Origin of the sequence: Sphingopyxis sp. QXT-31 (genome assembly GCF_001984035.1) — a bacterium.
GTDB lineage: Bacteria > Pseudomonadota > Alphaproteobacteria > Sphingomonadales > Sphingomonadaceae > Sphingopyxis.
Window position 1 is genome coordinate 4,064,991 of sequence record NZ_CP019449.1, and the last position, 114,828, is coordinate 4,179,818.

General features: G+C 67.2%; 96 protein-coding genes (2 of these 96 running past the window's edge). 40 read left to right on the plus strand and 56 right to left on the minus strand.

Translation table 11 applies throughout. The features are described from left to right. The 4 genes in view from BWQ93_RS19500 to BWQ93_RS19515 are tightly spaced (at most 43 nt apart) and all read left to right on the plus strand, a layout consistent with a single transcriptional unit that may run on beyond the window. On the plus strand, positions 1-1,200 hold the 3' end of the coding sequence (locus BWQ93_RS19500) for a cyclic nucleotide-binding domain-containing protein (RefSeq protein WP_077031930.1). 1,233 nt of this gene lie to the left of the window's left edge; 1,200 of the gene's 2,433 nt are visible here — the last part of the coding sequence; the start codon falls outside the window, past its left edge; the stop codon is at positions 1,198-1,200. Next, the gene (locus tag BWQ93_RS19505; protein ID WP_077031931.1) at positions 1,200-2,096 is read left to right on the plus strand and encodes a hypothetical protein; all 897 of its coding nucleotides are present in this window, start codon (positions 1,200-1,202) and stop codon (positions 2,094-2,096) included. Before BWQ93_RS19500 ends, BWQ93_RS19505 begins: the two co-directional genes overlap by 1 nt. Positions 2,097-2,115: 19 nt before the next feature. Then, a complete protein-coding gene (locus BWQ93_RS19510) occupies positions 2,116-4,050 on the plus strand; it encodes a cytochrome c3 family protein (protein WP_077031932.1) in 1,935 nt (644 codons plus the stop codon). A 43-nt stretch (positions 4,051-4,093) separates the two neighbouring features. Then, complete coding sequence (locus BWQ93_RS19515) at positions 4,094-4,942, plus strand: phosphodiesterase (RefSeq protein WP_077031933.1); 849 nt, start codon at positions 4,094-4,096, stop codon at positions 4,940-4,942. On the opposite strand, the gene BWQ93_RS19520 is transcribed toward BWQ93_RS19515, so the two are convergent. The 9 genes from BWQ93_RS19520 to BWQ93_RS19560 all read right to left on the minus strand — a co-directional run bounded on the left by BWQ93_RS19520 (position 4,939) and on the right by BWQ93_RS19560 (position 29,407). Beyond that, positions 4,939-5,976 carry a winged helix-turn-helix domain-containing protein gene (locus tag BWQ93_RS19520; protein WP_077031934.1) on the minus strand — a complete coding sequence of 346 codons (1,038 nt, stop codon included), beginning with the start codon at positions 5,974-5,976 and terminating at the stop codon, positions 4,939-4,941. The two genes, BWQ93_RS19515 and BWQ93_RS19520, sit on opposite strands and share 4 nt — an antisense overlap. 10 nt (positions 5,977-5,986) lie before the next feature. Next, positions 5,987-6,931: a D-2-hydroxyacid dehydrogenase gene (locus BWQ93_RS19525; protein WP_077031935.1), complete on the minus strand. Its 945-nt coding sequence runs from the start codon at positions 6,929-6,931 to the stop codon at positions 5,987-5,989. A 21-nt stretch (positions 6,932-6,952) separates the two neighbouring features. Beyond that, positions 6,953-7,312 (minus strand): hypothetical protein, encoded by a 360-nt coding sequence (locus BWQ93_RS19530; protein WP_077031936.1) that lies wholly within the window; start codon positions 7,310-7,312, stop codon positions 6,953-6,955. A 357-nt stretch (positions 7,313-7,669) separates the two neighbouring features. Further along, a complete protein-coding gene (gene cysS, locus BWQ93_RS19535) occupies positions 7,670-9,124 on the minus strand; it encodes a cysteine--tRNA ligase (protein WP_077032567.1) in 1,455 nt (484 codons plus the stop codon). A 153-nt stretch (positions 9,125-9,277) separates the two neighbouring features. Beyond that, positions 9,278-21,424, minus strand: a complete 12,147-nt coding sequence (locus BWQ93_RS19540; protein WP_077031937.1) for a hypothetical protein — start codon at positions 21,422-21,424, stop codon at positions 9,278-9,280. Between the two features lie 28 nt (positions 21,425-21,452). Beyond that, positions 21,453-23,156, minus strand: a complete 1,704-nt coding sequence (locus BWQ93_RS19545) for a ShlB/FhaC/HecB family hemolysin secretion/activation protein (protein WP_232314683.1) — start codon at positions 23,154-23,156, stop codon at positions 21,453-21,455. A gap of 303 nt (positions 23,157-23,459) precedes the next feature. Then, on the minus strand, positions 23,460-24,224 hold the full coding sequence (locus BWQ93_RS19550) for a hypothetical protein (protein WP_077031938.1): 765 nt from the start codon (positions 24,222-24,224) through the stop codon (positions 23,460-23,462). Continuing rightward, positions 24,211-26,301, minus strand: coding sequence for an adenylate/guanylate cyclase domain-containing protein (locus BWQ93_RS19555; RefSeq protein WP_156878307.1), 2,091 nt, complete (start codon positions 26,299-26,301; stop codon positions 24,211-24,213). The genes BWQ93_RS19550 and BWQ93_RS19555 overlap by 14 nt, the downstream gene beginning before the upstream one ends. A 4-nt stretch (positions 26,302-26,305) precedes the next feature. After that, positions 26,306-29,407: a CHAT domain-containing protein gene (locus BWQ93_RS19560; RefSeq protein ID WP_077031939.1), complete on the minus strand. Its 3,102-nt coding sequence runs from the start codon at positions 29,405-29,407 to the stop codon at positions 26,306-26,308. A 212-nt stretch (positions 29,408-29,619) separates the two neighbouring features. Here BWQ93_RS19560 and BWQ93_RS19565 point away from each other — a divergent pair, with 212 nt between their 5' ends. From BWQ93_RS19565 to BWQ93_RS19625, 13 genes are all read left to right on the plus strand, one after another. Beyond that, entirely contained in the window at positions 29,620-29,943 is a 324-nt protein-coding gene (locus tag BWQ93_RS19565; protein WP_077031940.1) for a DUF1476 domain-containing protein, read from the plus strand. A 10-nt stretch (positions 29,944-29,953) separates the two neighbouring features. Next, complete coding sequence (locus BWQ93_RS19570) at positions 29,954-30,187, plus strand: BolA/IbaG family iron-sulfur metabolism protein (RefSeq protein WP_077031941.1); 234 nt, start codon at positions 29,954-29,956, stop codon at positions 30,185-30,187. Positions 30,188-30,237: 50 nt separating this feature from the next. After that, the gene (gene grxD / locus BWQ93_RS19575; protein ID WP_077031942.1) at positions 30,238-30,579 is read left to right on the plus strand and encodes a Grx4 family monothiol glutaredoxin; all 342 of its coding nucleotides are present in this window, start codon (positions 30,238-30,240) and stop codon (positions 30,577-30,579) included. 840 nt (positions 30,580-31,419) lie between these two features. Next, entirely contained in the window at positions 31,420-31,788 is a 369-nt protein-coding gene (locus tag BWQ93_RS19580) for a BlaI/MecI/CopY family transcriptional regulator (RefSeq protein WP_077031943.1), read from the plus strand. Further along, entirely contained in the window at positions 31,785-33,524 is a 1,740-nt protein-coding gene (locus BWQ93_RS19585; RefSeq protein ID WP_077031944.1) for a M56 family metallopeptidase, read from the plus strand. The genes BWQ93_RS19580 and BWQ93_RS19585 overlap by 4 nt, the downstream gene beginning before the upstream one ends. Before the next feature lie 292 nt (positions 33,525-33,816). Further along, positions 33,817-34,737, plus strand: coding sequence for an MBL fold metallo-hydrolase (locus tag BWQ93_RS19590; RefSeq protein WP_077031945.1), 921 nt, complete (start codon positions 33,817-33,819; stop codon positions 34,735-34,737). After that, on the plus strand, positions 34,734-35,348 hold the full coding sequence (locus tag BWQ93_RS19595) for a DUF4230 domain-containing protein (RefSeq protein WP_077031946.1): 615 nt from the start codon (positions 34,734-34,736) through the stop codon (positions 35,346-35,348). Before BWQ93_RS19590 ends, BWQ93_RS19595 begins: the two co-directional genes overlap by 4 nt. Positions 35,349-35,425: 77 nt before the next feature. Further along, positions 35,426-36,415, plus strand: a complete 990-nt coding sequence (gene nadA / locus BWQ93_RS19600) for a quinolinate synthase NadA (protein WP_077031947.1) — start codon at positions 35,426-35,428, stop codon at positions 36,413-36,415. A 1,130-nt stretch (positions 36,416-37,545) separates the two neighbouring features. Then, on the plus strand, positions 37,546-37,809 hold the full coding sequence (locus tag BWQ93_RS19605) for a GlsB/YeaQ/YmgE family stress response membrane protein (protein WP_077031948.1): 264 nt from the start codon (positions 37,546-37,548) through the stop codon (positions 37,807-37,809). Between the two features lie 118 nt (positions 37,810-37,927). Next, a complete protein-coding gene (locus tag BWQ93_RS19610; RefSeq protein WP_077031949.1) occupies positions 37,928-38,197 on the plus strand; it encodes a GlsB/YeaQ/YmgE family stress response membrane protein in 270 nt (89 codons plus the stop codon). Positions 38,198-38,505: 308 nt separating this feature from the next. Then, entirely contained in the window at positions 38,506-39,684 is a 1,179-nt protein-coding gene (locus BWQ93_RS19615) for an efflux RND transporter periplasmic adaptor subunit (RefSeq protein ID WP_156878381.1), read from the plus strand. Positions 39,685-39,724: 40 nt separating this feature from the next. Then, positions 39,725-43,141 carry an efflux RND transporter permease subunit gene (locus BWQ93_RS19620; protein ID WP_077031950.1) on the plus strand — a complete coding sequence of 1,139 codons (3,417 nt, stop codon included), beginning with the start codon at positions 39,725-39,727 and terminating at the stop codon, positions 43,139-43,141. A gap of 64 nt (positions 43,142-43,205) precedes the next feature. Then, a complete protein-coding gene (locus BWQ93_RS19625) occupies positions 43,206-44,471 on the plus strand; it encodes a DUF445 domain-containing protein (protein WP_077031951.1) in 1,266 nt (421 codons plus the stop codon). Here the strand turns inward: BWQ93_RS19625 and BWQ93_RS19630 are convergent. Beyond that, positions 44,468-45,259: an NAD(P)-dependent oxidoreductase gene (locus BWQ93_RS19630; RefSeq protein ID WP_077031952.1), complete on the minus strand. Its 792-nt coding sequence runs from the start codon at positions 45,257-45,259 to the stop codon at positions 44,468-44,470. The genes BWQ93_RS19625 and BWQ93_RS19630 overlap by 4 nt on opposite strands. A 47-nt stretch (positions 45,260-45,306) precedes the next feature. Here BWQ93_RS19630 and pepN point away from each other — a divergent pair, with 47 nt between their 5' ends. Next, a complete protein-coding gene (pepN, locus tag BWQ93_RS19635) occupies positions 45,307-47,901 on the plus strand; it encodes an aminopeptidase N (RefSeq protein WP_077031953.1) in 2,595 nt (864 codons plus the stop codon). A 9-nt stretch (positions 47,902-47,910) separates the two neighbouring features. Here the strand turns inward: pepN and BWQ93_RS19640 are convergent, their stop codons facing one another. Genes BWQ93_RS19640 through BWQ93_RS19670 form a run of 7 tightly spaced genes read right to left on the minus strand, consistent with a single transcriptional unit; the run spans position 47,911 to position 54,481 of the window. Beyond that, positions 47,911-48,999, minus strand: a complete 1,089-nt coding sequence (locus BWQ93_RS19640) for a sensor histidine kinase (protein WP_077031954.1) — start codon at positions 48,997-48,999, stop codon at positions 47,911-47,913. Then, positions 48,996-49,442, minus strand: coding sequence for a response regulator (locus tag BWQ93_RS19645; RefSeq protein ID WP_077031955.1), 447 nt, complete (start codon positions 49,440-49,442; stop codon positions 48,996-48,998). Before BWQ93_RS19645 ends, BWQ93_RS19640 begins: the two co-directional genes overlap by 4 nt. After that, complete coding sequence (locus tag BWQ93_RS19650; protein WP_077031956.1) at positions 49,435-50,937, minus strand: sensor histidine kinase; 1,503 nt, start codon at positions 50,935-50,937, stop codon at positions 49,435-49,437. The genes BWQ93_RS19645 and BWQ93_RS19650 overlap by 8 nt, the downstream gene beginning before the upstream one ends. A gap of 15 nt (positions 50,938-50,952) precedes the next feature. Continuing rightward, entirely contained in the window at positions 50,953-51,552 is a 600-nt protein-coding gene (locus BWQ93_RS19655) for an ABC-type transport auxiliary lipoprotein family protein (protein ID WP_077032572.1), read from the minus strand. 11 nt (positions 51,553-51,563) lie between these two features. Continuing rightward, the gene (locus BWQ93_RS19660; RefSeq protein WP_077031957.1) at positions 51,564-52,505 is read right to left on the minus strand and encodes an MlaD family protein; all 942 of its coding nucleotides are present in this window, start codon (positions 52,503-52,505) and stop codon (positions 51,564-51,566) included. A 9-nt stretch (positions 52,506-52,514) separates the two neighbouring features. Continuing rightward, positions 52,515-53,375 (minus strand): ABC transporter ATP-binding protein, encoded by an 861-nt coding sequence (locus BWQ93_RS19665; protein WP_232314684.1) that lies wholly within the window; start codon positions 53,373-53,375, stop codon positions 52,515-52,517. Then, complete coding sequence (locus BWQ93_RS19670; RefSeq protein WP_077031958.1) at positions 53,375-54,481, minus strand: ABC transporter permease; 1,107 nt, start codon at positions 54,479-54,481, stop codon at positions 53,375-53,377. The genes BWQ93_RS19665 and BWQ93_RS19670 overlap by 1 nt, the downstream gene beginning before the upstream one ends. A gap of 97 nt (positions 54,482-54,578) precedes the next feature. On the opposite strand from BWQ93_RS19670, the gene BWQ93_RS19675 reads away from it, so the two are divergent. Further along, positions 54,579-55,304 carry an HAD family hydrolase gene (locus BWQ93_RS19675; RefSeq protein WP_077031959.1) on the plus strand — a complete coding sequence of 242 codons (726 nt, stop codon included), beginning with the start codon at positions 54,579-54,581 and terminating at the stop codon, positions 55,302-55,304. Positions 55,305-55,430: 126 nt separating this feature from the next. Here BWQ93_RS19675 and BWQ93_RS19680 read toward each other — a convergent pair whose 3' ends face one another. The 6 genes from BWQ93_RS19680 to lgt are packed head-to-tail and all read right to left on the minus strand — an operon-like array spanning position 55,431 to position 61,452. After that, a complete protein-coding gene (locus BWQ93_RS19680) occupies positions 55,431-56,756 on the minus strand; it encodes a cystathionine gamma-synthase family protein (protein WP_077031960.1) in 1,326 nt (441 codons plus the stop codon). Between the two features lie 59 nt (positions 56,757-56,815). Next, complete coding sequence (locus BWQ93_RS19685) at positions 56,816-58,222, minus strand: SLC13 family permease (protein WP_077031961.1); 1,407 nt, start codon at positions 58,220-58,222, stop codon at positions 56,816-56,818. Positions 58,223-58,249: 27 nt separating this feature from the next. Next, positions 58,250-59,011, minus strand: a complete 762-nt coding sequence (pgeF, locus tag BWQ93_RS19690) for a peptidoglycan editing factor PgeF (protein WP_077031962.1) — start codon at positions 59,009-59,011, stop codon at positions 58,250-58,252. Further along, a complete protein-coding gene (locus tag BWQ93_RS19695) occupies positions 59,008-59,526 on the minus strand; it encodes a GNAT family N-acetyltransferase (protein ID WP_077031963.1) in 519 nt (172 codons plus the stop codon). Before BWQ93_RS19695 ends, pgeF begins: the two co-directional genes overlap by 4 nt. Further along, entirely contained in the window at positions 59,523-60,584 is a 1,062-nt protein-coding gene (locus BWQ93_RS19700; RefSeq protein ID WP_077031964.1) for a class I SAM-dependent methyltransferase, read from the minus strand. The genes BWQ93_RS19695 and BWQ93_RS19700 overlap by 4 nt, the downstream gene beginning before the upstream one ends. Continuing rightward, positions 60,571-61,452 carry a prolipoprotein diacylglyceryl transferase gene (gene lgt / locus BWQ93_RS19705; RefSeq protein WP_077031965.1) on the minus strand — a complete coding sequence of 294 codons (882 nt, stop codon included), beginning with the start codon at positions 61,450-61,452 and terminating at the stop codon, positions 60,571-60,573. Before lgt ends, BWQ93_RS19700 begins: the two co-directional genes overlap by 14 nt. Positions 61,453-61,529: 77 nt before the next feature. On the opposite strand from lgt, the gene BWQ93_RS19710 reads away from it, so the two are divergent. Genes BWQ93_RS19710 through BWQ93_RS19720 form a run of 3 tightly spaced genes read left to right on the plus strand, consistent with a single transcriptional unit; the run spans position 61,530 to position 64,894 of the window. Then, positions 61,530-63,239, plus strand: coding sequence for a class I adenylate-forming enzyme family protein (locus tag BWQ93_RS19710; protein ID WP_077031966.1), 1,710 nt, complete (start codon positions 61,530-61,532; stop codon positions 63,237-63,239). Between the two features lie 30 nt (positions 63,240-63,269). Beyond that, on the plus strand, positions 63,270-64,124 hold the full coding sequence (locus BWQ93_RS19715; RefSeq protein ID WP_077031967.1) for a cytochrome b/b6 domain-containing protein: 855 nt from the start codon (positions 63,270-63,272) through the stop codon (positions 64,122-64,124). Next, positions 64,121-64,894, plus strand: coding sequence for a molybdopterin-binding protein (locus BWQ93_RS19720; RefSeq protein WP_077031968.1), 774 nt, complete (start codon positions 64,121-64,123; stop codon positions 64,892-64,894). Before BWQ93_RS19715 ends, BWQ93_RS19720 begins: the two co-directional genes overlap by 4 nt. On the opposite strand, the gene BWQ93_RS19725 is transcribed toward BWQ93_RS19720, so the two are convergent. The 3 genes from BWQ93_RS19725 to BWQ93_RS19735 are packed head-to-tail and all read right to left on the minus strand — an operon-like array spanning position 64,891 to position 67,704. Beyond that, a complete protein-coding gene (locus BWQ93_RS19725; RefSeq protein ID WP_077031969.1) occupies positions 64,891-65,331 on the minus strand; it encodes a DUF1801 domain-containing protein in 441 nt (146 codons plus the stop codon). The two genes, BWQ93_RS19720 and BWQ93_RS19725, sit on opposite strands and share 4 nt — an antisense overlap. A gap of 11 nt (positions 65,332-65,342) precedes the next feature. Beyond that, a complete protein-coding gene (locus tag BWQ93_RS19730) occupies positions 65,343-66,677 on the minus strand; it encodes an acyltransferase family protein (RefSeq protein ID WP_077031970.1) in 1,335 nt (444 codons plus the stop codon). 52 nt (positions 66,678-66,729) lie between these two features. Continuing rightward, positions 66,730-67,704 carry a helix-turn-helix transcriptional regulator gene (locus tag BWQ93_RS19735; protein ID WP_077031971.1) on the minus strand — a complete coding sequence of 325 codons (975 nt, stop codon included), beginning with the start codon at positions 67,702-67,704 and terminating at the stop codon, positions 66,730-66,732. 131 nt (positions 67,705-67,835) lie between these two features. Here BWQ93_RS19735 and BWQ93_RS19740 point away from each other — a divergent pair, with 131 nt between their 5' ends. Next, positions 67,836-68,336, plus strand: coding sequence for a hypothetical protein (locus BWQ93_RS19740; RefSeq protein WP_077031972.1), 501 nt, complete (start codon positions 67,836-67,838; stop codon positions 68,334-68,336). 141 nt (positions 68,337-68,477) lie between these two features. On the opposite strand, the gene BWQ93_RS19745 is transcribed toward BWQ93_RS19740, so the two are convergent. Further along, positions 68,478-69,551 carry a tetratricopeptide repeat protein gene (locus BWQ93_RS19745; protein WP_077031973.1) on the minus strand — a complete coding sequence of 358 codons (1,074 nt, stop codon included), beginning with the start codon at positions 69,549-69,551 and terminating at the stop codon, positions 68,478-68,480. A gap of 144 nt (positions 69,552-69,695) precedes the next feature. Between BWQ93_RS19745 and BWQ93_RS19750 the strand changes: the two genes are divergently transcribed. From BWQ93_RS19750 to BWQ93_RS19770, 5 genes are all read left to right on the plus strand, one after another. Further along, positions 69,696-70,913 (plus strand): argininosuccinate synthase, encoded by a 1,218-nt coding sequence (locus BWQ93_RS19750; RefSeq protein ID WP_077031974.1) that lies wholly within the window; start codon positions 69,696-69,698, stop codon positions 70,911-70,913. A gap of 144 nt (positions 70,914-71,057) precedes the next feature. Then, entirely contained in the window at positions 71,058-71,243 is a 186-nt protein-coding gene (locus BWQ93_RS19755) for a hypothetical protein (RefSeq protein ID WP_077031975.1), read from the plus strand. A gap of 42 nt (positions 71,244-71,285) precedes the next feature. Further along, positions 71,286-72,296: a threonine aldolase family protein gene (locus BWQ93_RS19760; protein ID WP_077031976.1), complete on the plus strand. Its 1,011-nt coding sequence runs from the start codon at positions 71,286-71,288 to the stop codon at positions 72,294-72,296. After that, the gene (locus tag BWQ93_RS19765; protein ID WP_077031977.1) at positions 72,293-73,252 is read left to right on the plus strand and encodes a DMT family transporter; all 960 of its coding nucleotides are present in this window, start codon (positions 72,293-72,295) and stop codon (positions 73,250-73,252) included. The genes BWQ93_RS19760 and BWQ93_RS19765 overlap by 4 nt, the downstream gene beginning before the upstream one ends. Before the next feature lie 45 nt (positions 73,253-73,297). Beyond that, entirely contained in the window at positions 73,298-74,569 is a 1,272-nt protein-coding gene (locus tag BWQ93_RS19770) for an alpha/beta hydrolase family protein (RefSeq protein WP_077031978.1), read from the plus strand. Here BWQ93_RS19770 and murA read toward each other — a convergent pair. Next, positions 74,566-75,849, minus strand: a complete 1,284-nt coding sequence (gene murA / locus BWQ93_RS19775; RefSeq protein WP_077031979.1) for a UDP-N-acetylglucosamine 1-carboxyvinyltransferase — start codon at positions 75,847-75,849, stop codon at positions 74,566-74,568. The two genes, BWQ93_RS19770 and murA, sit on opposite strands and share 4 nt — an antisense overlap. 173 nt (positions 75,850-76,022) lie before the next feature. Here murA and BWQ93_RS19780 point away from each other — a divergent pair, with 173 nt between their 5' ends. Beyond that, positions 76,023-77,018, plus strand: coding sequence for a DUF3011 domain-containing protein (locus BWQ93_RS19780; protein WP_083721075.1), 996 nt, complete (start codon positions 76,023-76,025; stop codon positions 77,016-77,018). A 47-nt stretch (positions 77,019-77,065) separates the two neighbouring features. Here the strand turns inward: BWQ93_RS19780 and BWQ93_RS19785 are convergent, their stop codons facing one another. Continuing rightward, a complete protein-coding gene (locus BWQ93_RS19785; protein WP_083721077.1) occupies positions 77,066-77,668 on the minus strand; it encodes a 2-hydroxychromene-2-carboxylate isomerase in 603 nt (200 codons plus the stop codon). Next, positions 77,662-78,396 carry an SDR family oxidoreductase gene (locus BWQ93_RS19790; protein WP_077031982.1) on the minus strand — a complete coding sequence of 245 codons (735 nt, stop codon included), beginning with the start codon at positions 78,394-78,396 and terminating at the stop codon, positions 77,662-77,664. The genes BWQ93_RS19785 and BWQ93_RS19790 overlap by 7 nt, the downstream gene beginning before the upstream one ends. Positions 78,397-78,488: 92 nt before the next feature. Here BWQ93_RS19790 and BWQ93_RS19795 point away from each other — a divergent pair, with 92 nt between their 5' ends. Both BWQ93_RS19795 and BWQ93_RS19800 read left to right on the plus strand, forming a co-directional pair. Continuing rightward, positions 78,489-78,980, plus strand: a complete 492-nt coding sequence (locus BWQ93_RS19795) for a winged helix-turn-helix transcriptional regulator (protein ID WP_077031983.1) — start codon at positions 78,489-78,491, stop codon at positions 78,978-78,980. A 50-nt stretch (positions 78,981-79,030) separates the two neighbouring features. After that, complete coding sequence (locus tag BWQ93_RS19800; RefSeq protein ID WP_156878309.1) at positions 79,031-79,558, plus strand: hypothetical protein; 528 nt, start codon at positions 79,031-79,033, stop codon at positions 79,556-79,558. 3 nt (positions 79,559-79,561) lie between these two features. On the opposite strand, the gene clpS is transcribed toward BWQ93_RS19800, so the two are convergent. From clpS to BWQ93_RS19815, 3 genes are all read right to left on the minus strand, one after another. Then, positions 79,562-79,915 carry an ATP-dependent Clp protease adapter ClpS gene (gene clpS, locus BWQ93_RS19805; RefSeq protein WP_077031985.1) on the minus strand — a complete coding sequence of 118 codons (354 nt, stop codon included), beginning with the start codon at positions 79,913-79,915 and terminating at the stop codon, positions 79,562-79,564. A gap of 219 nt (positions 79,916-80,134) precedes the next feature. Continuing rightward, positions 80,135-80,893 (minus strand): phasin family protein, encoded by a 759-nt coding sequence (locus BWQ93_RS19810; protein WP_077031986.1) that lies wholly within the window; start codon positions 80,891-80,893, stop codon positions 80,135-80,137. 120 nt (positions 80,894-81,013) lie between these two features. Beyond that, positions 81,014-82,798, minus strand: coding sequence for a PHA/PHB synthase family protein (locus BWQ93_RS19815; protein ID WP_077031987.1), 1,785 nt, complete (start codon positions 82,796-82,798; stop codon positions 81,014-81,016). A gap of 115 nt (positions 82,799-82,913) precedes the next feature. Between BWQ93_RS19815 and BWQ93_RS19820 the strand changes: the two genes are divergently transcribed. Together BWQ93_RS19820 and BWQ93_RS19825 are read left to right on the plus strand one after the other, a co-directional pair. Next, positions 82,914-84,125 carry an LL-diaminopimelate aminotransferase gene (locus tag BWQ93_RS19820; RefSeq protein WP_077031988.1) on the plus strand — a complete coding sequence of 404 codons (1,212 nt, stop codon included), beginning with the start codon at positions 82,914-82,916 and terminating at the stop codon, positions 84,123-84,125. Positions 84,126-84,380: 255 nt separating this feature from the next. Then, positions 84,381-84,878, plus strand: a complete 498-nt coding sequence (locus BWQ93_RS19825; RefSeq protein ID WP_077031989.1) for a DUF2721 domain-containing protein — start codon at positions 84,381-84,383, stop codon at positions 84,876-84,878. Positions 84,879-85,234: 356 nt separating this feature from the next. On the opposite strand, the gene BWQ93_RS19830 is transcribed toward BWQ93_RS19825, so the two are convergent. After that, positions 85,235-86,815, minus strand: a complete 1,581-nt coding sequence (locus BWQ93_RS19830) for an amidase (protein WP_077031990.1) — start codon at positions 86,813-86,815, stop codon at positions 85,235-85,237. Positions 86,816-86,925: 110 nt separating this feature from the next. On the opposite strand from BWQ93_RS19830, the gene BWQ93_RS19835 reads away from it, so the two are divergent. Next, positions 86,926-88,239: a spinster family MFS transporter gene (locus BWQ93_RS19835; protein ID WP_077031991.1), complete on the plus strand. Its 1,314-nt coding sequence runs from the start codon at positions 86,926-86,928 to the stop codon at positions 88,237-88,239. On the opposite strand, the gene BWQ93_RS19840 is transcribed toward BWQ93_RS19835, so the two are convergent. The 3 genes from BWQ93_RS19840 to BWQ93_RS19850 form a co-directional block, all read right to left on the minus strand. Then, entirely contained in the window at positions 88,236-88,826 is a 591-nt protein-coding gene (locus BWQ93_RS19840; protein WP_077031992.1) for an NADPH-dependent FMN reductase, read from the minus strand. The genes BWQ93_RS19835 and BWQ93_RS19840 overlap by 4 nt on opposite strands. A 74-nt stretch (positions 88,827-88,900) precedes the next feature. Beyond that, complete coding sequence (locus tag BWQ93_RS19845) at positions 88,901-89,644, minus strand: class I SAM-dependent methyltransferase (RefSeq protein ID WP_077031993.1); 744 nt, start codon at positions 89,642-89,644, stop codon at positions 88,901-88,903. A gap of 265 nt (positions 89,645-89,909) precedes the next feature. Continuing rightward, positions 89,910-91,199 carry an adenylosuccinate synthase gene (locus tag BWQ93_RS19850; protein WP_077031994.1) on the minus strand — a complete coding sequence of 430 codons (1,290 nt, stop codon included), beginning with the start codon at positions 91,197-91,199 and terminating at the stop codon, positions 89,910-89,912. A gap of 252 nt (positions 91,200-91,451) precedes the next feature. Between BWQ93_RS19850 and BWQ93_RS19855 the strand changes: the two genes are divergently transcribed. Further along, positions 91,452-92,273, plus strand: coding sequence for an alpha/beta hydrolase (locus BWQ93_RS19855; protein WP_232314832.1), 822 nt, complete (start codon positions 91,452-91,454; stop codon positions 92,271-92,273). Between the two features lie 16 nt (positions 92,274-92,289). Here BWQ93_RS19855 and BWQ93_RS21410 read toward each other — a convergent pair whose 3' ends face one another. After that, positions 92,290-92,424 (minus strand): entericidin A/B family lipoprotein, encoded by a 135-nt coding sequence (locus BWQ93_RS21410; RefSeq protein ID WP_156878310.1) that lies wholly within the window; start codon positions 92,422-92,424, stop codon positions 92,290-92,292. Positions 92,425-92,649: 225 nt separating this feature from the next. On the opposite strand from BWQ93_RS21410, the gene BWQ93_RS19860 reads away from it, so the two are divergent. Then, positions 92,650-93,027, plus strand: coding sequence for a DOPA 4,5-dioxygenase family protein (locus BWQ93_RS19860; RefSeq protein WP_077031996.1), 378 nt, complete (start codon positions 92,650-92,652; stop codon positions 93,025-93,027). 109 nt (positions 93,028-93,136) lie between these two features. On the opposite strand, the gene BWQ93_RS19865 is transcribed toward BWQ93_RS19860, so the two are convergent. The 3 genes from BWQ93_RS19865 to BWQ93_RS19875 all read right to left on the minus strand — a co-directional run bounded on the left by BWQ93_RS19865 (position 93,137) and on the right by BWQ93_RS19875 (position 97,192). Further along, positions 93,137-94,249 (minus strand): ATP phosphoribosyltransferase regulatory subunit, encoded by a 1,113-nt coding sequence (locus BWQ93_RS19865; RefSeq protein WP_077031997.1) that lies wholly within the window; start codon positions 94,247-94,249, stop codon positions 93,137-93,139. A gap of 141 nt (positions 94,250-94,390) precedes the next feature. Then, positions 94,391-95,977, minus strand: a complete 1,587-nt coding sequence (serA, locus tag BWQ93_RS19870) for a phosphoglycerate dehydrogenase (protein WP_077031998.1) — start codon at positions 95,975-95,977, stop codon at positions 94,391-94,393. A gap of 84 nt (positions 95,978-96,061) precedes the next feature. Then, positions 96,062-97,192: a phosphoserine transaminase gene (locus tag BWQ93_RS19875; protein WP_443029353.1), complete on the minus strand. Its 1,131-nt coding sequence runs from the start codon at positions 97,190-97,192 to the stop codon at positions 96,062-96,064. A gap of 189 nt (positions 97,193-97,381) precedes the next feature. Between BWQ93_RS19875 and BWQ93_RS19880 the strand changes: the two genes are divergently transcribed. Continuing rightward, positions 97,382-98,062, plus strand: coding sequence for an extensin family protein (locus BWQ93_RS19880; RefSeq protein WP_443029354.1), 681 nt, complete (start codon positions 97,382-97,384; stop codon positions 98,060-98,062). A 230-nt stretch (positions 98,063-98,292) separates the two neighbouring features. Next, positions 98,293-99,162, plus strand: coding sequence for an LOG family protein (locus BWQ93_RS19885; RefSeq protein ID WP_077032001.1), 870 nt, complete (start codon positions 98,293-98,295; stop codon positions 99,160-99,162). Between the two features lie 36 nt (positions 99,163-99,198). Here the strand turns inward: BWQ93_RS19885 and BWQ93_RS19890 are convergent, their stop codons facing one another. Further along, positions 99,199-99,621 (minus strand): c-type cytochrome, encoded by a 423-nt coding sequence (locus BWQ93_RS19890; RefSeq protein ID WP_077032002.1) that lies wholly within the window; start codon positions 99,619-99,621, stop codon positions 99,199-99,201. Further along, positions 99,621-100,301, minus strand: a complete 681-nt coding sequence (locus BWQ93_RS19895; RefSeq protein WP_077032003.1) for a c-type cytochrome — start codon at positions 100,299-100,301, stop codon at positions 99,621-99,623. The genes BWQ93_RS19890 and BWQ93_RS19895 overlap by 1 nt, the downstream gene beginning before the upstream one ends. 167 nt (positions 100,302-100,468) lie before the next feature. Between BWQ93_RS19895 and BWQ93_RS19900 the strand changes: the two genes are divergently transcribed. Beyond that, on the plus strand, positions 100,469-101,359 hold the full coding sequence (locus tag BWQ93_RS19900) for a prephenate dehydratase (RefSeq protein WP_077032004.1): 891 nt from the start codon (positions 100,469-100,471) through the stop codon (positions 101,357-101,359). Positions 101,360-101,407: 48 nt separating this feature from the next. Here BWQ93_RS19900 and BWQ93_RS19905 read toward each other — a convergent pair whose 3' ends face one another. The 13 genes from BWQ93_RS19905 to BWQ93_RS19965 form a co-directional block, all read right to left on the minus strand. Further along, positions 101,408-102,079: a CDP-alcohol phosphatidyltransferase family protein gene (locus BWQ93_RS19905; protein ID WP_077032005.1), complete on the minus strand. Its 672-nt coding sequence runs from the start codon at positions 102,077-102,079 to the stop codon at positions 101,408-101,410. Between the two features lie 140 nt (positions 102,080-102,219). Further along, positions 102,220-102,735, minus strand: a complete 516-nt coding sequence (locus tag BWQ93_RS19910; RefSeq protein ID WP_232314685.1) for a hypothetical protein — start codon at positions 102,733-102,735, stop codon at positions 102,220-102,222. Further along, positions 102,732-105,548 carry a DNA polymerase I gene (polA, locus tag BWQ93_RS19915; protein ID WP_077032006.1) on the minus strand — a complete coding sequence of 939 codons (2,817 nt, stop codon included), beginning with the start codon at positions 105,546-105,548 and terminating at the stop codon, positions 102,732-102,734. The genes BWQ93_RS19910 and polA overlap by 4 nt, the downstream gene beginning before the upstream one ends. A 55-nt stretch (positions 105,549-105,603) precedes the next feature. Further along, positions 105,604-106,674, minus strand: a complete 1,071-nt coding sequence (locus BWQ93_RS19920) for a hypothetical protein (protein ID WP_077032007.1) — start codon at positions 106,672-106,674, stop codon at positions 105,604-105,606. Then, positions 106,671-107,156, minus strand: a complete 486-nt coding sequence (locus BWQ93_RS19925; RefSeq protein ID WP_077032008.1) for an AAC(3)-I family aminoglycoside N-acetyltransferase — start codon at positions 107,154-107,156, stop codon at positions 106,671-106,673. The genes BWQ93_RS19920 and BWQ93_RS19925 overlap by 4 nt, the downstream gene beginning before the upstream one ends. Next, positions 107,153-108,331, minus strand: a complete 1,179-nt coding sequence (purT, locus tag BWQ93_RS19930; RefSeq protein ID WP_077032009.1) for a formate-dependent phosphoribosylglycinamide formyltransferase — start codon at positions 108,329-108,331, stop codon at positions 107,153-107,155. The genes BWQ93_RS19925 and purT overlap by 4 nt, the downstream gene beginning before the upstream one ends. A gap of 71 nt (positions 108,332-108,402) precedes the next feature. Continuing rightward, entirely contained in the window at positions 108,403-109,635 is a 1,233-nt protein-coding gene (locus BWQ93_RS19935) for an MFS transporter (RefSeq protein WP_077032010.1), read from the minus strand. Positions 109,636-109,699: 64 nt separating this feature from the next. Continuing rightward, positions 109,700-110,185: a GFA family protein gene (locus BWQ93_RS19940; RefSeq protein ID WP_077032011.1), complete on the minus strand. Its 486-nt coding sequence runs from the start codon at positions 110,183-110,185 to the stop codon at positions 109,700-109,702. 13 nt (positions 110,186-110,198) lie between these two features. Then, entirely contained in the window at positions 110,199-110,825 is a 627-nt protein-coding gene (locus tag BWQ93_RS19945; protein WP_156878311.1) for a hypothetical protein, read from the minus strand. A gap of 52 nt (positions 110,826-110,877) precedes the next feature. Then, complete coding sequence (locus tag BWQ93_RS19950) at positions 110,878-111,165, minus strand: GIY-YIG nuclease family protein (RefSeq protein WP_077032013.1); 288 nt, start codon at positions 111,163-111,165, stop codon at positions 110,878-110,880. Between the two features lie 61 nt (positions 111,166-111,226). Beyond that, complete coding sequence (locus BWQ93_RS21335; RefSeq protein ID WP_077032014.1) at positions 111,227-111,826, minus strand: YdeI/OmpD-associated family protein; 600 nt, start codon at positions 111,824-111,826, stop codon at positions 111,227-111,229. A gap of 4 nt (positions 111,827-111,830) precedes the next feature. Then, the gene (gene guaA, locus BWQ93_RS19960) at positions 111,831-113,390 is read right to left on the minus strand and encodes a glutamine-hydrolyzing GMP synthase (protein WP_077032015.1); all 1,560 of its coding nucleotides are present in this window, start codon (positions 113,388-113,390) and stop codon (positions 111,831-111,833) included. A gap of 37 nt (positions 113,391-113,427) precedes the next feature. Beyond that, positions 113,428-114,423 (minus strand): alpha/beta hydrolase fold domain-containing protein, encoded by a 996-nt coding sequence (locus BWQ93_RS19965; protein ID WP_077032016.1) that lies wholly within the window; start codon positions 114,421-114,423, stop codon positions 113,428-113,430. 59 nt (positions 114,424-114,482) lie between these two features. Between BWQ93_RS19965 and BWQ93_RS19970 the strand changes: the two genes are divergently transcribed. After that, positions 114,483-114,828, plus strand: the 5' portion of a protein-coding gene (locus BWQ93_RS19970; protein ID WP_077032017.1) for a helix-turn-helix transcriptional regulator. It continues 50 nt past the right edge of the window; 346 of the gene's 396 nt are visible here — the first part of the coding sequence; it begins with the start codon at positions 114,483-114,485; its stop codon lies beyond the right edge, outside the window.

Consider the following 114,828-nt stretch of genomic DNA (forward strand, 5'->3'; position numbering starts at 1 on the left):
GGCTCGATCTTCGGCGAGGTCGGCCTGATCTCGGGCCGCAAGCGCGGCGCGACGATCCGTGCGGGCGAGGACAGCATCTTCGTCGAAGTGTCGCGCACCGCGGCGCTCAAGCTGATGGCGGCGGTGCCGGGCGCCAAGCGCGTGATCAACCGCATCTCGCTCGAACGTCAATTGCTCCAGATTTTCCGCGGCGGCCTGACGGTCGAGGATCTGGAACCGATCGTCGAGGATCCCGCGATCGAACGTTTCCCCGCGGGCAAGGTCGTCGTCGCCGAGGGCGACGAGGGCGACGACGTCTATGTCGTGCGCTCGGGATCGATGGTCGTCGAGAAGGATATCGGCGGCAAACCGATCTTCCTGCGCTACCTGCCCGCGGGCAGCTATTTCGGCGAAATGGCCGTGCTGTCGGGCGCGCCGCGCAACGCCACGGTGAAAGCCGCGGTCGCGAGCGAGGTCATCCGCCTCAAGGGCCAGCAGTTCAAGGAAATGCTCGCGCGGCGGCCGCAGGTGCGCGCGGCGACCGAGGCTGCGGTCGCCGAACGCGCGGCGATGAACAGCTTCATCGAATCGCGCAAAGCGAGCTATTCGAGCGCGGTCGACATGTATTCGGACACCGCCAGCTTCATCATGAAGGAGGGGCTGGGCGAGGCGACCGACGCGCTGCTGATCGACGAAAATCTCTGCGTCGGCTGCGACAATTGCGAAAAGGCCTGCGCCGACAGCCACGAAGGCCTGTCGCGGCTCGACCGCGAGGCGGGCAAGACCTTCGCGCATCTCCACGTGCCCACCAGCTGCCGCCACTGCGAGCATCCGCACTGCATGGCCGACTGCCCGCCGAACGTCATCCACCGCGGCCCCGACGGCGAAGTGTTCATGGAGCCCGGCTGCATCGGCTGCGGCAATTGCATGCGCAATTGCCCCTATGGCGTAATCCGCATGGAGGCGGCGCCGCCGCAGAAGCCCAGCCTGCTGCGCTGGCTGCTCACCGGCTTCGGCCCCGGTCCGGGCGAACCCTCGCCCAAATGGACCAAGAAGAAACTGGGCGAGGAGAAGCCCAAGAAGATCGCGGTCAAATGCGACATGTGCAAGGGCATCGCAGGCGGCCCCGCCTGCGTGCGCGCGTGCCCGACCGGCGCGGCGATCCGTGTCTCGCCCGAGGAGTTCCTGTCGATCGCCCGGCTCGAAGAGGACGCCGGCTGATGGCGAGCCTCTTTTCGAACCTGTTCGGCGCGCGCCGCCGCAGCAAGGCGACGCAGACCGAGCGCGTGCGCGAACGGCGCCACGAGGGTTTCCTGCGCTACGCCAATTTCCGCTGGGCCAAGATTTCGGGCGGGCTCTGCCTGCTGATCATCGTGAGCTACGCCCTGGTCGACGTGACGCCGCGCCACAATGGCGGCAGCTGGTACGGCTATACGCTCGGCACGCTCGGCGCTGGGCTGATCCTGTGGCTCACCGCCTTGGGCTATCGCAAGCGCAAGATGACGAGCGACTATTGGTCCTTGAAGGCCTGGACCTCGGCGCATGTCTATCTCGGGCTCAGCCTGATGGTTATCGGGACCTGGCACACGGGCTTCCAGCTCGGCTGGAACGTGCACACGCTCGCCTGGGCGCTGATGATGCTCGTGATCCTGTCGGGGCTCTATGGCATCATCGTCTATGCGACGCTGCCGCAGGCGCTGTCGAACAACCGCGACGAGATGACGCAGATGCAGATGCTCGAGGCGATCCGCGCCTTCGACCGCCAGTTGCACAGCGCCGCGCAGCCGCTGACCCCGCAGGACACCGCGCCGGTGCTGAAGGCGCTCGACGAGGATCCCTTCGCGGGCGGCATCGGCGCGCGCCTGTCGGGGCGCTATCGCAATTGCGCGACCGCCGCCGCGCTGCACGCGCTCGCCGGGCCGGGGACGAGCGATGCCGAGGCGCGCGAAAAGGTCGTCGGGCTGCTCAAGCAGAAACAGGCGGCGCTCGGGCGATTGCGCCAGCATCTTAGGATCCGGGCTTTGCTCGAAATCTGGCTTTACGTGCATGTGCCGCTGACCTTTGCGCTGATCGCGGCGCTGTCGGCGCACATCATCAGCGTTTTCTTCTACTGGTAAGGCGAGGGGAGGGGGACCCATGAGCTTCATCCTGCGCCGTATCTCGACGACGAAGACGGGCAAGCAGATTATCCGCGACGCGCCGCTGCCGGGCGACGCGATCACCCTCGGGCGCGAGGGCAGCAACATCATCCACATCGCCGACCTGGCGGTGAACCCGCATCATGCGACGATCACGAGCGCCGACGGCCGCCATGTCCGCGTGCAGGCGAGCGAGGGGCTGGGTTTCGACATCAACGGCCGCACCGTCGACGCCGCCGATATCGACAGCGCTGCGGGCGCCGAGCTGCGCTTCGGCGGGCACCGGCTGACGATCGCGCGCGAGGACGAGAATATCATCCTGCTCGTCGAGCGCATCGACGAGCTGTCGCAATCGTCGAAGGACGTCGACGAGGCCAAGGCCTTCTCGCTGCAGGGCGTGATGCTCGGCAAGCGCGTCGGCGCGTGGAGCTTCGCGATCCTGATGCTGCTCGCCTTCCTGGTCGGGCCGATCTGGGCGTGGGCGAGCTACAAGAATGTCGACGAGCGGCCCGATGGCTATCACGCCGACACCGCCTGGCTGTCGGGGCCGCTGTCGAGCGCGCACGCGAGCCTCAAGAACGACTGCCAGTCGTGCCATGTCGAGCCCTTCGTCGCGGTGACCGACAAGGCGTGCGTCGGCTGTCATACCGGCGAGCACAAGTCGATGAGCACCGCGCACGCCAATGCCTCGACCGCGATGCTGATCGCGGCGCGCCAGCCGCCGGGCATGGGCGACAAGATCCTCGCGGGCTTTGCGAGCGCGTTCAACAAGCCGCAGGGCCGCTGCGTCGAATGCCATACCGAGCATGAGGGCGCCGGGCCGATGCCGGCGACGCCGCAGAAATTCTGCGCCGACTGCCACGACGGCATGCAGGGGCGGCTGAAGGCGGCGGGGCATCCGACCCAGCTCGCCGACGCCGCCGACTTCGGCACCGGCCACCCCGAATTCCGCCCGCTCGTCCGCGCGGCGCCGGGCGCGAAGCCGACGCGCACGCTGATGACCAAGGGGCTGGTCGATTATAACGGCCTCAAATTCCCGCACGACATGCACTTGCAGGCGACCGGCGGCGTCGCGCGCATGGCGGCGAGTTTCCGCGGGCGCTACGACTTCGGCAAGCAGCTCGAATGCGAGAATTGCCACCGCCCCGACGCCGACGGGGTGCGGATCAAGCCGGTCGAGATGGAGCGCGACTGCGCGATGTGCCACAGCCTCGCCTTCGAGACCGTCGGCGGCGTGACGCGCACTTTGCGCCACGGCGAGCCCGGACAGGTCGTCGCCGACCTGATGGCCTATTATCGCTCGACCCCGCCGACGCGGCCGCTGCAACTCGGCGGCATCGCACGGCGGCGTCCCGGCGCCTATGCAGAGGGGCAGGTCTACAACATCTATTTCAACGAGGTTGCGCTGCGCCCGAGCCGCGCCGAGGATGCGGTGCGCGCGGTCTTCTCGAAGGGCGGCGCCTGTTACGACTGCCACACCATCTTCGCCCCCGCCGCGGGCAACAACTGGCGCGTCGCGGCGGTGAACCAGACGCCGCGCTTCCTGGAAAAGGGCTGGTTCGACCACGACGCGCACCGCGAGACCGACTGCGCCGACTGCCACACCATGGCGGAAGGGTCGAAGGTCTCGACCGACTTCCTCGTCCCCGGCCTGACGCAATGCCGCGACTGCCATGTCGGCGAGAGCGGGGCGCGGCTGGTGAAGGTCGAGACCGCGACCGAATCGCCCTGCGCGATGTGCCACGAATATCACAACGACGGCGGCAAGCCGTGGATGCCGCCGACGCAGCGCAAGAAAAAGACCGCGTTCATCACAAAACAACCGTCGCGCGATACTTATGCTGTGAGCCAGATCACAGGGCATGCGACGCGGAATCTTTATAATGTGACTTGGCGCACTCCCGCGCTACAAGCCACTCACAGGGGCGGATGACAACAGGGCGGTCGCGACCGGGCGGCCCGAGCAGGGGACCGATATGCTGATCGCCCAGATCACCGATATCCATATCGGGTTCGATCCGGACAATCCGGCGGAATATAACCGCAAGCGGCTCGACGAGGTCATCGATGTGCTCATCGACGGCCCGAACCGGCCCGACCTGCTGCTCGCGACCGGCGACATCACCGACCGCGGCGACCCCGACAGCTATCGCCGGCTGGCCAACGCCTTTTCGCGCTGCCCCTTTCCGGTGTGGCCCAGCGTCGGCAACCATGATCTGCGTGACAATTTCAGCGCGCAATTCCCGGGCTTCGACGACGGCAACGGCTTTATCCAATATACGATCGAGCTGCCCGAGCTGCGGCTGGTGACGGTCGATACGCTCGAAGAAGGGCGCCACGGCGGCGCTTTTTGCGAGACGCGCGCGGCGTGGCTCGACGCCGAGCTCGCGAATGACCCCGCCAAGCCCACCTATATCGTGATGCACCACCCGCCGGTCGAAAGCGGGATCGAGTGGATGAACACCCACCCCGACGAGCCTTGGGTCGGGGTCTTCACCGAGGTGGTGCGGCGCCACCCGCAGGTGCGCGGACTGATCTGCGGCCACCTCCACCGCAGCGTGACCGTCGCGTGGGAGGGGCGCACCGTCGCCATCTGCTCGTCAACCGCGCCGCAAGTGTCGCTCGACCTCCGCCCGATCGACGAGGACAAGCCCGACGACCGCCCGATGATCGTCGCCGAGGATCCGGCCTATGCGCTCCACCGCTGGAACGGGCGCGAACTGGTGAGCTTCTACGACCATGCCGGGGCGCACACGATGCTCGCCAAATATGACGAGCGGCTGCAGCCGCTGGTGCGCGAGCTGAAGGCCGAGCGGCCGGCTTAATCGAGCGCGAGGCGGCGCCGCGCGAAGACGAGCGCGGCGACGAGGCAGCCTGCGAACAGCGCGCCTTCCAGCGCCGCGGTTGCGATCTGGCTGACCGGGCCGATGCCGCTCTCGCCGAACAAACCGCCGATCGGATCGAGATGCGGGCGCGCGGTGGGGAAGGCCTGTGCCAGCAGCGCGAGGCTGCCGCCGAGCAGGCGTCCGCCGCTGAGCGCGATGGCGAGGCCGCCGAGCGCGCCAGCGAGTGCGGGCAGGCCGATGCTGCGGCGGAGCGACAGTGCGGGCGCGCGGTCGGCGAGCCAGGCGCCGACGCCGACCGCGGCGCCGAGCAGCGCGCCCTCGGGCGCGCCGGTGATGTCGCCGGGCGAGCGGCCGAAGAGCATCGCGAAGGCGTCGAGCCCGACGAGCTTGACGAGCGCGCCGACGATCAGGCCGCCGAAGGCGCCCCCCGCCACGGTCCAGGCGCCGCGATGCGTCGGTGCAAAGCCCGCGGCGGCGATGCCGAAGGCGACCCCGGCGCCGCCGAGCAGCGCGAGCGCGACGGTCATCGCGATGAGCACAAGCAAGATCGACAGCCCGCCACCCGCCGCCTGCGAAGCGCCCGCGAAGCCGTAGAGCATGCCGCCGAACAGCCCCGCGACGCCCCCGCCGAGCGTTCCCGCGCCGCCGAGCAGCAGCCATTGGCGGACGCCGAAACCGGCCGCGGGTTCGGCGGCAGGACGCGCGCCATCGCGCTCGACCGCCGCGACGAAACGATAGCCGTGCTTGGGCACCGTCTCGATGAAGCGCGGATGCGCGGCGTCGTCGCCGAGCTGCTTGCGCAGCGTGCGGATGCACTGGGTCAGCGCCTCGTCGGTGACGGGCACCCCACGCCACACCTCTTCGAGGAAGCGCTCCTTCGACACCAGCTTGCCTGCCTCGCGCACCAGCAGCGCGAGCGCGTCGAAATAGCGCGCGTTGAGTTCGACCGCGGCCCCATCGCAGAGCAACCGCCGGTCGGCGGGGTCGAGGCTGAAGCGATCGAAGCGCAGCATCGCCGGACGATCAATAGCCGAGCGTCAGGTCCACCTGCGGCGCAACCGGCTGGCCCTTCTGCCAGCGGTCGAGATTCTCGAGGAAGCGTTCCGCGGCGCGGACGAACATCTTGTCCTGCGCGCGGCCCGACAGGTGCATCGTGATATGCGCGTTGTCGAGCGTCCACAGCACGTCGTCGGCGGGCAGCGGCTCAGGGCTGGTCACGTCGAGGAAGGCCGCGGCGATCTGCTTGCTATCGAGCGCGGCGACGAGCGCGGCTTGGTCGACGACGCTGCCGCGCGCGATATTGACTAGGGTTGCCGTCGGCTTCATCGCCGCGAGCTCGGCCGCGCCGATCATGCCGTCGGTCTCGGGGGTCGCGGGGACCGCGAGGATCACCCAATCATAGTCGCCGAGCCGCGCGCGCCACTGGTCGGGGCCGAGCGTGTTCGGTCCGGGCGAGCGGCGCACGACCGTGACATCGACGTTAAACGCCTGCAGCCGCTCCTCGACCAGCTGGCCGATCGCGCCATAGCCGAGCAGCAGCGCCTTCGATCCGTAGAGTTCGACCTTGCCGGGCGAATCGAGCAGCCATTCGCGCCGCTCCTGCGCGCGCACGACCTCGCGATACCCCTTGGCGACGGTGAGCATGCCCATCACGACATATTCGGCGATGGTAATCGCGTTGATCCCGACGCCGTTGGTCAGCACCGCGCCGCGGTCGCGGAGCAGACCCAGCGGTATGCCGTCGACCCCGGCGTAGATCGAGTTCAGCCATTTGATGTTGGTCGCGGCGGTGATCGCGGCGGCCATGTCGCGCTTGTCGTACATGTCGAACCAGCCGATCTCGGCCGCGGGTGCGAGTTCCATCGCCTCCTCCTTCGATTGGAAGAAGCGCGGCTCGACCCATTCGGGCAGGCAGTTTTCGACGAGCGGGCGGATCAGGCCCGAGAGGACGGTGACGGTCTTTGACATGGACAGGCTGTACCCCGTGTTTCAGGCGGGAGAAAAGGCCCGCCACGCCACTATCGTCAAAAAGGGCAGCCCGGCAAGGTCGGCGAGCGCGATGGGGCGCAGCGCGGGCGGCGATCCCGCCTGCCAATAGAGCGCGAGGAAGCTCAGCATCGAGATTGCGGCGGCGAGGCTGGCGAGGCGGCGCACCCCGGGATCGAACGCCGCCCAGACGCAGATGGCGAGGACGACGAGGAACAGCGCGGCGCGGTGGTGGAGCAGCAGGAAGACCGGGCTCTGCGCATCGACGGCATAGAGCCGCGTCAGCATCGCAGGCCGGAAAAAGGCAAGCGCCGGCATCAGGTGGATGAGCGCGAGGAGGAGCCAGGCGATGCGGTCGAGCATGGCGGCGAGGGTAGCACTTACAGGGGTGTAAGCAAGGGGGTGGGCTGCCTTTGCCCTATTCCAAAGTTCAGGAAAGTTCAGCCCTGTGGGCTTCCCCGACCGGGGCCCCGGCCGCCGCTCTTATCGAGTCGGTGAAAAGAGCCAGAAGCGATGCTTGCATGGCCGGATAATGTAGGAAAGGCCTTTTTTGAAAACGACGGCGGTTTTGGGGTGGAGGAGCGGACAGTCCGCTTATTGATCGTCACCCCGGCGAAGGCCGGGGTCTCGCCCTCTCGCTATGACGCACCGGCGAGATCCCGGCCTTCGCCGGGATGACGGAAAGCGACCGAAGTCCGCCCTTCGCCGTGGCTGCGACGGCTACGCCTCCAGCCGCCAGTCCCAGCCGAGCGGGTCGCCGTCCATCACCTCGACCCCTGCCGCGATAAGCTCGTCGCGCAGCGTGTCCGATGTCGCGAAATCCTTCGCCGCCCGCGCTTCCTTGCGGCGCAGCAGGGTGGCCTCGATCTCGTCCTCGCCGATCGCTGCCGTCTTCGGACGGACGCGCAGGCCGGCGCGGTCGATCGTCAGCAGGTCGAGCCCGAGCACCGCGTCCATCGCGGCGAGCGCGCCGCGTTTCTGGCCGGCGTCGATCTTCTTCATCGCCGCGGCTTCTTCGAGAACGGTCAGCGCGACCGCGGTGTTGAGGTCATCGGACATCGCGGCGTCGAACTTCGCGAGCAAATCGGTCAGGCGGCGGTCAGCGACCTCGACGGCTTCCACGTCGCCAACCGTCGCGGCGGCCATCACCATCCGCTTCAACCGCGTCAGCGCCGCCCCCAGCCCTTCCCAGCTGAACTCCAGCTCGCTGCGATAATGCGCCTGCAGGCACATCAGCCGGTACGCCAGCGGATGGTAACCCTTGTCGATCAAGAGCTGTACGCGCAAAAACTCGCCGCTCGACTTCGACATCTTGCCCGAGCGTTCGACGAGGAAATTATTGTGCATCCAGAAGCGCGCGCCGCTCGCGTCGCTGCAGCTGTGCGCCTGGTTCTGCGCGATCTCGTTCGGATGGTGGATCTCGCGGTGGTCGATGCCGCCGGTGTGGATGTCGAAGGGGAAGCCGAGCAGCGCCTCCGACATCACCGAGCATTCGAGGTGCCAGCCCGGCGCGCCACGGCCCCAAGGCGAATCCCATTCCATCTGGCGCGTCTCGCCCGCGGGGGTCTTGCGCCAGATCGCGAAGTCGGCGGGATGGCGCTTGCCATCGACGGGGTCGATGCGGCTCTCGCCCTCATCGGTGCCATGACGCGCGAGGCGACCGTAATCGGCGACGGTGGTCGTGTCGAAATAGAGGCCGCTATCGAGTTCGTAGCAATGCTTCTCGGCGATCGCCTTGGCGAAGTCGATCATCTGCGGCACATAGTCGGTGGCGATCGACCAATGCGCCGGCTGGCGGATGTTGAGCGCCTTCACGTCGGCCCAATAGGCCTCGGTATAGTGGCGCGCGATGTCCCAGATCGACTGCGCCTTCTCCGCCGCGGCCTTCTCCAATTTGTCCTCGCCCGCATCGGCGTCGTCGGTCAGATGGCCGACATCGGTGATGTTGATGACATGGGTCAGCTTATAGCCCTTATACGACAGCGTGCGGCCCAAAGTGTCGGCGAAGACATAGGCGCGCATATTGCCGATGTGGGGGTAGTTGTAGACCGTCGGGCCGCAGCTGTAGACGCGCGCCTCGCCCGGGTGGACGGGGACGAATTCCTCATGGGAGCGCGTCAGGCTGTTGAACAGCTTCAGCGGCGGGCCGGAAGCGGGGGATGCGGCGTCGGTCATGTCCGCGCCCATGCCCCGCGCCGGGGTTTGCCGTCAACTGCGTTGAGGCGAAGCGGCACCGGCCCGCTCCCCCACCCGGCCTCCCATAGGCTACTATCGTTGGGGAGGCCGGGTGGGGGGGCGGGCCGGTGCCGCCCTCCGCAAGAGGACGCCTTACTCGGCCGGCGGCGTCCACAGATCGTCGTTGCCCGCGCCGGTCACCGGATCGTCGAGCAACGGCTCGCCGGTGAGCGGGTCGAGGTCGCGCATCGTGATCAGCGGGGTCGGCAGGCTCATGCCTTCCGCGTCTTCGCCTTCCTCATCCTCTTCTTCCTGATCGCGGATGACGTCCTGGACCGGGAAGGAGGATTCGAACTCGAGGAAGGCGCAGGTCGTCGAACTGACGATCAGGCAGCCGTTCATCGTCGACCCCGAGTCGAAGGCGAGGCCGCTGCCGCTCAAGGGTCCGCTGCCGATCACGAAGCCGTCGATCGACAGCAGCCCGATCGCGTCGAGCCCGGTGACCTGGCCCGACGGGCCGAGGTGCACGCCGTTGATGACGATGCGGCTGTCGGCGCCCGCGACGTTCACATTGAGCCCCAGCGGCCCGAAGGTCAGCCCGCGGCGCTGCGCGAAGCGCGTGCCTTCGCCGCTGTTCTGAACATAGAAGCCCCCCTCGACGGTGACGTCGATGCCGCCCGCGAAGAGCGCGCCGTCGTCGAGGACGATGCCGTCGTTCTGGCCGAGCCGTTCGTCGATCGCGTCGATGTCGGGCGCCGCCGCGACGTCGGCGATCGCATCGGCGGTCGCGACGATGACGTCCTCCGACTGCAGGATCAGCCGGCCGGCGGGGGTCGATGCTCCGCTCGTGCTGCCCCCGGTCAGGCGGATCGTGCCTTCGCCCAGGATCACCTCGAGCGCTTCGTCAGCGGTGATGCGGAAACTGTTGGCGTCGGTCATTCCCGTCAGCGCTGCGTCGCCGATCACGCGGGCCTTGCCCTGCGTCGCGATCGTCAGCGAACCGCTGGCGCCAAGGTTCGAGGTCGACGAGCCTGCGGTAAGCGTGAAGTCGTCGATCACGACCGCGGGCGGCGTGCTGCTGCCGACGCTGGCGATCGCAGGCCCGCCCGGCGCCGCGGCGACGAAGCCGCCGTTGTTGCCGCCGAGGTCGGGCGCCAGGATCGTGATGTCGCCCGCGAACAGGCGCGTCATCTCGGTCTGGTCGATATGATAGCCGTCCCGCGTGCCGGTGCCGCCGATATAGGTCACGCTGTCCTGGTCGATGTTGCGGACCTCGAGCGCCTGCGTCGTGCCCTGCGTGCCGAGGCGGCCGCCGGAGCCGATCGTGATGTCGCCCGAGGCGACGATCATCGAGCGCCCGACCACCGCGCCGTTGACGGTCAGCATGTCGCGCGCCTGTGCCCCCAATGCGTTGGCGGCGGTGACATTGCCGAGGGTCATGGTCGTTTCGGCGCCGAGTTCGACCTCGTTGCCGCTGAGCTGGGTGACGCTGAGGCTTCCGTCGCTGCCGATGAAGGCGCGGCCGGCGACCGAACCGCTGGTCACCGACACATTGCTGCCGCCGAAGATGATCGCATCGCCGACGTCGGTCTCGATATTGCTGAACACCGCCGTGCCGGCCAGGGCGTTGACGAAGATCGAATTGCCGGTGAGCGCAATCGGTCCGGCCGAATTGAGCGCGCCGAGGCGGATTTCGCCGTCATCGGAATTGACCGTCGTCTGGCCGCCGCTGAGCAGGCTGTCCGCGGTAACGCCGCCCGCGCCGGCGAGCGCCATGGCGCCCCCGGCACCGGTCGCTGCGCGGCGGATGAAGAGCTGATCGCCCGCCGACAGCGTCATGGCATTGCCCGCGCTGAGCGAACCGCCGACGATCGTGCCTGTGGCGGTGATCGTCATGTTGCGCCCTGCAGTCAGCGTATCGACCGGCGTGCTGTTCGACCCGACAACATCGATGAGATCGACCGAGGCGGCATTCATGCGGATGTCGCGGCCAGCGGTGGCCATGGCGTCGAACCGCGCGAGGCCGCCGCTGCTGACGATCAGGTCGTCGAACGCGTCAATGTCCGCAAACGAGGCATTGCCGCCCGAATTGGCGCTGATGTTCGACCCGCCGGCCGTGTTGCCGATTCCCCGCGTTTCGGCGCCGCTCAGCCCGAGCGTGGTGGCGGCGAAGAGGACGATGTCGTCACCGGCGCTCAGGCCCGCCGCGTTGATCGACCCGTCGCTCGACGTGATGAAGATGTCGGAGCCGTTGACCGCGCTCGTGCCTTCGCCCTGGCTGATGGTAAAGCCATTGGCGGTGTAGTCGAGCGCCACATTGTCGGGACCGCTGCCCGTTGCGGTCGCCCCGTTCACGGTCACATCGCCGACCGAGCGGATGTCGAGGTCGTCGCCCGCGGTCACATTGGTCAGCGCGACGCCGCTGGCGCCCGCGACGGGCAAGAGAACATTGCCGAAACCACCGGTCCGCACGAGCAGGTCCTCGCCCGCCGCGACATTGGTCAGCTCGACCGCGCCGCCGGCATTGACGCCGACCATGCGTGCGGCGCCGCTGTTCGTCAGCACCACGTCGCCGCCCGCATCAATGAACAGATTGCCGTCATAATCGCGGCCGATGGGATCGACGCCGCCACCCGTGGCCGTCGCCGAGACCCTGATGTCGCCGCCGGCAAGCATCTGGACGTCGCCGTCGGTCGACAGGAAATTGCCGGTGATGTCGCCCGCCGCATCGACGCCGATCAGGCCGTAGATATCGACGGTGTTGAAGGACGCGTCGCCGCCGGTCGCGATGGCCTCGAAGGTTTGGTCGCCCTGGATCGCGCCGGTGATCGCGATGCTGTTGCCGACCAGTCCGACGCTGCCGCCCGCGGTGATCGAACCGCCGCGGATGCCTTCGGCCCCGGGTGCGTCTCCGCTGGCGAACAGGCTGACCAGCCCGTCGGCGTCGAGCGCGTTGAAGCCGACCGACTGCCCTATGACGACGATATTGCCGCCCGCGGTCGAATTGCCGAGGTTCGCCGCGCCGCTGGTCGTGACCTCGATATTGCCGTCAGCGATGATCGAGTTGAGACCGGTGGTGAAGCTGGCCGTGTTGACGATGAAATTGCCCGCCGCCTCGCCATGGCCGACGACGACATTGCCGACGACGTCGATGCCGCTGTTGCTGCCGACCTCGCCCGCATCGGGGTTGGTCCCGGTCGCGTCCATGAAGGCGATGTCGACATCGCCGCGGCCGAAGACGCGGATATCGTCGCCCGCGACGAGGCGGTTGAAACTGCCGCCGGCGGCGGTGACGATCTCCAGATCGCTTGCTGCCTGGACGGTGCCCGCCGAATTGACCGCACCGGTGATCGCGATCAGCCCGACGTCGCCGCCGCCCGTGACATTGCCGACGGTGATGGCGCCGCCGGTGATGTCGATCAGGCTGTCGGCATTGATGTCACCCGTCAGGTCGACCAGCGTCTGCCCCTGAACGACAAATGGACCACCGACGTCGATCGCTCCGGTACCGTGGATGCCGCCGGTGGTCGAGGTCAGCGCAAGTGCGCCGGCATCGACGGTGACGTCGTTGAGTTCGATGCTGGCGCCCTGGACCTGCAACTGGTTCGTCGCGGCGAGGTCGCCGGTCAGGTCGATCGCGCCGTCCGCGAAGACGGTCATATTGTTGCCCGAGGTCAGGGCGTTGGCCGCGATCGCCCCGCCGGCGTCGATCAGCAGGTTGCCGCCCGCGCTGGCGTTGCCGATGTCGATCGCGCCGCCTGCGGTCAGCGACAGCGCGTTGCTGGCGCCGAGCAGGCGGTTGTTGTCATGCGTGATGTCGCCGCCGGCACTGAAGGTGACATTGACGCCGCTGACGTCGCCATTGGTGACGATATTGCCCGTCGTTGCGGTCAGGCCGACGTCGGTTCCGGCCGCGACCGACTGGAGGTCGAGCCCGGTGCCGCGGATCGTCGTGGCGAACCCCGATTCGATCGGGCCGGTGGCCGTCACCGTCCGCGCCGAGGTCAGAACGACATTCGCGCCGGCGTCGGCGCTGGCCAGCGTGAGCGGGCCGCCCGTGGTGGTGGCGGTCAGCGTTCCGCCGGCCTCGACATCCTGCAGCGCGATGCTGAGCGCGTTGATGGTGACATCGTCGGCGGCAAAGCTGTCGCCGGTGACCGTCAGCGTGCCGGTGATGTCGATCACAGCGTTGCTGCCGATCTCTTCGCCCTGCGGGTTTGTGCCGTTGGCGCTGAGCGAGGCGATAGTGACCGCGCCGCCGCCGGTAATGCCGATATCGTCGCCCGCGACCAGAGTGTTGAGCATTGCACCCTGCGTGGTCGAAATGATGAGATCCTGGCCCGCGCTGAGCAGGCCGGTCGAGGTCACCGCGCCGTTCGTCGCGGCGATCGAGACGAATCCATTGGCCGAGACGTTGCCGAGGTTGACACTGGCGCCGCGCAGGTCGGCCGACGAGGCCGCAACGATGTTGCCGGTCAGGTCGACCGCACCGGTGGCCAGCGCGGTGACGCCGCCATTGGCGGTGATCGGCCCGGTCCCGCTGATTTCGCCGGCGGTCGAGAAGAAGGCGATATTGCCGCCGCCGACGGCGTTGTTGCCCAGTTCGACCTCGCTGCCGAGGATCGAGACGAGCAGCGCGCCGAAGGCGTCGCCGGTCAGGGTGACGGCACCATTGGCGTCGAGCGCCAATATCCGTCCGGCGGTGAGCGCGTTGGCGTCGATCGTGCCGCCGGCGGTGAAGCGCATATTGTCGCCCGACGTGGCGTTGCCCACATCGATATTGCCGCCCGCGGTGAGCGTCAGGATGTTCGTCGCGCCGAGCAGGCTGTCATTGTCGTGGACGATGTCGCCGGCGGCGTCGAAGGTGACGTTGACGCCGCTGACGTCGCCGCCGGTGACGATGTTGCCCACCGTCGCGGTCAGGTCGACATCGCCACCCGCCGCGATCGCCTGAAGGTCGAGGTTGCGGCCGGTTGCCGTGGTGTCGCCGCCCGATTGCAGCAGCCCGGTCGCGACGACGTCGCGCGCCGAGGTCAGCGTAATGTTGTTCGCGACGTCGGCGCCGGTCAGCGTGATCGGGCCGCCGGTCGAGGTCGCGGTGAAGGACCCGCCCGCCTCGACGTCCTGCAGCGCGATGCTGGTCGCATTGAAGGTCACGTCGCTGGCTGCAAAGGTGCTGCCGGTGACGGTCAGCGTGCCGGTGACCGAGCCCACGACATTGCTGCCGATTTCCTCGCCCTGCGGGTTGCTGCCTTCTGCGGTGATCGAGGCGACGGTCACGTCGCCGCCGGCGGTGATCGACACATCGTCGCCTGCGACCAGCGCATTCAATGTGCCGCCCGCGGCGGCATCGAGGATGACGTCGGAGCCTGCTGTGAGCGTGCCGGTCGCGTTGATCTGGCCGCTGGTCGCGGTCAGGAAGACGAAGGAACTGGAGTTCACGTCGGCGACGTCGATCGACGCCCCCCGCATCTGGACATAATTGCCGCCCGTGGCGGTACCGGTGATCACGATCGCGCCCGCGGCATCGACCTCGAGCGACGAAAGCGTGGTGACGTCGCCGTCGGCGGTGATGTCGCCGTCGGTCGCGCGCAGCACGATCTGGCCGACATTGCCGATCGCGCTTTGCATGTCGATGCTGGCACCCTCGATGAAGATACCGCCGCTGGTGACGTCGCCGGTGATGTTGACCGCACTGACCGCGTCGATGACGGTGAAGTCGGCGGTGATCGCGCCGGTGTCGACGGTGCCGCCCGCGGTCAGGCGCGTCTGTCCGACCGTGTTCGTCGTGCCGTTGATCGCGATATTGCCCGCGGTGTCGATATAGGCGCCCGACCCGTTGATGTCGTTGTCGAACCCGCCCGCGGTGGTCAGCACGCTGGCCGCGCTCACGTCGCCGCTGGCGGTGATGCGGATGTCGTCGCCCGCCGCGAGGTCGGCGAACTGGCCGGTGGTCGCCGAGGTGGCCGTCAGGTCATGGCCCGCCGACAGCGCGCCGATCGCGCTGATCCCGCCCGCGGTCGAGGTCAGGATGATGTCGGTGCCCGCGGTGACCGATTCGAGGTCGAGGCTGCTGCCGGTGATCGTCGTGACCAGCCCCGAGCGGATCGTGTTGGTGGTGGTGACGACACCGCTGGCGGTCGCGGTCAGATTGTCGAAGGCGACGGCGTTCGACGCGTCTATCGTACCCGCCGAGGCGGTGAGCACGATGTTCGACAGGTCGGTGGGACCCGTCTGAATCTGCCATATGTTCGGGCCGCCGGCCGAGCCGGGCGCGAAGATCATGCTGCGCCCGTCGGGTCCGGTGCCGGTGGTCGATACATTGTCGACGATGACGCAGCAGGTGCCCGTGAAGATCAGATCGTCCCCCGCCAGCGAATTGGTGACGGTCGCGGTGTTGCCGGCGGTGACGTAGAGATCTTCGCCCGCGGTCGCGCCATCGACATTGGCGTTGGTGCCTGCGCCGACCCCGACCATCGTCGCGGCGCTGCTGCCCGCGAGCAGATTGGCATCGCCCGCGGCGTGCAGGAACAGATAACCCTCGGACGGGCCGTTCGGGCCGACATAGGTGCCGGCGGCGTCCGCCTGCGCCGTGATGTTGGTGTCCGCGGTCAGGCTGACGTTGCCGCCGGCGGTATAGGTGCCGGCGATGTCGCCGGCGCTGCGGATGACGATGTCGCCGTCGGTGGTGCCCGACAGCCGCGCATTGCCCCCCGTGGCAAGGGCGAACAGCGAGTCGGTGGTGAAGACGCCGTCGTTGATCCGGATGCCGTTGCCGGTCAGCGTCACATTGTCACCCGCGTCGATGCGGTTGCCAAGGATCGCGTCGCCGCCCGGAACCACGCCGGTCGCGGTCAGGCCGACCGTGGTGCCCGCGTCGATTTCATTGAAGACGATCGACTGGCCGGTCACGGCAATGAAGCCGCCCGCCTGCGAATTGCCGAGGTCGACCGCGCCGACCGACGTGATGTCGATGTCGCCGCCGGTGATGATCGTGTCGAGCCCGGTCGAGAAGCTGCCGACGTCGGCGGTGAAATCATTGTCGGCCTCGGCATGGTCGACGGTCGCCGCGCCGGAGGTGCCGACGAAGATGTTGCTGCCGTCGAGTTCGGAATCGAGCCCGGTGCCGTTGGTGATCAGATTGCCCGCCACGATCGTATTGCCGATCAGGCTGATGTCGTCACCCGCCGTGGCGTCGTTGATCGCCACTTCGTCGCGCGCGTTCGCGGCCAGGTCGTCGCCGCTGGTGGTGGTGCCATAGACGTTGATGCGTCCGTTCGCCGCGAGCAGCAGCGTCAGGTTCGCGGCGTCGAGCGAATCGACATCGATCGCGCTGTTGAAGCCGGTCGCATTCATGAACAGGCTGGTGCCCGCGCTGACCAGGCTGCCCGGCGCGCTGCGGATCGAATTGACCGCGGTGAAGGAGGCCTGACCGCCGGTCTGGATCGTCGGCGCCGCGCCCGTGCGGAAATCGTGGCGGATATCGACCTGGTCGCCCGCGTTGACGGTAAGCGCTCCGCCGACGTTGAACTGGCCGGTGCCCTGGGCATAGACGCCGACCGAGGCGCCCTGATTGCCGTTGGTCCCCGTGGTATCGAGCGTCACCGCGCCGTCGGTCTGGATGAGGCCGCCGTCCGTGATGCCGAGGAAGATGCCCGTCGTGGCGAGGTCGGTGTCGTTGTTGGTCGGGCTGGCCGACCCCTGCGCGGTCGCGGTCAGGCTGGTCATAGCGATCGTGCCCGCCGACCGGATATCGATCCGCCCGGCCAAGAAGCCGCTGGCGTCGATATCGACGGCGCCGAAATTGATCGAGCCGGGGTTGTTGAGCGAACCGAACGCCTCCAGAATGACGGTGCCGCCTTGGTCTGAGAAGGCGCCGCCGTCGCCGAGACTGCCGCCTTCGCCGACGCCGCCCAAGCCGCTGTCGCCGGAGATTCCGCCTGCGGTGATTGAGACAGGATTGCCGTTTGAGGTCAGCGTGCCGCCGTTGACGCCGAGGCGAACGGTGCCCCCCAGCCCACCGCCGCCTATGCCGCCCTGGCCGCCGACGAAGCCGACGACGATGTCGTCCATCGTGCCGAGCATGCCGTCGGGGCCGGGCAGGGTCTGCGTACCTGGATTGTCGGCGCCGTTGCCGCCCGCGCCGCCGATGCCATTGCTGCCGAGCGCCGCGACGCCGAGGCGCCCGACGCCGAGTTCGATCGTGCCGTCGTTGGCGATCAGTTCGACCGAACCGCCGCGCCCGTCGCCGCCGTTGCCGCCGTTGGGGCCGAAGCGCGGGCTATTGCCCGCATAGAGCGCGCCATCGCCGCCGCTGCCGCCCGTACCCGTGGTGACGAAATTGGCGTCGGTCACGACCGCGCGCGCGTTGGCGCCTTCGGCCTGGATGCGCGCGATGCCGCCTTCGGCATAGCCGCCTTGGCCGCCGGTGCCGTCCAGCCCGTCGCCGCCGTCGCCGCCCGTCGCGCTCGCGTCGAGCACCGCGGCGACATTGCCCGCGTTGAAATCGGTGACGATCAACTGGGCGACGCCGCCGCGCCCTTCGCCGCCGGCGCCGCCTGTATTGTGGGTGCCGCCATCGCCGCCCGCGCCGATCGCGAAGCTGCTGACCGTCCCTGTCGCGGCAACCGCGGTCGCGAGATTGATCGTCGCCGTGCCGCCCTGGCCGTTACCGCCGGAGCCGCCGAACACCGCGCCGCCGACCGGACCCGAATTGAGATCGACCAGCCCGCCCCCGGCGCCGCCGAAGCCGCCCGCGTCGGTGGTGATGTCGCTGGTAGTCAACGTGCCAGCGGTCAGGTTGATCGCGGCCGTACCGCCCTGCGCATTTCCGCCATTGCCGGCGTTGCCGACGACGCCGTTGACCGACACGAAATTGCCGCCGTCGCCGCCGATGCCCGAGGCAAAGGCGTTCAGCGTCGTAGTGGTCACGACGGCGGTGCCGTCGAGGTTGATCGTCGCGGTGCCGCCTTGGCCATAGCCGCCGTCTTCGCCGTCGACCGGGTTCGCCGGGTCATTGTCGTCGCCGGTGAGACCGATGCCGCCGGTGCCCGCGGCCACCGCGCTGATGTTGGTCGCGTCGAGCGTGCCGCCCAGGAGGTCGATCGTGGCGGTGCCGCCGAAGCCCGAGCCGCCGGTCAGAATCCGCCCGCCGCTGCCGCCGAAGCCGGCGGCAGAAACGACGAGATCGCCGACCGTGACCGCGCCCCCGCTCTGGGTGTAGCCCGCCTGGCCGCCGCGGCCTTCGCCGGTGTTGCCCGTGACGATGCCGCTGAATCCGCTTGCCGACAGCGACAGCGCGCCGCCGGTGAGCTGGCCGCCCTGGACGTTGAAGCCGATGTTACCGCCATTGCCCGCCGCGGTGCCGCGCAGGAAGGCTGCGCCCTCGAACGGCGCCGCCGCGCGCCCGTCGGCGGTGGCCGAGATCGTCTGGAAGTTGAGCGTGCTGGGGTTGAGGTTGTTGTCGAGGATGTCGAACTGAATCGTGCCGCCCAGCCCAAGCACGATATTGCCCGCCGCGCTGGAATCGCCGCCGGCGATGCCGGTCGACGAGAAGAAGCTGTTGTGGCCGAAATCGAGCGTGCCGCCGTCGATGGTGACGCCGATCCGGCCGCCGGTCGCCGCGGTGCCGCCCTGCGCCACGCCCGCGGCTGCATCGACCGAAAAGAAGCTGACCCCCGCGCTGTCGACCGCGTTGATCAGGCCGGTGTTGGCGGCGCGAATATCGATGGTGCCGCCGAGCGAACGGCCGGACGTTCCGGTGACATTGTCGCTGATCGACCGCGCGGTGACGCTGAAGCTGCCCACCGTGATGGTGCCGCCGTCGGCGGTCAGGTCGATGTCGCCGCCGGTCGAGATGCCCGCGCTGGTCGGAATCGTGGTGCTGAACTGGCCCGCGTCGGCGTTGATCAGGAAATCGGTGCCGACGGTGATCGTGGCGAGTCCCGTCGCCAGGACGTTGACGTTGCCGCCGTCGGAGCTGCCGACATTGTTCGCGGCGCCCGCGACCGCACCGGCATTGGCGGTCAAACTGTTTGTCGTGCCCAGCATTCCGCCATTGTCGGCGGTGATGGCAATCGTGCCGCCGGTCGCATTGCCGGAGGTCGCGTTGGCGCCGGCGACGTCTTCGGCGCTGCCGCCCGTCGCGCTCGCGTCGAGGACCAGCGTATCGACGGTCAGGTTGCTGAGGGTCGAGGTGATGATGGCGCTGCCGCCGGTCGCATTGCCGCCGGTGGCATTGGCGCCATTGGCGCCGCCGCCAAGACCCGCCGCGGTCAGCGTCAGTGCTCCGAGCGACGAAGGCGACGAGAAATCGGTCGATTGCTCGACCTCGGCAGTGCCGCCGGTGCCGTCGCCGGCGTTCGCCGACAGGAAGGTTCCGAAGATCGGCAGCGAGACGGTGCCGCCCCCGACGCCGCTGGCGTTGATATTGGTGATCGGCGAAGTGACACTCGTGCCGCCGGTCAGGACGCGCAGCGTCGCCGTGCCGCCGGTGCCGTTGCCCGACTGCGTCGTGCCGGTGGCGCCGGTACCGGTGGCATTGACGTTGATCGCGGTGTTGGCGGTGATATTGCCGCCATTCTGCGCGATCAGCGTCGCAGTGCCGCCCTGGCCGTTGCCGCTGATATCGGCGACCTGGGTGCCGAGCGTGATGCTGGAGGTAAAGCCGCCGCCGCGGCCGTTCGCCTGCACGGTGATGTTGTTGGCGGTCAGCGAGCCGCCGGTCTCGACCGTCAGGCTGGCGGTGCCGCCGGTGCCGTCGCCGCCGTTGCCCGCGGCGTCGAAACCGCCGGTGCCGGCCGCCGAAACGATGAGATTGCCCGCCACGACCGTGCCGCCGGTGATGTCGAACAAAGCCGTGCCGCCCGTCGCGTCGCCGGTCACCGCATCGGCGATGCCGTTCGCGGTGACGTTCAGCGTGCCGAGCACCGCCAGTCCGCCGCCCGTCACATTGACGTCGGCGCGGCCCGCGGTGCCGCCCACACCGTTCGACTGCACGACCATATTGCCCGTCGCGCCGACGAGCTGGTTCGCGCCGACGTTCAGCGTCGCGCTGGCATCGCCGGTGAAATTCGCATTGCCCTGGACGATCAGCCGCCCGATGTGCGGCGGCGGTGCCGCGACGACCGGTCCGGGCGTCGGGATGGTCGCAAGCGGCCCGGCGACGAGGTCGCCGCTGGCGCGCGCGGTCACGCTGCTCTGGAAGATGGTGTCGGCGATGGTGATGTTCGCGGGACCGACCGCGGGGCCGGTGATCGCACCATTGTCGACATTATAGCCCGCCGACAGCACGACCGCGCCGTCGGGGTCGGTCTGCGCAACCGCGGCGTCCTGATAGCCGAGCTGGCCCGAGATCAGCATCGTGACTGCGTCGTTCTTCGGGATCGCGACCAGGTAGACACGGCTCTGGTCGGTGTCGCCCTGCTGGTGCGCGGGGCCGCCGGTCACGCCGGTGTGGGTGATGGCGTTGCCGCCCTCGGCCCCGACGGTGACATTGATGTCGAACAGGCCGTTGTTGATCGTGATGTCGGCCTGTTCGGCTGCGACGAGCGCCGCCGACCCGTCGACGTCGATCAGCCCGCCCTGGTTGATGCGCGGCGCGACGAGCGCGATATAGCTGCTGCCCGGATTGCCGGGATTTGCGGCGCTGATGAAGCTCTGCGGGCTGATGTCGATCGACGAGGTGCTGCCCGACGCCCCGCGGAAGCGGATCTCGCCGCCCGGGCCGAACAAGCCGCCCGTCGTGTCGATGTCGTTCGCGGTCAGCACCAGGCTGCCGACGTTGATCACCGCGCGCGCGCCGATCAGGATGCCGCCGGCGTTGTAGAACCAGATATTGCCGCCTTGGACGGCGCCGGCACCCGCGGCGGGCGAGCCGACATAGGAGTTTACGTTGCCGTTGAGCGCGATCTGGCGGCTGATCGGGATTGGCAGGCCGCTTAGCGGATCGATGGCGATGAAGCGGTTGAGCACGGTGTAATTGCCGGTGCCGTAATATTCGAGCGTGTTGGTAGCCGGCAGGAAGTCGATGGGCGCGCCCGCGGGGGCGGTATCGGTGGGGGTCCAGTTGATGATCGTCTGCGTGGTGGTGGTGGTGACCCGTGTGGTGGCAGGCGGGATGCCCGGCTGGCCGGTCGACTGGATCGTGCCCCCTCCGCTGACGATGCTGCCCGATCCCTGCACCTGCGCCAGCGTGGGGCCGCCGAGCGCGAGCGCCGCCATCCCCGCCGCGATCGCGCAACTGGTCAGCAGGCGCTGTTTGCCCTTGCGGGCGGGAGCGGTCGAAGCACTGGAACGCATGGCGGACATCCTCGAGGAAAAGCTCATGTCAGCGCGCCTTCACGCCGAACTGGGTGGTGAAGGAGAGCAGGAAGCGGGGATCGGGTTTCTGCGCCAGGAATCCGGCACGGTTCAGCGGCACCGCGACGGTCATGTCGAGCCGTCCGACGTCGCCATAAGCGAGGCGGATGCCGCCGCCCGCCGAATAGAGTTTCTGCGGATTGAGCCCAGCAAAGGCCAGGTCCTTGTTCCACACCCACGCGGCGTCGAAGAAGACGAAAGGCTGGAGCGCGCCGCTTTGCGTGTTGGCCGGCGTCAGCGAGCCGTAGCGCGCCTCGACCGACACCGCGATGCCGCTGTCGCCGATCACCGTCCCCGGGTCGAAACCGCGCCCGACGGTAAAATTGCCGCCCGAGAACTCTTCATAAGCAAGCAGGGGATCGCTCGCCCATTGCGCGCGCGGCGCGACCGACAGGGTGAATTGCTTGACCGGCCGCCATTCGGCGAGCGCGTTGGCGCGCAGCAGGAAGGCGTCGGGCTTGCCTTCGACGCGCGTCAGCGGGATCGCGCCGGGCAGAAAACAGGCGGCGCCGGTCGGCCCGCAATCGTCGCTGGCGCCGAGGAACTTCACGCCTTGCCGCGCCTCGAGCGAGCCGCCGAGATACCAGCGCGGCTCGGCGGGGCTGTAGCCGCTGCGCCCCGCGATCGACGCGGGGTCGATGAAGCTGGCGTCGGCGCGCAGGTTGAAGACGCGCAGGCGGTCGCGGTTGATCGGGACCCCGCCAACGGCGATGTCCTGGTCGATCAGGTCGAGCCCGCCGCCGATCGTCAATCGCCGCGCCTGCGTCAGCATCAGCGGATAGGCGGCATAGACGCTGGCGATCTGCGTCTCGGACTTGATCGCGAGCCCCGCGACGCTCGGCCGCGTCCAGGCATAGGTGTAGCTCGCGCCGAATTTCAGCCCCTCGTCGCCGACGCGGAACTCGTGCGCGACCTGCGCGACATTCTGTTCGTCGAAATCGGGGGTCGAATAGAAGCTGACCGTGGTCATGTCGCCCATGCCGGTGATGCCGAACAGGCGCGCCCGCGCGATGCCGCCCCAGCGGCCGACGTCCTTCGATCCGAAATTTTGCGCGTTGAAGTCGATGATCGCTGCGGTGCGGTCGACCGTCACCTCGCCGACGACCTCGCCCGGCGCGCCGCCGGGCCGCAGGGTCAGCCGGGCCGACAGGCCCGGGATGTCGCGCGCGAGCAGCAGGTAGCGTTCGGCATCGACGATGTTGAACACCGGCTGGTCGTCGAGGTGAGACAGATAGCGTTGCAGCAGTTTCTCGTTGGCGCCGGCGTCGCCGCGCACTTCGATGCGGCTCATCCGCGCGGCGAGGATGTCGAGCCGGACCACGCCGTCGTCGCCGATCGTCTGCGGCGGCACCCGCACCGCGGCGAGATAGCCCTGCGCGCGCAGCATCGTCGCGGCGCGGTCGCGGATGTCGCAGACCACCGCGATCGGCAGTTCCTGCCCGACGCGGTCGGACCACGCGCCGCGCAGCATCGTGGGGTCGATCCCCTCGACGGTCGAGAATTGCACGTCGCGCAGCGTGATGCGGACGTTCGCGAATTCGGGATTGGCGAGCGGGCAGGGCGCGCGCTCGATCGCATCGTCGGCGGCGAGGATCTGTTCGTTGGGCGCGGGCGTCGGCGGCGGGGCGGGGCGCTGGATTTCCTCGCGCGTCGGGATTTGCGGGGTCGCCACCTGGGCGCCGGCCGCGACGGGGAGCGCCGTGAGGACTAGCCCCGATCCGGCGAAGAGCGACCGTATCGCGCGCCCGCGACTCGCCCCATGCGCCCGCTGCATTTGCCCCTTGCCGTTCATCGCCACCCCTTGCGTTCGAACACGCCCGGCATCTCCGCCGTGCGCCCAATTCATAGTGCCCAGCCCGGTGACGGACTGCGCGAATTTTCGACCCAAGGAAAGGACATGCCGCTCGAACGGCAGCTTTTCATCCCATTGTTATCAGATGGATCGGGCGGGTTCAATGGCTCCCGCCCGGTCCGGTCAACCGTCTACCGCTTCTGCCTCTGACATTGCGTCGACCAGCCGGTCGAGCTGCGGCGTGCAGCCCTTGGTCATCAAAATCTCGGTCGCCGCGTCGGCGGTTTCGGGCATCGCGGCGATCGTTGCGAAGCGCACCGTCACCGGCGCGGTCAGCCCCGCGCCCGACAGCTGATAATCGACGCCATATTCGATCGGCAGCGTTTCGGTCGGCCATTTGCGGAACTGCGCGCCGGCGACCAACGCGACGGTTTCGCTCTGCCCGCCCTTGGCGATGGTCAGCGCGGCGTCGCCCGACATGTCGGGGCGCCACAGCATCAGCGTCGCCGGGTCGGCGACGCAGAAGGTGCCGCCGCTGCGATAGTCGAGCAGCCACAGGTTCGGCGCGCGAAATTCGCTGGGTGCGGCCGTTTCGGCCTCGCGCGCGAACCCGCCGCGCGCTCTGGTCGACGGTCCCTTGGCCAGCATGCGCGTCACGGTGGTGCCCATCGACTGGCTCGCCTGCACGGTGGCACCGACGGTGAAACTGCCCTTGCCGCTGAGCGTGCGGGTCTTGCCGCCCTGCATCAGGACGACCTTGTCGCCGTCGACCAACGCCACGCGGTCGCTGGCCTTGAGCTTGGTCCCCGCGGGATATTTCGACGCCGACGGTCCGGTCGATCGCACGACGATCGATTGCGCCGCGGCGGCCCCGGTGACGGCGAGCGCGGCCAGAAGGGCGGCCCCGGTCAACCCCAGCCGGCTGAGGCGGATGTCAGGACAGGACATAGCTTTCTCCACTTTCGGTCTCGTTCAGGCGTTCTATCAAGAACAGGATGGATGTATCGTGACTGAATTCGGCGCCCAATGCTGTGGCGCAGGTCACATAAAGATTTTTGTCGCCCAATGCATGCGCCTTCACCATGTCGGCGATGCGCGCGCGCTGCTCGGGGCTGAGGTCGGGGCGCGGCGTGAAGGTGTCGACCGGCTGCGCGCGCCCGCGCAGGGTCACCCGCCCCATCGGCACCAGATCGTCGCGCCCGGCGCGCGCCGCCGCCTCGGCCGAGATGAGCACCCCCGTTTTGAGACTCTTGTTCGCCGCTTCGAGCCGCGAGGCGGTGTTCATGCTGTCGCCGAGCGCGGTATACTGGATGCGGCCCTCGCCGCCGAAATTGCCGACGATCGCGTCGCCGACGTGCAGCCCGACGCGCGTCATGCCGAGCGGGGGGACGTCCTCGGCGGCCAGGTCGATGCGGAATTTCTCGCCCGCCTCGTACATCGCCAGCGCCGCCGCCGCGGCCTGCGGCCCGTCGTCTGGGCGGCTGAGCGGCGCGCCCCAAAAGGCGACGACCGCGTCGCCGACGAACTTGTCGATCGTCCCGCCATGACCCAGCACCACGTCGGACAGGCGGTCGAGATATTCGTTGAGCAGCCGCGCGACCGTTTCCGGCGTCGTCGCATGGCTGAGCTTGGTGAACCCCTCGAGGTCGGTGAAGACGCAGAAGATGTTGCGGCGCTCGCCGTGCAGCGACAGCTGGTCGGGATCGCGCATGATCTGCGCCGCGACGTCGGCGGGCAGATATTTGCCGAGCGCCGATTGCGCAAAGGCGCGCTGGCGCGAGCCGATCGTGCGCGCTGCGGTGCCGACCGCGGCATAGCCGAAGATCCAGCCGAGCGCCTGGCCGAAGGCGGGCAGGTCGGTGGTGTCGACCCCGATCCGCTGCAGCCAGAAGGGATAGGCGAGGAAGAAGACCAGCTGGCCGACGAAGATGACCACGACCCAGCGCGCCTTGAGATCGATCAGGCTGGTGAGCCCGCCCGCGATCACGACGAGGAGCGCCAGCGACCACAGCGCCCAGTCGGGCACCGGTTTCGACCAGGCGCCGTCGAGCTGCTGCGCCAGCATATGCGCGTGCACCTCCAGCCCCGGCATCGTCTCGCGCTCGCCCGACTGCAGGTCGGGCAGCCGGGTCAGCGGAGTGATGAACTGGTCGGTATCGATCACGTCGGCACCGATCAGCACATAGCGCCCGCGCACCGAATCGGCGAAGGCGGCGAAGGTCTCGTCGTCCATCGGCATGCCGAAGATGTCGATCGGCAGGTTGTTGAAAACCTCGACTTCCTGGTTCTTGTCGGCGCGCAGCGGCACCAGATAGCGGATATTGCCCTGATAATCGGCGTGCGCCTTGTCGACCGGCGCCATTGCGTTCGACATCAAAGGCGGCAAATGCTTCGGCCGGCTCGGCCATTTGCGCGCGACATTGTCCTCGTCAACCTCGAAGCGCACGCTCGTCGGGCGCGTCTTGGCGGTGCGCACTTCGGCCTGATAGGCCTCGAGATATTTCTGCTGTTCGAAATAGATGGTGTTCTGGTTCGTCGCCTGGTCGGCATAGGCGAGCCAGGTCGGGGTCTTCATCGCTTTGAGCTGCGTCTTTAGGACATCGTCATCGGGGCGCGGCGAGTCGAAGACGATATCGATGCCGATCGACTTCGCGCCCATGCGGTCGATATTGGCGAGCGCATTGGCGAGCAATGTCCGGTCGAGCGGTGAGCGGATGCCGGTGTTGAACAGCGTCTGATCATTATAGGTGATCATGACAATGCGTGGATCCTGATCGACGTGCGGCGCCATCATCGACGCGCGGCTGTCGTAGAGCGCGCGCTCGGCGTCGCCGGCGAGCGGCAGGTCCCAGCTCGACCGCGCGACGAAGACCGCGACGGTCAGGAACAGCAGGGTCGCGACCATGCGCCACGGACCGAGCTGCGTCGCGAGCCGCCGCAATTGCTTGCGCAGCGGCACGGCGGCGCGCTTCTCGCTCGCGGCCTCGGCGGCCGGCGCTGTCTCGGTCGTCGCGTTTTCGGTCATCGGATCAGCGGGCGGCGCGGCCGGCGGCCTCCCCGGTCTGCGGCGCTTCGGCGGTCGCCGTCGCCCCGTGCAGCAGCGGTTGGCCGCCGTCGCCGATGATCGCGAAGCCCGCCCAATAATAGGGGTGCGAGGTCTGCTTTTCGTTCATCAGCGTCGTTTGCGTCGACCATAAGGCATCGGCGACGCTCTCGCCCTGCCGCGCACCGAACAGGCCGCCGATCAGCCGCTTCGTCGCGTCGAAATCGTCGGGCGCGGGCCAGTGGCTGGCGATCACCGAGCGGCCGCCTGCGCCGATGAAGGCGCGGACCAGCCCATCGAGCGCGTTGCCGCCGCCGCTGGCGACGCCGGCTTCGCGCGTCGCGCGGACCGAGGCGGCGCCCGCGGTGTCGCACGCCGACAGGATGACCAGGTCGGCGTTGATCTTGAGGTCGTAGATTTCCTGGAAGGTCAGGAGGCCGTCGGACTCGCTGCCGCCGAAGGAGGTGACGAGCGCCGGGCGCGCGGGGCACGAGGGCCGCGGCGCGGTAACCAAGCCGTGGGTGGCGAAATGGATGATGCGATAGTCGTTCAAGTCGCCGCGCGTCTTGACCGCGGTATCGGTGAAGCCGCTGCCGGTGAGCAACGTACCCGCGGTGCCGCCCATCGCGCTGCGCGCGGTGACGAGCTCGTCGGCGGAGATCGGGCGGTTCCACTGCGCGAGGTCCCATTGGCAGCTGTCGTCGACGCCTCCAGCCGCGCCGCGCGAGCCGAGGCTCGCGGTGGTGGCGCCCACCGGCTGATTCTGGCCGAGCCCGAAATATTGGTTCGCGGCGGTCGAGGGCGGTGCCTGCCGCGCGTTGCGGAAGGCGAGCGCCGACACCGCGGTGCTCGGCCGCGTCGTCCGCCCCAGCCACGCCATCTGCCGCATGTCGAAAGCGTCGCCATTGGGATCGAGCAGGCGCTGCTCATATTCGGCAAGCCCAGTGTCGGCGGTGATGAGCAGGTTGATCGGCAGCCGCAGCATCGCGCCGTCGGGCTCGAAAATGAGGTTGGCGATCGTCGGAAGCCGGTCGGCGGCAGGACCGAACAGCCGCGTATAGAGGCTGCGCGCGGTCGCGGCGTCGAAGGGATAGGTGACGCGGCGGCCGTTCTCGACGATCGAGATTGTCGAGCGGATGCTGTCGACCGCGGCGTCGAGCGCGGTGGTGCCGATGTCGGCGCGCCAGAGCTGCGCGCCCTTGTTGTCGATCAGCATCGCATAGACCGCATCGCCGACGACGAGCATCTTGAGATAGCCCTCGTCGGCATGCAGCACCTGTTGCAGCTCGGCGAGGTCGAGCTTGCCCGGCGCGACGACGCGATATTGCGGGAACGCCGACAGCGAGGCGACGGTCTCGGCCTGCTGGAAGCCGAGGTTGTCGAGCCGGACCTTGAGGTCGGCGCGCAGCGCGTTGATTTCGGGCGAGACCGGCAGCTGCGCCAGCCGCGCGTCCTCGATCCGCGCGCGTTCGATGTCGCGGTTCAGCGTCGTCGCCTGGCGGAACAGCCGCGCGCCCTCGTCGCTGCCGCTCGACAGCTCGCGCGCCAGCACCGCCTGCGTATCGGCAACGCCGGGGCGCACCTGCAGCTGGCTGGCGACGAAAAAGTCGGCGACCGCCGAGGGATCGGTCGCGGCGCGGTCGGCGAGCAGGCGGTAATAGGGCGCCATCATGTTCGCCATGCCGCTGGTCGAACGCTGCGAACTCGCGAGCGCGGCGACGACATTCTTGTAGATGTCCATCGCCTCTGCGTTGCGGTCGTGGCGCGTCAGGAAGGCGGCATAGCGTGCGCGCGCCGAGGCGAGCGCGTTGGTCTCGGGATATTCGACCGCGAGCGCGTTGATCGATTCGAGGAAGCGCGTATCGGCCGCCGCGGCGTCGCCCGCGGCTTCCTCGGCGAGCGCGAGTTCGCCCAGCATCTGCGAGCGCAGCCGCACGATCGAGGTGACGCGCCCTTCGCGCACCGCCATCGCATCGGCGAGGCCCTTCAATTGCGCCGCCTTCGCCGCCGCGGGCTCGCCGCGCAGCCGCTCGACCGTGCCGAGCAGGTGCACCGCCTGCGCGTCGATGATCTGCGCGCGTTCGAGCGGGGTCAGCCGCTCGTTGTCCGAACTCTGGCGGATCGCGCGCGAGGTGCTGCCGCTGTTCACCCCGGCGACGATCTCGGGGGTCAGCGTCACCGCCTTGCCCTCGACCGTCACCGCGCTGGTCAGCGGAGGGATCGGGGTGTTGAGCAAATCGGCGGCGCCGGCATAATCGCGCTGGTTGAGTGCGTGGATCGCGCGGAAATTGCGGCGGAGGCGGAGCTGCACCGGGTCGGTCGTCGGCACCGCCTCGACCTCGCCGAACAGCCTTTCGGCCTCGGCGAATTCGCCCAGGTTCGATTTCTGCAGCGCGCGGTTGAGCGTGAATTCGGTCGGATCGATGTCGGCCGCGGCCTGCTCCTCGAGCGCGCGGCGCGACAGCGCCTCGAAAAATTCGGCGGCCTCGGCATAGTCGCCGCTGTGGTTGCGGCGGTAACCCTCGGCGAGTGCGCGGTCGACGTCGATCGTCCCCGCCAGCGTGCGTGCGAAGCCGTCGTTGCCGCCGATCGAGGTCGTGGCGACGTTGATCTTGCCCGCCACCACCTTGCGCTGGCGGATCGATTCGAGCGCGAGATTGAGCGCGTCATTATAGGCGGCAAAGCCCTCGACCGCGTAGCTGGTGTTGCCCGCGGCCTCGATCCGGGTGTTCCACTGGACATTGCTGTCCTTGACGGTGCAGCTGGTCGGCGCGGTGCAGGTGATCGTGCCGCTGCGCGCGCGATCGACGCGCGCCTGTGCCTCGGCGGGGGTGGCGCGCAGCATGCGGACATAGCCGACCGGCTGGCTCGCGTCGCGGCACAGGATCATCCACGCGCGGTCGAACATGCCGTCGATCACCGAATCGCGCACCGTCGCCTGGACCTCGCACAGCGAGCCGCCCTTGTCGCCGATCGCGAAGCTGTCGCGCAGCGTCGGGTCCTGCACCTCCTGCGCGGGCGCGACTCCGGGCACGGCCAAGGCGACGGCCCCCAGAATCGTGAGCGCGAACGGACGTCGAGCAGTCATCGTCGTAATCCCCCAAACCAAGCCTACAGGCGCCCTGACCGCGCAGTGGCGACAAGGCGCAGTCTTCGTTGCTGCGGTACGACCCGATAACCCTTGCCGCGGACCCTAACCCCTTCGCATGCAAAAGGGAAGTGATCTGCCGCACAGGCGGCTTGCGCCCCTTGCCCGCGCCACCTATCTGCAACGGGCAGCTTCCAGCCGAAGAGGACGAGATGAGCGTATTCGACGACCGCGAAAAGGGATTTGAAGCGCAGTTCGCGCGCGACCAGGAGGTCCAGTTCCGCATCACGGCGCGGCGCAACCGGCTCGTCGGCGAATGGGCGGCCGCGCGCATGGGGCTGACCCCCGAGGAAACCGACGCCTATGCGAAGGCCGTCGTCCAAGCCGATTTCGAGGAAGCCGGCGACGAGGATGTGATCCGCAAGCTCGCGGGCGACCTGACCGCCGCCGGGGTCGAGATCAGCGACGCCGAAATCCGCGAGGCGCTGGGCGACAAGGCGGTCGAGGCGCGCCGCCAGTTCATGGACAAGCTGTAGGGATCGTCCGATGGCCATGCGCGAGGACGACCTGAAGTCGATGATCGAGGCAGCATTCCCCGACGCCGTCGTGACGATCCGCGACCTTGCCGGCGACAACGACCATTATGCGGCGCATGTCGTCAGCGCCGCTTTTCGGGGCATGAGCCGCGTCGCGCAGCATAAGGCGGTCTACGCGGCGCTCGGCGGGCGCATGGGCGGCGAACTTCATGCCTTGCAATTGACCACCGCCGTTCCTTCATAGGGACGAGACGCTTTTCGCGCGCCGAACCGGCGCCGCACCGGAGACTGCCCATGACCGACACCGCACCCCAGACCACCGGCGACCGCATCGCCAAGCTGGTCGCCGATCACCCCGTCCTGCTCTTCATGAAGGGCACGCCGCTCTTTCCGCAGTGCGGCTTTTCCTCGCGCGCGATCGCGATGCTCGACCGCCTCGGCGTCGAATATGACACCGTCGACGTGCTGCAGGACATGGAAATCCGCCAGGGGATCAAGGAATATTCCGACTGGCCGACGATACCCCAGCTCTATGTGAAGGGCGAGTTCATCGGCGGCTCCGACATCATGATGGAGATGTGGGAAGCGGGCGAACTGCATACTCTGGTCGCGGACGTACCGGCGCGGGCGGAATAGCGCCCGACATTAGGGAATGATAAAGCCCGCCGGTGTTGCGACGCCGGCGGGTATTTTTATGGCGGTGGGGTGGTGAGCGGACGCTTCTAGCAATCCTCCCTGTCGCTGAGCGATGGGGAGGTGGCAGCGCGAAGCGCTGACGGAGGGGCCGAGGCCTTGAGCGTCGCTTCCAGTCCGCCGCCCCTCCACCACCGCTTTGCGGCGGTCCCCCTCCCCATCGCTTCGCGACAGAGAGGATTAAGATGACAGCTAACGCCCGAAAATCGACATAGCCGATCAATCGCGCAAAAACGCTTCCGGGGGGCGGGGCCTTTCGGCCGCTCCGCCCCCCGTCTGCTTCGGGGGCAAGTGGGGATTTCCCTAGTGGGGGCAGGGGGCATCAGGGACCAGACCGATGCCCCCCACCGCTCCTTTGAGCGGAACACTCGGGAACATCTTATACCATACAAACCGCGTGCCAATTCGGGCGCTTCGCGGTTTTCAGCGGGGAACGCTGGTTAGCGATTCCTTACCGCGATGCGGGGGTGTCAAAAATCCCGACACGAAACCCCTCCCCCTCGATGGGGGAGGCAGCGAGACTTGGCAGCTTGCTGTCTAGTCGCAGCGGTGGGGGTGCGGTTTTGGCCGGGAGCGATGGCGCAAGGACGCACCATCTCCCCCATCCAACTTCGCCTAGCGCCAAAGGCGCAAGGCTTCGTATCCTTCCCCCATCGAGGGGGAAGGGATCAGCGCGCCGGCTGCCACACGATTTTCACCGGTCGTCTCCGTTCAGCAAGCGTTCAGCCGATTGACTACATCTGTAGTCGTATTGCAGATGAGGCTGAAGGGAGGGGTTCCGCGATGGCCGAGCGCGCTAGCGAATCCGAGATGCAGGTGCTGTCGGCGCTGTGGGACGAATCCCCGCAGACCGCGGCCGACCTCGCCGAAACCGTCGGCACCGCGAACGGCTGGACGCTCGCGACGGTGAAGACCCTGCTCGCGCGCCTCGTCCAGAAGGGCGCGGTGACCGCCGAGGCGGAGGGGCGACGCTATCTCTATCGCCCCGCGGTTGAGCGCGCCGATGCCGTCGGCGACGAATCGCAGCGCTTCGTCGACCGCCTGTTCGGCGGCCGCGTCAGCCCGCTGATCGCGCATCTCGCCGAACGCGAAGCGCTCTCCGACACCGACATTGCCGAGATCGAGGCCCTGCTGCGGAGGCTGAAGTCATGAACGCCGACCTGTTCTTCCAGGCGTGGGGCGACACGCTCGTCACCACCGCCTTGCTCGTGCTGATGATCCTCGTCATCCGCAAGCCCTTCGCGCGCCATTTCGGGCCGGGGCTCACCTATGCGCTGTGGGCGGTGCCCGCGCTGCGGCTGATGCTGCCGCCCTTGCCCTTCGCCGACCCGGTGGCCGCGCCCGTCGCTGCGGCGATGCCGGCCAGCGCCGCGCCGATGGGCGAGCTGATCCTGATCGATGCGGTGGACACCGTCGGTGCGGCGCCCGCCGCGCCTGCGCTGCCGCTGTGGTCCTCCGCCGACCTGCTGCCCCCGCTCTTCGCCATCTGGGCGGCGGGCATGGTCGGGGTGCTCGCGGCGGCGATGCTGTCGCACCGCCGCTTCCGGCGCGAAGTGCTGACCGGCGCGGTCGAACTCGAGCCGATCGGCAGCATCCGGCTGGTGATGACCGACGCGGTCGACGGCCCCGTCGCCTTCGGCCTCTGGCGCCGCTTCGTCGCGGTGCCGCAGGATTTCTTCGCGCGCTACCTCGCCGAGGAACGCGCGCTCGCGATCGATCACGAGCTCGCGCACCACCGTCACGGCGACCTCTGGGCCAATGCCGCGGCGCTGCTTTTGCTGTCGGTGCAATGGTTCAACCCGCTCGCGTGGCGCGCGATCCGCGCCTTTCGTTTCGACCAGGAGGCCGCGTGCGACGCCCGCGTCCTCACCATGGTGGGTTCGGGGACCGACAACGCGCCGCGCAACATACGCACCGCGCGCTATGCGACCGCGATCGCCAAGGCGGCGGTCGGATCGCGGCTGTCGCTCGCCGCGCCGATGGCGGTCCACGACAATCTACAGGAGAGACTGACGATGCTGATGCAGGAAGATATTTCCAAGAAGCGCGGGCTGGTGGGCCGGTTGCTGGTCGGCGGCGCGACGCTGGCGGTGCTCGCGACGACCGCGACGCTGGTTCCCGCGGGGATCGCGAGCGCCACCGCGCAGAGCGACGTGCCCGCGCCGTCGGCTCCCCCGGCGCCGCCCGAGGCCCCCGACGCGCCGGCGGCACCCGAAGCGCCCGAGGTGATCACCGACGCGCACCGCGTGATGATCTTCACCAGCGATGACGACGGCGAGGGTGAAGCGCAGGCCGACGATGGCAAGAAGAAGCGCGAAGTGCACCGCATCGTGATCCGCAATGGCGAGATCAAGGACGGCGAGGGCAATGTCATGACCTTCGCGCCCGGCGACGCCAAGGTGAAGCGCTTCGAAATGCGCATGCCGGGCGCGCTGTCGCGCGACGACATCCTCGCGACGCTGAAGGAACAGGGCATCACCGGCGCACAGGCCGACGCGATCGCCGACAAGCTGGAAGCGAAGCGCAAGAAGCAGTTCGCCTTTGCCCCGATGCCGCCGATGGCGCCGCTGCCCCCCATGCCGCCCATGCCGCCGATGAACTGGCAGTCGGTCGACGGCAAATCCTTCGGCTTCGCGCAGTGCGGCAAGGGCCAGGCGCCGATGCCGCTGGTCAACCGCGACGACAAGGACGGCAAGAAGCACAGCCGCGTGATGATGGTCCGTTGCGGCACCCCGGGCGACAAGGCGGCGCAGCTGTCGGCGCTCAAGAAAGCGCGCGAGCAGTTCGCCGAGGGCCGGGCGTCGACGAGCATGAGCGATGAGATCCGCGCCAAGGTCACCGCCGACCTCGACAAGGCGATCGCCGAACTCGAGAAGAATTCGGACTGAGACCTGACGGCTTTGACGCGGGCACCTTCTCCCCGGTGGGGGCTCGCGGCAGGGGCGGGGAAAGGGAGCGGGCAACCGCTCCCTTTTTTCGTGGGCGGCACCAGTGATTTCCCAGGCTGCCCTCAATTTCCGTTCGTGTCGAGCGTAGGCCAGGCACGCGAAGGCACGCGCTCGCCATGGGTGTCTCGACTTCGCTCGACACGAGCGGGATTTATAACTCTAGCTGACGGTAACGCCCCAAAAACCACCGCCACCCCTTTCGCTCCACCCCCCGCAATGCCACATAGGCGGCATGAGCGACGACAAGCCCTGGCCCGACAGCATCCGCGCCGGCGAGTGCGAGCAGCACGAGCCGCTGGTGCGGCGCGTGCTCGCGCCCAATCCCTCGCCCTATACCTTCACCGGCACCCAGACCTGGCTGGTCGGTGCCGGCCGCGACGTCGCGGTGATCGACCCCGGCCCGACGGGCAGCGGGATGAGCGTCGGCGATCCGCCCGACGCCAATGGCCAGGGCCATGTCGACGCGATCCTGCGCGCGGTGGAGGGCCAGCGCGTCGCCGCGATCCTCTGCACGCACACCCACCGCGACCACAGCCCCGCCGCGATGCCGCTGCGCGAAGCGACCGGGGCGCCGATCATCGGCTGTGCGCCGCTCGCGCTCCGCGACGACGGCCCGCGCGCCGATTCGGCCTTCGATCCCGACTATGCCCCCGACCGCGTGCTGGCGGACGGCGAGCGGATTTCGGGTGACGGCTGGACGATCGAGGCGGTCGCAACCCCCGGCCACACCTCGAACCACCTCTGCTTCGCGCTCGTCGAGACCGGCGCGCTGTTCACCGGCGACCATGTCATGGCCTGGTCGACCAGCGTCGTCAGCCCGCCCGACGGCGACATGGCGGCCTATATGGCCAGCCTGTCGAAGCTCTACGACCGCGGCGACCGCGTCTATTATCCCGCGCACGGGCCCGCGGTGACCAAGCCGCGCCAGCTCGTCCGCGGCATGCTCGGCCATCGCAAGCAGCGCGAACGGCAGATATTGCGGGAACTCGAAAAGGGCACAAGCGTCATCCCCGACATGGTCACGCATATGTACAGGGGGCTCGACCCCCGCCTCACCGGGGCCGCCGGGCGCTCGGTGCTCGCGCATCTGCTGGACCTCGAACAGCGCGGCCGTGTTGCGCGCGACGCCGACGAATGGCGGATCGTGGCATGAGCCGTTCGCTGTTTCGCGTCCTCATCCTTGCGGTGCTCGGCGTCGCTATGTTCCTCGGCTGGCGGGCCTGGCAGGATTGGCAGCGCGGCTACGATCCCGAGACCGTCGTCGCGGCGAGCCTGCAGGGCTTGCAGGAGCAGAATGTCCTGGTGCCCTTCACCGCGCGCTATGTTGCGGTGGTCACCTCGACGCAGAGCCGGCTGGGGCTGGAGGCGAAGAAGACGCTGATCATGCCGGGGACGGTGCGCTACGAACTCGATCTCGCCAAGCTGAAGCAGTCCGATCTCGATTGGGATGCGGCGACGGGCGCGCTGACGGTGACGCTGCCGCCGCTGCGGCTCGCGGGTCCCGAAATCGACCTGAATGCGATCAGCGAATTTCGCGACGGCACGATCCTGCTGACCTTGACCGACGCCGAAAAGACGCTCGACGCGGCGAACCGCAAGGCGGCGCAGGCCGAGCTGATCAAGCAGGCGAAGGGCGCGACGCCGATGCGGCTGGCCCAAGGTGCGGCGCGGAACGCGGTTCAGCAGAGCTTCGCGATGCCGCTGAAGGCCGCGGGGATCGACGCGAAGGTGACCGCGCGTTTCGCCAGCGACCCTGCGTCGTGATTGCCCCGCCGCGAGGCGACGTGTAGAGGGCGCCCAGTCCCCAATGGCGGGGGGCAAAAGCCACATAAGGAAAAGCCATGACTGCTCCCGTCCGCGAAAATCTTACCGGCCTCGACCTGCGCGCCGAAATCGACCGCCTCCGCAAGGAGCGCAACGCCGTCATCCTCGCGCATTATTACCAGAAGCCCGAGATCCAGGATCTCGCCGATTTTGTCGGCGACAGCCTCGAACTGTCGCGCAAGGCCGCCGACACCGACGCCGACGTCATCGCCTTCTGCGGGGTCAAGTTCATGGCTGAGACCGCGAAGATCCTGAGCCCCGAGAAGATCGTCATCCTGCCCGATATGGATGCCGGCTGCAGCCTCGAGGACAGCTGTCCGCCCGAGCAGTTCGCGCGCTTCCGCGCCAAGCACCCCGATCATATCGCGCTGACCTACATCAACTGCTCTGCGGCGGTGAAGGCGCTCAGCGACATCATCGTCACCTCGTCGAGCGCCGAGACGATCATCAGTCAGATCCCCGAGGACCAGCCGATCATCTTCGGTCCCGACCGCCACCTCGGCGGCTATCTCAACCGCAAGTTCGGGCGCGAGATGCTGCTGTGGCCGGGGGTGTGCATCGTGCACGAGGCGTTCAGCGAGACCGAGCTCCTGAAGTTGAAAGCGCAGCACCCCGGCGCACCGGTCGCGGCGCACCCCGAATGCCCGCCGCACATCGTCGACCACGCCGATTATGTCGGCTCGACCAGCGGCATATTGCAGTTCGCCAAGACCTTCCCCGGCGACACGCTGATCGTCGCGACCGAGCCGCACATCATCCACCAGATGGAGCTGGCGCTGCCCGAGAAGAATTTCATCGGCGCGCCGGGCGCCGACGGCAACTGCAACTGCAACATCTGCCCCTATATGGCGCTCAACACGATGGAGAAGCTCTACATCGCGCTCCGCGACCTCCAGCCGTGGATCGAGATGGACGAAGAGCTTCGCCTTGCCGCGCGCAAGAGCCTCGACCGGATGCTCGAAATGGCGTCGGGGACGGTGGGCAAGGGCGACCTCGGCCGCCCCTGAGTCGAGTCGCATCCGAGTCGATCTTTCGAAACACTGAGTCGCATCGTAAATTCACCCGCACTCGACGTCGCGGCGAGTCCGAAAATGCTGCAGCCGTGTTACAAAAATGCTGCAACGAATCCGCTAATTGCTAATACCGGACTTATCCACAGTCGGCGGCGCAATCGGGGGCATTTCGCTGCAATTTTTGTTGGCGGGCCCGGCGAGTCATGTCAGCTTCCAATCATCGGACGACGGAGACGACGGACCGCCGGGACAGGAAGGCAGGTTGCAAGACCAGCCGGAGAAGAACGGACCGGATCGACGAGGAAGTGGACCGATACCTGATCACGGAACGCCGCGATTCCCACGAGTTGAGGCGGACCCGAGCAGGATAGGAAATGCAGTCCATCGCTTGGACGGCGACTGCTTCGGCAGACGCAAGAAGAGATGATGAAGGGCTTTCCAGGTGCGGCCGGCCCCCGAAAGGGGGCCGACCAAACCATCGCCGGATAGCTCCGGACCGCGCCGCAAGCATCGTTTTGCGGGCTGCCGATCGCAAGAGAGGTGGACCGGGATGAGGCGAGCGGGCAGCGACCGGAAGGATACCGGATAGTGGGGGTTGGCAGCGATGCCGGCCCCCATTTCGTTTGGGCGCGATGCGGCGAGAGGTCGGGCGAAGTCGTCGGCAGCGCGAGAATGTCCGGTTTCGGACGAAAAAGCGACATCTATAGCATCGTCATCCTGAACTTGTTTCAGGATCCATGGTCCGCCGTTCCCTTTGGCGCTGCGCCGACGAGAGTGCGGGCCATGGATGCTGAAACGAGTTCAGCATGACGAGATTGAGAGGGCAGCTCCCCACCCCAAAGCCGACCCCCCAAAAAAACATCCCACCCCAAAAATTCTTCGGCCTGTGATGCCTGTCACACCGCGGTCGCATGCGGCTGTTTATGCCCTGCTTGCGACCCGGAGAAGTTCCCCGATCGGAACTGATCCCACTTTCCCGGCCGCGCCCCGAGGGGCCGGCCGGGAACCTTTTGCTCCCGGGTCGATTGTGCAGACATTCGGTAAAACGAGCTTCGGACGCGATGAGGCGTCGCGGAAATCTTTCGGTGTGCGGCCCCGCTCGCCGGAACAAGAGGGAGTCTGTCATGGGTATCATCGTTACGCTGATCGTCGGCGGGATCATCGGCTGGCTGGCGAGCATCGTCATGCGCACCGATGCGCAACAGGGGATCATCCTGAACGTCGTCGTCGGCATCGTCGGCGCATTTCTGGGCAATATTCTGGGCGGATTGTTCGGAATGGGCGCCAGCCTCAGCACCTTCAGCCCGATCGGCCTGCTGTGGGCCTTTATCGGCGCCGTCGTGTTGCTTGGCCTGATCAATCTGGTCCGCCGCGGCCGCGTCCGCTGACGCTATGGCGGTGGTGCCCGGCGCCGCCGCCATATCGCTAGGCGGTTCGGGATATTTGGTTTAACATTCGGGTCGCCTTATCGAAAAGGGCGCAGAAAATGATCGTAGGGGGTCCTATATGACTTGGATTATCGCAATCATCATGGGCGGCATCATCGGCTGGCTCGCCAGCATCGTGATGCGCACCGACGCCCAGCAGGGCATTTTCCTGAACATCGTCGTCGGCTGTATCGGGTCGATCCTCGGCCGCTTCCTGTTCGGCAGCTTTCTGGGCGGCGGGCATTTGCGCGGCGATGCCTTCGATCCGATGACCCTGCTCACCGCTTTCCTCGGCGCGGTACTTCTGCTTGGCATCGTCAACCTGATCAGGCGCGGTCGCGTGCGCTGATCGCGCAGCCATAGCGGCCTTTCGGGGCCGGTCCAAAAAGGGCGGTCGGCGCATGCCGGCCGCCTTTTTTCATGCCTTAATGCGCTGGAATATTGCGGCAAACGGGCCTAAGAAGCGCCGCGCCGGTGAAGCGGCGCGGTCGCGTTTCTCCCCCCTTGTCAGGGGTGATTTAATTGGGTAATACACCGTTGAACAGGCCGAGGGTCCGGGGCGCTTGGGCGCTGCGCGGAACCGAGGGCGTGCGGCATGGGATGGCCGGCGGCGGGACAGAGGAAATAGACGTGAACTACGAGCGGAAAGTGGACGCGATGGACAGTCTGGCGGGGTATCATGACGAGAGCGACAACCGGCGTCGCCGAACCCGGCTGATCATCGCGGTAGTGCTGATCGTCGTGGCGCTGGCCGCGGCCTGGTTCGCCTTTTCGTCGGGCAAGGGCGATGGTGCAGCGACCGCCGGCGGCGCCCCGGGGGCTGCGGGCAAGGGCGGCGACAGCGTCCCGAACATCACCGTCGTCATCCCCGGCCGCCAGTCCGTGCAGGCGACGATTTCGGCCAATGGCACGATCGCCGCGCGGCGCGAGATGCCGATCGGCATCGCCGGCGAGGGCGGTCAGGTCGTGCGCGTGCTGGTCGAACCCGGCCAGTGGGTCGGCGCCGGCCAGACGCTCGCGGTGATCGACCGCGCGGTCCAGACGCAGCAGGCGTCGGCGCTCGCCGCGTCGATCCGCGTCGCGCAGGCGGACGCCAGCCTGGCGCAGGCCGAGCTCGAACGCGCCGAGGCGCTGGTGTCGCGCGGCTTCATTTCCAAGGCCGACATGGACCGCAAGCGCGCCACGCGCGACGCCGCGAACGCGCGCGTCCGCGTCGCGCAGGCGCAATATGCCGAGGCGCAGGCGCGCAACACCCGGCTCAACATCGTAGCGCCCGCCGCGGGACTGGTGCTGACGCGCCAGGTCGAACCGGGCCAGGTCGTCGGCGCGGGCAGCGGCGTGCTGTTCCGCATGGCGCGCGGCGGCGAGATGGAGATGATGGCGCAGATGGCCGAAGCCGACCTGCAACGCGTCCCTGTCGGAACGCGCGCAACGGTTACACCCGTGGGCACCGACCTCAACATCGCGGGTCAGGTGTGGCAGGTCGCGCCGGTGATCAACGCCGACACGCGCCAGGGCATGGTCCGCATCGCGATCCCCTACAGCAGCGCGTTGCGCCCCGGCGGCTTCGCCGACGCGCGGCTGATCGCAGGGTCGACCGAAGCGCCGCTGCTGCCCGAGAGCGCAGTGCAGAGCGGTCCCGAGGGCAATTTCGTGCTGGTCGTCGGCAAGGACAACAAGATCGAGCGCAAGCCGGTGAAGGTCGGCGCGGTCAGCGATGACGGCGTGTCGATCGCATCGGGGCTGACGGGCAACGAGCGCGTCGTGGTGCTCGCCGGCGCGTTCCTGAATGTCGGCGACACCGTGAAGCCCGTGCTGCAGAAATCGTCGCAATAAGAGCCACCCGGCAGGCACCCCGCACAAAGGCGTTTGAGTCATGAGTTTCCGCAACATTTCCGCCTGGTGCATCCGCAATCCGGTGCCGCCGATCGTGATGTTCATCCTGCTGTTGCTGGCGGGTCTCGTCAGCTTCAATCGGATGGACGTCAACGACAATCCCGACGTCGAATTCCCCGCGGTGCAGGTCGTCGTCGTGCAGCCCGGCGCCGCGCCGACCGAGCTGGAGACGCAGGTCACCCAGCGCGTCGAGGCCGCGATACGCGGCGTCAGCGGGGTCGACGAAATGTCCTCCTATGTCAGCGAGGGCAACAGCCGCACCTTCGTGCAATTCGCGATCGGCACGCCGATCGACCGCGCCTATAACGACGTCAACCAGGCGGTGCAGCAGATCCGCAGCGACTTGCCCGACGGCATCCTCGAACCGCAGGTCGTGCGCGTCGACATCGCCGGCGGCCCGATCACCTTTTTCGCGGTCCAGGCGACCGACATGACGCTGGAGCAGCTGTCGTGGTTCGTCGACAACACGGTGGCGAAGGAACTGCTCTCGATCCCCGGCATGAGCCAGGTGCGCCGCTCGGGCGGCGTCGACCGCGAGATCCGCGTCATCCTCGATCCCGCGCGCATGCAAAGCTATGGCATCACCGCCAGCCAGATCAACCAGCAGCTGCGCCAGATCAACGTCAACGCCGCGGGCGGGCGCACCGAGATCGCGGGCAGCGAACAGGCGGTGCGCGTGCTCGGTAACGCGGGCAGCGCCTATCAACTGGGCGATTACCAACTGTCGCTGGGCAGCGGCAGGACAATCCGGCTGAGCGACGTGGCGAAGGTCACCGACGGCTATGCCGAACAGCGCAACCTGGCGAAGATCGAGGGCAAGCAGGTGCTCAGCTTCTCGATCGAAAAGGCAAAGGGCGCCTCCGACGTCACCGTCCACGACGAGGCGATGAAGAAGCTGGCCGAGATCAAGAAGAACAACCCCAAGGTGGACTTCAAGATCCTCTTCACGCGCACCGAATATACCAAGGAGCAATATCGCAGCTCGATGGCCGCGATGATCGAGGGCGCGGTGCTCGCGGTCGTCGTCGTCTTCCTGTTCCTGCGCGACTGGCGCGCGACCTTGATCTCGGCGCTCGCGATCCCGCTATCGGCGATCCCGACCTTCTGGTTCATGGAGCTGATGGGCTTCTCGCTCAACGGACTGTCGCTGCTGGCGCTCAGCCTCGTGGCCGGCGTGCTCGTCGACGATGCGATCGTCGAGATCGAGAATATCGTCAGACATATGCGAATGGGCAAGACCGCCTATCAGGCGTCGATCGACGCCGCCGACGAGATCGGGCTCGCGGTCGTCGCGACGACGATGTCGATCGTCGCGGTGTTCCTACCCGTCGCGCTGATGCCCGGCGTGTCGGGGCAATTCTTCATCCAGTTCGGCATGACCGTCGTCTTCGCAGTGCTCGTCAGCCTGGCCGTCGCGCGCATGATCACGCCGATGATCGCGGCCTATTTCCTGTCGGCGCAGGGCGAGCAGGACCATGCCTCGGGGCCGTGGGTCGACCGCTACGAAAATATCCTGCGCTGGACGCTCGACGACAGCAAGCACAAGGCGAAACGCGCGGGTTACGCCCCCGTACCCACGCGGCTGGGCTTCCTGTGGGCGCCGCTCGCCGCGGCAGCGGTCGTGCTGGTTGCCATGGTGGCGCAATATTACCAGCCGGTGCCGGTCGGACAGGATGGGCCCAATCCGGCGATTCACTTCCTGCTCGCGACGCCGTTCAGCATGATTGCCGTGTTCCTGCTCGTCAGCCTGCTGTGCATCCTGTTCGGCGCGATCGCTTATGCGATGGGGGCGCGCGGGTTCGATTTCACGAACTGGGCGAAATTCATGGCCCAGCGCTTCTGGGCGCGTCTGCACGACCATCGCGTGTGGATCGTCGGCATCGGTGTGGCCGCCTTCCTGTCGAGCATCGTCCTCTTCTACTTCCTGCCGAAGCAGTTCCAGCCGACGACCAACAGCGATTACAGCCAGATCAGCTACGAATTGCCGCCGGGATCGACGCTCGCGCAGAGCGAGGTGATCGCCAACCAGATCAATACGATTCTCGCGGCGAACACCGTCGTCGACAACGCCTTCTTCGACGTCAATGTCGGCGGTGGCAGCGTCTATATCACGCTCAAGAAGGAGCGCCCCACGACCAGTGTCGAATGGGAACGCGGCTTGCAGCCCAAGATGGCGGCGATCCCCGACGCGCGCGTCTCGTTCCAGAGCCAGTCGGGCGGCTTCTCGGGCCGTGACATCACCTTCATCATCGGCGGCGACGATCCCGTTGCGCTCGAGAACCACGCGCGCCGGATCGTCCGCGAGATGAGCGCGCTCAAGGAATTGCGCGCGGTACGGATCGAGGGCGACATTCCGCGGCCCGAGATCATCGTCAATCCGCGCATGGACCTCGCCGCCGAACTCGGCGTGACGACCGCGGCGCTCAGCCAGACGATCCGCATCGCGACGCTGGGAGACATCGACCAGAATGCGGCGAAATTCTCGCTGTCCGACCGCCAGATCCCGATCCGCGTGCTATTGTCCGAAGACTCGCGCCGCAGCCTCGCGACGATCGAGAACCTGCCGGTTCCGACCGCCCGCGGCGGTACCGTGCCGTTGAAATCGGTGGCCGAGATCGGCTTCGGTGCCGGTCCGACCGAGCTCCGCCGCTACAACCAGACGCGGCGTATCGTGATCGGCGCCGATCTGGCACCAGGGCTGGTGACCGGCAACGCGCAGACCAAAATCGACAAATTGCCGTCGATCGCGAACATGCCGCAGGGCATTCGCAAGGTGATCCAGGGCGACGCCAAGTGGCAGGCGGAGATGATGCAGAACTTCCTCGTCGCCGTGGTCGCGGGGCTGCTCCTCGTCTTCGCGACGCTGGTGCTGCTCTATCGCCGCTTCCTGTCGCCGCTGGTCAACATGTCGTCGCTGCTGCTCGCGCCGCTCGGCGGGCTGCTCGGGCTCGCAGTCACCGGCATGGAAATCTCGATGCCGGTGTTCATTGGCCTCTTGATGCTGCTCGGCATTGTCGCGAAAAACTCGATCCTGCTCGTCGACTTCGCGATCGAAGAGATGGACCATGGCGTTGCAAAGAACGCGGCGTTGATGGACGCGGGGCGCAAGCGTGCGCAGCCGATCGTCATGACCACGGTCGCGATGGTCGCCGGCATGGTGCCCACTGCCATCTCGCTGTCGGGCGACGGCGCGTGGCGCGCGCCGATGGGCGTGGTCGTGATCGGCGGGCTGATCCTGTCGACGCTGCTGACCTTGTTGATCGTGCCCGCGGGCTTCAGCCTGGCCGACAGCATCGAAAAGCGCCTCGGCCGCTTCTTCTCGCGAAACTTGCTGACCTATCGCAAGGGCGACGACGGCAAGCCGCATTTGGAGGCCGAACCGCAGCCGGCGCAATGATGCAGGCGGCGGTTCGGGCGCGGCGACGGTTGCAACCTTCGCCGCGCTTCGCCATTTGACCCGGATGACCGACCGCGCGCTCTCTCAGCCGATTGGTGTCGCCATCCCGGCGAAGCCGTCCAGCATCCGCGTCGTCGCGACGGGCATGCTCGTCGCGATGGCGGCGATCTTCGTCGCGGCGAAATATTATCAGGACGTCCATCCGGCGGTCGGCTTCATCCGTGCCTTTGCGGAGGCGGCGATGGTTGGCGGGCTCGCCGACTGGTTCGCGGTCACCGCCTTGTTCCGCCATCCGATGGGGCTGCCGATCCCGCACACCGCCATCGTCCCGCGCAACAAAAACCGCATCGGCGACACGCTGGCGCGCTTCCTGCTGACCAATTTCCTGCTGCCGCGGCTGATCGCGCGCAAGATGCAGCAGGTCGACATCGCGGGCGCGGTCGGCAAATTCCTGTCGCAGCCTGCGGAGGGCGGAGGACGGCTCAAGCTCGGTGCTTCGCGCGTCATCGCCGACGCGCTCGGTGCGCTCGATCAGCAACGCCTCGGCGGCATGGTCAAATCGGCGATCGCCGATCGCCTGCGCGAACTCGACGTCGCGCCGCTGCTCGGACAGGCGCTGCAGGCGGCGCTCGCCGAGGGGCGGCATCAGCCGCTGCTCGATGCGATGGTAAAATGGGGGTCAAAGACGCTCGACCTCAACGCAAATCTGATCCACCAGATGGTGCACGAGAATTCGAACGCGATCGTGCGGTTAACCGGGCTCGACGAGAGCATCGCGAACCGAATCGTCGCGGGGCTGGGCAAATTGCTCAGCGAAATGGCCGAAGAGCCCGACCATCCGCTGCGTATCCGCGTCGAAGAAGGCCTCGCCAAGATGGCGCTCGACCTGCAGCACGATCCCGAGGTGCAGGCGAAGGTTGCCAAGGTCCGCGACGAACTGCTCGAGAACAAGGCGGTCAAGCGCTGGCTCGACGGGCTTTGGGAACAGGGTCGCGGCGCGCTGCTCAAGGCCGCGCGCAACCCCGACACGATGCTCGCGGGGCGGATCGGCGAACTGGTCACGCAGTTCGGCACGATGCTGGGCGAGGATCCGCATATCAAGCGCACGCTCAACCGCTATGCGCGGCGCGCGGTGGTCGGCGCGGTCGACAGCTATGGCGAGACCGCGCTCAAGCTGGTGTCCGATACCATTCGCGGCTGGGACGCGAAGACGATCACCGACCGGCTGGAGAGTGCGGTGGGAGACGATCTGCAATATATCCGGATCAATGGGACGCTGGTCGGCGGGCTGGTGGGGGTGCTGATCCACACGGTGGACGTGCTTCTCTAAAGGCAGGCCGCCAGCCCCTCGCGAAAGTTCGGATAGCGCGGCTTCCAGCCGAGCAGGCGTTTCGCCCGGCCATTCGCGACGCGGCGGTTCTCGGCATAGAAGGCGCGTGCAGCTGGCGACAGCCCGGCTTCATCGAGTGTCTGGAGCGGCGGCAAGGGCGCGCCGAGCATTGCGCAGCCCCATTCGACCAGCCGGTTCTGGTGACACGGCTCGTCGTCGGCGAGATTATACACCCCCGCTGGTCCGCGGAACGACGCGAGAATACCGCCTGCGATATCGTCGACATGCACGCGGCTGAAGACCTGATCGGGCAGGGCGATGCGATGCGCGCGGCCTTCGTTTATGCGGTCGAGGATCGAGCGGCCTGGGCCGTAAATGCCCGGCAGGCGAAAGACGCGCATATCGCCGCGCAGCGCCTGCCATGCCGCATCGGCGGCGTTGCGGTCGGCGCGGCGGCCTTTGACGGGCGCCGTCTCGTCGATCCACGCGCCGCAGGCATCGCCGTAAACCCCGGTCGAGGAAAGATAGCCGACCCATGCGGCGGGAGCGAGCGCGATGGCGTCGCCATAGGCGGCGAGCACGGGGTCGGCGCCGGCGACCGGCGGCACCGACGAGAGTATATGCGTCGCCGAGCGCAGCGCCGCATGCACCGCCGCGCTATCGCCGAACGCGATCGACCCGCCGCGCCCGTCCCGTGTCGTGCCGGTCACGTCCCAGCCACGCGTGGTCAGTCGCTCCGCCAGATAGCCCGCGGCATAGCCCAGCCCGAAAATCAGCATATGTCCCATGCCGCGCCTTATTGCGCAGCCCGCGGGCCAAGCCTAGACCCGCCTTTATGACCGATGCCTCCTCGACGCCCGCCATCCCCGTCACCATCCACCGCGGCGACTATCGCCCGCCCGAGTGGCAGGTCCCCGACATCGCGCTCGATTTCGCGCTGGGGATCGCGGAGACCAAGGTTTCGGCCAGCCTGTCGGTCGAGCGCCACGCCGATACAGCGGTACCGCTCGTCCTGCGCGGCGACGGGCTGACCGCAGCGGAAGTGCGCGTAGATGGCGCGGTGTGGAACGACTGGCGGATGGACGGCCCCGACCTGGTGATCGACCTTGGCGACCGCAGCGCCGCAGCGGTCGAGGTCGACACCGTGATCGACCCGAGCGCCAACACCCAGCTGATGGGGCTTTATGCGTCGAATGGCATGCTCTGCACGCAGTGCGAGGCCGAGGGCTTTCGCCGCATCACCTTCCACCCCGACCGTCCCGATGTGCTGAGCCGCTACAAGGTGCGCATGGCGGGCGACAAGGCGAAGTTCCCGATCCTGCTGTCGAACGGCAATTGCATCGAGCAGGGCGAGGGTGCCGACGGCACGCATTGGGCGCTGTGGGAAGATCCCTGGCCGAAGCCGAGCTACCTGTTCGCGCTCGTCGCGGGCGACCTGGTGGTCAATCGCGACAGCTTCACCACCATGAGCGGGCGCAAGGTTGAACTCGGGATCTGGGTACGCAAGGGCGATGTGGAACGCACTGGCCACGCGATGCAGGCGCTGAAGGACAGCATGGCGTGGGACGAGCGCGTCTATGGCCGCGAGTATGACCTCGACCTGTTCAACATCGTTGCGGTCAGCGATTTCAACATGGGGGCGATGGAGAACAAGGGGCTCAACGTCTTCAACACCCGCTACATCCTCGCCGACCCCGACACCGCGACCGACCTCGATTACGACGGGGTGCAGGGCGTCGTCGCGCATGAATATTTCCACAATTGGTCGGGCAATCGCGTAACCTGCCGCGACTGGTTCCAGCTGAGCCTCAAAGAGGGCTTCACCGTCTTTCGCGACCAGAGCTTTTCGGCCGACATGGGATCGCCCCCGGTCAAGCGCATCGAGGATGTCCGCCTGCTCCGAGCCGCGCAATTCCCCGAGGATGCGGGGCCGCTCGCGCACCCGATCCGGCCCGACTCCTATCAGGAGATCAGCAACTTCTACACCGCGACGGTCTATAACAAGGGCGCCGAGATCATCCGGATGATGGCGACCTTGCTGGGCGCCGAGCGCTTCCGCGCGGGCACCGACCTTTATTTCGACCGCCACGACGGCGAGGCCGCGACCTGCGAGGATTTCGTCCGCGCGATGGAGGAGGGCGGCGATATCGACCTCGGCCAGTTCCGCCGCTGGTACGAACAGGCGGGGACGCCGCGGCTGACGCTGGCGCTCATCGAAGAGGGCGGCGACTGGTTGCTCGACATCGCCCAGACGGTGCCGCCGACCCCGGGCCAGCCCGACAAGCGCCCGATGATGCTGCCGCTGCGCCTCGCGGCCTTTGCGATGGATGGCAGCGGGACGGCGATGCCCGACACGCTGGTGACGCTGACCGGTGACAGCCAGCGCGTGGCGCTCGGCCGTTTCGCGGCGCGCCCGGCGCTGTCGGTCAACCGCGGCTTTTCGGCGCCGGTAATCGTCGATTATGTCCGCGCACCTGGCGAACTCGCCTGGCTTGCCGCGCACGACGACGATCCTTTCGCGCGCTACGAGGCGCTGCAGCAGCTGATGCTCGATACGTTGGTGGCCGCGGTGTCGGGCGAGACGGCCGACCATGCGGCGGTGATCGATGCGGTCGCGGGCACGCTCGCGGGACGCGTCGACGACCCGGCCTTCGTGGCCGAGGCGGTGCTGCTGCCGAGCGAGGCGTTCATCGGCGACCAGATGGTAATCGTCGACCCCGACGCGATCCGCCGCGAACGGCTGGCGCTGCAGGCGGCGATCGGCCGCGCGCTCGAGGGCGAATGGCGCGATATCCTCGCGGGCGCGTGCCCGCCCGCGACCGACCTGACGCCCAAGGCCAAGGGCGGCCGCCGCCTGCGCGGCGTCGCCATCGCCTATCTCGCCGCGACGGGCATCGCCGACGTGCCGGCGCTGGTGTTCGGCATCTTCTCGAACGCCGACGGCATGACCGAACGTCAGGCGGCGCTCGCGACGCTGGCGCATGGCGACAGCGCCGAGCGCGTCCACGCGCTCGACATCTTCTACCAGCGTTATCGCGACAATCCGCTGGTGCTCGACAAATGGTTCCAGGTGCAGGCCTGGTCGCTGCGCCCCGACACGGTCGATGCGGTCAAGGAGCTGGCAGGGCACCCCGACTTCACGCTGGCGAACCCCAACCGCGTGCGCTCGCTGTACGGCGCGCTCACGGGCAACCAGGCGGCGTTTCATCAGGCCGACGGCGCGGGCTATCGTTTGATCGCCGATCTGGTCATCGCGCTCGACCCCAAGAACCCGCAGACCGCGGCGCGCATGATCCCGCCGCTGGGGCGCTGGAAACGCTTCGACGAGGCGAGGGCGGCGATGATGAAGGCCGAACTCGAGCGGATATTGGCGCAGCCCGGGCTGTCGCGGGATACGACCGAGCAGGCGTCGAAGAGCTTGTTGGGGTAGCGCCGGATCCTAGCGACCGATGGTGTCGGCCTTGAGTTCGCCGGGTCCCAGATCGATGGCGATCGCGGCGCGCGTGCCGGGCGCCGAGGCCGGTCCATTGCCGGGGGCATAGACCACTGCGGCCTTGTGCGTACGGGCCAGCGCGTCGATCAGGCGGGTGCCGAGGCCGGTGCCGCGCGCGGTGCCGTCGGAGGGCATGCCGGCGCCATCGTCCTCGACCGCCAGTTCGATCGAAGAGGGTCCCGTCTGGCGCAGCGAGACGCGAATTTCGCCGTCGCCGCCGTCGGCATAGGCATATTTGCAGGCGTTGCTGACCCACTCGTTGGCGATCATACCGAGCGCAACGGCCTTGTCGGTGGCGATGCGGACGGGTTCGACGGCGGTCGTCACGCGCCGGATGCCGATGCCGTTCGACCAGCTTTCGGAAAGATCGCGGGCGAGGCCGGCGAGATAGTCGTCCATCGCGACATGTTCGACGTCGTCGGTCGTGTACAGGCGGCGATTGACCTGCGCGACGGTGGCGATCCGCTGCTGGGTCTGCTGCAGCGCCTCGCGCGCGCCGGGGTCGGCCAATGTCTTCGACTGCAACGCGATGAAGGACATGATCATCTGCAGATTATTGGCGACGCGGTGGTTCACTTCCTTCAGCAACGCTTCGAGCCGGGCGTTGCTGACGCGCAGTTCGGCCTCGGCGGTCTCGCGCGCGCGGCGGAGCTGGTCGCGTTCGAGCACTTGGTCGAAGGTCGAGGCGAGCAGGTCGAAGAAATCGCCGCCGACCGATTTCACGACATAATCGTCGGCCCCCGATTTGAGCGCGGCGACCGCGATGCGGCTCTCCTCCGACCCCGTGACATAGACGATTGGCGGGCATTCGCGGAGCGCCCGCAGGGCTTCGAGCGTCGCGAGCCCGTCCTGTCCGGGCATATAATGATCGACCGCGATCAGGTCGAACGCGGTGACCTTGGCCATGTCGACGCCTTCGGCGCCGCTCGCCGCGACGCTGACGTCATAGCCTTTGCGCACGAGCGAACGCTCGGCAAGCCGGCGCATGCCATCGTCGTCGTCGATATAGAGTATGTGGGTCAGGGGAAGTCTCAGGCGGGATCGGGGTCGGGCACCTGAATCACCGACAGGAACAGCCCGAGTTGGCGGATCGCGTCGGCAAAGCTTTCATAGTTCACCGGCTTGGTGATGTAGACGTTGCAGCCGAGGTCGTAGCAGCGCTGAATCTCGATCTTGTCGTCGGTGGTTGTCAGCACGACCACAGGGGTCCGCCGCAACGGGCTGTCGTCGGCTTTGAGCTTGGCCAATATGTCGGTGCCGCTCATGTCGGGCAGGTTGAGGTCGAGCAACACGAGCGCCGGGCCGTTGCGCACCGGGCCGTCGGAGTCCTCGTAGAGGAATTCCAGCGCCGACGTGCCGTCGAGGAAATGGTGAATCTTGTTCGAGATACCGGCGCGGCGGATATTCTTTTCGATGAGGCGCGCGTGGCCCTCATCATCTTCGATCATCACGATATTGACGGATTGTTGGTCAGGCATCCTCTGCTCCGCTTTGCCATTCGATCGGCAAAATCAGCCGGAAGGTGGACCCCACACCCAATTCGGACTCGATTTCGATATTGCCGCCCAGCCGATAGGCAAGCGCGCGCGCATGCGCAAGCCCGATCCCCTCTCCCTGCTGGTCCTGCACCCCCGAGCGGCGGAAGAGGTCAAACACGCGGTCGTGATCGCGCGCCTCGATACCGCGGCCGTTGTCGGTTACCGCGATCCACGCTCGGCCGAGATCGGAGCCGCCCGAAATGTCGATGACGCCGGGCCGCCCGGGCTGCAGATATTTGAGCGCATTTTCGATAAGATTCGAGAGGATCTGCTCCACCGCGACGCGGTCGTTGACGATCGTCGGCAGGGTGCCGACGGTGACCGTCGTGCCGCTTTCGTCGATACGATGTTGCAGGCTGTCGACGATGCCGCGCACTACCGAAACGAGGTCGAGCCTTTCGGGGGCGAGCGTCCGCCGGCCCTGCCGCGAGAGATTGAGGATAGCGTTGATCAGACGGTCCATCTTCTGCGTCGAGGAGCGGATGAAGCCGATCGATTCGGGCAGATCTTCCTCGATCGCGAGACGCGTTGCGGGGTCGGGTGCCGACCATCCGTCGGCATCGCCCTTTGCGAGATAAGCGGCAATGGCCTTGCGCGCCGTCTCGAGTTCGGCGGTGAAGCCCATGACATTGACCAAGGGCGAGCGCAGATCGTGGCTGACGATATAGGCGAAGCGCTGAATCTCGGCATTGGCGCGCTTGAGTTCGGCGGTACGGGCATCGACCGCTTCTTCGAGATTTTCGTTGAGGCGGCGAAGTTCGGCCCGCGACGTGCGCAGGTCCACGAGATTTCGGCGGACCAGCACCAGGGTCGCCGCGGCAACGGCGAGCAGCAGCAAACCCGTCGCGACGAGCGTCCACGTGAACAATCGCTGGGTGCGCAGCTGGCGTGCCTCGCGCTCGCGGAGGAGGCGCACTTCCTCCACCAGCATCGCCTCGACCACCCGGCGCGAGGCGCGTATCTCCAGCACGCCGCGATCGTTCGCGAAATCGGCGAGCAGCCGCTCGCGACCGCTTCCTCTGAGCCCCAAGGTCGCGCGATAATGCTCGGAATAGGTGTCGAGATGGCCGCGCAACGTCTCGGTGCGCGCGATCTGTTCGGGATTGTCGCGAATCAGCTTTGCGAGATTGCGCAGTTGCGTCCGCGTATTCCGCTCCGCCTCGTCCATGATCCGAGCGAAGGAAGCGTTCTGGGTCAGGATCAGCCCGCGCCGCGCGGTTTCCATGCGCTCGGCGGCGCTGGCATAAGCGCCGAGATTGGCCTCGACTGCGAGCGAATGCGCAACCATGCGCGCATCCTCCTCATTCTGCCGCTGGACGTAGAAGGCTACGCCGGCGGCGAACAGCAGCGCCGCGAATCCCGCCGACAACAGCAGGATGATGATGCGATTGGTGCGCGTGTCGCTGCCCAGCGACGATAATTTGGCCGATTGCATCGGGTCGGGATCGCTTTAACCGCCGAGCCACCCAGCGACATCGACCGCGACCTTGTTCGCGGCGCGGGTCAGCGCCTCGCCGACGGGCTTCGCCTCGACCACGCCGCCCAGGTTTTCGCGCGCTTCGAAACGGCGTTGGGTCACATTCTTTCCGCCCGCAGCGACCAGCATCGCCTGATAGACCACCACCGCCTCGCCGGTGCGGGCGTCGACGCCGAATTCCATCAGCTGGCCGGCGAGCTGTTCGCCCGGTGCGGTGAGATATTGCCCCTCGTCGAGGACGACGCGGCCCGAGCGCGCGGCGACGGTTTCGCTGATCAGGCGCTGGAAAAGGCGCTGCGGCGCCTCTACCCATTGCGCGTCCTTGACGTAGGCGACGCTCGACCCGTCCTGCTGCACCGGGATGCGCTGGGTGCGCAGTTTCTGCGGCGCGGTGGGAATGAGGATCGTCAGCGTCGCGGCCTCGGTCGCGGTGCGCGCGGCGCCCGCTGGCGGGGCTGCGTCGGCGTCGAGCGTGAGCAGGAAGGGGGGCGTCTTGCCGCCGAGGCTGAAGCAGCCGGACAGCGCGACGGCGCCGAGAGCTACAAGCAGCGGGGTACGAAAATTGCGGATCATGCGGCTGGTCCTCATTGCTTGTAATCGGGCAGCTTGCTGCCGCTGATGACGGCGCCCGCGCCCTGCTGGTCGAGCTTGTCGGTGAGGCTGGAGAGCGAGGCCGAGGTGCGGCGGAGGTCGCGGATCAGCGCGTTCGCCTCGGGGATCGTGGTCTCGCTGAAGGTCTTGAGCCCCGGCCGCGCGTCGGCGATCGCGCCTTCCAGCGTCTTCATCGAATTGTTCGCGGAGGCGAGCGTGTCGCGCAGATTGCGCATCGCGGGATCGACGTTGCGGTCGATCGTGCCTTGGGTGGCCGCGGCGAGGCTGCCGATCTGCTCTGCAGCGACCCCGGTCTGCTGGATCGCGATGCGCGTGTCGGCGAGCGCGCGTTCGATCGCGGGACCGTTGCGCGCGAGGATCGCGGTCGACGCCTCGACATTGTTGAGGATGCCGCGCAGGCTCGCCTGATTCTCGTCGTCGGCCAGTTCGGCGAGACGTTCGGTGAGGGTCGAGAGACGCTGGAGCAATTGCGGCGCGGTGTTCAGCAGTTCGCCGAGGCCGCCGACGCGCACCGGGATCGTCGGCTTGCCGTCGGGCCCCTTGTCGGTGATCGGCGGCGCGCCCTTGACCCCGCCCGTGAGCGAGATCTGCGACACGCCGGTGAAGCCGACGCCTTCGAGCGCCGCGGTCGTGCCCTGGACGATCGGGACGCCCTCGTTGACCTCGATACGGACGCGGACGAATTGCGGGTCGTTGGGGAGCAGCGCGATCTCCTTGACCTGTCCCACGGGAACGCCCGAATATTGGACCTGCGCGCCCTTGTTCAGCCCGTCGACCGACTGTTTGAAATAGACGTCATATTCGCGCTTGTCGCCGCCGCTGTCGTTCGCCAGCCACACGACGAAGATCGCGAGCGCCGCGGTGAAGAGGAGGACGAAGGCGCCGACGAGGACGTTGTTCGAGCGAGTTTCCATCAGCTTTTCCTATCGCCGCTTCGCGGTTTGGTTCCCGCCCGCCGCCGCGCGGCCCCGCGGTCCGTTGAAATAATCCTGTATCCACGGATGCTCGGTGGCAAGCAGTTCCGGGATGGTGCCGATCGCGATCACCTTCTTTTCGGCGAGCACCGCGACGCGGTCGCACGTCGCATAGAGCGAATCGAGGTCGTGGGTGATCAGGAAGACGGTGAGCCCCATGGTGTCGGCGAGCTCGCGGATCAGCTCGTCGAACTTGGCGGCGCCGATCGGGTCGAGCCCAGCGGTCGGCTCGTCGAGGAAGAGCAAGGCGGGGTCGAGCGCGAGCGCGCGCGCGAGGCCGGCGCGCTTGACCATGCCGCCCGACAGCTCGGCGGGATATTTGGGCCCCGCGTCGGGGGGCAGGCCGACCATCGCCACTTTATAGGCGGCGATCTCGTCGAGCAGCTTCTGGTCGAGGCGCGGATAATATTCGCGCAGGGGGACCTGGATATTCTCGGCAACGCTGAGCGTCGAGAAGAGCGCCCCGCCCTGGAACATCACGCCCCATCGGCGCCGCAGGTCGCGCGATTCCTCTTCGTCGGCGATCTCGCTCAGCGTCTTGCCATAGACTTCGATCTCGCCCGCGTCGGGAGTCTGGAGGCCGATGATCGAGCGCATCAGCACCGACTTGCCGGTGCCCGAGCCGCCGACGACGCCGAGGATCTCGCCCGAGCGCACCTCTAGGTCGAGCCCGTCGTGAATCACCGCGTCGCCGAACTTGTTGACGAGGCCGCGGATACAGATCGCCTTGTCGAACTGCTCGGGCCGCACCGCGTCGGCGGCGGCGAGTTCCTCTTGCAACAGCTGCTGGTCTTCGAGTTCGTCGGCCATCAATTCCATCCGATCGACGAGAAGAAGACCGCAAAAAAGGCGTCGAGCACGATCACGAGGAAGATCGCGGCGACCACCGCCGAGGTGGTGCGCTGGCCGACCTCCTCGGCATTCTGGCGCACCTGCATGCCTTCGTAGCAGCCGGTGACGCCGATCAGCACGCCGAACACCGGCGCCTTGATCAGCATCGCCCAGAAATCGGTCATCGGGATGATGTCGCGGAGCATCTGGATGTAGGTGAGCGGCGGGATTTCGAGCCCGATCCAGCAAAAGACGCCGCCGCCGATGATCGAACAGATGCTGGCATAGAAGCCGAGCAGCGGCATCAGGATCGTCGCGGCGGCGACGCGCGGCAGCACGATCGCCTCCATCGGCGAGACACCGATCGTGCGCATCGCGTCGATTTCCTCGGTCAGCTTCATCGTGCCGATCTGCGCCGCGAAGGCGCTGCCCGAACGGCCGGCAACCATGATCGCGGTCATCAGCAGGCCGAGCTCGCGAATCGAGGCGCGGCCGACGAGGTTGATCGTGAACACCTCAAGCCCGAATTGACGGAGCTGTACCGCGCCCTGTTGCGCGATGACGATGCCGATCAAGAAGGTCATCAGCCCGATGATGGGGAGGGCGTCGACCCCGACGGTCTGGAAGCGCGTGACGATCGCGTTCCAGCGCAGGCGGCGGCGCGCGCGGAGTTGGGTGCCGAGCGCCATAAGCATTGCGCCGAAGAAACCGATGATGCCGAGCAACTCGTTCCACACCGCGGTGCTGGCGACGCCGACCTGTTCGAGCATGCGGGTGAGCGGAGGGCGGCGGTCGCGGTGGACGCGATAGTCGCTCTTGTCGCTGGCGAGCGCGTCGAGCAGGCGCTGCGCCTCCTCGCTGGCGCCGGTGATCTGCGAGCCGTGCTCGCGTGCGGTGCGGGTGACGATCCACGCGCCGACGGTGTCGACGCGTTCGACCGCGGACAGATCGAGCGAGGCGATCGGGCCGAGCGCATCGAGCCGCGAGGGCAGGTCGCCGAGCCGCGCCAGCGTCAGTCGCCCGGTGAACCGGACATCGGCGCCGCCCGCGCCATCGCTTGTTTCGAAGTCCGCCCGGGCCACCATCGCGCACGACCTTGTATTATTTGGACAATGACGGCAAGCGAATCCCGCCGTGCGCCCCGGCCTTGGCCGCGCCGCCGATCGCGGCTAAGAGGCTCAAATGGATGATTTATCCGTCCCCGTTGTACCCGAATATGCGCACCGCGTCGCGATGTACGACATGGACCGCACGATTACTCGCGCGGGCACCTACAGCGGATTCCTGATGCATGTGGTGCGGCGGCGCCAGCAATGGCGGATGCTGCTGACCCCGCTCGTGGGGCTCGCGGGGGCCGCCTATACGCTGGGGCTGATCGACCGCTCGCGGCTGAAGGCGATCAATCTGCGGCTGCTGATCGGCCCGCGCTTCCGCCGCGACGAGATCGCGCCGCTCGCCGAAAGCTATGCCGACAAGGTCGTCGCGCGCGGGCTGCACGGCGCGGCGCTCGAACAGCTCGAGGCCGACCGCGCGGCGGGGTACCGCGTGCTGCTCGCGACGGCGTCCTTCCACCTTTATGTCGATGCGATCGCCAAGCGGCTGAGGATCGAGGATGTGCTCGCAACGCGGCTCGACGAGCCCGACGGCGCCGACCATGTCCACGCGCGCCTGTCGGGCGACAATTGTTACGGCGAAGCGAAATTTGCGCGCATCTCGGACTGGATGGCGGCGAATGCGATCACCCGCGATGCCGCGCATATCCGCGCGTACTCGGACCATGTCTCCGACCACCCGATGCTGCATTTCGCCGACGAGGCGGTCGCGACGACGCCGTCGCGCAAGCTCAGGAAGCTCGCGCCGACGATGGGGTGGACGGTGGTGGATTGGCGGGCGGCGAAGCGGCGATAGATGTTCCCCTCCCGCAGGCGGTAGGGGTTAGGGGTGGGCCAGCACTGTTTCAGGTGCCCACCCGCTGCGAGTAGCGAGCAAGCTCGCAACTCTCTCTGCCGCTCCCGCTTGCGGGAGGGGGATTGATCAAACCGCGTCCAGCGCCTGCGCGAAATCGGCGATCAGATCGTCGGCGTCCTCGATACCGATCGAGATGCGCACCAGATTGTCGGTGATGCCGAGCGCGGCTTTGCGCGCGTCGGGGACCGAGAGGTGAGTCATCGCGGCAGGATGGCTGGCGAGCGTCTCGGTGCCGCCGAGGCTGACTGCGAGCTTGGCGATCTTGAGTGCGTCGAGGAAACGGAAGCTCTCTTCCTCGCCGCCCTTGATGAAGAGCGAAAAGGTAGAGCCGGCGCCGGTGCAGTGGCGCTCGAAGATATCCCTCTGCGACCCTTCGGGCAGGAAGCCGAGATAGCCGAGGCCCTCGACCTTGGGATGATCGCGGAGGAAGGCGCAGACCTTTTCCGCGTTCTCGCCGGCGCGGCTCATGCGGAGTTCGATCGTCTCGAGGCTGCGGAGCAGCATCCACGCGGTGTTGGGGTCGCAGATCGTGCCGATGGTGTTGCGCATCATGCGGATCGGGCCGAGCCAATGCTTCGAGCCGACGACGCCGCCCGCGACGAGATCGCTGTGGCCGCCGGCATATTTGGTCAGGCTGTAGAGCGTGATATCGGCGCCATGCGCGAGCGGCTTCGACCAGAGCGGGCCGAGGAAGGTGTTGTCGATCGCGATCGGGGGACGCGCACCCTCGGCGAAAGCGGCGTCGGTCGCGGCACGCATCGCCTGGACGTCGACGAGCGCATTGGTCGGGTTCGCCGGGCTTTCGAGATAGACCATCGCGACTTTGCCGCCCTGCGCCTCGGCCATGTCCTTGGCGCGGATCAGGATCGCGTCCATCTCGGCGCGCGAAGCTTCGGCCGGGAAATCGACATAGGTGGCGCCGAAGCGCGACAGGATGCGGCCGATCAGCGTCTCGGTCGCGGCGTAGAGCGGGCCCGAATGGACGATGACGTCGTTCATGCTGACATGCGCGAGGAGCAGGGTGGCGATCGCCGACATGCCCGACGAGAAGACGAGCGCATCCTCGGCCTTTTCCCAGACGCCGAGGCGCGCCTCGAGGATTTCCTGGTTCGGGCCGTTGAAGCGCGAATAGACGAGGCCGTCGGCGCCGCCGGGGCGCTTGCCGGTGATCCCCTCGAAATGGCGCTTGCCCGCGGCGGCGCTTTCGAAAGCGAAGGTCGAGGTGAGGAAGACCGGCGGCTTCAGCGAGCCTTCGGAGAGCATCGGGTCGAAGCCATAACCCATCATCAGCGTCGAGGGCTGCAGCTCGCGGTCGCCGATCCGGGTGACGTCCTTCTTGGGCGCGCGGCGCGGCGTGGTGCCGGTGAGGTCGCTGTTGTCGATGGGGGGCATGCGAAAAGACTCCTGCGCAATATAGTTTCACGCGCAACTAGCGCGATTCCCGGCGAAGGTCACCCCAGCATCGCGATCCCCCAGATCACCCCGATCAGCAGCGGTACGCCGATGATGTCGAGCGCGAGCCCCGCCTTCAGCATGCGCGGAAGCGCGATATGGTCGGTTGCCCAGGCGAGCGCATTGGGCCCGGTGCCCGAGGGAAGCATGAAGCCCCAGCTCGCCGCCATCGCGACGGGCAGCGCGAGCAGGATCGGATCGACCCCGGTGGCGGCGATCAGTGCGGCGAGCACGGGCATGATGCCGCTGGCGGTCGCGACATTGCTCGCGAATTCCGTGATCAGAATCGTCAGCGCGACGATGACCGCGGCGAGCAATATCGTCGGGATGCTGCCGAGCGGAGCGAGCACGGTGCCGAGCCACGCGGCGAGGCCGCTCTCCGTGATCGCGGCGGCGAGCGCGAGGCCGCCGCCGAACATCATGATGACACCCCATGGCGCGCGGTCGGCCTCCTTCCAGACGAGCAGGGGCCGGCCGGTGCCGTCGGGAAGGACGAAGAGCAAGAGGCTGCCCGCGACCGCGATGGTGCCATCGGTGAGTGCGCCCTTGGGCAGAAGGGGTTCGAGCCAGGGCTGCGCGATCCAGGCTGCGAGCACGAGCAGGAACACAGGCACGACGCGCCGCTCGGCGGTCGACCAGATCGCCTGATTGCCGAGCGCGGCGGCGGCGGCCTGGCCGTCGAAGGGATGCGCCGACAAGCGCTGGACGCGCGCGACGATGAGCATCGCGGCGGGGGTCGCGAGCAATACCACGGGCACGCCGTAGATCGCCCAGTCGAGGAAGGAGATGCGGAGGCCCAGCGCCTTTTCGATCAGCCCCGCGGCGATGGCGTTGGTCGGGCTGCCGACGAGCGTGCCGAGCCCGCCGATCGACGCGGCGAAGGCGATGCCCATCATCACCGCGCCGGCAAAACCCTCGCGCTCGCCCTCGAGCACGCCGCCGGCACGCACGACGGCGAGGGCGATCGGGATCATGATGAGCGTGGTCGAGGTGTTCGAGATGAACATCGAGAGCAGCGCGGTCGCGGCCATGAAGGCGAAAAGCAGTCCGGTCGCGGTCGGCGAGGCGCGCTTCAGCAGCGCTAGCGCGAGGCGGCGGTGGAGGCCGACGCGCTCGATCGCGAGCGCGAGGAAGGCGCCGCCGAGGATCAGGAACAGGATCGGCGAATAATATTCCTTGGCGATGGCATTGGCGTCCATCACCCCGAAGGCGGGCGCCGCGAGAAAGGGGAGCAGCGCGGTGACGGTCAGCGGCAGTGCCTCGGTCATCCACCAGATCGCCATCAGCACGGTGAGTGCGGCGATATGCCAGGCCGTGGCCTCCATGCCTGCGGGGGCGGGGAGCGCGAGCATGATGACGAAGGTCAGGAGGCCGCCGATCAGGCCGAACCAGCGTGTACGCGTCATCCGTCCCGTTCCTCCCCCGCCCGCCGATCAGGCGAGGCCGATCACCGACAATTGGCGGCCATAGCTGTTCTCGGCTTTGTGGCACGCGCGGCGATAGCTGAAATAGTCTTCGGCCTCGGCATAGGTGTCCTGCCCGCCGAGGGCAATTCGTGTCACCCCCGCCGCGGCGACGAGCGCGGCGACATAGGCGGCGATGTCGAACATCGCATGGCCGTGCTTGCCTGCGGCGAAGAAGCGCTCGTTGGCGGGATCGTCGGCGACGAAGGCCGCGACGAAGCCGTCGTCGACCTCGTAGGAGGCGCGGCCGATGCACGGGCCGATCGCGGCGGCGATGTTGGCGCGGGTTGCGCCGAGGCTTTCCATCGCGGTCAGAGTGGCGTCGGTGACCCCGGCGATGGCGCCCTTCCAGCCGGCGTGCGCCGCCGCGACGACCCCGGCTTCGCGGTCGGCGAAGAGGACGGGGACGCAGTCGGCGGTAAGAATGCCGAGGAGGATGCCAGGCGTGCGCGTGGCGAGCGCATCGGCCTCGGGACGCGCGGTCAGGTCGCTGGCTTCGTCGATGACGACGCAGCGATTGCCGTGAACCTGGTAGAGGCCGGCAAGCGCGGCGCCGGGCAGCACGGCGTCGGCGACGCGGCGGCGGTTCTGGGCGATCAGCGCGGGATCGTCGTTCGAGCCGAGCCCGCAGTTGAGCGAGGCAAGGTCGCCGCGCGATACCCCGCCGCGGCGGCCGAAGAAGCCGTGGGGGATGCCGTCCAGCGGCGCGGCGGTGACGAAAGGCGCGCTCACAGGTCGAGCCGAAAAAAGCGGTCTTCGTCGACATGGTTGCCGACGCGGAAGGCGTTGCGGCCGACGTCATAGAAGCCGTAGCGGCGATACACCGCCTGCGCGCGCGGATTGTCGGTAAAGACCGAGAGATAGAGCTCCGACGCCCGCTCGCGCGCCCAGGCGATACCCCAGTCCATCAGGCGGGCGGCGAGGCCCGTGCCCTTGGCCGCCTCCGCAAGGTAGATCTGGTGGAGTTCGACAGCATCGTCGGCCGGTTGCCCGGGGGGCAGGTCGAAATCGAGCGGGCCCATCTTGATATAGCCGAGGATCGCGCCGGCTTCATCGCGGACGAGCGCGATCGCATAGGCGGGATCCGCGATCTGCGCGCGCACGCGGTCGGGCGGGTTCCAGGTCGAGAGGAAGAGCGCGAGGTCGGCGGGGTCGTAGAGATGGCCGAAGGTGTGGACGAAGCTCGCCTCGGCGAAGGCCGAGAGTGCCTCGGCGTCGGCCGGCTGGGCGATCCGGATATCGGTCATGCGGCAAATCCTGCGGGCTGTGGCCAGCCGGGCGCGGCGAAGGCCATGACTTTGAAGAGACTGCCCATCGCATCGGCCTCGACGAGGCGGTCGCGCTGGGTCTTGAGGTCGGCGGCGCGGTCTGGGGCAGCAGCGCTCAGCGCCTGCAGCCGCGCGTCGATGCCGAGGCGGCGGAGCCATTCGCCCTGCGTGGCGAGATGGGTGACCGCGACCTTGGCGGGCTGGGCCGCGGTCGCGAGCGCGGTGAAATCGACATGCGCGGTGAGGTCGGCCTCGCCCGGCGTGTCGAAGGGATCGGCGAAGGCGTGTGCCTTGACCGCCTGCAGCGTGTCGCCCGCGGCGGGGCCGGCATAGCCATAGTCGATGGCCAGCATCGCGCCGCCCTGCCGCGCGAGACGGAAGGCGCAGCGCTGCATCATCGCGGCCGACAAGGGCGCGGTTTCGACGATGCTGGCTTCGGGCGCGTTCGCGAGCGCGGCGGGGATGGCCTCGTCGGCGGGGGTGTCGCCGGGGACGGGCGCCAGCTTGCCGTCGCGACGCTCGACCATCAATTCGCGCCAGCCTGCGGCGGTGCGGACATATTGGTGGATCGGCAGCGCGTCGAAAAACTCGTTGGCGACGATCAGCAGCGGCGCGTCGTCGGGCAGCGCGTCGATATCGTCATGATGCTGCGCGGCGGGAAGGCGCGCCAGCTGCGCCGCCCGCAGCATCGGGCTGGTCTCGACGAGGTGGATCGTCCGCGGGACGCAGCCGAAACGCGCCGCGGCGCGCAGCGCGTCGGCCGCGAGCGTCCCGCGGCCGGGGCCGAGCTCGGCATAGTCGAAGGCGGGGCTTCCTGCGCGCGACCAGAGGTCGGCGATCCACAGGCCGATCAGTTCGCCGAACATCTGGCTGATCTCGGGCGCGGTGGTGAAATCGCCCGCGGCGCCGAGCGGGTCGCGCGTCGCATAATATTGGCTGTTGGCGCGCGCCATATAGTCGGCGACGGTCATCGTCCGCGCCGCCGCCAACTCCCGGATCAGATTTTCGGGGGTCGGCGGACCGTCAGGCAACGGCATCGGGTCCGGCGATGGGCTCGACGCGCTGGCGGCGGTTCTTCGCGGTGGCGACGAGCCAGATGCCGCCGAGGATCATCGGCACGCAAAGCCACTGGCCCATCGACAGGCTGGTGTTGTCGACGACCCATTGGCGCTGCACATCGGGCTGGCGCACAAATTCGATCAGGAAACGGCTAACGCCATAGTCGATCGCCGCGACGCCGAAGAGGAGGCCGGGCTTGTAGCGCGCGTCGGTGCGCCAGAAGAGCCAGCCGAGGATCGCCATCATCACCAGACCCTCCATGCCGGCTTCGTAGAGCTGGCTCGGGTGGCGCGGCAGGTCGCCGGCGGGGTCGGGAAAAACGATCGCCCAAGGCACCGTCGTCACGCGGCCCCACAGCTCGCCGTTGACGAAATTAGCGATGCGGCCGAGGAACAGGCCGAAGGGGATGACGCAGGCGATATAGTCGCAGAAGCGCAGGAAATTCAGCTTTTCCTTCTTGGTCACATACCAGATCGCGATCAGCACGCCGATGGCGCCGCCGTGGAGCGACATGCCGCCGTCCCACAATCTGAAGATTTCGATCGGTTCCTGAATATAGCGTTCGAGGCCATAGAAGAGCACATAGCCGAGCCGCCCGCCGAGGATGATGCCGAGCATCGCATAGAAGATCATGTCGTCGGCGTGGCGCCGCGCCATCGGGGCGCCGGGCTGTTCAATGAGCTTCAGGAGGTACCAATAGCCGAGGAAGATGCCCGCGAGATAGGCGAGCGCGTACCAGCGGATGGGCAAACCGAAGACGCTGAAGGCGACTTCGCTGTTTTCCCCCATCAACTGGGTGAAGTTCACATATTGCGTCGCTTCGGCTAAGGTTGCAAAAAGAAACATATAGTCGCGCTGTCCTTCCCCAGGAGAGGCCTCCCCATAAGGGGTATGGCGAGCGAGACCAAGAGGAGAGATGCCCGATGCCATCCGCGCTCGATTTGCGCCTGGAAGCCGCCTATAATCTGATCACCGGTCCCGGCGGACCGATCCAGATCGGGTCGGTCGAACGTTTCGGGCACAGCCTGCCCGTGATCGCCAACGCGCCGACGAATCTGGCCGACTATGCCGGCTTTTTCGCCATGCAGCATGGCGACGCGACGTTCCTGGTCGAGGGCGACGAGCGGCTGAGTTTCAAAGAGGTGTATCTCGCGGCGCGGCAGGTCGCGGCGGGGCTGATCGACGGCCATGGCGTGCAGCGCGGCGACCGCGTCGGCATCGCGATGCGGAACGCCAACGCCTGGTGCGTCACTTATCTGGGCATATTGCTCGCGGGCGGTTGCGCGACTTTGCTCAACGGCTGGTGGCAGGGCGGCGAGCTCGCCGCGGGGATCGACGATGCCGAAGCGAAGCTGGTGATCGCCGACGTCCAGCGCGCGGCGCGGCTTGCCGAGCCGGGGGTCAGCCATGGCGCCAAGGTCATCACGCTCGACATCGCGCAGCCGATCGCCGCGGCGATCGCGCCGATCGCGGCGGGCGGCAGTTCCGAGACCGTGCTGCCGACGCTGACCGGCGAGGACCTCGCGACGATCCTCTTCACCTCGGGCTCGACCGGCCAATCGAAGGGCGCCTATTCGCGCCATCACGCGGTGGTGCAGGCGATCTTCAACTATGTGACGCAGACCGCGAGCATCGTGCATCTGCTGACCGAGGACGGGCTGATGTCGGACATCCAGCCTGCCACGCTTGTCTGCACGCCGCTGTTCCACGTCACCGCCGAGATTCCGGTGTTCCTCCAGAGCCTGGCGCTCGGGCGTAAATTGGTGCTGATGCCCAAGTGGAACGCCGAGGAGGCGATGCGGCTGATCCAGGATGAGCAGTGCAATTATTTCGTCGGCGTCCCGCTGATGAGCTACGAGATCCTCACGCACCCCAATCGCAAGAATTACGACCTGTCGACGTGCAAGAGCTACGCCGGCGGCGGCGCGCCGCGCCCGCCCGAGCATGTGAAGCGCCTGTCGGAGGAGATGGGCGACGCCAAGCCCTTGCTCGGATATGGTCTCACCGAAACCAACGCGGTCGGCTGCGGCATCATCAACGAAAATTACCTCGCCAAGCCGATGTCGACGGGGCCGGCGTCGAAGCCGCTGGTCGATCTCGCGATCCTCGACGACGACGGCAATGTGCTGCCGCAGGGCGGGGTCGGCGAAGTGTGCATCCGGTCGGTGTGCAATTTCGAGGGCTATTGGAACAACGAAGCCGCGACGAAGGCGGCCTTTTTCGACAATGGCTATTTCCGCTCGGGCGACCTCGGCTATCTCGATGCGGACGGCTATCTGTTCATCGTCGACCGCAAGAAGGACATCATCATCCGCGGCGGCGAGAATATCAGCTGCCAGGAGGTCGAGGCGGCGATCTACGAGCATGAGCAGGTCAACGAATGCGCGGTGTTCGGCCTGCCCGACGAAAGGCTGGGCGAATGCGTCGGCGCGGTGGTGTGGGTCAAGCCGGGGAGCGCGGTGACCGCCGACGACCTCACCGCGTTCCTGAGCGCACGGCTCGCGCCGTACAAGGTGCCGTGCCGCATCTGGATGTCGAACGACGCCTTGCCCAAGCTTGGCAGCGAAAAGATCGACAAGGTCAGCTTGCGCAACCATTATCGCGGCGAATATGCGACGGAGGTCGCGGCGTAACCAAAGGGGCGAAGGGAGCGAATGGGGAATATGGCCGAGGCTGAAGCCCCTATCGCTCCCCCCGAGTTGGCGCCCGCTCGGTCTCCGGTGCGCGTCTATCGCCACCGGCTGCCGGTGCGCGTCTGGCATTGGGTCAATGCAGTCACCTTGCTCATCCTGCTGATGAGCGGGCTGATGATCTTCAACGCGCATCCGCGCCTCTATTGGGGCGACTATGGCGCGAACGCCGACCATGCCTGGCTGGCGATCGCGGCGCAGGGCGACACCGGTTATCTCCGGATCGGCGAGGTAAGGATCGAGACCACGGGCGTGCTCGGGCGCTGGACCGATAGCGACGGCGTGGTGCGCAAGCTGGCCTTTCCGGGTTGGGCGACGATTCCGACGAGCTACGACCTAGCGAGCGGGCGGCGCTGGCACCTGCTCTTTGCGTGGGTGCTCGCGATCGGGTTGACGCTGTACATGGTCTGGACCGCGTTCGGCGGGCATCTGAAGAAGAACCTGCATGTTCGGCGGGCCGAATGGGCGCCGCGGCATATCTGGCAGGACATCAAGGATCATGCGCGGCTGCGCTTTCCGCGCGGCGCGGCGGCGGCGCGTTACGGCATCTTGCAGAAGCTGTCTTACATCGGGGTGATCTTCGTGCTGCTGCCGCTGATGATCTTTACCGGCCTCGCGATGTCGCCGGGGATGAATGCGGCGTGGCCGTGGCTGGTCGAGGTCTTCGGCGGGCGGCAGTCGGCGCGCTCGATCCACTTCATCGCGGCATGGGCGCTGGTCGCCTTCTTCGTCGTGCATATCGTGATGGTGCTGCTCGCGGGGCCGGTGAACGAGCTGCGCTCGATGGTCACCGGCTGGTTCCGCCTGCCCCCGGAGAAGCAGACATGAGCGGCGGGATCATTTTGCCGCGGCGGCGGCTGATCGCGGGCGCGGGCGGGCTCGTCGCGGCGATGCCCCTGCTGTCGGCGTGCGACGCGATCAACGAGGCGCCGATCACGCGCAAGATCCTGTCGATGGGCGAAGAGATGCATCAGGCGAGCCAGCGCGCGTTGATGGACCGCGATGCGCTAGCCCGCGAATTCACCCGCGCCGACCTGTCGCCGGTCTTCCGCTCGAACGGGACCAAGCTGCCGCCGGGCACGGCCTATGCCGGGCATGCCGCGACAGGGTTCGCCGACTGGCGCGTCGCGGTGACGGGACTGGTGAACAAGCCCTTGTCGCTGTCGATGGCCGATATCCGCGCGATGCCGCAGCGGACGCAGATCACGCGCCACGACTGCGTCGAGGGGTGGAGCGCGATCGGCGAATGGACCGGGGTGCCGCTGTCGCGCATACTCGCGGCGGCGGGGCTGAAGGACCGCGCGCGCTATATCGTCTTCCGCTGCGCCGACCGGATCGGCGACGCGCTCTATTATGAGAGCTGCGACCTGGTCGATGCGCTACACCCGCAGACGATCCTGGCGTGGGCGCTCAACCGCGAGCCGCTGCCGATCGCCAATGGCGCGCCGCTGCGCCTCCGGATCGAGCGGCAGCTGGGGTATAAGCACGCGAAATATCTGACCGGGATCGAGGCGGTCGCGAGCCTCGATGCCATCGGCGCGGGCAAGGGCGGCTTCTGGGAGGACCGCGTCGATTATGAATGGTATGCGGGGATCTAGGTCGGATATTTCGCGTTCATGCCCCGCCAGCTGAGCGCAACCAATTTCTCCAGCACCTCGAGATCCACGTCGGCTAGCTTCTTGATGTAGAGGCAGGCCTTGCTGCTCGTATGCTTGCCGAGCTTCGCGAGCAGCGCATCGGCCTCGCCCTGCAGGTCACCATAATGGTCCCCCATGACATAGAGCGTCATCGCGCCCTTGCGCGGGCTGTAGCCGGCGCGGCACATCGTCCCCGAATGGCCGCTGTCGTACTGATAGTCATAGCTGCCGTAGCCGATGATCGATGGCCCCCACATCTTCGGCTCCTGCCCGGTGGCGCGGCGGTGCATCGCGTCGACGATCTCCGCCTCCTCGCGGCGGCGCGTTTCGGGGATGGCGGCGATAAAGTCGGCAACGGTCATTTCGGTGGGCTTGGTCTTCACCTCGGTCTTGGCCATGGCTTTTCTCCTCAGGTTTCGGCGCGGTGCATCAACAGGCGCGCGGCGGGGCCGAAGCCGACCAGCGCGGCGCCGAGGAAGGGCAGCGCCACGACCCACAGGCGGACGCCGGTGACGCCGAGCGGGCTCGCGATGCTGATCGCCGCGGTCATCGCGAGGCCGGTGCAGATCATCAGCATGCCGAGGATCAGCCGCGCGTGGGTGACGTCGCCCTCGGCCGCCTTGCCGCCGCTTTCGTAGCGCGCGAAGAGCAGGATGAAGGGGAAGAGCAAAGCGATGTACAGCGCGAACCAGATCGGGCGCGCGAGCCACCACTCGGTGCTGCCGGGCGCTGCATGGAGGCCGACGCCGCCGAGCAGCCAGGCGGCGATCATCACCAGCACGAAGGCGGTGAGGTGCCAGAGATAGACGGACATGATCATTCCGTTGATGAGCACGACGGTCGTCCATGCGGTGATCCCGGCGAGCACCCGGCGCGCGGGTTTTTCGAGCGCCAGCGCGAGGCCGGTCTGCGCGATGCCGAGCGCAAGCAGCGCGAGTGTGGGGGGCATCGAGTTGCTCAGGGTCGCGCCGGGGACGCCGATCATCGCAACGGGATAGGGACCGAGGCCGACGAGCAGGCCGAGCGCGACCAGCCCCGCGGCCGCCCAGAGCAAGGGTGCGGCGAGGCGGCCGTCGTGCCAAGCATAGCCGAGCTGGTGGATCGCGACCCAGACGAAGACGAAGTTGAGGAAATTGACATAGGCTATGCCGAATTGCAGCGTCGCTACGTCGACCGCCACCGCCGCAGCGACGAGCGCGACGAAGGAGGCGAGGCCGAAGCGCCGCCATGCGGCGTGGCTCCACGGGGTCAGCGCGGTGACGATCAGATAGACGGCGAGAAACCAGACGGGGACGAGCGCGAGCTGCGCCGCCATTTTGACGACCGCGCGGTCGATACCCGCCTGCGTGCCGAACAATGTTACGAGCGCCCAGATGAGCAGCAGCGGCAGTACCGGATTGATCAGCCGCCGGACGCGCGCCGCGAACCAGGTGGTGAAGCGCCCGCCGCCCCGCTGCGTCGCGGCCCACGAAAGCCCGTTCGAGAAGCCGCCGACGAGGAAGAAGAGCGGCATGACCTGGAAACCCCAGGTCAGCCACTGCGTCCAGGGCAGGATGCCGAGCAGGTGCCCGCCCTCGACCGCGCCGTCCTTCATATAGGGCGCGGCGACGAGCCAATGGCCGATGACGACCGCGAGGATCGAGAAGGCGCGCAGGAAATCGACATAGCGGTTGCGCGTCGGCGGCGCCTGTTCGGCCATCGCGCGGGCGCGCGACCAGAGCGTCTTCTTCGGCGATGTCGCCATGTCCCTAAATCTCCCCTCGCCGGACAAGTGGACGGGAAACAATGATAAAGACTTAGCCGCTTTCCGCAATGTCCAGCCGCGCGGCCACCGCGCGCGCCAGACCGGCCACCGCGGCGCGCAGCTCCGCGGGCGCCTCGATGTCGATCTCGGGCCCGATACCGAGCAGCATCGGGGCGGCGGCGTCGATACCCTCGATCGGCAGCGTCAGGCGGCGATGGCCGGCGGCGTCGGGGGCTTCGGCGCCGGCGACGGCATCGGCGGCCCAGGCGCCGAGCAGTCGGAGGCGCTGAAGCCCGAGCGGCGAGGCGCGCAGCGTCGCGCGGCCGGGGCGGAGGCGCGCTTCGAAATCGCGGGTCGAGTCGGTCCACCATGCGGCAAGGTCGAAATCGGCGGGGCGTGCGGCGTCCTCGTCGAGGATCGCGAGCGTCTTTATGTCGGCGACGGTGAAGGTCAGCACGCGCTCGCCGCTCGCCGCGACGAGATAATGATTGCCCGCCTTGAGCACGATGCCGAGCGGGTCGAGCGTCCAGTCGCGCGTGCCGCGCCAGCTGGTGTAGCGGACGCCGATGCGCCGCCGGTCGATCACCGCGCGCGCCGCGGCGGTGAGGTGCGGCGCGGGGCGCGCGGCGCGGTACCAGTCGAGCGTGTCGATGTGGAAGGCGCGCGCGATGCGGTCGGCCTCGGCGCTGCCGCTCTGGGGCAGCGCGGCGAGCAATTTGCCGCGCGCGCGCTTGGCGGGTCCGCCGAGGCCGAGCGCCGCGGCCTGGTCGGGCAGGCCGACGAGCAGTATTGCCTGCGCCTCCTGCGGATCGAGCCCGGTGAGGCGCGTGCGATAGCCGTCGAGCAATTGGAAACCGCCGCCGGGGCCCCGGTCGCCATAAACGGGGATGCCCGCGGCGCTGAGCGCGTCGATGTCGCGGTAGATGGTGCGTTCGGACACCTCGAACTCGGCACCGAGGTCGGCGGCGGTGAGCCGCTGGCGCAGCTGCAGCAGGATCAGGATCGAGAGGAGACGGCTCGCGCGCATTTTTTCGCTCTAGCAGAAAATAACTGACAGGGAATGTCAGGAGTGGGGGCGTAGGGCGGGGCATCAACCCGGAGGGACGCATGACCGACATCGACCGACGCCATCTCATGGCCCTCAGCGCAGGAGCCCTTATGACCAGCCTGATCCCCGCCGCTGCGGCCGCCGCGGCGATCGATCCCAAGCCTGTCGGCAAGCCGGGTGACTTCGATTTCCTGACCGGCGAGTGGCGCATCCACAACCTCTTTCGCGAAAAGGGAACGTGGATCGAATTTCCCGGCGAGGCGACCGTGGTGGCCATCCTCGGCGGCATCGCGAGCGTCGAGGAGCTCCGCATTCCCGCAAGGGGCTTTTCGGGAATGGGGCTGCGGCTGCTCGACGTCGAGAAGAAGATCTGGTCGGACCATTGGGTCAACGCCAAGTCGGGCGTCGTCGCGGTGCCCGGGCAGCTCGGCGTGTTCGAGGACGGGGTCGGGACATTCCTGTCCGCAGGCGAGGGCGAGGCGGGCGCCGAGCTTTACCGCGGCATGTGGGACCGGATCACGCCGACCAGCTGCCGTTGGTTCCAGAGCGTGTCGCGCGATGGCGGCGAGACGTGGGACGACGGGTGGTTCATGGATTGGACTAGGGTCTAACTTCACACCCTCCCCTTTAGGCGAGGGCAGCGAGACTTGGCAGCTTGCTGCCTATGTCGCAGCGGGTGGGGGCCCGAAGCCTTGAGCAGGCCGCGGGCCCCCACCCCAACCTGTCCCCTGAAAGGAAGGGGCTTTATGCCGTCACCCGTCGCAGTCGTTCCAATAATCCTTGTTCGTGGTGCAGCTCTGCAGCCCCGAATAATGATTCACCGTGCACACGGTCTTCATCGGGCAGGCCTTGAACGCGCGCGGCGTATATTGCGGCGGCGCCTTGGCCTTGGTGAAGGCGGCGACCACCTGTTCGCGCAAGGGGACAAGCTGGCCACGGATATTGTCGTCGCCGCGGGTGATGCCCTGGTCCATCCAGTAGAGGATCTCGTCCTCATGCTCGAGCGGGTTCTTCATCTGGAGCAGCGACGAGGCGGCCATCACCGCGCCATAGGGTTCGCCCTGCTCGGCGACGGTGCGCGACAGGCGATAGGCGAGCTTGAAATCCTGCTTCACCCCGCGGTCGCTGTTGATCATGTCGAACGCCATGATGATCGCGTAGAAATGCCCGCGCTCGGCGGCGAGTTTGAAATTCTCGAACGCCTTCTTGTAGTCGCGCTTGACCCCGAGGCCCTCGTGATAGTGGAGCCCGACGCGGTAGATGGCGTCGATATGCCCCGCGGCCGCGGCCTGGCTCAGCAGGTCGAACCCCTTAGCATGATCCTTGGTCGCGCCGAGCGCGCCCGCGGCGTGGATCGTGCCCATGGTGAACAGCGCCACCGGATCGCCGAGCTTCGCCGCCTCGTTGATCATCTCGAGACCTTCCTGCGGGGTGCCGCCCTCGACACTGCCGTTGAGCCACGCGATGCCGAGTTCGCTGAGCGCGGCGGGGTCCTTCTGCTTGTGGTAGAAGGCGGCGGCGGCGTCGCGGCCCTCGATCGTCTTGATCTGCCAGCTGCCGCCGCGCGCGATCATTTCGGGAAGCGGCGGGGCGCAGGGGGTTCCGTTCCGCGCGCTCGCCTCGTGCGCCACCGCCCAGTCGCGCGCCGTGGCGGACATGGCGGTGCCATTGTGGAAGTCGTGCACCAAAAGGTCATAGGCATTATGGCAATCGACATTCTGGTTATATTCGCGCGCCGGGTCGGGCATCGAGCCCCCGGCGCTCTGGAGGGAAGAGGCGGCGCCGAGCATGAAAAAGGGCGCGGCGATAGCGTAAACTATCCGCATGATGGATATCCTTGCGAGCGCGTCCCCGCGCGCATCATGCCGCAAGTTCGGGCTGGAAACTTGTAAGAATGCGCCAAGGCGTTGCGCGTCGCGGGTCGGCCTGTTAGGCGCCCCGGCGTCTTTCCTCGCCAAAAGGTGCCCTGCATGTCCGAGTCCATCAAGCGCGTCGTCCTCGCCTATTCGGGGGGGCTCGACACCAGCGTCATCCTGAAATGGCTGCAGGTGACCTATGGCTGCGAAGTGGTGACCTTCACCGCCGACCTGGGACAGGGCGATGAGCTGGAGCCCGCGCGCGCCAAGGCAGTGCTGATGGGGGTGAAGCCCGAGCATATCTATATCGACGATGTCCGCGAGGAGTTCGTGCGCGACTTCGTCTTCCCGATGATGCGCGCCAATGCCCGCTACGAGGGCGATTATCTGCTCGGCACCTCGATCGCGCGGCCGCTGATCTCGAAGCGGCTGGTCGAGATCGCCAGGGAAACCGGCGCCGATGCGGTCGCGCATGGCGCGACGGGCAAGGGCAACGACCAGGTGCGTTTCGAGCTTAGCGCCTATGCGCTCAACCCCGACATCAAGGTGATCGCGCCGTGGCGCGAATGGGATCTGACCAGCCGCACCGCGCTGATCGAGTTCGCCGAAAGGCACCAGATTCCGGTGCCCAAGGACAAGCGCGGCGAAAGCCCCTTCTCGACCGACGCCAACCTGCTCCACACCTCGTCCGAGGGCAAGGTGCTCGAAAATCCGTGGGACGAGACCCCCGACTATGTCTATTCGCGCACGGTCAATCCCGAGGATGCGCCCGACACCCCCGAATATATCACGGTCGATTTCGAGCGCGGCGACGGCGTCGCGCTGAACGGCGAGGCGATGTCGCCCGCGACCTTGCTGGCGGCGCTCAACGAGCTTGGCCGCAAGCACGGCATCGGCCGCCTCGACCTCGTCGAGAACCGCTTCGTCGGCATGAAGTCGCGCGGCATGTACGAGACGCCGGGCGGCGAAATCTACGCCCGCGCACACCGGGGTATCGAGAGCATCACGCTCGACCGCGGCGCGGCGCACCTCAAGGACGAGCTGATGCCGAAATATGCCGAGCTCATCTACAACGGCTTCTGGTTCGCGCCCGAGCGCGAGATGCTGCAGGCAGCGATCGACCACAGCCAGGAAAAGGTCAGCGGCACGGTGCGGCTGAAGCTCTACAAGGGCAATGCCGGCGTCGTCGGGCGCAAGTCGCCAAACAGCCTATACAGCGAGCGCCATGTCACCTTCGAGGACGATGCCGGCGCCTATGACCAGAAGGATGCCGCGGGCTTCATCAAGCTGAATGCGCTGCGGCTCAAACTGCTGGCGAAACGCGACCGCTGAGGCGGTCCGGCGCGATTGGCGCAGCGGTCGGCGCGGAAGCGCCGCGCGCGGGTCGACGCCTCCTCCGGTCGATGATAGGCGCGGGTCTGGACCAGCAGGAGACTGGCCGCCGGGATGAGGCTGCCGCCAGCGAGGGGGTAGGCCATGGACGACTGGAACGCCGACGATCCCGAATCCGAACGCGACGAATGGGAATGGTGCACCATATTGGTCCCGCGTTTCGCGCTGAACGTCAACCGGACGGGCATGAAGACGCGCTGGCTCTGGCCTGGGCGCTATCTGTACCGTTGGTCGCGGACGTACAAGCGTTACGTCTATCGCCGGCACTAGCGATGCTGGCATAGACTGTCTTGCTGCGCTAAGGCGCGCGGCATGACCGCGACCCGCTTTTTCTCCGACAATGCCGCGACCGTCCATCCCAAGGTGATGGAAGCGCTGGCCGCCGCCAACCATGTCGACACCGCCTATGACGGCGACGCGCTCAGCCAGTCGCTCGACGCCGCCTTTTCGGACTTGTTCGAAACCGACTGCGAGGTGGTGTGGATCCCGACGGGGACTGCGGCGAACAGCATCATCCTCGCACATTTCGTGCGGCCGTGGCAGGGCATCCTCTGCTACGAGGAAGCGCATATCGAGGTCGACGAATGCGGCGCACCGACCTTCTACTCGGGCGGCGCCAAGCTGATGACCTTGCCCGGGCCGGGCGCCAAGATCGATGCCGAGGCGCTGCGCGCGCGCATCCGCAGCATCCGTAACGACGTGCACCAGGTGCAGCCCGCGGCGATCAGCATCACCAACGCGACCGAATATGGCCTCGCCTGGCGCCCCGACGAGGTGCGCGAGATCAGCGAGATCGCGAAGGACAAGGGGCTGAAGCTCCACATGGACGGCGCGCGTTTCGCCAATGCGGTGGCGTTCGTCGGCTGCTCGCCCGCCGACGTGACATGGCGCGCCGGGGTCGATGCCTTGTCGTTCGGCTTCACCAAGAATGGCGCGATGATGGCGGAGGCGATCGTCTTCTTCGGCGGCAGCGGCGGCGCGGGGGTGCGCGAGCTCAAGAAGCGCGGCGGGCATCTGCTGAGCAAGGGCCGCTTCGTCGCGGCGCAGATCCGCGCGATGCTGAAGGACAATCTGTGGCTGACCAACGCACGCGCCGCCAATGCCGGCGCCGCGGCGCTGGCGGCGGCGTGCGGCGAGCGGCTGATGCATCCGGTTGAGGCGAACGAATTGTTCGTGCGGCTGACCGCCGACGAAGCGGCGCGGCTGCGCGGCGCGGGCTATGATTTTTACGACTGGGGTGACGGGGCGGCGCGTCTAGTCGTCAGCTGGGACCAGGACGCCGACGCCGTCGCACCGCTCGCGGCGGCGATCGCGGCCTTGTGAGTGCCACGCCTGGCCTGTTGACGCCGCGCGTCCTGCTGCCGTTCCTGTTCGTCACCCTGATCTGGGGATCGACATGGATCGTGATCACCGGGCAGCTGGGCGCCGTGCCGCCGAGCTGGTCGGTCGCGTACCGCTTCTTCACCGGTGCGGCTGCGATGTTCGCTTATGCGCTGTGGCGGCGCGAGCCGTTGCTGCTTTCGGGCTGGGCCTGGGGCTTCGCCGCGGCGCTCGGCCTTGCGCAATTCGCGTTCAACTTCAACTTCGTCTACCGCTCCGAGCAGCATATCACCTCGGGGCTGGTCGCGGTGCTGTTCGCGCTGCTGATCGTGCCGAATACCCTGCTCGGCCGGCTGTTCCTGAAGACGAAGGTCGAGGGGCGCTTTCTCGCGGGCGCGGGCATCGCGATCGTCGGGGTCGGGCTGATGATCCTCCACGAATATCGCGCCGCGACGGTGGGTGCGGGGGAAGTGTTGCTCGGCACCATATTGGCGCTGAGCGGGGTGATGAGCGCGTCGGTTTCGAACGTGATGCAGGGCGCGCAGATCGCGCGCGCGCAACCGATGGTGACGATGATCGCCTGGGCGATGCTGCTCGGCGCGCTTGGCGACGCGGCCTTTGCGTGGGTCACGACCGGGCCGCCGGTGATCGAGTCGACGCCCGCCTATGTCGGCGGTCTGCTCTATCTCGGCGTGATCGCGAGCGCGGTGACTTTCCCGCTCTATTTCAACATCATCCGCGCGGTCGGCCCGGGGCAGGCTGCGTGGTCGAGCGTGCTGATCCCCATCATCGCGATGGGCTTCTCGACGATGCTCGAGGGCTATCGCTGGGCGCCGCTGTCGATCGCTGGCGGCGCCGTCGCGCTGATCGGGCTGGTGATCGCGGTGGTCAAGCGGCCCGACAAGCCGTCGGTCAGTGGCGGCAATGTCGTGTCGGTGCCCTGCGACAAGGACGGCTGATCGCTCGGCGATTGCCCGCGGCGCCGCGGGGCGTTATCGGGCGCCATGCACAGGATAATCTTCGGCCTCGCCCTCGCTTTTTCGGCGTCGTTTCAACCCGCTTCGGCGCAGCAGCCGGCGTGCACCGCTGGCACTTACGCTGCCGCCGACGGCGACTTCGTCGTGCTCGCGCCGGTGCCGAGCATCCCCGCACCGGGCCTGCGCTATCTGTTCCGCGACGGGCGCCGCGGCGCGACGAGCGAGGCGAAGGTGCCGCTGGCCTGCGTCGACGGCATCGTCACGATCGGCGCGGCGCGCTGGCAGCGCATCGCCTTTCGCGAGACGCCGGCAAGCTTCGAGAGCGTCGGCACCAGAATGACCGGCGTGCTGATCGAGCCGCCCGGCACCGATGCGAAGCGGCCGCTCGTCGTGATGGTGCATGGTTCGGAGCGCAATTCGCCGATCGGCGGCGTCTATGGCTATGCGATGGCGGCGCAGGGGATTTCGGTCTTCGTCTATGACAAGCGCGGCACCGGCGGGTCCGACGGCGAATATACGCAGAATTTCGAGCTGCTTGCGGCCGATGCGGCGAAGGCGCTCGACACCGCGCGCGGGCTTGCCGCGGGGCGACATGGCCGCGCGGGCTTTTTCGGCGGCAGCCAGGGCGGCTGGGTCGCGCCGCGCGCGGCGACGCTGACGAAAGCCGATTTTGTCGCGGTCGGTTTCGGCTTGGTCGCCTCGCCGATCGAGGAGGATCGCGAGCAGATGGTCTCCGAAGTGCGCGCCGCCGGGCTCGGCCAGGATGCCGAGGCGATGGTGACGCGGCTGTCGGCGGCCACGGGCCGCCTGCTGCTGTCGAATTTCAGGGACGGTTACGAGCAGCTCGACGCGGTGCGCGCCGAAATGGCTGACAAGCCCTGGGCCGCGAAGATCGCGGGCGAGTATAGCGGCGCGATCGCGCGGATGCCGAACGAAGAATTGCGCCGCGTCGGACGCGCGCGCTTCGACAATCTCGAACTGATCTGGGACTATGACGCGGTCGCCGCGCTGCGAAAGCTCGACGCGCCTTTGCTATGGGTGCTTGCGGGCGAGGACCGCGAGGCGCCGATCGAAACGACGCGCGCCGCGCTGATGGGGCTGAAGGCCGCGGGCAAGCCGGTCGACGTCTATCTTTTCCCGAACACCGACCACGGCATGTTCGAATTCACCACCGGCGCCGACGGCGAACGCAGCGTCACGCGGATCACCGACGGTTATCTGAAACTGCTCGGGGACTGGGTGAAGGGCGATGCTCGCGGAGCCTATGGCCGCGCGGAACATCTGACCGCCAAGCGCTAGCCCGCGCTGATCCGCTCGATATCGGCGCCGACCGCCTGGAGCTTCTCCTCGAGCCGCTCGTAGCCGCGGTCGAGGTGGTAGACGCGGTTGACCTCGGTCTGGCCCTGCGCGGCGAGGCCGGCGATGATCAGGCTCATCGAGGCGCGCAGATCGGTCGCCATCACCGGCGCGCCGACGAGGTGATCGACGCCGCGGACCACCGCGCTGCGGCCGCGCACGTCGATGTCGCAGCCCATGCGGGCGAGCTCGGGGACGTGCATGTAGCGATTCTCGAAGATGGTCTCGGTGAACAGGCTGGCGCCCGAACCGAGCGTCGCCATCGCCATGAATTGCGCCTGCATGTCGGTCGCGAAGCCCGGATAGGGCGCGGTCGACAGCGTCACCGGCTGCGCGCGGCCGCTCATCGCGACGCGGATGCCGGTCTTGGTGTCCTCGACCGTTGCGCCCGCCTGTCGCAGCGCCGCGAGAGTGGCCTCCATCTCGTTCGCCTTGGCGCCGACGAGTTCGACGTCGCCCTCGGTGATCACCGCGGCGCAGGCGTAGCTGCCCGCCTCGATGCGGTCGGCCATCACGCGATAGGTTGCGCCGTGAAGGCGGTCGACGCCCTGGATCGTCAAAGTTTCGGTGCCGATGCCGTCGATCGATGCGCCCATCGCGACGAGGCAGTTGCACAGATCGACAATCTCGGGCTCGCGCGCGGCGTTTTCGAGGATGCAGGGGCCTTTCGCGAGCACCGCGGCCATCACGGCGTTTTCGGTCGCGCCGACCGAGACGACGGGGAAGGTGAACTTGCCGCCTTTGAGGCGCCCGCCGGGGGCGACGGCCTTCACATAGCCCGAGGCGAGCTCGATCTCGGCGCCGAAGGCTTCGAGGGCTTTGAGGTGAAGGTCGATCGGGCGGTTGCCGATCGCGCAGCCGCCGGGGAGCGAAACCGTCGCCTCGCCCGCGCGCGCGAGCAGCGGGCCGAGTACGAGGATCGAGGCGCGCATCTTGCGCACGATGTCATAGGGCGCGACGGTCGAGGTGAGTGTCGTCGCGCGGGCGGTCATAACGCGGCCGAAATCCTCGGGCCGCGAGCCCTCGATGGTCGTCGAGCAGCCGAGCTGGTTGAGCAGGTGGCCGAAGCCGTCGACGTCGGCGAGGCGCGGCAGGTTGCGCAAGGTCAGCGGCTCGTCGGTGAGCAGCGCGCAGGGCAGCAGGGTGAGCGCGGCGTTCTTGGCGCCCGAGATGGGGATACGGCCCTTGAGTCGCTGGCCGCCGCGAATGACGATTTGATCCATGCGCAGTCTTTAGCGGATGGGCGGGGCCGCGCAAGCGGCGGACGATGGTTAAGCGCGGGTCGTGGTGGACAGCTTTCGCCGTGGCGTCGCTGCAGAAAATGTGAAACTATTCGCGGCGAGAGATTCAGTAAGCGAGGACAGAGGAAGACGTTCGTCAGCAGGGGAGAAGAGCCATGCCTAGTCGCGTCGTAACAACCGCGAGTGCGGTGTCGTTGATCGTTTCGCAGCTTGTTGTCCCGGCCTTCGCACAGACCCGGCCCACGCCGACGCCCTCGGGCGGGTGGGGCAGCTATCCCGGCTATGACCCCGGCTATGCGGGCACGATCCGCTGCGAATCGCGCGGCAACCGCACGCAGCGCTGCAATGTGCGCACCGACGACCGCGTCGAACTGACCCGCGTGATCGGCGGGCGCTGTTCGAAGGGGCGCGACTGGGGGTTCGAAGCCAGTCATATCTGGGTGTCGGGCGGGTGCCGCGCCGAGTTCCGCTATGGCTATGCCGGGGGCTACAACCCCGGGAACCCCGGCAATAATTATATCGGAACGATCCGCTGCGAGTCGCGGGGCAGCCGCTACGAGCAATGCAATGTGCGCACCGACAATCGGGTCGAGCTGGTGCGGCGGCTCGGCGGGCGCTGCAACGACGGGCGGCAATGGGGCTATACCGCCAACTATATCTGGGTGAACGAGGGCTGCCGCGCCGAATTCGCCTATGGTTATCGCGACACCATGCCGCGGCCCGAGCCCGACAAGGACAAGGGACCGAGCACCGGACTGATCATCGGCGGCATCGTCGTCGCGGGCGGGCTGCTCGCGCTGCTCGCGAGCAAGAACAAGAAGAAGAAGGAAGGCGCGCCTGCGGCGACCGAGGAGACTGCGACCCCGCCAACCTATCCAGCGGGGCCGCCCGCGACACTGAGCGCGAACCTGTCGGCGCTGCCGAGCGCGTCGCGCACGTCGGTGCAGAATTGCCTCAACGATGCGGCGCGGCAGGTCGGGGCGACGGGCGGTACGCGGCTGTCGTACGACCGGCTGGTCAATCTCGAGCAGGGCAATGGCGGCTGGCGCATCCGCGCCGCGATGACCGCGACCTATCCCGACGGCGCGCACACGATGGAGATGTACTGCCGCGCGACGCCGACGCAGATCATCCAGCTCGATCTGAGCTGAGGCGACAAAGCCGCCGCCCCGCCACGGCAGGGGCGGCGCAAAGTGGATCAGGCGAGTGCCTCTTCGACCTGATCGAGGCGGTCCTTGCCGAAGAACATGTCGTCCCCGACGAAGAAGGTGGGGATGCCGAACACGCCGCGCGCGACGGCGGCTTCGGTGTTGGCGACTAGCTTCGCCTTGATCGCGGGTTCTTGCGTGCGCGCGAGCAGCGCGGGGCCGTCGAAGCCGCCCGCGGTGAGGAAGTCCGCGGCGACCTCGGGATCGTCCATCTTGATGCCCTCTTCCCACATCGCGCGGTTCACCGCATCGACATAGTCGTCGAGCACGCCCTCATCGTCGGCGACGATCGCGCCGCGCATGATCAGCAATGTGTTGACCGGGAAATGCGGGTTGAGGCGGAATTTGGTCAGGCCATGGCGTGCGATGAAACGCTGCATTTCGAGATGTTCGTAGGCGAGCTTTGCGGGTGCCTCGGCATATTGGATCATCGGCGCCTTGTTGCCGGTGGCCTTGAAGATGCCGCCGAGCAGGCAGGGGGTGATGACCAGGTCGGCGCCGGTTCGCTCGAGCAGTTCGGGCAGCACCTTGAGCGTCAGATACGCATTGGGGCTGCCGAAATCGAAGATGAGTTCGAGGCTTTTGGTCACCATTTTTCTCCCCATGGGCGGAGGTCGAGTTCGTGGGTCCAGGCGCTTTTCGGCTGGTTGTGCAGCATCACATAATTGGCCGCGATGGCCTCGGGGTTGAGCACGAGATCCTTCGCCTTCGCCTCGTCGAAACCGTCGCCCATGCGCTGGCGGATGAAGTCGGTGTCGATCGCGCCGTCGATGATCGTGTGCGCGACGTGGATGCCCTGCGGCCCGAGTTCGCGCGCCATCGATTGCGCGAGCATGCGGAGCGCCCCCTTGGCGCCCGAGAAAGCGGAAAAGCCCGATCCGCCGCGCAGGCTGGCGGTCGCGCCGGTGAAGATGATCGTGCCGCGGCCGCGCGGGCCCATGCGCTTCGCCGCCTCGCGCCCCATCAAGAAACCGCCGAGGCACGCCATTTCCCAGACCTTGGTGTAGACGCGCACACTCGTCTCGGTGATCGGGAAATTGACGTTCGCGCCGATGTTGAACACCGCGACCTCGACCGGTCCGACCTCGGCCTCGACCCGGTCGAACAGCGCGACCATGTCGTCCTCTTCGCGCGCGTCGCCGGGGAAGGCGCGCGCCTGATGGCCCGCATCGCGGATCGACTGCGCGAGCGCTTCGAGCTGGTCGGCGTTGCGGACGCGGCGGTTGACGCAGGCGGTGAGGCCCTCGGCGGCGAAGGCGCGTGCGATCGCGCCGCCGGTGGCGTCGCCGGCTCCGATGACGACGGCAGCGGGATTGGGCATGCGACTCTCCTCTTGGCGCCGCATAGTAACTATGATAATCATAGTGACAAGCGAAATTTCGTATCATGGGAATCTGAGATAGACGGGACATCATGCCCAAACGCGCGGATCTTTCGGACACTTTCTGCCCCGTCGGGCGCTCGGCCGAGCTGCTCGGCGACCGTGCGGTGCTGCTGATCCTGCGCGACCTGTTTTTCGGGCGGCGGCGCTTCGAGGCGATCGCGGCGAACACCGGGCTGCGGCCGCAACTCGCGTCGGCGCGGCTCAAATTGCTCGAGGGCGAGGGCGTCGTCGCGCGCCACGCCTATCAGGACCGGCCGCCGCGCTACGAATATCGGCTGACCGACAAGGGCAAGGATCTGTTCGGGGTGCTCTATGCGATGCGCGGCTGGGCCGAGCGGTGGGCCTATGCCGAAGGCGAGACCGGCGGCGGGCCGGCGATGCGCTACATTCACCGCGCGTGCGGAACCGACGTCGGGACGGCGCCGGTGTGCCCGGGATGCGGCGCGGCGCTGGGCTATGGCGATTTGAAGGGCGAGCCGTCGCCGGCGCTGAAGGCCGAGCAGGCCGCGCGGTCGGGGTAGACCGCGGGCCATGTTCTGATACGCTGTTCTACGATACGAAGGGGAGGAATATGCGCGGCCGATTATTTGCCAGTCTTGCCGTCCTCCTGTTCCTTGCGATGCCGGCGCATGCGATCCCGCCACCGCCGCCGCCGCCCGATCCGGCGGTGATGGTCGAGGCCAATGGATTGGCCAAGGAACTGATCGCTCCGAACGACGGCGATTTGCGTTTTCGGACGCGATCCGCGGTGGGCAAAGAGGCGCTCGGCTGGCTCGCGGTCGTCCATCCCGAAGTTCGGGAGCAGGCCGTTCTGCAGGCCTTGATCGGGGCCGTCCATTCGCGCGTGGACGCGGTCTGGGCCGAAGAACAGGCCAATATATATGTGCCGCTGGTCAACCAGTTTCGATTGATGTCGGCGACCGATCTGGCTGAAGTGCGGCGCTTTGTCGCCACGCCAGCCGGGCAGCAATTTGCGCAGATACTGGTCGATTCCTATTTCGGCCTGGCGGACAGGGCGGCATCCGACGTGCTGTACCGTCGATTGTTTCCTGAACTGCCCGCTATGCTCGAAGCGGCGCAGAGGCACGCTGCCGAATAAGCGTCAGGCCTTTTCCAGCGTGCACTGCAGCGGGTGCTGGTTCTGGCGCGCGGCGTCCATCACCTGATTCACCTTGGTTTCGGCGACCTCGTAGCTGAACACGCCGCACACGCCGACGCCCTGCTGGTGGACGTGCAGCATCACCTGCGTCGCCTGTTCGATGTCCATGTTGAAGAAACGCTGGAGCACCATCACCACGAATTCCATCGGGGTATAATCGTCGTTGAGCAGCAGCACCTTGTACATCGAGGGCTTTTTCGCCTTCGCGCGCGTGCGCGTGGCGATGCCGACGCCGGGGGTTCCGGGCGTGCCGTCGTCCTTGTCCGCCATGAGGCGGACATCATCGGCGTCCGCCATGGCGCGGATGGAATGGAGGGTCTGAACTGGAAGCATTGTCACCGGAATATCGCACGCCGCGGCGGATTCGCAAGGGGGCGGTTCTTCATTAACCCCCTTTTCCACTCGGCCGAAAACAAGAACCGCCCGCTTCCCGGGGGAAGCGAGCGGTCTTGGGTGCGCCGGCGCAGGCGGGGGGAGGGGAGAGAGTGCCCGCGCCAGCTGCGGAAGTGAAGGTCCTTAGGCGGCCTTCATCTTCGAGGTGATGACCGACACGCGGTTCGAGATCGGCGCGAAGCTGTCGTTCGCCATCTTGACGACGAGTTCGCTGGTCTTCGAGGTCTGCGCGACAGCGGCGTCGAACGCCTTCTTGCTGTTCTCGACATAGAGCTTGAAGAAGTCGGCCGGGGTCTTGACGGCGGTGTAGCCCTTGAGCGCGGCGGTGGTGTCTTCGAAGCTCTTGCGAGCGAAGGTCACGCCCTCCTGGCCGAGGACTTCGGCGTTCTTCGCGGCGATCTTGCCGGCTTCGACAAGCGCTTCGAGGTTGGCCTTGTTGAACTCGACGGCTTCTTCAGCAAGCTTGCTGGTCTTCGCGAGCGCTTCCTTCGACTTCGCCTGGAAATCGGCGGTCAGAGTTTCGGCGCGGGTCTTCGCTTCGTCGGCGAACTTTTTGACGGTGTCGTTCATGGTCTTGAATCCTTTGCTGACGGCGGCGACCGGCTTCGGTGCGGCCTTGGGGGCAATCTTCGGGGCAATGGTCTTCACGGCCGCCTTCTTGGGGGCGGCCTTCTTGGCGACTGCCTTCGGGGCAGCGGCCTTTTTCGCGACCGGCTTGGCTTTTGCCTTCACGGTCGGGGTTTTCACGGGAGCCGGAGCGGCCTTCGCCACTGCGGGAGCAGCGGCAGCGGCCGGCGCAGCGGGAGCGACCACCGGCTTGGCGGGCGTTTCCAGCGTCGCGGCTTCGAAAGCCTTTTCGGCACTATCCATCTTGGTAGCCATCGGGGAACTCCTTTATGTTGCAGTGCACAATATAGGAGTGGCGTGGCGATTTCAAGGATGTTTTTGTGCAGTGCACAAAAAATTCTGCTCGCGGTCTTATTGGCCTTTTATTCCCGTGATTTACCGCTGCTTGACATAGCGGCCGGGGGCATCCTCGATCGCCTTCTTAGCACCTTTTCCGGGAATGCGCGAACCCTTTGCTGGGATTTTTGCGTCGTCCCGTGCCGCAATCCAGCCGATCCAGTGCGGCCACCAGCTGCCCTTGGTCTCGGTCGCCGCGGCTTCGAAATCGGCGAGCGTGGTCGCGCCATTGTCGCCGGTCCAATATTGATATTTGCCCGCGGCGGGCGGGTTGACCACGCCGGCGATATGTCCCGATCCCGCAAGCAGGAAGGTCTTGTCGCCCGACAGATGGTCCATCAGCCTCCAGACGCTGGCGAGCGGCGCGATATGATCCTCGCGCCCCGCCTGGATATAGGCAGGGGTCCTGATCTTGCGAAGGTCGAGCGGGGTGCCGCACACCGACAGGCTGTTCGGTATGACCATGCGGTTGTCGCGATAGAGATCGACCAGATATTGGCGGTGCCATTTCGCGGGCAGGTTGGTGGTGTCGCCGTTCCAGTAGAGCAGGTCGAAGGGCGGATAGTCGTTGCCGAGCAGATAATTGCTGACGACATAATTCCAGATGAGGTCGCGCCCGCGCAAGGAGTTGAAGGTCGCGGCCATATAGCGCCCGTCGAGGAAGCCCTGCGCCGAGAGCTGCTCGAGCAGCGCCAGATAGCTCTCGTCGACGAACAGCTTGAGGTCGCCGGCGAACTCGAAATCGATCTGCGCGGTGAAGAAGGTGACCGACTTCACCTTGTCGGCCTCGCCTTTCGCGGAGAGCATCGCGAGCGTCGCGGCGAGCGTGGTGCCCGCGACGCAATAGCCGATCGTGTGCACCGCGGGGACATCGAGCAGGTCGCGCACGGTGTCGATCGCATCGACCTGCGCTGCGATATAATCGTCCCAGACGACGTCCTTCATCGAGGCGTCCGCCGACTTCCACGACACCATGAAGACCGACAGACCCTGTTCGACCGCCCAGGCGACGAAGCTTTTCGCGGGGTTGAGATCGAGGATGTAGAAGCGGTTGATCCACGGCGGGAAGATGACGAGCGGGACGGTAAAGACCTCCCTCGTCGTCGGCGCATAGTGGATGAGCTGGTAGAGGTCGGTCTCGTGGATCACCTTGCCCGGGGTCGTCGCGATATTGACGCCGACCTCGAACGCGTCGGGATCGACATGGGAAAGCTGCCCGCGCGACAGGTCGGTGAGCATGTGCTTCAGGCCCTTGAGCAGGCTCTCGCCGCGCGTCTCGACCGCGCGCTTGATCACCTCGGGGTTGGTGAGCGCGAGGTTGGTCGGCGAAAAGGCCTCGGCCATATTCTTCGCCGCGAATTCCATCTTGGTGCGTATGGCGGGGTCGAGCCCCTGCATCTGGTGCGTGGTTTCGAGCAACTGGTCCGAGAGCAGGCCATAGGTCTGGCGGATCAGCGCAAAGACCGGGTTCGCACTCCATTCGGGATCGGCGAAGCGCTTGTCCTTGGGCGCGTTGGTCGGCGCGTCGGTGAGCGGGGTGAACGAAGGACCCAGCGTCGCGAGCGAGGTCCAGAAGGCGACCCCCTGTTCCCACATCTTCGACGACTGCTCGGCCCATTGCTGCGTCGCCGGGCTGCTCAGCCAGCTCGCGGGATCGAACATTGCCGCGGCGCTGGTCTTGCCATCGTTCGCCTGGCCCAGCGCATATTCGAGCATCATCTGCTGCGCGCGGCCCATGACGCTGGCCCAATGCTGCAGATCGTCGGGCGAGGGCAGGAAGGGTTTCAATATGTCCGCCGCGTCGTCCTTGCCCGTTTCGTTCATGCTCGTTCCCGCTGGTCTGTGGCGATATTTTGCCTATAACAAGCCCCGACGCGGCTGGCGAGACTGCCGCTCGCGTCAATCGACAAGATACGCAAAGGAGTTGTTCTAGCTTCCCATGTCCGAAGATGAATTCTACCGCATCAAGCGCCTGCCGCCCTATGTCATCGCTGAAGTCAATGCGATGCGTGCGGCCGCCCGCGCCGCGGGAGAGGACATTATCGACCTGGGGATGGGCAACCCCGACCTGCCGCCGCCGCCGCATGTGATCGAGAAGCTCTGCGAAGTCGCGATGAAGCCCGACGCGCACGGCTATTCGCAGTCAAAGGGCATTCCGGGGCTGCGCAAGGCGCAGGCCAATTATTATGCGCGCCGCTTCAACGTCGAACTCGATCCCGAGAGCGAGGTCGTGGTGACCATGGGGTCGAAGGAAGGGCTCGCGAGCCTCGCGACCGCGATCACCGGACCGGGCGACGTCGTACTCGCGCCGAACCCGAGCTACCCGATCCACACCTTCGGTTTCATCATCGCCGGCGCGACGATCCGCAGCGTGCCGACGACGCCCGACGAGAATTACTGGCGCGCGCTCGACCGCGCGATGGCCTTCACCGTGCCGCGGCCGTCGATCCTGGTCGTCAACTATCCGTCGAACCCGACGGCGGAAGCGGTCGACCTCGCCTTCTACGAGCGGCTCGTCGTCTGGGCGAAGGAGAACAAGGTCTGGGTTCTCTCCGACCTCGCCTATTCGGAGCTCTATTACGACGGCAACCCGACACCCTCGATCCTGCAGGTGCCGGGCGCGAAGGATGTCGCGGTCGAATTCACCTCGATGTCGAAGACCTATTCGATGGCGGGCTGGCGCATGGGCTTCGCGGTCGGCAACAAGCGGCTGATCGCGGCGATGACCCGGGTGAAATCCTATCTCGACTATGGCGCCTTCACGCCGATCCAGGCCGCGGCCTGCGCGGCGCTCAACGGGCCGCAGGATATCGTTGCGAAGAACCGCGAGCTGTACCAGAAGCGCCGCGACGTGATGGTCGACAGCTTTGGCCGCGCCGGATGGGATATCCCGAGCCCCAAGGCGTCGATGTTCGCCTGGGCGCCGCTGCCGCCCGCGCTCAGGGAGATGGGCAGCCTCGAATTCTCGAAGCAGTTACTGACCCATGCCAAGGTCGCGGTCGCGCCGGGGGTCGGCTACGGCGAGGACGGCGAAGGCTATGTCCGCATCGCGATGGTCGAGAACGAGCAGCGCATCCGCCAGGCCGCGCGCAACGTCCGCAAGTTCCTGGCCATGCACGGCGTGAACACGCCGTCGGTCGCGGCGGGCTGATGCGAGGGTCAGAACCCACGAATAACACCTTCGAGGCGTCGAAATGGCGAAGATATTGGGTTTGGACGGGTGCAGCGGGTAGTATCGCTACCCGCAAGGCCGCGCGGGCCCAAGATCGAAGCCATTTCGGCGTCCCTTCGGGATTTGGCCAATTTTGTCCATGGCTGCGTCGGCGAGCCTTGGAATATTTTCATATGCCTGCGCCTCGCCTCCTAGCCCTGAACAAAATTGGCTCAAACCTCGAAGGTGTTATTCGTGGGTTCTGACCCTTCCGCCGCTGGCCTTGGGGCCATTGCGGAAATCATCCAGATCTCGGTCACGCCGGTGTTCCTGCTGGTGGCGACCGGGGGCTTGCTCAACGTCTTCACCGGGCGGCTCGCGCGCGTCGTCGACCGGTCGCGGGTTTTAATCGAGCAATGGGGCGAGACCGAGGGGCAGGAGCACGAAAGACTCGTCGCCGAGCTCCGCGTCGTCGACCGGCGGATGGACATCATCAACAATTCGATCGCCGCGGCGGTGGCGTGCGGGATCGTGGTGTGCCTGCTCGTCGCGCTGCTGTTCGCGCAGGCCTTCGTCGGCTTCAACCTCGGCGCGGCGGCGGCGTGGGTGTTTGCGCTGGCGATGCTGCTGCTCCTCGCCTCGCTCGTGCTGTTCCTCGTCGAGGTGCGGCTCGCGACGCGCACGATCCACGTCCCGCTCGAACTGCTCGAGCTCGAGGAAATGGGCTGGCGCAAGCGGCAGGGGCGGCGCTGAGCGCGGCTTTGGGCCGGGGAGCGGCCTTTGCCTTCTTCCAAAGTTCAGGAAAGTTCAGCCCAGTGTGCCTCCCGAACAGAGACTCCGAAGACCGCTGTATTCGCCGGGCGGAGCGTCGAGATCGACGCTGGCATAGCCGGATTTATTAGGAAAGACCTTTTTCGAGGGCGGCGGTTTGGGGTGGGCAATTGCCCTTCAAATCTCGTCATGCTGAACTCGTTCAGCATCCATGGCTCCAGCTCTGTTTCAGCGCTGCGCCAAAGGAAACGGCAGGCCATGGATCCTGAAACAAGTTCAGGATGACGATGCTATAAAGGTCGTGTTCGCCCGAAACCGGTCCTCCAGCCTTTAGACGATCACGGCGCCACACCCACCCGAAACGTCGGCGCCACCCGCTTCCGGCTCGCCTGCTCATAGGCATAGCCCGCCGCCAGCACTTCGGCGTCGCTCCACTTCGGCCCGATGAAACTGACGCCGATCGGCAGGCCCTGCACCGCGCCCATCGGCACGGTGAGATGCGGATAGCCCGCGACTGCGGGGAGCTGGCTGGCGCTCGGGCCGGTATAATGATCGCCGTTGACGATGTCGCTGGTCCAGGCGGGGCCGTTGGTCACGCCGATCAGCAAGTCGACCTTGTGCGCCGCGAGCAGGCGGTCGATGCCCTCGGGTCCGGCGAGCCGCGCGGCCTTGGCCTTGGCGTCGAGATAGGGTTTGCTGTCGAGCCCGCCCTTGGTCTCCGCCAGTTCGAACAGCGACTGGTCGAACCATAGGAGCTCCTCGGGATGCGCCTTGTTGAAGGCGATCAGGCCGGCCAGCGTCTTGGGGCCGGTCTTCGTGGGGAGCCCCGCGAGATAGGCCGCCATGTCGGCCTTGAGTTCGGTCATCAATATCTCGAACTCGGCGTCACCCAGTTCTTCGAGGCCTTTGCGACTGTCGGCGATCTCGACGACCGTCGCGCCCAAACCCTCCATCTGCTTCAGCGCGGCATCGAGCAGCGCGGCGATATCGGCGCGGCCGCCGATGCGGTCGCGCAATACGCCGATGCGCTTGCCCTTGAGCGCATCGGGCGCGAGCGCGGCGACATAGTCGGTCTTGCGCATATCGGCCTCTCTGGTCGCGGGGTCTGCGGGGTCGCTGCCGGCGATGACGCTCATCACCGCGGCGGCGTCGCGCACGGTCAGCGTCATCGGACCGGCAGTGTCCTGGCTGTGGCTGATCGGGACGATGTATGTGCGGCTGACGAGGCCGACGGTCGGCTTGAAGCCGACGATGCCGTTGACGCCGGCGGGGCAGGTGATCGAGCCGTCGGTTTCGGTGCCGATCGCGAGCGGCGCGAGGCTGGCGGCGACCGCGGCGGCGCTGCCCGACGAGGAGCCGCAGGTGTTGCGGTCGAGCGCATGCGGATTCTTCGTCAGCCCGCCGATCGCGCTCCAGCCGCTGGTCGAATCGTTCGAGCGGATGTTCGCCCATTCGCTGAGGTTGGTCTTGCCGAGGATGACTGCGCCCGCTTCGCGCAGCCGCGCAACGATCGGCGCGTCGCGGCCGGTGACATTGTCCTTGAGCGCGAGCGAACCCGCGGTCGTGGCCCATGGACCCGCGGCCTCGATATTGTCCTTGAGCAGGATGGGGATGCCGTGCAGCGGCCCGCGCGCCTGGCCCGCCTTGCGCTCGTCGTAGAGCCTTTGTCCTTCGGCATAGGCTTCGGTCTGCGACAGGTTGACGATCACCGCATTCAGTTTGGGTCCATAGTCGTCGAGCCGGCCGATGCGGTCCTGATAGACCGACAGCATCAGCCCTTCGTAGAGTTGGCCGCTCTCCATCTCGGCGCGCAGCGTCGCGGCGTCCTTGCCCTCGACCTCGGGGAGTGGCGGCGGCATCGCGGCGGCCGGGACGGTGACGAGGAGCGCGGCGGCGGCGAACAGCGAATTTTTTTGCATGGGGTCAAAGCTGCCAGCCGTAGCGGCAATTGCAAGCGGCGATTTTCGCCCCGTCGCGGCGGCATTGACACCGAGGGTCCGATCTGGCCCGATGCGCCCGGGAGAAAAAGATGACCGAAAAAGCCGCCGTGTCGCAGGGCGCCGTTTCGCCGTCCGCCGACAGCGTGTCCGCGCAGACGCGGACGATGCTGTGGGTCTTGCTGATCGTCTATATCTTCAACTTCCTCGACCGGCAGATCGTGAATATCCTGGCCGAGCCGATCAAGGCCGACCTGGGGCTGACCGACACCGAATTGGGGCTGCTCGCGGGGCCGGCCTTCGCGGTATTCTATGCGTTGCTCGGCATTCCGATCGCGCGCTATGCCGACAAGGACGGCACCAACCGCATCCGGCTGATCAGCCTCGCGCTCGCGATCTGGTCGGCGATGACCGCGGTGTGCGGGCTCGCGCAGAATTTCGTGCAACTGCTGTTCGCGCGGATCGGCGTCGGCATCGGCGAGGCGGGGTGCACGCCCGCGGCGCATTCGCTGATCAGCGACAGCGTCGAGCCGGCGAAACGCTCGTCGGCGATCGCCTTCTACGGCATGGGCGTGCCGATCGGGTCGCTGCTCGGGCTGATCATCGGCGGGATCGTCAACGATCTTTATGGCTGGCGCATCGCGCTGATGCTCGTCGGGCTGCCGGGGCTGCTGCTCGCGCTGGTGGTGCTGCTCGTGCTGCGCGAGCCGCGCGATCTGAAGCCAGCGATCGAAGCGAGCGCCGCCAAGCCGGCGCAGCTGTCGACGGGCGAGGCGATGCGCGAGATATTCGCGTCGCGCGCCTTCGTCTATATCCTGATCGCCGCGTCGGTCACCGCCTTCCTCGGATATGGCAAGGCGCTTTGGACGATCAGTTTCTTCATCCGCAGCCACGGACTGTCGACCACCGAGGCGGGGCTGTCGATGGCCGTCGTACTGGGCGTCGCGGGAGTGTTCGGAACCTGGCTCGGCGGCAAGGTCGCCGACAAGTTCGGCTCGCGCGACAAGAAGCATATCCTGACGCTGCCGGCCTTTGGCATGGCGCTCGCCGCGCCGGTGCTGTTCCTCGGCTATTATATGGAAAACTGGATGGTTGCGGTCGCGTTGCTGATCGTCCCGACGATCCTCAACTCGGCATACTATGGCCCCGCCTACGGCTGCGTGCAGGGGCTGGTGCGGCCGCAGGCGCGCGCGGTCGCGGCGTCGATCATGCTGTTCGGGCAGAATCTGATCGGCCTCGGTTTCGGGCCTTTTCTGTTCGGGGTGCTGTCCGACGCGCTCGCGCCGGCCTATGGCCAGGAAAGCGTGCGCTATGTCCTTTATGGTGCGGCGTGGCTGGGGCTGATCCCCGCCTTCTTCTTCTGGCGCGCGAGCCTGCGGCTCTCGCGCGAGCTGAAGTCGGGTTAGTAGGGAGGATCCTGCTTCGCGCGCTGCGCCTTCGCGGCGTCGATCCACCAGTTCAGGTCGTCGGCGAAGCGCGGGAAGGCCTTTTCCAGCCGTTTGCCGCTGTCGCCCGCGGGTTTGCCTTCATCGTCGAACGCGCCGCCGATGCCGCCGACGGGCAGGATCGAGCTGGTCACCGCCATGCCCATCTCGCCCAGGATATCGCGCCAGCCCATCATCGAACGCACCCCCGCGAAGGGGCCCGCCGAATAACAGGCGATCGCCGCGGGGCGCCAGAACCATTCCTCGAGAAAATGGTCGGTGAGGTTCTTGAGCCCCGGTTGCGGCCCCCAATTATATTCGCCGGTGACGAAGAGAAAGCCGTCGGCGGCGCGGATCTTGCCCGCGAGTTCCTCCATCGCGCGCGGCGCTTCGCCTTTCGGATATTCCTTGTACATAAGGTCGAGCATCGGGAGGCCCACCGCCTTGGCGTCGATCAGCTCGGCGCTGTCGCCGCGTTGGATGATGGCGTCGACCAGCCAATTGGCGAGCTCGATGCCCTGGCGGTCGCGGCGGTAGCTGCCGAAGAGGACGAGGATATGGCGCGGCATGGGGCGTCCTTCATGGGCGGATGGGAATCGCATCGCACCGTGGTACGCCTTTGCGCGGCGCGGGCAAGAGCCGCCTAGCCGCGGCGGACGGCGCCGATAAGCGTGCCCTTCGCCCCTGCGCGGTCGTAGACGAAGTCGATGCTGGGCCAGCGTTTGCGCCAGCGCCGCGCGACGAGGCGCTCGCCGATCCGCGCCGCATCGTCGAGCAGGATCAGCGCGTCGCCGGTCAGCCGCGGGAACAGCGATTCGGCCGCGCCGCGCACCAACGGGTGCAACGCCCAGGGCGGACCGTCGATCACGAGCAGGCCGATGTCGGAAGGAATGTCGGTCAGCTGGTACCAGAGCCCCGGCCAGTGGCCCGGCGGGTCCCCGAGCGGCGCGTGACGGATGTCGGCGGCGACGCCCTGGCTCGCAAGCCAAGCGCCGGTCTCGGCGACGAAATCCTGATGCTGGTCGTAGCTGATCAGCCGTCCGCCGCCATATTTCTGCAAGGCCTTGGCGATGACGAGGCTGCTCGCGCCGCAGCCGAGTTCGACCACCGTGGCGGGGCGCAGCCTTTCGATCGCATCGACGATATGGAACAGGAAGCGCGTGTCGGCCTTCCAGCTGCCGAGATTGGGCAGTGCGTCGGCGGGCAGGTCGAGCCGGGCGAGCAGCGCGGCCTTATCCGCCTTGCGACCGCCCCACAGCGAACACAGCAGCCACGGCCACTGGATTGCGCCAAAGGCGATGACGTCGAGCCGCTCGCGCAAGGGACGCGGCAGCGCGTCGTAAAGGTCCGGCCGGGCCAGAAGCTGCGTGGTGTCGCGCGTCGTCATCGGTACGCCAACTAGGCGCGGGGCGAGTCAGTTCGGTGACAGTGGCGCGGCATGCGGCGGGATGCCGCGAAGTTGCGGTGGTTTGGGGGGGGGGGAGGGAGGTTTTGGGCGGGGAGCGATCAAGCCGGCCTATAAATCCCGTTCGTGTCGAGCGAAGTCGAGACACGCGAAGGCACGCGCTCCCTATGGGTGTCTCGACTTCGCTCGACACCAACGGAAATGGAGGACGGTATGGAAACCACCCCAAAGCCGCCGGAACCGCCGCTCAATCGCTGAATGGATCCCTGATCAGGATCGTGTCCTCGCGCTCGGGGCTGGTCGAGACCAGCGCGATCGGGGTTTCGATCAGTTCCTGGACGCGCTGGATATATTTGATCGCCTGCGCGGGCAGGTCGGCGTAGCTGCGTGCGCCCGCGGTGGTTTCGTGCCAGCCGTCCATTTCCTCGTAGATCGGCTCGACCTCGGCCTGGTCGGCCGAGTGGGCGGGGAAATAGTCGAGGATCTTGCCGCGGAGGCGATAACCCGTGCAGATGCGGACCTTGTCGAAGCCGTCGAGCACGTCGAGCTTGGTGAGCGCGATGCCGGTGACGCCCGACACGGCGCAGCTCTGACGCACGAGCACCGCGTCGAACCAGCCGCAGCGGCGCTTGCGCCCGGTGACGGTGCCGAATTCGTGGCCGCGCTCGCCGAGCCGCTGGCCGATCTCGTCCTCGAGCTCGGTCGGGAAGGGACCGCTGCCGACGCGCGTCGTATAGGCCTTGGCGATGCCGAGGACGAAGCCGACCGCACCGGGGCCGAGCCCTGAGCCGCTGGCCGCGGTGCCGCTCACCGTGTTCGAGCTGGTGACGAAGGGATAAGTGCCGTGGTCGATGTCGAGCAGCACGCCCTGTGCGCCCTCGAACAAGATACGCGCGCCGGCCTTGCGCACCTTCTTGAGGCGCTTCCAGACGGGCTGGGCATATTCGAGGACATAGTCGGCGATTTCGGCGAGGTCGGCCTTGAGGCGGTCGCGGTCGATCGGCGGCTCGCCGAAACCGGCGCGCAGCGCGTCGTGGTGCGCGGTCAGGCGGTCGAGCTGGGGTTCGAGCTTGTCGAGATGTGCTAGGTCGCAGACGCGGAGCGCGCGGCGGCCGACCTTGTCCTCATAGGCGGGGCCGATGCCGCGGCCGGTGGTGCCGATCTTGCCCGCGCCCGCGGCGGTCTCGCGCAGCGCGTCGAGGTCGCGGTGAAAAGGCAGGATCAGCGCGCAATTGTCGGCGATCGCGAAATTCTCTGCGTTGATCTCGACGCCCTGGCCGCGCAGCTTGGCGATCTCGTCGCGCAGCGCCCAGGGGTCGAGCACGACGCCATTGCCGATGATCGACAGCGTGCCGGTGACGATGCCCGAGGGAAGCAAGGACAGCTTGTACACCTGTTCGCCGACGACGAGCGTGTGTCCGGCATTGTGGCCGCCCTGGAAACGCACCACGGCATCGGCGCGGCTGGCGAGCCAGTCGACGATCTTGCCTTTGCCCTCGTCGCCCCATTGCGACCCGATGACGGTGACATTTGCCATGATGCTGTCCTGCTAAACGGGCTCGTTTTTAGCCCGGCGCGGCCTTAGCGGATTTGGCCGCAGAGGCAAGCGCAGTGGGACGGATTTGCGACATTTGCGGGCTAGTTATGCTGCCTCAAGGGAAAGCGGAGATTGTGGACGATGCGAAATCAGCGGTTGATCACAGGAGCCGCGCTGGTGGCGTTCATCGCGGCGAGCGTGGCGGTGCCCGGCCCCCTCGCCGAAGCGCGCGAGCGGCTGCGCGACCGCATCATGCAGCGCATGGGCGCGGATGCGGGGCCCAAGGTGCCGGGGAGCGAGACGATCGCTTATGGCCGCGACCCGCTTCAGTCACTCGACGTCTGGCGCGCGAAAGGCGCGAAGGGGCCGGCGCCGCTGGTGGTCTTCGTTCATGGCGGCGGGTGGAAACGCGGCAGCAAGGACAATGCGACGGGGCGCTTCAAGGCCGAACATTATCCGGGTCAGGGCTATGCCTTTGCCTCGATCGACTACCGGCTGGTGCCCGCTTCGGCGGTCGAGCAGCAAGCCGAGGATGTCGCGATGGCGGTGAGGGCGCTGATCGACGACGCCGAGCGGCTGGGCATCGACCGGCGACGCATCGTGCTGATGGGGCATAGCGCGGGGGCGCATCTGGTCGCGCTGGTCGGGACCGACGAGAGCTATCTGAAGAGTGTCGGACTGTCCTTCGACGATATCACGGGGGTGATCCCGATCGACGGCGCGGCGTACGACGTGCCCGCGCAGATGAAGGACGGGCCGCCGATCATGCAGAAGACCTATATGCAGGCCTTTGGAAGCGATCCGGCGCGGCAGGCGAAGTTGTCGCCGAAGTTTCAGGCAGAGGCGCCCAACGCGCCGGACTTCCTGTTGCTCTACGTGCAGCGCCCCGACGGCGTGCGGCAGGCAAAGGCACTTGGGACAGCGCTGACGGCAGCAGGGTCCCGCGTCGAGCACGGAAGCTCTCCCGGCGAGGGCTTGCAGGGGCATGCCGAGATCAACCGTAGGCTCGGCGATCCCGGCTATGCTCCAACAACTGCGGTTGACGTCTGGTTGAAGCGGGTATTCGCGCGCTAGGGCGCGACAAATAGCTCTAGCAGTTGCCCTTCACGCCATCGGCGCAGTCGCCGACCGATTCGACGTCTTTTCCAGCGCCTTGAACCGTATTGCAGGCAGACAGGACGAGGATCGAGCTACCGATTGCGAAAATCTTCAAAAGCTTTTTCATTTCTTTCTCTCCGGCGAAGAGGGCGACCGACCCTCCGGTAAACTCTGGGCACTGCGATAACATCCGTTTGCGACGATGGTTCCGCACGTCGGTCTGACGCTGGCCGAAGCGTTTGAATTTATGGTCAGGTTGGGCGAGAGACGAGGCTGACTCGCGACCCGCCTTTGCCTCCGAGGCAGATGAGCCTCGGGTTACATCGACGCTGACGATGGAAGAGACGATACCATGACCGACCCGACCGCACCCTACCACGCGCACATCTATTATGACGCGGCCGAGCGGCCCGCGGCGGTCGCGCTTCGCAAGGCGTTCGGCGAAGACCCTGCGATCCTGCTCGTCGGGCCGATGATCGACCATGGCGTGGGGCCGCATCCGATCGCGCAGTACGAGGTGCATTTCCTGAAGGCGCACCGCGATGCGGTGATTGCGGCGATTACGCCGACGGGGCTGCGCGCGCTGGTGCATCCGCTGACCGACGATGATCTGGCGGACCATACCAGCCTGGCCGAGTGGATCGGCGAGCCGGTCGAGCTCGATGTGACGGTGCTCGATCCACCGGGGGTGAACCAGGGGATTCCGCGGTTCGGGAAGGCGGATTTTTAGCCTAAGCGTTTAAATCCCGTTCGTATCGAGCGAAGTCGAGATACGCTTGGGCAGCCTATGCGGTCGCGTGTCTCGACTTCGCTCGACACGAACGGATTTGGGGTGAGGGTCAGGCCTCGACCGGCCCATCGGCCGTGAGGCGGTAGCCGCAACCGAGCGCGCGCGCCTCGTCGGCGTCCGACAGCGCCGCGACCGTCTGCCAGCCGTCGGCGCGCAGGCTTGCCGCAAGTTCGGCGTCATGGCCGAGTGGCAGGAAGATGCGGCGTTCGGCGACATCCTCGGCGCCGAGGCCGTCGTCGATCAGCGGGTCGGGGTAGAGCGAGAAGCCGACCGCCGATTCCTCATGATCCTCGCCGACCGGGATCGCATAGCCGCCGCCGCGGCCGATCGCATCGCCCTGGCCGGGGACGAAGATCTGGAACCCGAACCAGCTCTGATAGGCGAAGCCGTGGCGCTCGGTCGGGTCGAGCGTCAGCGACACGCGGTCGCGGATGGGGGCGGCGATGGCTTCGAGTGCGTCGATCCGGCTCGCCAGCACACCGATGCTGTCGAAGGCGCGCAGGTCGGCGATCGCCTGGTCGAAGGGGCCGGTGGCGCGGAGCAAGGGCAGATAGGCCGCGGCGCCGATGCGGACGAGCGCGCCGGCATCCTTGGCGTCGAGTTCGTCGCGCAAGGTTTCGAGGCTGGCCGCGACGGGCAGCGACGCGGCGAGCAGATCGACCGCGTCGGGCAGGGTGAAGTCGATCGTCACGGGGCCGATGCCCGCAGCGTCGAGCGCGTCGATCGCGACGGTGACGATCTCGCGCGCCGCGGCGACGCTGTCGCTGCCGATCAGTTCGGCGCCGACCTGCAGCATTTCGCGCGCGGGGCGGAGCTGGCTCGCGCGCAATTTGACGATCTGGCCGGCGTAGCAGAGGCGCAGCGGGCGCGGCGCCTGTGCGAGGAGCGAAGTCGCGATGCGGCCGACCTGGCGCGTGATGTCGGGGCGGAGCGCGAGCGTGCGCTGCGATACCGGATCGGTGAAGCGCAGCAGGTCACGAGCCGAGCGATCGTCGTCGCCGCCGAGCGTCTCGCGGAATTCGGCGAGCGGGGGCGACACGCGGCCATAGCCGTGCGCGCGCATCGCATCGACGAGCGCGCGGGTGACGCGCGACGCTGCCTCGGCCTGTTGCGGCAGGCGGTCGCGGAGGCCTTCGGGCAGCAGGGCGGGGGTGCGAGGCATGGTGGGGCCTTTAGGCGGGTGCAGGAGACTCAACAATCCCGAATTCCGTGCGCATCGAGCGAAGTCGAGATGCTGTGAGGGCATATGACACCGATGGGTGTCTCGACTTCGCTCGACACGAGCGGGATTGAGAGCCGGGTCTTAGAACTTCAGGCCCTTCACCGTCTTCACGCCCGGAAGCTGGCACAGCTGCCACAAGAGCGGTTCCGGCATCGGCGAGTCGAGGCTGAGCAGCAGCACCGCTTCGCCGCCCGCGGCGCGGCGGCCGAGGTGGAAGGTGCCGATGTTGAGCCCCGCTTCGCCGAGCGCGGTGCCGATGCGGCCGATGAACCCCGGCGCGTCCTCGTTGACGATGTAGAGCATATGGCCGTCGAGGTCGGCTTCGACCTTGATGCCGAACATCTCGACGAGGCGCGGGTCGCCGTTGCTGAACAAAGTTCCCGCGACCGAGCGGTCGCCCGCCTCGGTCGCGACGGTCACGCGGACGAGCGTGTGGTAATCGCCGTCGCGATCGTGGCGCACTTCGCGCACGTCGAGGCCGCGTTCGCGCGCGAGGTGCGGGGCGTTGACCATGTTCACCGCGTCCGAATAGCGGCGCATCAGGCCCGTGAGCACCGCGGCGGTGATCGGCTTGAGGTTCAGTTCGGCGGCGGCGCCCTCGACCTCGACCGAGATGCTCGTGAGGTTGTCGTGCGCGAGTTGGCCGACGAGGCTGCCGAGCTTTTCGGCGAGGCTCATATAGGGGCGCAGCTTCGGCGCTTCTTCGGCCGAGAGGCTGGGGACGTTGAGCGCGTTGGTGATGCCGCCGGTGAGGAGATAGTCGCTGATCTGCTCGGCGACCTGGATGGCGACATTGACCTGCGCCTCGTCGGTCGACGCGCCCAGATGCGGGGTGCAGATGAAGTTCGGCGTACCGAACAGCGGATGGTCGGCGGCGGGCGGCTCGGTCTGGAACACGTCGAGCGCGGCGCCCGCGACATGGCCGCGGTCGAGCGCCTCCTTCAGCGCGGCTTCGTCGATCAGCCCGCCGCGCGCGCAGTTGATGATGCGCACGCCCTTTTTGGCTTTCGCCAGATTTTCCTTCGACAGGATGTTGCGCGTCTGGTCGGTCAGCGGGGTGTGCAGCGTGATGAAATCGGCCTTGGCGAGCAGCGTGTCGAGGTCGGCCTTTTCGACGCCGAGCTCGATCGCGCGCTCGGGGGTCAGGAAGGGGTCGAAGGCGACGACCTTCATGCGCAGGCCCAGCGCACGCTCGGCGACGATGCTGCCGATATTGCCGCAGCCGATCAGGCCGAGCGTCTTCGAGGTCAGCTCGACGCCCATGAAGTCGTTCTTCGGCCATTTGCCAGCCTGCGTCAGCGTGTTCGCTTCGGGGATCTGGCGCGCGAGCGCGAACATCATAGCGATCGCATGTTCGGCGGTGGTGATGCTGTTGCCGAAGGGCGTGTTCATCACGATGACGCCCTGCTTCGACGCCGAGGGGATATCGACATTGTCGACGCCGATGCCGGCGCGGCCGACGACCTTGAGGTTCGTCGCGGCGGCGAGGACGTCGGCGGTGACCTTGGTCGCCGAGCGGATGGCGAGACCGTCGTAGGCGCCGATCATCGCGATCAGTTCATCCTTGGTCTTGCCGGTGATGACGTCAACGTCGATGCCGCGTTCCTTGAAGATCGCAGCGGCTTTGGGATCCATCTTGTCGCTGATGAGGACTTTGGGTGCGGTCATTTTATGTCTCCGTATCCCGGCGGTAACCGGGATGTGTGGCGGGATGGGGAAATGGGCCCCGGCTTGCGCCGGGGAGCACACAGGTCAGGCCGAAAGGCTGGCGTAGGCCCAGTCGAGCCACGGGCCGAGGGCCTCGACATCGGCGGTGTCGACGGTCGCGCCGCACCAGATACGAAGGCCCGGGGGCGCGTCGCGGTAGCCCGCGATGTCGTACGCCGCGCCTTCGGCTTCGAGCAGCCCCGCGAACTTCTTGATGAAGCCCTCGTCGGCGCCCGCGACCGACAGGCAGACCGAGGTCTTCGAGCGGCTGGCGGGATCGGCGGCGAGATGGCTCAGCCACTCGCGGTCGGCGACGATCTTGTCGAGCGCTGCGGCGTTCGCATCGCTGCGCGCCTTCAGGCCTTCGAGACCGCCGAGCGACTTCGCCCATTCGAGCGCGAAGATCGCGTCCTCGACCGCGAGCATCGAGGGGGTGTTTATCGTCTCGCCCTTGAACACACCCTCGGCGAGCGCGCCCTTCGAAACGAGGCGGAAAACCTTCGGCAGCGGCCAGGCGGGGGTGTAGGTTTCGAGGCGTTCGACGGCGCGCGGCCCGAGGATCAGCACGCCATGCCCGCCTTCGCCGCCGAGCACTTTCTGCCAGCTGAAGGTCGCGACGTCGATCTTGTCCCACGGCAGGTCGTAAGCGAACACCGCGCTGGTCGCGTCGGCGAAGCTCAGGCCTTCGCGGTCGGCGGCGATCCAGTCGCCGTCGGGGACGCGGACGCCGCTGGTGGTGCCGTTCCAGGTGAAGAGGACGTCGTTCGACCAGTCGACGGCGCCCAAGTCGGGCAGCTGGCCATAATCGGCGCGGATGATCGTCGGGTCGAGCTTCAGCTGCTTTGCGGCATCGGTGACCCAGCCCTCGCCAAAGCTCTCCCATGCGAGCGTCGTGACGGGGCGGGCGCCGAGCATCGTCCACATCGCCATTTCGAAGGCGCCGGTGTCGGAGCCGGGAACGATGCCGATGCGGTGCGTGTCGGGGAGGTGCAGCATCTCGCGCATCAGGTCGATGCAAAGCTGCAGGCGCGTCTTGCCGATCTTGGCACGATGCGAGCGGCCCAGCGATTCGGTTTGGAGCTTTTCGGGGGACCAGACCGGCGGTTTGGCGCAGGGTCCGGAAGAGAAAAACGGGCGCGCAGGGCGCAATTCGGGTGTCGGCACTTCACTCATCATAGTCTCTCCTTGCAGAGAGCTCGCGCGGCGTTGGGACCGCGTGGCCCGGCGCCGCGTTTAGGGAGGCCCACGAAACTGTCAAACAAAATGCTTCGGCCGGGCGAAATTTTCGACGAGCGGAGGCGATGGTTTGCGACTTGTTAACCATGGTGTCGGTAATTTGACGCCATGGCGAGATCCCGTTTTCCCTTGCTTCGGACCCTGGTCGCAGCCGCGGCGGCGCTTTCGCTGTCGGCGTGCTTCGGCGCGCCCGAGGTGATGAAGAGCGGCGGCGGCAAGAAGCGGATTGCAAGCACGCCGAAGCGGCCGCAGGTCGCGGGAACGCCCTCGTTCAACAGCCCCGAGGCGCAGCAATGCGCGGTGGATCTGAAACAGGCGGGGGTGAAATTCACCCCGCTGCCCAATCAGGATCATGGCGGCGGGTGCAGCTCGATCGATTCGGTGAAATTGCTCGATGTCGGGGTCCCGACCACCAATCTCGGCGCGATGACCTGCCCGCTGGCCAGGAATTTCGCGGCCTGGGCGCAATATGCGGTGCGCCCCGCGGCGCGCAAATATTTCGGGCAGGAGGTCGTCAAGATCGAGACCTTCGGCACCTACAGCTGCCGCAACATCTATGGCGGACGATCGGGGCGATTGTCGCAGCACGCCTATTCGAACGCGATCGACGTGTCGGGCTTCGTGCTCGCCGACGGGCGCCGCATCATGCTCGACGGCGGGTGGAAGGGCGACAAGGCTTCGCAGGACTTCCTGCGCGCGCTGCACAAATCGGCGTGCCGGCGCTTCGGGACGGTGCTGAGCCCCGATTATAACGCGGCGCACTACAACCACTTCCATATGGATATGAGCGGCAACGGTTATTGCCGCTAAGCTCCTTCTCCCTTGATGGGAGAAGGATACGCAGCCTTAGCCGCGAAGCGGCTTAGGCGGAGTTGGATGAGGGTGATGGTACGGCCTTGCACCTTCGCGTCAGGCCGAGAGCTCACCCCCACCGCTGCGACTAACGAACGAGTTCGTAAGTCTCGCTGCCTCCCCCATCGAGGGGGAGGGGACAGGGGTGTGACTTGGCAAAGTCACGCGGAGGGAGTAGCCGTCCGCCAATGACAGAAGACAAACAACCCCATCGTTCGCGTTTCCACAAGGCTAAGGACGACGCGCAATTCGCCAAGCAGGCGGTTTCCACCCCCCAGACGCAGAGCCCGGCCTATCGGCTGGCGTTCCAGGACACCGAGTTCCTGCTGCGCGAGGATTTGCGTCCGGTGCGCTTCCAGCTCGAGCTGCTCAAGCCCGAGCTGATGCTCGACGAGGCGAAGATCGAGTCGATGCTCGTCATCTATGGCTCGGCGCGCATCCCGGCGCCCGACGCGGCGCAGGCGGTGCTCGACGCCGCGCGCACCCCCGAGGAACAGCGCATCGCCGAACGGCTCGCCGCCAAGGCGAAATATTATGAGGAAGCCCGCAAGCTGGCGCGGATCGCGAGCCAGGTGCCGCCCGACAAGAATGGCTGCCGCAACTATGTCGTCTGCTCGGGCGGCGGGCCGTCGATCATGGAGGCCGCGAACCGCGGCGCCGACGACGAGGGCAAGGAATCGGTGGGGCTCAACATCGTGCTGCCGCACGAGCAGGCGCCGAACCGCTATGTGACCCCGGACCTCAGCTTCCAGTTCCACTATTTTGCGCTGCGCAAGATGCATTTCCTGCTGCGCGCGCGCGCGGTGTGCGTGTTCCCGGGGGGCTTCGGGACATTCGACGAGACGTTCGAGCTGCTGACGCTCATCCAGACGGGCAAGATCAAGCCGATCCCGATCGTCTTGTTCAGCGAGGAATTCTGGACCCGCGTCGTCAATTTCGACGCGCTGGTCGAAGAGGGCGTGATCAGTCAGCGCGATCTGTCGCTGTTCCACTTCGTCGAGACCGCCGAGGAGGCGTGGGGGATCATCCAGGATTTCTACGCGAAAGTGGCGGAGTAGGTCTTGAGACCGCTCCCTGAAAGGAAGGGGAGAGATCTACTTCTGCGCTTCCAGGTACAGCAGCAACGCCTTGCGATCCAAGGGATCATAGACACCTGCGAACGCCATGCGGGTGCCGGGGAGCGCTTTCATCGGGGCTTCGAGATAGAGATCGAGCGTCGTGGTGTCCCAGACCCCGCCCTTGGCCTTCATCGCCGACGAATAGCTGAACCCGGCATGCGAGGCGACCGGGCGGCCGACGACGCCGTGGAGGTTGGGGCCGATGCCGTTGGCGCCGCCCTTGTCGATCGTGTGACACGCGACGCAGCGCTTGAAGACCTGTTCGCCCATCGCCGCGGTCGGCTCGACTGTCGCCGCCGGCGCATCGCCGGTGCCCGCGGCGTCATCCGCGGGCGTGTCGCTCTTGCCGCAGCCGGCGAGCAGCAGCGCGCCCGCCAGCAGGACGGGCGCAGCGCGCATTATTTCTTGGCTTCGGCCGGGGCCGGGGCGGCTGCCGGAGCGCCACCGGTGCCTTCGTTACCACCAGCAGCGGCGTCTGCACCCGCTGCGGGAGCCGCAGCAGCGCCCTCGGCCGGCGCAGCGCCTTCCGCCGGCGCTTCGCCCGCGGCCGGAGCGGCTTCGGGGGCGGGCAGCGGCAGGTTCGAGCCCATGCTGTTGAGATAGAGGATCAGGTTCGCGCGATCCTCGGCGCTGCCGAGACCCGCGAACGACATCTTGGTGCCCGGTGCATATTTGCTGGGCTTGGTCAGCCAGGCGTCCATGCCGGCGAAGTCCCAGTTGCCGGGCACGCCCTTGAGCGCGGCCGAATAAGCGAAGCCCGGGACATGGCCGTGCGGTTTGCCGAGCGCGCCCCACAGATTCGGGCCGATGCCGTTGGCGCCGCCCTGGTCGATCGTGTGGCAGGCGGCGCATTTCGCGAACACGGCCTTGCCCTTTTCGACGTCGGCGGCGGCGAGCAGGTTCGGAAGCGGCACCGCGGCCGCCCCGCCACCAGCGGCGGATTCGGCGTCCTCGATCGGGAAACCGGGCTTTTCGGGGGCGTGGCTGGCCGACAGCATGCCGGTGCCGATCGACAGGCCGAGCGCGCAGATGCCCGCGAAAAGCACCCAGCCGGCGATGGTATTGTTGCGATTGTCCATGCTCTGCAGCCCCGTACGCTGGCGCCCACGTGCCGGGCGCATATCTGATTTGGTCGCTCCCTTACTGGCGCGGCGGCGGCGGCGCAAGGGGATCAAAAGCCCTTCGCGCCGGTTGCGCCCAACGCCTCGCACCGCTATGCGCCGCCGCGCACTTCGGAAGGGCGGACATGGGCAGTTATTCGGCATCGGCGCAGGCATTGGTCGACGAGATGAAGGCGGCGGCGCTGGCGCAGCCCGCGCGCGGGTTGGCCTTTCAGGGCGCGCCGGGGGCGAACAGCGATCTCGCCGCGCGCGAATATGATCCGAACGCGCTGCCGCTGCCCTGCTATTCGTTCGAGGATGCGATCGAGGCGGTGCGCGACGGGCGCGTCGACCGCGCGATCATCCCGATCGAGAACAGCCTGCACGGCCGTGTCGCCGATATCCATTTTCTGCTGCCCGAATCGGGGCTGTCGATCGTCGGCGAGCATTTCCTGCGCATCCGCTATGGGCTGATGAGCCGCGGGCTCGGCCCGGTGACGCGCGCGATGAGCCACGAACAGGCGCTCGGCCAGTGCCGCCGCTGGCTGCGCGCGAACAGGATCGATCCCGTCGCGCACAGCGATACCGCGGGCGCCGCGGCGTGGGTCGCCGACAGCGACGAGGTCGGGCTCGCCGCGCTGGCGCCGCCGCATGCGGCCGAACTCTATGGGCTCAAGCTCCACGAGACGGGGATCGAGGACGCCGATCATAATATGACGCGCTTCGTCGTGCTGGCGCGCGAACCGCTGCCCGAGCTGCCGCAGGGCGTGCCGCTGATGACGACCTTCGTCTTCGAGGTGAAGAATATTCCCGCCGCGCTGTACAAGGCGCTCGGCGGTTTCGCGACCAACGGGGTCAATATGACCAAGCTGGAGAGCTATCAGGTCGGCGGCAGTTTCACCGCGACGACCTTTTACGCCGACATCGTCGGGGCGCCGGGCGAGGAGCGGATCGACCGCGCGCTCGAGGAGCTCGATTTCCAGACCAAGACGCTGCGACTGCTCGGCACCTATCGGCAGGCGCGCCCGCGAAGCTAAAGCCGATTTCCGGCGTTATTCTATATTCTTTCGCGCTTCGCGGCGGGGTCAGTCGCGGCGGTTCGCGAGCTTGCGCGCGAGCGCGAAGCTTTGCGTGACGAACAGCGTGATGAGGACGCTGGAGACGACCATGCCGAAGAGGTCGAAGGGCGAGAAATTGGTGCCGTTGATGTCGGCACCGCCGATCACCGGCATCAGCGCGGTCATCGCGATCAGCATCAGGCGAAGCTCGGTCGGGCCGCCCGCCATGTACGACAGGCGGAATTCGCCGACGACCTTCGCGGCGAGGAAGCTGTGGATCGATAGCAGCAGGTAACCGATCACCCCGAGCAGCGCGACGTCGAAGCGCATATAGGGGCTGAGCCCGATGCTGCCGACCATCAGCAGCGTCGCGAGGCCGTCGACGCTATGGTCGACAAAATAGCCATAGGAAGGACGTTCGATGCGGCGCCAGCGCGCGAGGCTGCCGTCGAGCGAGTCGCCGAACCAGTTGACGACATAGCCGGCGATCGACAGCAACAGCCACCCGGGGTTGAGCCATGAGAGCATATAGCCCATCGCGACCATCACCGCGCCGAGGAAACCCAGAGTCGTGAGCTGGTCGGGGGTTACCCATTGCGGCAGCCGGGCACAAATCCAGTTAAGGACGCGGCGTTCGCCGCGCGCGAGGATATTCTGCTGGATGCGGACAGGGGGCGCCTGCCGGGGGTTGCTGCTCATCAAGGGCCTTTCGTCGCTGGCTGTCACATCTGTGTCAGCCAGACGTCACGCGGGCGTCATAGTCGCAATTGCACGGTTGGGAAAGGGCAGTGCGCGCGTCCCGGTCGCGGTGGTGGGGCGGATGGGCGCGAAGCCGCCGCTCAATCCTGCCAGGGACCGATCTCGCCGACGTCGCCGATGATGCGGTAGCGCACCGCGTCGCCCTGCCACGCGACCTCCCACATCGGCGCGGGGCGCGCCCATTCGCCGATGACGAAGAGCGGCAGCTTGTTGGTCGCGACGAAGGCGAGGTCGTCGGCGGTCGGGCCGGGGACGACTGTGTCGGAACGCTGGTGCAGCCGCACCACGGCGAGCACGCCCGCGGGCGGCGGCGGCAGCGACTGGCGCACCGGCGTCGCGAGGCTGGCGCCGATTTCGGGGTTGCCGCGATTGTCGCGCGTCAGCAGCAATATCTTGTCGGCGGTGGGATAGGGCCCGCCGACCGGGCGCCCCGCGACCTTGCGCCCGTTGAGCGCGGCGAAGAGGCGGACGTCCTCGTCGGCGATCGCGGGCGGGCCTGCGGGCTCGGGTTCGGGCGCGGTCGCGACCACAGGCGGCGGAGCGACAGCGATACCGTCCTGGAGCAGCAGCGCGGCCGCCAGCGCGAAGATCGTCAATGCGCTTCGCCCCAGCTCGTGCCGATGCCGACCTCGACCTCGAGAGGGACCGAGAGCGTCAGCGAGGGTTCGGCGGCGCCCATCATCACGCGGCGAATGACCTCGCCCGCGGCCGCGGCCTTGTCCTCGGGCGCCTCGAAGACGAGTTCGTCGTGGACCTGGAGCAGCATCCTGACGTCGGACAGGCCGGCCTCTTCCAGCGCCTTCGGCATGCGCGCCATCGCGCGCTTGATCAGGTCGGCGCTGGTGCCCTGGATCGGGGCGTTGATCGCGGCGCGCTCGCTGCCCGCGCGCTCGTTCTGGCTTGCCGCCTTGATGCGCGGGAACCAGGTCTTCCGGCCGAACAGGGTCTCGGTATAGCCTTTGGCGCGCACGCCTTCGAGCGTGTCGGTGATATAATCGCTGATCCCCGGGAAGCGCTCGAAATAGCGCGCAATCAGTGCCTGCGCCTCGTCGGGGGTGACTTCGAGTCGGCCCGCGAGGCCCCAGCGCGAGATGCCGTAGAGGATCGAGAAATTGACCGTCTTGGCCTTGCCGCGGGTGTCGCGGTTGCTCTCGCCGAACAGCTCGATCGCGGTGGCGGCGTGGATGTCCTGCCCCTGCGCGAAGGCTTCCTTGAGTTCGGGAACGTCGGCCATATGCGCGGCAAGGCGGAGCTCGATTTGGCTATAGTCGGCGGCGATCAGCACATGGCCGGGCGCGGCGATGAAGGCGTCGCGGATCTGGCGCCCCGTCTCGGTGCGGATTGGGATGTTCTGGAGATTGGGGTCGGTCGACGACAGCCGCCCGGTCTGCGCACCGACGAGGCTGTAGCTGGTGTGGACGCGGCCGGTCTTGGCGTTGATCTGCTGCTGCAACGCGTCGGTATAGGTCGATTTGAGCTTCGAGAGCTGACGCCATTCCAGAATCTTGCGCGCGATCGGCACGCCGTCGCGTTCGAGGCGTTCGAGCTCGCTCTGATCGGTCGACCAGTCGCCCGACTTGCCCTTGCGCCCGCCCTTGAGGCCGAGCTTGTCGAACAGGATTTCGCCGAGCTGCTTGGGGCTACCGATCGCGAAGGGCTGGCCTGCCAGTTCGTGTATCTCGCCCTCGATGCGCAGCATCTCGGTCGCGAACTCGCCCGACAGGCGCGCGAGATAGTCGCGGTCCACCATGATGCCCGCGCGCTCCATCGTCTCGACGATGGCGGCGAGCGGCCGGTCGACCATTTCGTAGACGCGGGTACCGCCTTCGAGCGGCAGGCGAAGCTTGAGCAATTTCCACAGGCGCCAGGTCACTTCGGCGTCCTCCGCGGCATATTCGGTCGCGCGCGGCAGTTGCACCTCGGCAAAGCTGATCTGCGACTTGCCGGTGCCGCAAACCTCCTTGAACGACAGGCAGACATGGTCGAGGTGGGTCTTCGCCAGTTCGTCCATCCCGTGCTGATGCTTGCCCGCGTCGAGCGCGAAGCTCATCACCAGCGTGTCGTCATAGGGCGCGATGGTCAGCCCATGCTGCGCGAGCACGCCGATGTCATATTTGAGGTTGTGCCCGACCTTGAGCACCGCCTCGTCGGCGAAGAGCGCGTAGAGGCGGCCGAGCGCGTCGGCCATCGGCACCTGCTCGGGCTTTTCGGCGAACATGTCGGTGCCGCCATGGCCGAGCGGGATATAGCAGGCCTTGCCGGGACCGGTGGAGAGGCTGACCCCGACCAGTTCGCCGGTGACGCTGTCGAGCGTCGCGGTTTCGGTGTCGACCGCGACGACATGGGCTGCGCGGGCCTCGGCGATCCAGCGGTCGAGCACCTCGACGGTGGTCACCGTCTCATAGAGGTTGCGGTCGATCGGCGGCATCGCGGGCAGCGTGGGCGTCGAGGGGCCGCCGGCGGGTGCGGCCGCGGGAGCGACGCCGGGGCGCGGCAGGGTCGGCGGACCGCCGGGCGTGACGCCGGTGTCGAGCTTGGCCGAGAGCGAGCGGAAGCCATGCTCGTCGAGGAAGAGTTTCAACGGTTCGGGCGGGATTGCGCCGAGCCTGAGCTGGTCGAGCGTATCCGGCATCGGGGTGTCGCGTTTCAGGTCGACGAGGATGCGCGACAATTCGGCCATCGCGCGATGCTCGATCAGATTGTCGCGGAGCTTCGACGCCTTCATCGTCGCGGCGCCGTCGAGCGCGGCGGTCAGATTGCCATATTCCTGGATCAGCTTGGTTGCGGTCTTGGGGCCGACCCCGCGCACGCCGGGGACATTGTCGACGGCATCGCCCATCAGCGCGAGCACGTCGCCGACGAGGTCGGGCGTGACGCCGAATTTCTCGTTCACCGCCTCGAGGCCGAGGCGGACATTCTTCATTGTGTCGAGCATGTCGACATGCGGCGCACCGTCGGCGGGCTCGCGGATCAGTTGCATCAGATCCTTGTCGCTGCTGACGATGGTGACGTCCCAGCCTTCGCGCACCGCGGCCTCGGTGTAGGTGGCGATCAGGTCGTCGGCCTCGAAACCCTCGAGTTCGATGCACGGCAAAGAGAAGGCGCGCGTCGCGTCGCGGATCAGCGGGAACTGTGGGCGCAGATCCTCGGGCGGCTCCGGCCGGTTCGCCTTGTACTGATCGTAGATTTCGTTGCGGAACGACTGGCTGCTATGGTCGAGGATCACCGCTAGGTGCGTCGGCCCGTCGGCGTCGTGGAGGTCCTTCGCGAGCTTCCACAGCATCGTGGTGTAGCCGTAAACCGCGCCGACGGGCACGCCCTGCGGGTTCGTCAGCGGCGGCAAGCGGTGATAGGCGCGAAAGATGTAGCTGGAGCCATCGACCAGATAGAGATGATTCTTTTCGGACATGGCGCGGGGTGTAGCAGGGCATTTCGGCCTGAGCGAGCGCCCGGTGCAGATCGGGTCAATCGGCCAGCCTTATCTGGTCGACCACCCAGTCTCCGGTCTGCCGCACCCACATCAACCGAAGCTTTCTCGTATGACGTTCGGGTTTTTTGGCGCCTGTGCCGGTGCTGCGATCGGCCCAACCGAAGGTCGCGAGCATTTCCACCCTGTCGGCATCGAGCCCGGTGGCCTGCTCGACGTCGAAATAGACATTGTCGGCTTTGGCGAACAGCGCGCGCAGGCTGTCCCAATCGGCCTGCTCGCCTTCCTTTAGGCCCTGCGAAGCCAGGTTGAAATCGGCGCGCAGCAGGTCGGGCCAGCTCTTGCCTTCTTCTTCCGCGCGAAAGATCAGGGGGTAGAGGTCGCGATAGATGCTCATGACATGCCCCGCGGCGATCGTGTCGCCGCGAAGGCCCATGCAGGCCTCGATCAGCGCGATGCCGTGGCGCATGCGGTCGGCATCGATCGACGAACATTCGCCGAAGGTCTCGGCCGCCACCTCGGCCAGCGTTGCGCCGAAACGATCGGTCGGGCCACCTTCGCAAGCCGATGCAGTCATGGCGCGGCTTTCGGGGTCGAGCCACATCTGGCCGACAACAAACTGCGCGAGCTGTCGTGGATCAGCGCTTTCAAAGCGTGATACCCATGCGTGCAGACAGACGTTGACCTCGTCGCCCGGCTTCGTCTCGGGCACGAGGCGGCGATGCGCGATGGCGGCGTCGCCGAGAATGCGATCCCACGCCTTCTCGGGGATCGGGCGCGTCCATGTCGTCGGTTGCGCACCGTCCTTGCCGCGCGGCTGGCGTATTTCGATGACCGGCGGCACGCCCTTGGCGCGGATGGCACTGATCGCGAGCACGTCGCGGCCATAGCCGTCGACATAGAGCATCCGGCGCACCGCCGTGCCCTCGGCGGCCATCGTCTCGGCAGGACGAAGGCCGTAGCGATCGTGCCAGGCCTTGACCGCGGCGTCGGAGCAGCGATCGCCGCCGCTGTCGTCGGCGCAGCCCGACGCGAAATCCTCCAGTTCCTGCGCGGGCGCCGGGGTCGTCAGCAGGGCGAGGACGGACAGGAGCAGGGCACGTATCATCTGATATCCTCGTCGGTCGCTTCGGGCCGCGGGAGCGGCGGCAAGTCGAAATGGAGCACCTCCTCGCGCACCCCGAGCCTGGTGTAGAGCGCGATCGCGGGCGGGTCGGCATAGTCGGCCTGGACGAAGACCGCCCAGGCGCCGGTGTCGGCGGCGATATGCTGGAGCTCTTCAATCAGCGCGGTGGCGACGCCGCGGCGGCGATGCGCTTCGGCGACGGCGAGGTCGTAGAGATAGATTTCGCTGCGCGCAGCCTCGAGCTTGTCGAGGATGTAAGCGGTGAGGCCGCCGGCGATGCTTCCCTCGACCTCCGCGACGAGCAGGATGATCGTGGGCTTGGCAAGCTGGTGCGCGAGCCAGGCGTCGTCGGGGGTCTCGCGGCGATAGGTTTCGGGGTCCTCGAAGGCGTCGGCGTAGAGCGCGTTGAGGGCGCGCGCCGCTGTGATGTCGGCGGGGCCGAGGCGGCGGACCGTCAGGCTCATCGATAGTCGATGACGAGCTTCGCCGCGGCCGCGACGGCTGCGGCGCGCGCCTCGTCGGTCGTGCCGCCCGCGACCTTCGCCAACGTCACGCCCATGCGGCGGTAGGGGCGCGTCACCGGCTTGCCGAAGATGCGAGCGTCGACGGCGGTCTCCGCATCGGGCGGGATCAGCGCATCGGCGAGGCCCGCAATCGCGAAGTCGCTCGCGTCGCGGTCGGCGAGGAGGACCGCGCTGGCGCTGGCATCGGGCGCCGCGATCGCGGGGATGGGCAGGCCGAGGATCGCGCGGGCGTGGAGGTCGAATTCGGAGAGGTTCTGCGAGATGAGCGTCACCATGCCGGTGTCGTGGGGGCGTGGGCTCAGTTCGGAGAAGATGACCTGGTCGCCCTTCACGAAGAACTCGACCCCGAAGATGCCATGGCCGCCGAGCGCATCGACGACCTTGGTCGCCATCTCCTGCGCCGAGGCGAGGGCGGCGTCGGACATCGCGGCGGGCTGCCAGCTTTCGCGATAGTCGCCGCGTTCCTGGCGGTGGCCGATCGGTGGGCAGAAACTCACGCCGTCCTTGTGGCGCACGGTGAGCAAGGTGATTTCGTAATCGAAGCCGATGAAGGCCTCGGCAATCACGCGGAGACGGTCGCCGCGCATGCCCGCGGCGGCATAGTCCCAGGCGGCGTCGATATCGGCGGCACTCTTGACCGTGCTCTGGCCCTTGCCCGACGAGGACATCACCGGCTTGACCACGAGCGGGAAGCCGATGCGGTGCGCGGCAGCGACGAGTTCCTCGCGCGTCTCGGCATATTCGAAGGTCGAGGTGGTGAGCTGCAGCTCGCTCGCGGCGAGGTCGCGGATCGCGTCGCGGTTCATCGTGAGCTGCGCGGCGCGCGCGCTGGGCACGACATGGAAACCCTCGGCTTCGACCTGGCTAAGGATTTCGGTGCGGATCGCCTCGACCTCGGGGACGATATGGTCGGGTTTGTGCTTCTCGATCGTGGCGCGGAGCGCGGCGCCGTCGAGCATCGAGAAGACTTCGAAGCCGTCGGCGACCTGCATCGCGGGGGCGCCTTCGTAGCTGTCGCAGGCGATCACCCGGCACCCGAGGCGCTTCGCCGAAATGACGAACTCGCGCCCGAGTTCGCCCGAACCGAGCAGGAGGATGGTGGCGGTAGGGGTCATCGGTCGGGCTTTCGTCGCTGGCGTATGCCGCCCGGCTTAGTCGGGCCGTGGGGGATTCGCCAGAGGCGCTCTCAACTCTGGATCTCGCAGATATCGGGAATGATCGTCCACCACAGCAAGGCGCCGAGCGCCGACAGCGCCGCGGCGCTGGCGAAGGCCCAGCCATAGCCGCCGAGATAATCGACGATCAGCCCGGTGATCACCGGGCCGACGATGCCCGAGATATTGCCGAGCGCATTTTGCACCCCGACCCAGCTGCCCGCCGCGCGCGGCCCGGCGAAGATCTGGCCGATCGCGAAGAGGTTGGTGGCGATGAGCCCGGTGCCGATCCCCGCGACGACGAGCCACAGCGCGAGCGTCGCGGCGTCGCCCGCGACCGCGATGCCAGCGATCGCCGCGGCCATGGCGAGCTGGCCGGTGATCATCAGCCAGCGGCGGAGCTCGCCCTCGTGGCTGCCGCGCGCGACCATATGGTCGGAGAGCCAGCCCGCGCCGAGCGCGACGACGCCCTGTGTCGTGAAGCTCAGGGTCGTGAGCATCGTCATCTCGCCGATCGAATAGCCGCGTGTGCCGACGAGGTAGAGCGGCAGCCAGGCGAGCAGGAAATAAAAGCCATAGTTCGAGAGGAAATGGACGAGCCCCATGCGCCAGAGCGTCGGAATGCGCAGCAAGCGCGTCATCGACACGCGCTCGGCCGTGGGGGCGGCGATGCTCTGCGCGCGGAGCGGCGCGGCGACAATCTGCCAGGGGATCAGCCAGAGCAGGGTCACGAGCCCGAAGACCCAGAAGACCGCGCGCCAGCCCCATTCGCCGAGGATCGCGCCGCCGAAGAGAACGCCGAGCGCGGGGCCGAAGGCGAGCGCGGCCGAGACCGAGGCGTTGGCGATGCCGCGGCGCTCGGCGGGCACCTCGGCGGCGAAGATCTTGCTGCTGCCCGGAAAGGCGATGCTCTCGCCGAGCCCGAGGAAGAGGCGCAGCAGCACGAGCGAGGCGAGCCCGCCGACGAAGCCGGTGAGCGCCGTGCTGACCGCCCAGATCGCGACGCCGAGCGCGAAGACGCGGTAGACGCAGAAGCGGTCGCAGAGCCAGCCGACTAAGAGGCAGGCGGGGGCATAGACCCAGAAAAAGGCGGAGACCGCGATGCCGAAGCCGGTGGCCGAGAGCTGGAGGTCGTCCTTCATCAGCGGCGCGGCGACCCCGATCGCGCCGCGATCGACATAGTTGAGCAGCACCGACAGCGCGATCAGCACCACCACCCAAGTGATGCGCGCGCCGCTCGCGCGGCCGGCTTCCTTCGTCGCCATGATGGACCTCTCCCCGTCCTTGTGGGGCGAGGCGTATCACAGGGCGGGGGCGGCGTTTAGCCCCTCATTCCGACCAGCGGTCGGTATCGTGATCGGGGTGCTGGTGGTTGCTCGCCCTGATCGCGCCGACATAGGCGGCCATCGTGTCTTCGGTCGTGCCTTCGCCCTTGATCGGCAGATGTTCGAAGAGCGGGAGCTGGCCTTCGAGGCCGAACTGCACCTGCGGCGGAAAGGCGGACGGGTCGTCGAACGAGCCGGTGGTCAGGTTGATATGCTTGCTCTCATGATAGTCGTAGGTCAGCGGCGTGCCGCACTCGCGGCAGAAGCCGCGCGACGCCTTGTCCGAGCTGGCGAAGGTCGCGGGGCTGCCGCGCGTCCAGCTTATCGCGTCGCGCGGGACGCCGATCAGCGCGATGAAAAAATTGCCCGCCGCCTTCTGGCACATGCGGCAGTGGCAGATGTGCGAGGTGTCGAGCACCGCGCTCACATGATAGCGCACCGCGCCGCACTGGCAGCCGCCCGAGGCGTCGGTTTCGATGCGATCGGTCATCTGTTTCCCTTGCTCAGTCGATCAGGCAGACGGTGCCCGCCCAGAGGTCGGTGACCAGCCCCTCGATCCCGTCGATGTCGAGCAGGCCGGTGAGGTCGCCGCTGCTGAACAACAGCCCGAGCGACGAATCCTCGACGGTCAAATCCTTATAGGCGGCGTGGAGTTCCTGCCGCGTCGAACCGATGCCGATGCCCTTGGTCGTCTTGAACGGCGACCGGGCGGCGTTGATCGTCCAGCCGGTGAACTTACCCTCCTGGAAGGTCATCTGCAGGCCGTTCCGAAAGTCGGTATAGTCGACCGTCCCGGCGCCGCACTCGCTGCTGCTGCCGCGTTTGGTCGGGGGTGCCAGCACCACGCCCACGGCGGATTCGGCCTTGTCGCGCTCGGTGCCATAGGGGAGGAGCTGCATCTTGCCATCATGATCGGCGAGCAGCAGGCCGTCGGGCGCGAGGACCAGCGGGTTCTCGACGCGGACGCGAGGCTTGGGTGGCAAGGGCTTGGCGACGGGTTCGGTGGCGGTCTGGGTCGCGGTCTTGTCGGGTTCGCGCGCGGTCTCGCTGGCGGGCGATGAGCAGGCGGCGAGCAATGGCAACAATATAAGGCTTGGGTGCCACATCGCATCTTGCCGTGGTGCAGTCATATCCCACCTCCGTTCGTCCTGAGCCTGTCGAAGGACGATCATGCGCCCAAGTCTATGTCTGGCTCCTGGACTTTGCCAGTCGCGAAATGCCGTCCCAATCGCCCTCGATCAGCGCTTCTTTCTTCACCCGCGACCACCCCTTGATCTGGCGCTCGGCCGCCAGAGCTTCGGCGCGCGTCGAGACTTCCTGGCTCCAGACGAGTTCGACCGGCCTTCGGTGACCGGTATAGCCGCCGAGCGCGCCGGACTGATGCTGGCCGATGCGATATTCGAGATTATCGGTGTGGCCGACATAATATCGGCCGTCCGCACAGCGGAGCATGTAGGTCCAGAATAGCATATCGAGAGGTTAGCGCTCTATCGTCCTTCGACAAGCTCAGGACGAACGGAAATGGAGTGTTTCAGCCGCTGCTTTTCTGCGGATGAAAAGTCTCGCCGCGCGCGAGCATCGCGACGAGGTCGGCGATCTTCTTCTTGCGTCCCGCCTCGGTCTTGATGGTGCCGAGGCGGAAGATCAGTGCGAAGCGGTTCTGTGCGGTGAGCCTGGCGAGCATGGCCTTCGCGGCGGGGTCGGCGTCGATCGCGGCCTGCAGGTCTTCCGGAATTTCGGATCCCTTGACGCGGTAGGCGCGGTCCCAGCGGCCGTCGGCCTTGGCGGCCTCGACCTGTTTTTGGCCATGCTCGGTCATCTTCCCCTCGGCGGTCAGCCGCGCGACATTGTCGATGTTGATCTGGCTCCACACGCTTTTTGGCCCGCGCGGCGAATAGCGCTGGAGGAAGCTCTTTTCGTCGAAGGATTTGCGGATGCCGTCGATCCACCCCCAGCACAGCACCGCGTGAATCGCCTGTTCGGGGGTGATCGACGCGAGGCCCGACTTGACCTTGTGGATCTTGATCCAGACCTCGCGCTCGGTGGCGTGGTTGGCAGCGAGCCAGTCGTAGAAGCCGTCCATGTCCACGAACTCGTGGACTTTGGCGGGATCTACATGGACAGCGGCCACCGCCTTATTCCCACTCGATCGTCCCCGGCGGCTTTGACGTATAGTCGTAGACCACGCGGTTGATGCCCTGGACCTCGTTGATGATGCGCGTCGCGCAACGGCTGAGGAAGCTCGCGTCGAAGGGGTAGATGTCGGCGGTCATGCCGTCGGTCGAGGTCACGGCGCGGAGCGCGCAGACATGGTCGTAGGTGCGGTAATCGCCCATCACCCCGACGGTGCGGACGGGGAGCAGCACGGCGAAGGCCTGCCAGATCTCGTCATAGAGGTCGGCATTGCGAATCTCTTCCAGATACACCGCGTCGGCCTTGCGGAGGATGTCGCAGCGTTCCTTGCTGACCTCGCCCGGGATGCGGATCGCGAGGCCGGGGCCGGGGAAGGGGTGTCGGCCGACGAAGACGTCGGGCAGGCCGAGTTCCTTGCCGAGCAGGCGGACCTCGTCCTTGAACAGCTCGCGCAAGGGTTCGACCAGCTTCATGTTCATGCGTTCCGGCAGGCCGCCGACATTGTGGTGGCTCTTGATCGTCACGCTGGGGCCGCCGGTGAAGCTGACGCTCTCGATGACGTCGGGGTAGAGCGTCCCCTGCGCGAGGAAGTCGGCGCCGCCGATCTTCTTCGCTTCCTCCTCGAAGACGTTGATGAATTCGCCGCCGATGAACTTGCGCTTCGCTTCGGGGTCGGTGACCCCGGCGAGGCCCGCCATGAAGCGCTCCTCGGCATCGACGACGACGAGCGGGATATTGTAGTGGTCGCGGAACAGGCGTTCGACCTGCGCGCGCTCGTTGAGGCGGAGCAGGCCGTGATCGACGAAGACGCAGGTCAGTTGCTCGCCGATCGCTTCGTGGATCAGCACCGCCGCGACCGCGCTGTCGACACCGCCCGACAGCCCGCACAGCACGCGCTGGTCGCCGACCTGCGCCCGGATTTCGGCGATCTTGGTGGCGCGGAATTCGGCCATCGTCCAGTCGCCGGCGAGCCCGCAGATCTTGTGGACGAAGTTCGACAGCAATTTTGCGCCGTCGGGGGTGTGCACCACCTCGGGGTGGAACATGGTGGTGTAGTACCGCTTCGTCTCGTTGACGCAGATCGCGAAGGGGGCGTTGGGCGAGGTGCCGACGATCTCGAACCCCTCGGGCGCCTCGGTGACGCGGTCGCCGTGGCTCATCCACACCGGATATTTGTTGCCGACCTCCCAGAAACTCTCGAACAGCGGGCTGGCTTTGAGGATCTCGACGTCGGCGCGGCCGAATTCGGCGGCGTGGCCGCCCTCGACGGTGCCGCCGAGCTGGACGGCCAAGGTCTGCTGGCCATAGCAGATGGCGAGGATCGGTAGGCCGCTGTCGAGGATCACCTGCGGCGCGCGCGGGCTGCCTTCGTCGGTGACCGAGGCGGGGCCGCCCGACAGGATCACGCCCTGCGGCTTCATGCGCGCAAAGCCTTCGGCGGCGCTGTTGAAGGGGACGATCTCGCTATACACCCCGGCCTCGCGGACGCGGCGGGCGATGAGCTGCGTGACCTGCGACCCGAAGTCGACGATCAGGATGGATTCGGTCGGTTGGATGGACATGGCGCCACCTAAGGAGGCGCCCGGTTCCTGTCCAGCCCTAAGCCACCGTCCGGTACGGCTGGCAGCGGTCGATGAAGGCGGCGAGTTCGGCGACCGAGCGGCGCGCGTCGGGATCGTCGTGGCGTTCGAGGACATGCATGCGGCCTGGCCAAGCGCGCAGCTCGACGGACACCCCCGCAGCGGCGGCGCGGCGTGCGAGCGCTTCCGCATCGGCGAACATCGGATCGCCCGCATTGGCGTGGATCGCGATGCGCGGCAGGCCGCGCATGACGCCGAGCATCGGATTGACCGCCGGATCGCGCGGGCTTGCCGAACCCAAGTAGAGGCGCGCGCATTGCCGCGCCACCGGGTGGATGTCGCCGCGCCCCGGATCGACGTCGATCCACGGCGAGAGGAAGGCGAGCCCCGCGGGCTGCCTGCCGCGCGCGACCAGCCGCTGCGCCGCGGCGAGCGCGATGCCGCAGCCCGTCGATTCGGCGACGAGTACGATGTTCTCGGACGCATGGCCGCGCGCGATCAGCAGTTCGGCGGCGGTCTCGACATCGTCGACCGCGGCGGGGCAGGGGAATTCGGGGGCGAGGCGATAGTCGCAGATCATGACCTTCGCGCCTGCCTCGCGCGCGATCCGTCCGATCATCGCGGTGAAATGCGGGCTGCGCGGGACGACGAACGAGCCGCCGGGGACATAGAGCAAGATCATGTCGCGGCGGAAACCCGGGCCGTCGATCCACGACATGGCGGGGCCGCGCGCGACCGGGCGCTCGACCGACAGGCCGGCGATCGCGACGTTCATCAGCGCGATATGCTTCGCATCGGCGGCGACGAAACGCTCGCGCAGGCTGCGATAGCGGTCGCGCCGTTCGGCGGGGTCGGCGATCGCCGCGGCGCGCGTTAGTTCGTGCGCGACCAGCCGGCCGCCGACCCGCCAGGGGAGCGCGACGCCGAGGTCGAGGAGGGCGCGGCGGACGAACGAGGTGGCGCGCGGCATCGCCGTCACTTCCACCCCCGGCAGGTCGAGCGCGAGCGCCGCCATCGCCTGTTCCCCCCAATGCCGAAATCGGCTATCTTCCAAGGGTTCTAGGGGGCTCGGCGATGCGCATCAAGGGGACCGACCGCAAGGCCGTCGAGGCGCTGGTCGACACGTCGGAGGCGCTGCGCGACTATGTCCGCCTTTATCCCGAGGCCAAGCGCCGCGCGGTCGAGATCGTCACCGGGGTCGCGGGCGATTATGCCGATATGGGCATGGAGCTGGTGATCGAGATCGCCGAGGATGCCGCGGCGCGGATCGAGCGGCTGGGCAAAAGCTTCGACCTGACCGCGTCCGAGGCGCTGCTGGCGCTGCATATCGCCGACGGGGGCAGCACCGCCGACTATGCGGCCGCGCGCGGGATCACGCGCAACACCGTGCGCAACCAGCTGCAGGCGGTGTTCGACAAGA

Coding starts and splice junctions, on each gene's coding strand:
- BWQ93_RS19700 (WP_077031964.1), bottom strand. CDS start 60,584: ATGCCGTTGCCTGACGGTCCGCCGACCCCCGAAAATCTGATCCGGGAG.
- BWQ93_RS19950 (WP_077032013.1), bottom strand. CDS start 111,165: ATGCTATTCTGGACCTACATGCTCCGCTGTGCGGACGGCCGATATTAT.
- purT (WP_077032009.1), bottom strand. CDS start 108,331: ATGACCCCTACCGCCACCATCCTCCTGCTCGGTTCGGGCGAACTCGGG.
- BWQ93_RS21410 (WP_156878310.1), bottom strand. CDS start 92,424: ATGAAAAAGCTTTTGAAGATTTTCGCAATCGGTAGCTCGATCCTCGTC.
- BWQ93_RS19720 (WP_077031968.1), top strand. CDS start 64,121: ATGAGCGGCGGGATCATTTTGCCGCGGCGGCGGCTGATCGCGGGCGCG.
- BWQ93_RS19660 (WP_077031957.1), bottom strand. CDS start 52,505: ATGGAAACTCGCTCGAACAACGTCCTCGTCGGCGCCTTCGTCCTCCTC.
- BWQ93_RS19520 (WP_077031934.1), bottom strand. CDS start 5,976: ATGCTGCGCTTCGATCGCTTCAGCCTCGACCCCGCCGACCGGCGGTTG.
- BWQ93_RS19570 (WP_077031941.1), top strand. CDS start 29,954: ATGGCCATGCGCGAGGACGACCTGAAGTCGATGATCGAGGCAGCATTC.
- BWQ93_RS19560 (WP_077031939.1), bottom strand. CDS start 29,407: ATGACTGCTCGACGTCCGTTCGCGCTCACGATTCTGGGGGCCGTCGCC.
- BWQ93_RS19615 (WP_156878381.1), top strand. CDS start 38,506: ATGGACAGTCTGGCGGGGTATCATGACGAGAGCGACAACCGGCGTCGC.
- BWQ93_RS19785 (WP_083721077.1), bottom strand. CDS start 77,668: ATGGTGACCAAAAGCCTCGAACTCATCTTCGATTTCGGCAGCCCCAAT.
- BWQ93_RS19675 (WP_077031959.1), top strand. CDS start 54,579: ATGGATGATTTATCCGTCCCCGTTGTACCCGAATATGCGCACCGCGTC.
- BWQ93_RS19865 (WP_077031997.1), bottom strand. CDS start 94,249: ATGCCTCGCACCCCCGCCCTGCTGCCCGAAGGCCTCCGCGACCGCCTG.
- BWQ93_RS19605 (WP_077031948.1), top strand. CDS start 37,546: ATGGGTATCATCGTTACGCTGATCGTCGGCGGGATCATCGGCTGGCTG.
- BWQ93_RS19885 (WP_077032001.1), top strand. CDS start 98,293: ATGACAGAAGACAAACAACCCCATCGTTCGCGTTTCCACAAGGCTAAG.
- nadA (WP_077031947.1), top strand. CDS start 35,426: ATGACTGCTCCCGTCCGCGAAAATCTTACCGGCCTCGACCTGCGCGCC.
- serA (WP_077031998.1), bottom strand. CDS start 95,977: ATGACCGCACCCAAAGTCCTCATCAGCGACAAGATGGATCCCAAAGCC.
- BWQ93_RS19860 (WP_077031996.1), top strand. CDS start 92,650: ATGACCGACCCGACCGCACCCTACCACGCGCACATCTATTATGACGCG.
- BWQ93_RS19620 (WP_077031950.1), top strand. CDS start 39,725: ATGAGTTTCCGCAACATTTCCGCCTGGTGCATCCGCAATCCGGTGCCG.
- BWQ93_RS19800 (WP_156878309.1), top strand. CDS start 79,031: ATGCGCGGCCGATTATTTGCCAGTCTTGCCGTCCTCCTGTTCCTTGCG.
- cysS (WP_077032567.1), bottom strand. CDS start 9,124: ATGACCGACGCCGCATCCCCCGCTTCCGGCCCGCCGCTGAAGCTGTTC.
- BWQ93_RS19725 (WP_077031969.1), bottom strand. CDS start 65,331: ATGGCCAAGACCGAGGTGAAGACCAAGCCCACCGAAATGACCGTTGCC.
- BWQ93_RS19760 (WP_077031976.1), top strand. CDS start 71,286: ATGACCGCGACCCGCTTTTTCTCCGACAATGCCGCGACCGTCCATCCC.
- BWQ93_RS19685 (WP_077031961.1), bottom strand. CDS start 58,222: ATGACGCGTACACGCTGGTTCGGCCTGATCGGCGGCCTCCTGACCTTC.
- BWQ93_RS19895 (WP_077032003.1), bottom strand. CDS start 100,301: ATGGACAATCGCAACAATACCATCGCCGGCTGGGTGCTTTTCGCGGGC.
- BWQ93_RS19790 (WP_077031982.1), bottom strand. CDS start 78,396: ATGCCCAATCCCGCTGCCGTCGTCATCGGAGCCGGCGACGCCACCGGC.
- BWQ93_RS19935 (WP_077032010.1), bottom strand. CDS start 109,635: ATGGCGACGAAGGAAGCCGGCCGCGCGAGCGGCGCGCGCATCACTTGG.
- BWQ93_RS19510 (WP_077031932.1), top strand. CDS start 2,116: ATGAGCTTCATCCTGCGCCGTATCTCGACGACGAAGACGGGCAAGCAG.
- BWQ93_RS19650 (WP_077031956.1), bottom strand. CDS start 50,937: ATGCAATCGGCCAAATTATCGTCGCTGGGCAGCGACACGCGCACCAAT.
- BWQ93_RS19555 (WP_156878307.1), bottom strand. CDS start 26,301: ATGACCGAAAACGCGACGACCGAGACAGCGCCGGCCGCCGAGGCCGCG.
- guaA (WP_077032015.1), bottom strand. CDS start 113,390: ATGTCCATCCAACCGACCGAATCCATCCTGATCGTCGACTTCGGGTCG.
- grxD (WP_077031942.1), top strand. CDS start 30,238: ATGACCGACACCGCACCCCAGACCACCGGCGACCGCATCGCCAAGCTG.
- polA (WP_077032006.1), bottom strand. CDS start 105,548: ATGTCCGAAAAGAATCATCTCTATCTGGTCGATGGCTCCAGCTACATC.
- clpS (WP_077031985.1), bottom strand. CDS start 79,915: ATGGCGGACGCCGATGATGTCCGCCTCATGGCGGACAAGGACGACGGC.
- BWQ93_RS19630 (WP_077031952.1), bottom strand. CDS start 45,259: ATGGGACATATGCTGATTTTCGGGCTGGGCTATGCCGCGGGCTATCTG.
- BWQ93_RS19735 (WP_077031971.1), bottom strand. CDS start 67,704: ATGCGCGCGAGCCGTCTCCTCTCGATCCTGATCCTGCTGCAGCTGCGC.
- BWQ93_RS19585 (WP_077031944.1), top strand. CDS start 31,785: ATGAACGCCGACCTGTTCTTCCAGGCGTGGGGCGACACGCTCGTCACC.
- BWQ93_RS19770 (WP_077031978.1), top strand. CDS start 73,298: ATGCACAGGATAATCTTCGGCCTCGCCCTCGCTTTTTCGGCGTCGTTT.
- BWQ93_RS19610 (WP_077031949.1), top strand. CDS start 37,928: ATGACTTGGATTATCGCAATCATCATGGGCGGCATCATCGGCTGGCTC.
- murA (WP_077031979.1), bottom strand. CDS start 75,849: ATGGATCAAATCGTCATTCGCGGCGGCCAGCGACTCAAGGGCCGTATC.
- BWQ93_RS19550 (WP_077031938.1), bottom strand. CDS start 24,224: ATGTCCTGTCCTGACATCCGCCTCAGCCGGCTGGGGTTGACCGGGGCC.
- BWQ93_RS19595 (WP_077031946.1), top strand. CDS start 34,734: ATGAGCCGTTCGCTGTTTCGCGTCCTCATCCTTGCGGTGCTCGGCGTC.
- BWQ93_RS19715 (WP_077031967.1), top strand. CDS start 63,270: ATGGCCGAGGCTGAAGCCCCTATCGCTCCCCCCGAGTTGGCGCCCGCT.
- BWQ93_RS19730 (WP_077031970.1), bottom strand. CDS start 66,677: ATGGCGACATCGCCGAAGAAGACGCTCTGGTCGCGCGCCCGCGCGATG.
- BWQ93_RS19740 (WP_077031972.1), top strand. CDS start 67,836: ATGACCAGCCTGATCCCCGCCGCTGCGGCCGCCGCGGCGATCGATCCC.
- BWQ93_RS19920 (WP_077032007.1), bottom strand. CDS start 106,674: ATGATACGTGCCCTGCTCCTGTCCGTCCTCGCCCTGCTGACGACCCCG.
- BWQ93_RS19745 (WP_077031973.1), bottom strand. CDS start 69,551: ATGCGGATAGTTTACGCTATCGCCGCGCCCTTTTTCATGCTCGGCGCC.
- lgt (WP_077031965.1), bottom strand. CDS start 61,452: ATGTTTCTTTTTGCAACCTTAGCCGAAGCGACGCAATATGTGAACTTC.
- BWQ93_RS19590 (WP_077031945.1), top strand. CDS start 33,817: ATGAGCGACGACAAGCCCTGGCCCGACAGCATCCGCGCCGGCGAGTGC.
- BWQ93_RS19795 (WP_077031983.1), top strand. CDS start 78,489: ATGCCCAAACGCGCGGATCTTTCGGACACTTTCTGCCCCGTCGGGCGC.
- BWQ93_RS19710 (WP_077031966.1), top strand. CDS start 61,530: ATGCCATCCGCGCTCGATTTGCGCCTGGAAGCCGCCTATAATCTGATC.
- pepN (WP_077031953.1), top strand. CDS start 45,307: ATGACCGATGCCTCCTCGACGCCCGCCATCCCCGTCACCATCCACCGC.
- BWQ93_RS19900 (WP_077032004.1), top strand. CDS start 100,469: ATGGGCAGTTATTCGGCATCGGCGCAGGCATTGGTCGACGAGATGAAG.
- BWQ93_RS19580 (WP_077031943.1), top strand. CDS start 31,420: ATGGCCGAGCGCGCTAGCGAATCCGAGATGCAGGTGCTGTCGGCGCTG.
- BWQ93_RS19945 (WP_156878311.1), bottom strand. CDS start 110,825: ATGACTGCACCACGGCAAGATGCGATGTGGCACCCAAGCCTTATATTG.
- BWQ93_RS19845 (WP_077031993.1), bottom strand. CDS start 89,644: ATGACGACGCGCGACACCACGCAGCTTCTGGCCCGGCCGGACCTTTAC.
- BWQ93_RS19850 (WP_077031994.1), bottom strand. CDS start 91,199: ATGGCAAATGTCACCGTCATCGGGTCGCAATGGGGCGACGAGGGCAAA.
- BWQ93_RS19855 (WP_232314832.1), top strand. CDS start 91,452: ATGCAGCGCATGGGCGCGGATGCGGGGCCCAAGGTGCCGGGGAGCGAG.
- BWQ93_RS19665 (WP_232314684.1), bottom strand. CDS start 53,375: ATGGCCGACGAACTCGAAGACCAGCAGCTGTTGCAAGAGGAACTCGCC.
- BWQ93_RS19750 (WP_077031974.1), top strand. CDS start 69,696: ATGTCCGAGTCCATCAAGCGCGTCGTCCTCGCCTATTCGGGGGGGCTC.
- BWQ93_RS19965 (WP_077032016.1), bottom strand. CDS start 114,423: ATGGCGGCGCTCGCGCTCGACCTGCCGGGGGTGGAAGTGACGGCGATG.
- BWQ93_RS19525 (WP_077031935.1), bottom strand. CDS start 6,931: ATGTCAAAGACCGTCACCGTCCTCTCGGGCCTGATCCGCCCGCTCGTC.
- BWQ93_RS19810 (WP_077031986.1), bottom strand. CDS start 80,893: ATGGCTACCAAGATGGATAGTGCCGAAAAGGCTTTCGAAGCCGCGACG.
- BWQ93_RS19755 (WP_077031975.1), top strand. CDS start 71,058: ATGGACGACTGGAACGCCGACGATCCCGAATCCGAACGCGACGAATGG.
- BWQ93_RS19505 (WP_077031931.1), top strand. CDS start 1,200: ATGGCGAGCCTCTTTTCGAACCTGTTCGGCGCGCGCCGCCGCAGCAAG.
- BWQ93_RS19835 (WP_077031991.1), top strand. CDS start 86,926: ATGACCGAAAAAGCCGCCGTGTCGCAGGGCGCCGTTTCGCCGTCCGCC.
- BWQ93_RS19645 (WP_077031955.1), bottom strand. CDS start 49,442: ATGCCTGACCAACAATCCGTCAATATCGTGATGATCGAAGATGATGAG.
- BWQ93_RS19530 (WP_077031936.1), bottom strand. CDS start 7,312: ATGCTCGACCGCATCGCCTGGCTCCTCCTCGCGCTCATCCACCTGATG.
- BWQ93_RS19680 (WP_077031960.1), bottom strand. CDS start 56,756: ATGCCCCCCATCGACAACAGCGACCTCACCGGCACCACGCCGCGCCGC.
- BWQ93_RS19830 (WP_077031990.1), bottom strand. CDS start 86,815: ATGCAAAAAAATTCGCTGTTCGCCGCCGCCGCGCTCCTCGTCACCGTC.
- BWQ93_RS19780 (WP_083721075.1), top strand. CDS start 76,023: ATGCCTAGTCGCGTCGTAACAACCGCGAGTGCGGTGTCGTTGATCGTT.
- BWQ93_RS19840 (WP_077031992.1), bottom strand. CDS start 88,826: ATGCCGCGCCATATCCTCGTCCTCTTCGGCAGCTACCGCCGCGACCGC.
- BWQ93_RS19815 (WP_077031987.1), bottom strand. CDS start 82,798: ATGAACGAAACGGGCAAGGACGACGCGGCGGACATATTGAAACCCTTC.
- BWQ93_RS19625 (WP_077031951.1), top strand. CDS start 43,206: ATGACCGACCGCGCGCTCTCTCAGCCGATTGGTGTCGCCATCCCGGCG.
- BWQ93_RS19515 (WP_077031933.1), top strand. CDS start 4,094: ATGCTGATCGCCCAGATCACCGATATCCATATCGGGTTCGATCCGGAC.
- BWQ93_RS19940 (WP_077032011.1), bottom strand. CDS start 110,185: ATGACCGATCGCATCGAAACCGACGCCTCGGGCGGCTGCCAGTGCGGC.
- BWQ93_RS19695 (WP_077031963.1), bottom strand. CDS start 59,526: ATGACCGATATCCGGATCGCCCAGCCGGCCGACGCCGAGGCACTCTCG.
- BWQ93_RS19670 (WP_077031958.1), bottom strand. CDS start 54,481: ATGGTGGCCCGGGCGGACTTCGAAACAAGCGATGGCGCGGGCGGCGCC.
- BWQ93_RS19875 (WP_443029353.1), bottom strand. CDS start 97,192: ATGATGAGTGAAGTGCCGACACCCGAATTGCGCCCTGCGCGCCCGTTT.
- BWQ93_RS19905 (WP_077032005.1), bottom strand. CDS start 102,079: ATGAGCAGCAACCCCCGGCAGGCGCCCCCTGTCCGCATCCAGCAGAAT.
- BWQ93_RS19925 (WP_077032008.1), bottom strand. CDS start 107,156: ATGAGCCTGACGGTCCGCCGCCTCGGCCCCGCCGACATCACAGCGGCG.
- BWQ93_RS19890 (WP_077032002.1), bottom strand. CDS start 99,621: ATGCGCGCTGCGCCCGTCCTGCTGGCGGGCGCGCTGCTGCTCGCCGGC.
- BWQ93_RS19565 (WP_077031940.1), top strand. CDS start 29,620: ATGAGCGTATTCGACGACCGCGAAAAGGGATTTGAAGCGCAGTTCGCG.
- BWQ93_RS19655 (WP_077032572.1), bottom strand. CDS start 51,552: ATGATCCGCAATTTTCGTACCCCGCTGCTTGTAGCTCTCGGCGCCGTC.
- BWQ93_RS19820 (WP_077031988.1), top strand. CDS start 82,914: ATGTCCGAAGATGAATTCTACCGCATCAAGCGCCTGCCGCCCTATGTC.
- BWQ93_RS19540 (WP_077031937.1), bottom strand. CDS start 21,424: ATGCGTTCCAGTGCTTCGACCGCTCCCGCCCGCAAGGGCAAACAGCGC.